A 113,587-nucleotide genomic window follows, 5' to 3' on the forward strand; every position below is an offset into this window, starting at 1 on the left:
CACCCTCGAAGGCCCTAGCGACTACATGACGGTGCGCAAGAAGGAGCGCGTGGCCGGTATCTGGATCAATACCAGCGCCATCACCTTCACGCCGCTACCGGAATCCTATTCCATGGCCAGCACGCGCGATATCAGCGCCGTCGCTTCGCCTGGCACCTTGCGGGCAATGGGGCTGGGTGTCGAACATCTGTCGCTCAAAAGTGCGGTGTTTTCCGGCGTGCCCGACAATGTCTTCGATTTTCAGGAGGCCTATCGGCGCCTGCGGCTTTCAAGCGGCATCTATCGCAACGACACGACCGGCGTGCGGCTTGAACGCACCGGCCTGTTCTGGGCAACCCTGCGCCTGCCCGCCAACGTCCCGAACGGCGTGCATACCGCCCGTGCCTATCTCTTCAAGAGCGGCAATTTCATCGCCCAGCGCGAGCTGAAACTGCGCGTCGTCAAGACCGGCATGGAACAGGCAATCACGGATGCCGCGCATCAGACACCGCTTGCCTATGGCGCGCTGTGCGTTCTCCTCGCCGTCGTCACGGGCTGGAGTGCCAGTATTATTTTCCGCAAGGACTGAGTGTTTTTCATTCCCGTAAAAGAGCGCGTCTTTCGCCCTCGGCGTAAAAGATAGCGTTCGCTTCCTTCAATGGTTTGCGGTAAAATTCAAGACGTTACAACCACGTGCTCAGCTTATGGCGGCAAGTGCGGTTGTGACCGGGATGAAAAGGAGAAATGTCATGTTCAAGCACATTCTCATTCCCACCGATGGCTCGCCGCTGGCGCAGATCGCAATCGACCAAGGGTTCGCTCTCGCCAGAGAGGCAGGCGCAAAGGTGACCGTCGTGACGGTATCCGAACCCTTTCACGTGATTGCCAGCGATGTCGAGGACATTGCCGCCATTGCCGAAGAGGAATTCCACCGTTGCGAGGAGGCGGAGCATTTTCTGAGAGATACGCAGGCGCACGCCGCATCGATGGGGCTGGATTGCGAAGCCCTGCTGGCGCGGGCGGGACGGCCGGATGAGGCGATTGTCGAAATCGCCAACAGGACCGGCTGCGACCTCATCGCCATGGCTTCACACCGGCGCAGAAGCTTCGTCGAGATGCTTGTCGGCAGCGTTACGGCCAAGGTGCTGAAAAACTCGAAGATACCGGTGCTGGTATATCGCCAATAGACGGGCGGAGCGATGCGCTCAGCCGAGCAGATTTGAAAACCGTACCGAATAGATGCGGTCCCGCCCCATCAGATGCGCGACGAGTGCAGCGTGGTCAAAGAGACCGCGCATGGCCTTGTGCCGCAAATCCAGTCCGCCGCTCATCACCCCGAAGGCCGGCATCAACAGGCGGGAACCATCGGTGGCGAAACAGGGACGCCGCACCGTTTTTTCGCGACGGCGAACAGTGGCGGAGGGATGCAGATGGCCTGCGATTTCACCCGCGGCATCTCCTACCTTAGGCTCGTGGCGGAAAACGAGATTGCCATAGAACATCTCATCTACCGAAGACCCCGGCAGATCGACCGTGCCATCCGGATCGTGATTGCCGTTGATCCATATCCAGTCACGGCCACGGGCCATCTCGCGGATCAGTTCGCGCAGCATAAGCGGCAGATGCTCGGACCCGACCCGATCGTGGAAATTGTCGCCGAGGCTGACGACGATCTTCGGATCGTAACGGCTGACAAGGGAAGACAGGATTTTGAGGGTAGCGATCGTGTCGTAAGGCGGCAGCATGCGCCCGCGCCGGGCAAAGGCCGCACCTTTTTCCAGATGCAGGTCCGAGACAACCAGCAGCGACAGATCGGGCAGGTAAAGACCACCCAACGGGTCACACCAGGCGGCGACGCCGTTGATGGCAGTTTCGCTGCCAAGGCATTCGAAGCCATTGGAAAACCTGTCGCTCAATGTCAGTCGGCTCAGCACTTTTGTGGTCGTTCCTTCATTCCAGTTTGATGCCTCAGGACATGGCTTCGGCGATAAGCTCGTCTGCGGCCTCGGCCAGCACCTGATCCATCGCCTCGCCCGCCACCGTCTCGCGGCCGATTTCCAGCATGACGGGAACGGCAAGCGGCGAGACGTGCTCCAGTGCACGATGGGTGGTGTGACCCTTGATTCGCTTCAGCATATCGCCAAGACGGCCAATGTCCAAAAGTCCCGCCGCCGCATCACGTCTGGTTGCCTCCAGCAGAATATGATCCGGCTCATGGCTGCGAAGAACGTCATAAATAAGATCGGCGGAGACCGTGACCTGACGGCCCGTCTTTTCCTTGCCGGGATGGCGGCGTTCGATGAGGCCGGAAATGACGGCACAGTTGCGGAAGGTCCGCTTCAGCATGAAGGATTCGTCCAGCCACGCCTCCAGATCGTCGCCCAGCATGTCCTCGTCGAGAAGTTCCGCCAACGACAGGCGGCGGGATTTCAGCCGCCTGCCAATATCCTCCATGGCCCAGATGGCGAGCGAATAATCGGTGGCAACGAAGCCCATGGGCTTTGCGCCTGCCCGTTCCAGCCGCCGTGTCAGAAGCATGCCGAGGGTCTGGTGAGCCAGCCGCCCTTCAAAAGGATACATGACCATGAAGAAGCGTTTGCGGAAGGGAAATGTCTCGACCAGCAGCTCGTCGCGCTTGGGAATGATCGATTTTTCCTTCTGGATTGCCAGCCAGTCGCGCACCTGATCCGGCAGCGACTGCCAGCGGGCGGGATCGGACAGCATGGAGCGCACCTGGTCCGCAAGGTAGGTGGAAAGCGGAAACTTGCCGCCGGCATAGGAGGGTATCTTCGGGTCCATCGAAAAGGCCTGCGACACCAGGCATTCATTCTCCCGGATGCCTTCGAAGCGCAGAACCTTGCCGGCAAACAGGAAGGTATCGCCCTGCACCAGCTGCTCGAGGAAATATTCCTCGACCTTGCCGAGCGACATGCCGCCGCGTCCGACCGAGCCCTTGGCATTGCGCTTGACCATGCGGACATTGAGTTCCGCAGCCTCGACGATGGTGCCGAGGTTGAGGCGATATTGCTGCGCGACCGCAGGATTGGAGACACGCCAGCGGCCGTCCTTCATCTGGCGGATGCGGGCGTAACGTTCATAGGTGCGCAGTGCGTATCCACCGGTAGCGGTAAAATCCACGACGCGGTCGAAGGTAGAACGCGGTAGATCGGCATAGGGTGAAGCGCTGGTCACTTCACGATAGAGATCATCCGCATCGAAAGGTTCGGCGCAGGCCATACCGAGCACATGCTGGGCAAGAACATCCAGTGCGCCTTGCGCGATGGGGGGCGTATCCTGCGCGCCGATATAGTTCGCATCGAGTGCGGCCCGGCACTCCATCACCTCGAAACGGTTGGCGGGAACGAGGATTGCCTTTGACGGCTCATCCATGCGGTGATTGGCGCGGCCGATGCGTTGGGCAAGGCGGCTCGCCCCCTTTGGCGCGCCGACATGCACGACGAGATCGACATCGCCCCAGTCTATGCCGAGATCGAGCGTGGAGGTGGCGACGACCGCGCGCAATTTGTTTTCAGCCATCGCGGCCTCCACCCGGCGGCGCTGTCCGGCATCCAGCGAACCGTGATGCAAGGCGATCGGAAGATTATCGTCGTTTACATTCCAGAGTTCCTGAAAAATCCGTTCCGCCTGCGAGCGGGTGTTAACGAAGATGAGCGTCGTCTGGTGCGCCTTCAGAGCAGGATACAAATCCTTCATGGCGTAGCGCGCGGAATGGCCGGACCACGGAATACGCTCCTCCGTCTGCAGAATGGCGATGTTTGGCTTGGCTCCGCCTTCCACTGTTATAACACCTGCGGGCGGTTCTCCCTGCCCCTGCGGTGCCAGGTAACGGCGCAAATCCATCGGCTCCGCCACCGTGGCGGAAAGGCCAATGAAGCGGACATGCGGCGCGTGCCTGCGCACCCGCGCGAGCGCGAGCGACAGCAGATGGCCACGCTTGGAGGTGACGAGCGAGTGCAGCTCATCCAGCACCACATATTTCAGGTCGCGGAAAAAGCGCTCGGCTTCCTTGTTGGCAAGCAGCAGCGACACCTGTTCCGGCGTCGTCAGGAGAATATCGGGCGGTTTGACCTTCTGGCGCTGGCGTTTTGCCTGCGGCGTATCGCCGGTGCGGGTTTCGATTGAGATCGGCAGGCCCATTTCCGTGACAGGCTTGGTGAGATTGCGTTCGATATCCACCGCAAGTGCCTTGAGCGGCGAGATGTAAAGCGTGTGCACGCCGACAAAGGCGGAGCCCGGCGGCACCTTGCCGCGTTCAGCAAGATCGGTGAGCGACGCCATGAAGCCGCCCAGCGTCTTGCCGGCACCCGTCGGTGCAATCAGCAGCATGTTTTCGCCGCCACGCGCCCGAGCCATCAGTTCCAATTGATGCGCGCGCGGGGACCACCCTTTTTCGGCAAACCATTTCTGGAATGAAGGGGGCAAGGTGCCGACATGCGTGCCGGAAATGGGAGACTCAGCGTGTTTCACGCCTCCAAGGTAGTGAGAAACCTTGAAAAAAGAAGAGCGGAACAGAGCTGCTTGACAGGAATGCATAATCATGGATAAATAATATCCAGGATACTGAAGCAAACCAAACGTGAGCAAATCGGATGAAACTCGGCGACGGCGTTGAACAGGCCATTCACAGCGTAGGCATGTTAGCGGGACTTTCCGAAGGCGGCGTGCTTTCGGCGGCGGCGCTGGCAGAATTCCATGGCGTTTCCACGAGTTATCTCTTGAAGCACCTGCAATTGCTTTCCGGTGCCGGAATAGTTTCCACTGTACCGGGGCCGAAGGGCGGTTATCGTCTGGCCCGGACAACCGACAAGATTACCCTGCTTGATATTGTTCTGGCCGTGGAGGGACCACAGCCTGCCTTTCGCTGCGCGGAAATTCGCCAGCGCGGGCCGAACCCCTTGCCGGGACGTTATTTCACCAAGCCCTGCGGCATCAACGCCGCGATGCTGAAGGCGGAGAAAGCCTATCGGGCGGAACTCGCTAAAACCAGCATTGCCGACATTCTGGGCGACCTTGCCGCCACTGACGACGGCGGCATTGCGGCACGCGGCTGCGCCTTTCTGGAGCTGAACGAGCGCAGGACGGCGACGCGCTAGAACCTAAAAAGACCCGACCATCTGAAATACCGGAGAGCTTCGCAGCTTCCCGGAACGATGACACATGCCCCTCAAACTGAACCACGAATGGAGAGAGACCCATGAAAACCCGTTTGAACTATGCCAAAGCATCCCCCGAAGCCTTCAAAGCCGTGATGGCGCTCGAAACCTACGTCCAGAGCAGCGGCCTCGAGCGCCGCTTCGTTCATCTCATCAAGCTGCGCGCATCAATCATCAATGGCTGCGCGTTCTGTGTGGACATGCATGTGAAGGAAAGCCGTCACGACGGTCTTTCCGAACAATGGATCAACCTGATGAGCGTTTGGCGGGAATCCCCGGTATATACCGAACAGGAACGGGCGTTGCTCGGCTGGGTGGATGCGGTAACGAAGATTGCCGAAACCGGCGCTCCGGATGACGCCTTCGAGGCCCTGAAGGCGCATTTCTCCGATGAGGACATCGTGAAGATCACCGTTGCCATCGGTGCCATCAACACCTGGAACCGCATCGCCGTCGGCTTCCGTTCGCAGCACCCGGTCGAAGCGGCAGCAAAAGCAGCCTGATCCGCTTTACCTGCACCGGACGACCGTTACATGGCGATGTAGCGGTCGTTTCTATGATTGATGGCGAGCGCGAGGTTCATGACCAGCGCGCCGAGGATGGAGCAGAGGATGACGAAGGGTGTCGCCACGAAGAATGAGCAGGCCAGCACCATGCCATCGAAGGCGAGCTGGACGAGACCGGCGCGCCAGCCAAAACGGTCCTGGAGATAAAGCGCCAATATGCCGAAGCCGCCGAGGCTGGTGCGATGGCGGAACAGTGCCAGCATGCCTGCCGCGACCGTCAACCCGCCGAAAAGGGCGGCCGCGACGGGATTGATGCTTTCGAAAGCGAAGAAGCCCGGCATATATTCCGAAAGCAGCGCCGTCATGGCAATGGCGCAAAAGGTCTTGACCGTGAAGGCAAGGCCGAGACGGCGGAAGGCGAGATAATAAAACGGCAGATTGACGAGGAAGAAAACCGCGCCGAAGCTAAAGCCGATCGAATAGTGCACCAGAAAGGCAATACCCACCACACCCCCGGTGAGGAGGCCCGCAGCGGAAAGCAGTGTCACGCCGAGCGAGACCAGCATGCTGCCCGCCAGAACGCCCTGGGCATCTTCCAGCAGCGAATGGCGATCGGGCGCGGAAGCCCAGATATTCACGCGCTTTCGCGTAGTCGTATCGCCCATGCCTGTTCCCCTGATTTTCCCGCCTTGATCGAGCTATTGCGCCCAAGCGCGAGAGATTTCAAGCGTACTTTATTCAGCGCACAACGATGTATCTGTCCGAGCGGTGGTTGATGGCGAGAAACATGTTCAGCACGAAGGCGCCGACAATCGAATAGACGACGGTGGCCGGATCGATGACGAGGAAGGCGCAGAGCATCACGAATGCATCGAAGGCAAGCTGGATCAGGCCGGCGCGGATGCCGAAGCGGTCCTGAATATAGATGGCCAGAATGCCGATGCCGCCGAGGCTGGCGCGATGGCGATAAAGCGCCAGCAACCCGTAACCGAGGAGCAGGCCACCGAGCAGCGCCGCCCAGAGCGGGTTGATGCTGTCAATGACCATCCAGCGCGCTTCCACTTCCGTCAGCACCGAAACAAGACCGATGGCAATGAAGGTCTTGATGGAAAAGGCAAGACCGAGGCGGCGGAACGAGAGGTAATAGAAGGGCAGATTGACGAGGAAGAACAGGAGGCCGAAGCTGATGCCGAAGGCATAGTGAATGAGGAAGGCGACGCCGGCGGTGCCACCGGTCAAAAGGCCGACCTTGTTCAGCAGATAAAAACCGAGCGCCGATACGATAGCTCCGGTAACGATGCCCTGCACGTCTTCCACCGGCGCATGTTTGGCCGGATCCGAACTCCACATGCTGTAAACGCTTCTCGTTCTGCTCACGCTTTTTCCCTCAGGTTTCCGCGCATTTTGCACTGCAACAAACACGCGATCAAGATGGATACGTAAGGACGACTGACCTATCGTAAAAAAGGCAAGAAACGAAATGTTCAGGCTTTGGCGCGGGCAAGAAAAAGAATGCCGGAAAGGGGTTTTCCGGCATCCTTGCGAATGGTGGTTTTGCGGATTTCGATAAGAGAATAGCCCGCCCGCTCAAGAAGGCCGGTCACATAGCTTTTCGAATGTGCGTAACGCAGCGATTCCCGCAGCACGAAACCATCTTCATCCCCTGCGTCCTCCACCGAAAAGGCGAAGAAACCGGAGGGCGCAAGCAGGGCCGAAACGAGGGGCATAACGGTTTCGAGACTGCCGAGATACATCATCACGTCGGCGGCGGCGACGAGGTCCGCGCGGTGGTGCGGCATTGCCGGCGCGAACAGTCCCGAGGCGTCAGCTTCCAGCGATAGATCGGCCTGGCCGAGACGGTCGTAAAGTCCTTTTTCCTCCGCCTTGGCGAGCATGTTCTGGGAAATGTCGAAACCTTCCAGCCGCTTCGCCAGGGAGTGGATTTCAACGCCGAGAAGGCCGGTGCCGCAGCCAATATCGACAATGGTGTCGAAGACGCCGCCTCCCGCCGCCTTGCCGATCAGTTCCGCCAGCTTCTGCGGTACGCTGTAATCCAGTTTCTCGACGAGCGACGTTTCGAAACGGTCGGCATAATCGTCGAACAGCCCTTCTACATAACGGCTCGGCGGCTGCTCCGGTGTGTCCGCGGCGCCGAGAACCGCGAGTTTCAGTTCGGCTGCAAACAGCCCTTCCGTATCCAGTTCGGCGACTTTTTCGTAAGCCGCCACGGCTTTGTCCGTTTCCCCCGCCTTTTCATGATATTCCCCGAAGCGAAACCAGCCCGCCGTCCACCGTGGCGCAAGTTCAAGCGCCTGCTCCATGAGTTCGGCGGCGGCGGGATAATCACCGCTCTCCGCCAACATGCGGGCATAGTCCGCCCGGCGGTCGGCAATGACGTCACCGGAAGAAAACTGGTTTGGGGCCATTCAAGATTTCCTGAGAAGATGTCGGCTGTCATTTATCAAGCCATAAAAAAACTCAAGTCCTATTTCATGGCGCACTCATGGAATTGCGAATATGACGCGATATAGTGCACCGAAACTTGCATCGAAGCAGCGTGCTTCATATGTCAGGACAAAACAGGAGACTTGCTGATGGCCGGTGAGGTCAACAAAATGCTGGGTGATACGGTGGCCCGCACCGTGGTGAAGCTGCTGGTGGTTTCATTGCTCGTCGGCTTTCTGATGGCGATCTTCGGATTGACGCCATGGAATATCATCTATGGCGCACGCGACTTCGTGGTCGATCTGTGGCGCAGCGGTTTCCACGCGCTTGGCGCAATCGGCGACTATCTGATCCTTGGCGCGACGATCGTCATACCCATTTTCATCATCCTGCGCCTCCTGAGCTATCGCCGCTGACATGACCGACACATCTTTCCAGACGCTTACGCGGCGCGGCTTCGTGCTGATTTCCGCCGGTTCCGTTCTTTCCGCCTGTGTTTCCGTGCCTACAAACAAGGGCATGCCGTCAGGCACCCGCGATGAGACCGCTGCAGCGCTTCCAATGGTCAACGAGTTGCGCCGCTCGAAAGGGCTTTCGCCACTCTCCTTCAGTAGTGCGGCAAGTGGTGCGGCCGCTTATCAGGCCGGACGCATGGTCAAGGCGCAGAAGATGGCGCATCTGATCGGCATGACCGACAGTTTCCTCATCCGCATGAAGGACGGCAATGTGCCGCTACCGGCAGCGGAAAACGTGGCGGCCGGGCAGGACAGCGTGGAGCGTGTCGTCAAGGCCTGGATCGGCTCGAAACATCATCTGGAAAACATGCTCGGACCATATAATGGCCTTGGCGTCGCGGTTGCCTATGATGCCGCAAGCCGCAACCGGCCCTATTGGGCGATGGTGCTCTGCGCGTGAGATAACGGGGCGCGCCCCCTCCACCCTCATTCCTGTCCCTGTCACAGGGATGAGGCAGGAGAGCACACCACCACGATAAGCACTTATCTTAACCGACGCAGCGTCTCGACCGTTCAGGTCATCGTCATCCAAGCTTGCGGTCGGCCCAGCGGTCGACCGTGCTGTCGCGTAGGTCACGAATGGACTGCACACCTTCGCGAGAGACCAGCTTCGACAGGCCTTTGACGATGGACGACGGCAGGCCGGGGCCTTCATAGACCATGCAGGAATAGAGCTGAACCAGATCGGCCCCTGCCCTTACCTTTTCCAGTGCCGTTTCCGGCGAAGAAACGCCACCCACGCCGATGATGGGCAGATTGCTGCCGACGCGCCGGCGCATCTTGGCGAGAACAGTGGTCGACAGCTCGAATAGCGGCTTGCCGGACAGTCCACCCGCCTCACCCTTATGCGGACCGGGCCGCAGGCCTTCACGCGAGAGCGTGGTGTTGGAGACGATCAGGCCATCGAGATCATGGGCCAGCGCCTCTTCCGCCACGTCATCCAGCCCTTCCTCGGTCAGATCGGGCGCGATCTTCAGGAAGATCGGAATGCGTTTGCCAAAGCGTTCGGCTTCTGCCCTGCGGCGCTCCAGCACGGCGCCAAGAAGTGCCGCAAGGCTTTCGCGCGCCTGCAAGTCGCGCAGACCCGGCGTATTGGGCGAAGAGATGTTGACGGTGAAATAGGATGCGACCGAATAAAAGGCCTCTATGCCCTGCACATAATCGGCGATGCGGTCTTCGCTGTCCTTGTTGGCACCGATATTGACGCCGACGATGCCGCGTAGCTGCGCCTGCTTCAGGCGCTCCAGCGCTGCGGCATGGCCTTCATTGTTGAAACCGAGGCGGTTGATGACGCCTTCATCCTCAACCAGACGGAAGATGCGCGGTTTGGGATTGCCGGATTGCCCACGCGGCGTGACGGTGCCGATTTCAGTAAAGCCGAAACCGAGCCTCAGAAGCGGTCCCGGGACTTCCGCATTCTTGTCGTAACCCGCCGCCATGCCGAGCGGATTGGGGAAAACGAGGCCTGCAACGGTCTGCTGCAGACGCGGATCGTGCGGCACCATGCAGGTGGGCAGAAAGCCGCTTTTCAGCGCCGCCACGGACAGGCCATGTGCCTTTTCCGGATCGACAAGAAACAGGCCCTTGCGGCCGATTGAGGAAAATAATCCGCTCATCACAAAATCTCCGGAAACTGGTGCTGGCCATCATGGCCAAGTGAAAGCGGCGTTTCCCAAAGCACGGCGGTCAAGGGAAGAGACGCATAGAGATGGGGGAAAAGATCGCCGCCTCTCGAGGGTTCATAAACCAGCTTGTCGCCAAGTGCTGCACCATCAACAGCGATCAGAAGCAGGTCGGTCTGGCCGGAAAAATGCCGGGCGGCAGTCTCGACCGCCTGCTTTGCCGTTGAAAAATGAATGAACCCATCCGTCAGATCGATGGCGGCGCCTTCGAAGACGCCTTGTTCCCTGGCTGCATTCCACAACGTCTCCGGCACGATTTTGTAAATGATCGCGGGCGTTTCGTGCATGGGGCTCTCCGAAGGCTTTCCAAGGCTTTTCAGTCTGGGCGGTTTGCCGCAAAGCGGGTCGATTGTCCACAGTTTCCACGGCATTTTTATTGCCGCGACGGCTGTTCCCAAGCTTTTTCTTGTAATACGCAACCGATTAGAGCAACCTTTCAGCAGAGGAGCCGGAAGCAGTCTAGACTGCCGGCAAACGGGAGTGCGCCATACCTTTCAAAGAACCGCATAACGCCCTTGGGAGGGGGCCAGAATGTCGGAACTTGTCATTATCATCGCAGACGACCACCCGCTTTTTCGCGGTGCCCTCAAACAGGCCGTATCCGGTCTCGACGGGCAGCAGACAATCATGGAAGCCGGGGATTTCGAGGCTGCCAGAAGTGCCGCGACGGCGTGCAACGACGCCGATCTGATGCTTCTGGACCTCGCCATGCCGGGTGTCAGCGGATTTTCAGGCCTGATGGCGCTGCGGGCGGAATTTTCCAGCCTGCCCATCGTCATCGTTTCGGCAACGGACGACGCGACCACTGTTCGCCGGTCCATCGAACTCGGCGCTTCCGGTTTTATTTCCAAATCCTCGGGCATCGACGATATCAGGGATGGCATTCGCGCGGTTCTTGACGGCGATGTGTGGATACCGGCAAGCTGTCAGGGCGAAAAGGAGCATGATCCTGACGTGGCTGATCTCATCGGCCGGCTCAGAACGCTGACGCCGCAACAGAGCCGGGTTCTGGGCATGCTGGCGGAAGGCCTGCTGAACAAGCAGATCGCCTATGCGCTGAATGTTTCGGAAGCCACCATCAAGGCACATGTCTCCGCTATTCTGTTGAAGCTTAAGGTCGATAGCCGCACACAGGCGGTGATACAGCTCAGCAAGATAAACACATCGGCCATGGTGGCATAATCGAGGATTTTATTCCTTTCTTTTCTTTACTCCTGACGGGATATGGTCTAGATTCCGCGGAGTAAACGACAGGAGCTTTTCCGCCACGGGCTCCACCTGCGGGCTTTCATCATGCTTTCACACGAGACGATCTGGAGCGCCATCGATACGCTTGCCAAACGTCACCAGCTGACGCCTTCGGCCTTGGCGAAGCGTGCCGGTCTCGATCCCACCTCGTTCAACAAATCGAAACGTTTCGGCCCGGATGGCCGCAAACGCTGGCCTTCGACGGAATCGGTATCCAAGGTGCTGGAGGCGACGGGGGCAAGCGTCGACCAGTTTTTTGGTTATGCTTTCGGCAGGACGCAGACAATGCAGCCTTCCGGTGCGGACAATGCCATCCCCCTGCTCGGTTTTGCGCAGGCGGGCTCCGGCGGCTTTTTCGACGATGGCGGTTTTCCGGCCGGCCAAGGCTGGGATGTGGTGGAGTTCCCCTCTTCTCCCGAACGCAAGCAGGGCGTCTACGCGCTGGAAGTACAGGGCGAAAGCATGATGCCGCTTTACCGCGACGGCGATATCCTGATCGTGGAGCCGGGCGCGCAGGTGCGGCGCGGCGACCGCGTGGTGCTGAAAAGCCGAGACGGCGAAGTGATGGCCAAGGTGCTGGCGCGGCAAAGCCCCAAGAATATCGAGCTTCTTTCGCTCAATCCCGAACATCCGAACCGCAGCTTTGACATGGCCGATGTGGAATGGATCGCCCGCATCATCTGGGCCAGCCAATAGACACCCGCCATTGCGAAGACAGGCGTCCTACTTGCCCGGGCACAACTCAGAGAGCAGGCGTCGATACTATCCCTTTACAGACCGAGTGACGTTGCCGCGGCATCAACCGTCATGATCTTCGCACCGCCGGAAGCTGCCCTGCGGACAAGGCTCTGAAGTTTGTCTTCCGGGCAACCGTAAAAGCTCGGCGTCTGCGAAACATCATGGGTGAAAATGATGAGCCAGCCGCCATTTTGCAAAACATCCTCGAGCCAACGATCGGCGGCATCGAGATAGTTTTGGTCCGCGCGCAACTCCACCCCGGCAAGATTGTACGGATCGATGCTGCCCCGGTTGATGCCAGGCATGATGCCGCGAGCGGTCTTGAACCTTCGTCGCAACAGGGGCTGCATGACGGGCGAGGCCATGCCGAAAGGAACGGAGAAATTCCGCCTGCCTCGGTTTTCGGCGAACGATCCCAGCACGGTTTCGTTGTGATCAAGATCCTCTTCAAGCCCGCGCCGTGAAAAGCTCGAGAGTTTGCGATGGGAAAAAGTATGGCAGGCAAGCTCGTGGCCAGCCGCTGCAAGTTCCGAACAGCCTTCGGTTGAAATCATGTCCTGCTGTTCATAGTGCTTGTCGATAAAAGTACCTGCGAGATAAAATGTCCCGCGAACACCCTCGCTTTCCAGAATGCGCGCGCCCTTCGTCCAGGCGCTCGCCGGAACATCATCGAATGTGAAGGAGACGATTGGTTCGGACGTTTTGATCAGCGACGCCGGTCCTGGAAAGTACTGCACCAGCCGGTTATTGATCCTGTCTGCAAATGTCCCGATTTTTTGTGTCATGCATAAGCCCCCCGGCCTGTCTGCAAATTACTGCCCCTGCTCAAGTATGTCGTACGCCTGATGCCTCAAACAATAGATTGCAATCAGTAGAGAAGACCAGATAGGCCCGGTTCCGGTAAAGAAATTACTCTCAAGACACGAAGAAAGCAGTGCATACACCCAAATTCGTGCAAAAAGCCGCGTTAATGCCGGATCGGTACCCTTGTTCACAGCTATACGAAAATCGTTTGCGGGTATGATGACGAGCCATATGACGATGAGAACAAAGGCCGGCAGGCCGCCATTCAGCAGGCTTTCGACAAAGCCGTTATGGGCATGGAAGGCGGTGACCGCCCAGGTGCCGGCGGTATCGGCCTGCGCCAGAAGCCGGTCACTCGTCCAGAACGCCTGAAAACCCTGCCCGAAGATCGGCGATTGCGCAAACGTGTCGAAGGACAGGCGCCATATATCCGTTCGGCCGGTAAAGGTGGAATCGATCCCCAGACTATCGACCACATGCCGTATGCTCGGAAAATAGGTGGAGCCGACCGCGAGGATGTTGAGGAAAGCCAGAAGACCTCCGATCATCAGCAATGTCCGACCGGCATGTCTTTCCATGACCCAGACCAGTGCAACAGTGACGGGCAACAGCATTGCTGCGGTTTTCCCGTTGGTTTTCCAGAGGAAGAACCCTGCCAGAAGCGTGATGACAATGCCGCCAACCGTCGACCAGCTATTGCGCAGGTAAAGCCCGATCATGACGAGAATGATCATGGCCGGAGCGGCGGCATTCTTGTGATTGAAGATACCGCGCCAATCGCCGGCGAGCGCCGTTTCATCGAGATCGTAGGGCTGGTGGATCGAGCGCGAGCGCAGGAAGATCACCCCGAAGTAGCAGAGCGCCAGCAGGATGACGGCGAAGATGGCCATCATCCGGTCGAACTGCCGCCTGTCGCGCGGCATGACGACGAGGACGCTGGTGATGAAGCACAGAAGGCCCGTAAAGAGCAAACGTTGCAGCGAGGTGCCAGGCTGGGAGCCAAGCACCGAACAAATCACCAGCCAGGAAAACAACAGCAGAATTGGCAGACGCGGCCGCAACAAAAGCCCCGTCAGCCGATGACGCAGGGCAAAAACACCCAGCATCAGCGCAATCACCAGCCCGGTCAGCTGGTTTGCGGCGGCGTGCGGCACGGGTGCAGCCGCAAGATTTTCGAAAGGCGCAACGGAAATCCAGATATAAAGCATCGTGACGACGAAAAAAATCGCGTCGCGACGGCCGCCCGTAAGCGACATGCTGTTGCTTTGTACAGGAATGGACTGCGTATCAGTGAAAGGCGGCATCGTCGGCCACATCGAAAAAGGATAATCGGATCATTGGCCTGCCTTGTGACGAACAACGAAACCCTTTTTGAAACCGGGCCATGTCCAAATAACCATAACAGTCATTATCATCATTATTATACAATTGCTTTAACCCTCTCTTACCTCAAGAAGGCTAAGACTGGGCAACTGCCATTCATAGAGGTCAACGGCCTTCGAATTATTGCCCCCTTGCCGGGTTTTTCCAGTTCATCAATTTTAAAAACACGGCAGTTATCTTGAATTCGCCCGGCGACGCCGGAAAGCACGGAGAATAAGGTGTCGTTGAATACGCCGCGGTTCAGCCATCTAGTCAGACTGGGATTGACCTATATGGCATCCGGCGGGGCGCTTTTGATGTCCAGCGCCGCCCAGCTTTTGACCTTCGCCCTGCTTGCCCGCCATCTCGGCGTGGAACAATTCGCGCTCTATGCCTCGATCACGGCCGTGACCAATCTCGGCGTACAGATTTGTGGTTTCGGTTCGCAGGAATCGCTGATCCGCCGCGTGGCGCAGGATCGCAGCATGTTTCCCGTGATGCTCGGCCACAGCTATCTCTTGAGCGCCGCTACCGGCATTGTGCTGACCATCATCGGCATGGTCACGATCCCGGTGTTTTTCCCGACGTCGGAAACATTGCTGCATACCCTCATCACCACTTTCGTGATCCTGGTGACGAACCTCATCCTTCTGAAAGTCATTTCGCTTTCCACCCAAAGCTTCATCGCCCATTCCGACTTCGCCTCGGCCAACAAGCTGGAAGTGATGTTCGCCGTTGCCCGCACAATTGCCGCCGTGGTCGCCTGTCTCATCTTCAAGGTGGAGACGGTGGAGGCCTGGGCCCTGTGGAACCTGGCTGCCCATACGATTGCGGCAGTGATTTCGCTGAAGGCGATCGGCAGGCTCGGTCGGCCGGTTTTCCGGATCGTTCGCGATGAAATCCGCATCGGCATCCTGTTTTCCACCCAATTCCTGTTCAAGGCCGTGCGTGGCAATGCCGATATTCTCGTTCTCGGTGCCGTTGCCAGCGCCGAGGTTCTGGGCAGCTACTCCATTGCCCGGCGAATTCTCGACAGCTCCTACCTCTCCGTCGAGGCTCTCAACCGGCTGATCTATCCGGGGTCGGCCTCAGCCGCCCTGCAGGGTATCGGAAAGACCATAGAGCGCGCTTATAATGTGCTGAAGGCAGCGCTTGTCATCGCAGTCGGCAGCGCGCTGGTCATCTTCATCATCGCACCCTTCCTGCCGCTACTGTTCGGCGACGAATACGTCTCGCTGCCGATCATCACCCGTATCCTTTGCTGGGTCGTGCTGCCGATGGCCGTTGCGGCGACCGCGCTTGAGGCGCTTGGCGCATCCGGACGGCAGGATATCCGCGCCAAGATATGGAACAGCGGCAATCTCATCGGCTCCGTTATCGTCGCCTTCCTCACCTGGTCCTTCAGCATTTCGGGAACGATCGGCAGCTATTTCTTCGTGGAAGCCGCCATCGCCGCCGCCGTTTGGATCGCGCTTTTGCGATTGCGGCGCAACGAAGAAGCCTTTGCGCCCGCCAAATAGAACGTCATCCGGGCCCCGATCCGAGTGAAACCGGATTTCTCTAATAAAGCCCGTAGGGGAAATAACGCCGGTAGATTTCTTCCAGCCGGCCATTGCGCGAAAGTGCGGCAAGCGCCTGATCAAAGGCCGGTACAAGCACATCGTCCGGATCAACTGCCATGATGGAAAGGCCTTCACCAAGAAATCTGTCGGATAAATAAGGTCCGCCGAAAAGCGCACAGCAAGCACCGGACGCGCTTCCCGAAACCCAGAAAGGCAGGCGCAGCCCATCCGCAAAAACCGCGTCCACCTTGCCCGTCTTCAACGCCTCATACATGGGTTCGTAACCATTAAAGCCTTCAGCCGAGGCTTTGGGGAAAAATGCCTTGAGCATCTGTTCGTGCCGCGAGCCCGTGACCACACCCACCTTCTTTCCCGACAGGGCATCAGCGCCGGAGCCAGTGAATTTCGCCGCCTTGTTGACGGCAAGACGCGCGGGCAACAGCAGATAGGGTCGCGAGAAGGTGAAACTCTTTCGCAGATCGGCGGTGGTGGCAATGCCGGAAATCACCGCTTCGCCCTCTCCCATTTCCAGCGCTGCCTCCAGCTCGTCAAACGGCAGTGCCTGCACCTGGCATTTGCTCTCAACCTTCAGCTGGGCGCAGATTTCGCGCACCAGATCGACATGAAAACCGGCAAGCCGGCCTTCCTGATCGGTAAAATTGAAGGGTGGGAAATCGACCGACATCAAAAACCTGATCCGGGGCACGGAGGACAGATCGCCACCCGGAAACCGCTCCTGCGCATCAAACAGCACCGGCATGCGGTTTCTGTCCGAGAGACCTTCCGCGTGAAGTTCTCCCAAATTACCACCGAATTGTAAAGCGATAGCTAAAGTAAAACCAATAACTATATTTCGCGTTACATTCATCATTCTCATCTATACTATCCGTAGCAAGAAGCAGGGCGTTACCATGGCGGCGGCAGCGATGCATGGATTATTTTAGGCACTATACACGAGAATCGTTCCGCACGACGTCAGCGGGGCGAAAAATTGCGTTTTCGCTCATCGGCGACAATCCGCTTTGGACAGCGCCCGAACCGGACGAGCACGGGCCAACACGCTTTCTCTCTTCGCTGGGGTTCGGCAAGCCTTACATCGCTGCATTCGAAGAGCAGGCCCTCAAAAACGGCTCAACCGTGGAAGACGAATTGCTGGCGAGCGGCCTGGTCGATGCGGATGCGTATTACGGTGCTTTTGCCAGATTGTTGCGATTGCCGTTTCGACCGGAAATCGATCCGGGTCGTGTGGCAGACCTCAATCACCTGGACGCGCAACTAGCCGAACCACGGCTCCTGCGGTTGACACCGCTGAATGGTAAGCCAGTGCTGCTGATCGTGCCGGAACTGGCAAGGATGGAATTGCTGAAAGGCATCCTCGATCAGCGTCCGTATCTTCTCGAAGAACTTGCCGTGACCACGCCACAGGCCATGCGCAGCGCAATCTGGAAGGCCGGCGAAGCACGCCGCTGCCGAGACACGCGACATCAGCTTTTCAACGCGGCGCCGCAGCATTCCGCAAGGATCACGCTGCATGGCGAGCAGGGTTTTGTCAGCGGCATTTTCGTTACCCTGCTCGTTCTGTCGCTACTGTTTTATACGCAGGCGGCCATGGCATATATTCACGTCACCCTCACGATGCTTTATCTCTCCACCTTGCTTTTCAGGTTGTTTGCACTCGTCCATACGCCAAAAGGAAACGATGCGAAAACCGTCATACCACTCCAGCAGGACGGGGAGCTGCCGGTCTACACTATTCTTGTGGCGCTTTATCGCGAAGAGGCGGTCGTTGAGCAGCTCATTCATGCGCTGGAGCGGCTGGACTGGCCCAAATCCCGGCTCGATATCAAGCTCGTCTGCGAGGCAGACGACGTAGCGACGATCGAGGCCATCCAGCGGATAAATCCCGGTCCGCATATCGAGATCGTCAGGGTGCCGCCATCCATGCCACGCACGAAGCCCAAGGCCCTGACCTATGCGCTTTCCGGCGCGCGTGGCACTTTCGTTGCCGTTTACGACGCCGAGGACCGGCCGCATCCGCTGCAATTGCGCGAGGCCTATGCCGCCTTCCGCGACCAGCCGGACGAGGTGGCCTGTGTGCAGGCGCCGCTTATTATCAGCAATGCCAGCTCCTCCTGGCTCAGCGCCTGTTTCGCACTGGAATATTCCGGCCTTTTCCGCTGCATGTTGCCCGTTCTTGCAGCGTGCAAGTTGCCGCTGCCGCTTGGCGGCACCTCCAACCATTTCCGGACCGCCGTGTTACGCCGGGTGGGAGGATGGGACCCGTATAATGTGACGGAAGATGCCGATATGGGCCTCCGGCTGCACAGGCTGGGTTATCGCTGTGGTGTCATCCGGCGACAGACACTGGAGGATGCTCCGACCTCCCTTTCCGTCTGGCTGAACCAGCGCGCGCGTTGGTACAAGGGTTGGCTGCAAAGCTGGCTGGTCATGACCCGCTCGCCCTTCACGACCGCGCACCGCATGGGATGGATCGCCTATATCGTCTTTCAGCTGCTGATTGGCGGCATGCTTCTGTCGTCGCTGGCCCATCCCTTGCTGTTTGTTTCCTTCGCCTTCATGGCCATGGCAATCCGGGAAAACGGCGCGGATATGCTGCTTTCCTGGCAGGGCATTCTGTTTTTCATCGATACGCTGAATATTTTCGGAAGCTACGCCATCTTCGTACTGATGGGCAGAAACAGGATGATAGCTCATGAGAAACAACAGGTCGGACGGCGCTGGTTGGCGATCCCGCTTTACTGGCTGATGCTGTCACTCGCCGCATGGCGCGCCGTGGTGGAATTGAAAACCAAGCCGTTCGTCTGGAACAAGACGCCGCATATACCGGTCATCAGGAACAAGGCCTGACGACCAGACTCTACAAACGAATTCCAGCTCCCTCTGCGCCGCCACTGCGGATATGGCACAAACCAAAACGCCTTGCCGAACGAGGCTTCTCCATCGGCAAGGTTTATCGCTTCGCAAAAGATCGGCCGAGCAGCTCTATTTGGTAACGAGCTTGTTCTTGATGAGGCCGACAATGATCTGGACAATCAGGCCGCCGACACCGCCGCCAACAAGCTGGCCGGCAAGAGCACCTATATCCGTGCCGCCGGCGGCAGCAGTTCCCGCCGTCCCGAGCAGCGATCCGAGCACGGTTCCCCCGCCGATGCCGCCAATAGCGCCGGCAATCAGGTTGCCGAGCGCACCGAGATCAGAATCCTTGAGTATTTTTCCGCCGGCCGAACCGCCAACCGCACCGCCGACAATTTGGGCCAATATCGAAGTAAGATCCATGTCATCCTCCTCACAGGTTTCCCCGACCATTCGGGGAAACAATGCTTCCCATTCATGTCTGTTCGGGCCGGAGAAAGCGGGCCTTGAGCCTTAGTCTTTCTCGCCGAAAAGTTTCCAGACCACGGCGCCGATTGCGGCGCCGAGGATCGGAGCGAGCCAGAACAGCCAGAGCTGTTGCAGCGCCCATCCACCAACAAACAACGCCTGTCCCGTCGAGCGGGCCGGATTGACGGATGTGTTGGTGACCGGAATGGAGATCAGATGAATAAGTGTGAGAGCAAGGCCGATGGCGATCGGCGCAAAACCAGTGGGAACCCTGCCATGCGTCGATCCCAGAATGACGATCAGGAAAAATGCCGTCAAAATGACTTCGATCAGCAGTGCCGACACGAGCGAATATCCACCCGGTGAATGTTCCCCGTAACCATTTGCGGCAAAACCGCCAATATCGGCACCGGCTTTGCCGGTAAGGATGACATAAAGCGCCCCCGCCGCGACAATCGCCCCTAAAACCTGCGCCACTATGTAAGGAACGAGGTTCGATGCCGGAAATTTGCCAGCAACGGACAGACCGACGGAAACGGCCGGATTAAAATGACCGCCCGAAATACCCCCGACCGCATATGCCATGGTCAAAACCGTCAGACCGAAAGCGAAAGCGACACCGAGAAAGCCAATGCCGAGTTCAGGGAAAGCAGCGGCAAAAACCGCACTGCCGCAACCTCCGAACACGAGCCAGAAAGTGCCAAGAAATTCCGAAAGAAGCTTGCGACTCATAACACTCCCCCAATAATGTTACGACCGCATCAACTATTACGTGCAATTTAATTGTAGTCAAGCTAAATCGCATAGTCGCACGTTTGCCGCAGCGATGGCGGTGACATGCGCGCTTTTGACTGGCCAGGAAGTTGTTTGGATTGCTTTGAAAATATGGAGCGGGTGAAGGGAATCGAACCCTCGTATTCAGCTTGGGAAGCTGCTGCTCTACCATTGAGCTACACCCGCGCCGCGCACAAGACATCGGACAGTTCTTATCGGGTGTCAAGCACCCGACAGGTCATTACTCCGCGCGGAAATGCTTGGAGAGCTTCAGGCCCTGTGCCTGATAGTTGGAGCCAAGGCCGCTGCCGTAGAGGCCATCAGGTTTTTGCAACATGTGCTCGTAAACTAGCCGACCGACGATCTGGCCGTGTTCGAGGATGAAGGGCACCTCGTGGCTGCGCACCTCGAGAACGGCGCGGCTGCCCGTGCCGCCCGCCTGCGCATGGCCGAAGCCTGGATCGAAGAAGCCCGCATAATGCACGCGGAACTCGCCCACCAAGGGATCGAAGGGTGTCATTTCGGCCGCATAAAGTGGCGGTACATGCACGGCTTCACGCGAAACGAGAATATAGAACTCATCCGGATCGAGGATCAGTTCGGCACGGCCGCGGGCGTATAGAGGTTCCCAGAAATCGAGAACATCGTGCTGAGCCTTTTTGTCGACATCTACTACCGCTGTGTGATGCTTGCCGCGATAGCCGATCAGCCCTTTTTCGCCAAAACCCTTAAGGTCGATGGAAAGCGCGATGCCGCCGCCGGTCACATTAGGGGTTTCGCTGGCGACCAGCATCTCCGTCTCGTGCAATTTCAGAAGCTCGGCTTCGTTGAGCAACGAGTGGCCGATGCGGAAACGGATTTGCGAGAGGCGCGAGCCACGGCGCACGACGACCGGGAAGGTGCGCGGGCTGATTTCCAGATAGAGCGGGCCGGCATAGCCCGCAGGTATCTTGTCGAATTCCTGCGCATTGTCGGTCATGACGCGGGTGAAGATATCAAGACGCCCAGTCGAGCTTTTCGGATTGGCCGAAGCCGACATATCCGCCGGCAGCTCGAGGCTCTCCATCAAGGGCACGATGTAGACGCAACCGGTTTCCAGCACCGCCCCCTCGCTCAGATCGACCTCGTGCAGGCTGAAGCGGTTGAGCTTGTCGATGACTCGGGTTCCGGGGCCGGGCATGAAACTGGCGCGCACGCGATAGGCTTTGGAGCCCAGTCTCAGATCGAGGCTGGCGGGTTGCACCTGATCGACATCGAGATCAGCCTCGCTTTTCAGCTTGCCGCCCGCAAACAGCGCCCTGATCGCGCCATCCGCCAAAATGCCCGTGGTTCTGGTCATGATCATCATTCCTTTTTACGGCGACAAAACCAAAAGGAAAGCATTGACGCAAGCCGGTAACGGCAGTATGGCAAGCTTATCCCGTGGTGATTTGGCCGGTCGGCTTGCAGCCACGTTAAACAAGTGGCTAAAAAGACCGGGTGCTAGGAACCGGTCTGCTTTTGCGACCGGTTTTTTTGTTTTGAGGTGATCACATGAGCAATAAATGGCGCCCGGCAACCCAGCTCGTTCACGGTGGTACGCTACGCTCACCCTATGGTGAAACGTCGGAAGCGATCTATCTGACCCAGGGTTTCGTTTACGAAAACTCCGAAGCCGCCGAAGCGCGCTTCAAGGGCGAAACGGATGGCTTCATCTATGCCCGCTATGCAAGCCCGACCAATGACATGTTCGAAAAGCGCATGTGCCTGCTGGAAGGTGCGGAAGACGCCCGTGCGCTTGCCTCCGGCATGGCCGCCGTGACAGCCGCCATCATGTGCCAGCTGCGTGCCGGCGATCACATCGTTGCTGCCCGCGCGCTTTTTGGCTCCTGCCGTTGGGTGGTAGAAACGCTTGCACCCAAATACGGCATCGAGTGCACGCTGATCGACGGACGCGATCTCAACAATTGGGAAAAGGCGATCCAGCCGAACACCAAGCTGTTTTTCCTCGAAAGCCCGACCAACCCGACGCTCGAAGTGGTGGATATTGCCGGCGTGGCGAAGCTCGCCAACCAGATCGGCGCGAAAGTGGTTGTCGACAATGTTTTCGCCACACCGCTTTTCCAGAAGCCACTCGAACTCGGCGCCCATATCGTCGTTTATTCGGCGACGAAGCACATTGACGGTCAGGGCCGTTGCCTTGGCGGCGTGATCCTTTCCGACAAGAAGTGGATTGAGGAAGAGCTGCAGGACTATTTCCGCCACACCGGCCCAGCCATGTCGCCGTTCAATGCCTGGACGCTGCTGAAGGGCATCGAAACCCTGCCGCTGCGTGTCAAGCAGCAGACGGCCAATGCCTCGAAGATCGCCGATTTCCTCGCCGACAGCGGCAAGGTTGCCAAAGTGATCTATCCTGGTCGCGCCGACCATCCGCAGGCAGACATCATCGCGCGGCAGATGTCGGGCGGCTCGACGCTCGTGGCTTTCGAACTGAAGGGTGGCAAGGAAGCGGCATTCGCACTGCAGAACGCGCTTGATATCGTGAAGATTTCCAACAATCTCGGCGATGCCAAGAGCCTCATTACCCACCCTGGCACCACGACGCACAAGAACCTGACCGACGAGGCGCGTGCCGAACTCGGTATTTCCGGCGGGACCTTGCGTCTTTCCTGCGGTATCGAAGATACGGACGATCTGCTGGAAGATCTGGCGAAGGGTCTTGCGGCCGTTTCAGTTTAAGGATTCAATCGACATATCGCCATGGCCCGACTTCCCGTCGGGCCATGGCACACATCCCGCCTGGGTGAAAGCCCGCGTCTGGCAACCAATATTTACCTTTACCGTTATCCCTAACGGTGAAAAAACGGCGCAACAGAAGATGCGCGTGGTCGTCAAGTCATTCATTTTCTTGACGATAGCCAGAACCTGTAGTGTAGGATGATGGCAGCAGGGAAAATATCGAGGTGTGGCGCGTATGTATCGTGCTCTGACAAGGGATATCGAGGTAACGGTCGATCCGTATTATCTCGAGGAGCAGTCCGACCCGGATGACGATCGTTATGTCTGGGGCTATAAAGTCGTGATCTCGAACAATTCCGATGTTCCGATAACACTCGTCAACCGCTATTGGCACATCACCGACCAGAACGGACAGGTGGATGAGGTCTACGGGCCGGGTGTCGTCGGCGAAAAACCGCATCTGAACCCCGGCGACAGTTACGAATATTCATCCGGCTGCCCGCTGGATACGCCGTCAGGCCTTATGTTTGGCCATTATGAAATGGAAACGGACAAAGGCGAGGTGTTCAACGTCACCATCCCCGCCTTTTCACTGGATTCACCCGGCCTGTTGCGGGTGCTGAACTGACAAAAAAGCCGCGCCATTCACAAGCGCGGCTCTCCTCGTCAGACGTTTTCAAACTCGCTGACATCGTAGCGATAGGTCGTGGAGCAGAACTCGCACGTCACGGCAATCGCACCGTCTTCCTCACTCGCCTTGATCTCTTCAGCGGTGAAACCGGACAGCACACCCTTGATCTTGTCCCGTGAACAGCTGCAACGGTCGAAAATGACCTGCGGATCGTAGATGCGCACGCCGCTCTCGTGGAAAAGCCTGTAAAGCAGACGCTCCACTGGCACCTGCGGATCGGTCAGCTCGTCGGTATCCACCGTATTCAGCAGCGACACCGCCTCTGTCCAGGCATCGTCCTCAGCCACTTCATAATCGCCCTCGTCGCCGTCACCGCCATGGAGATCGCGCATGCGCAAACGCTCGGGCGCCTGCGGCAGGAACTGGGCAATCACGCCGCCTGCACGCCAGCTATGGCGCGGCTTGCCTTCGCCGTCACGGTCGAAGAACTGGGCAACGCCGAGGCGCACGCGGGTGGGAAGCTGTTCCGACTGACGGAAATAAACCCCGGCGATTTCTTCCAGCGAAGAACCGTCCAGCGGCACGATGCCCTGATAAGGCTGCATGCCGACGCCCTGATCGATGGTGAAGGCCAGAATGCCGGTTCCGAGCAGTTGTTCGGGCGAGGTTTGCCCAGCAGCGACAGCTTCCGCCAGCCGCTCCTCATCGAAACGGGCATAAGCGCGCATGCTCTCAGGCGCGGTGAAATCCGCCACCAGAAGGTCAACCGGGCCGTCGCCCTTGGTCTGCACAGTCAGCTTGCCGGAAAATTTCAGGGATGTGCCGATCAGCGCCGTCAGAACCGTTGCTTCCGCGAGCAGGCGGGCGACAATCTCGGGATATTCGTGACGTTCGAGGATGGCATTCAACAGCGGCCCGACCTGTACGGCGCGACCGCGCACGTCCAGACCTTCGACCTGAAAGGGCACAACCTTGTCGTCGCCAGCTAAATCGAGATTGTCCAGTTCAACCGTTACATCTGCCATGTCATAACTCCTTGGCGCAGCCGTTGCGCCGCTACCGTCCAAAAGTCCGGCTTTTAAAATGTACTTTTTCAGCTTGTCGCACAGAGATCCGGGAAGCGAAACCGCCTCCGGGGAAAATCGTGCAAATCTTGAGGTGGCCCGCCAGCGAAAAGCCGACGAGCGTCTTCGAAGCCCCACAGATGGGAATGTGCATCGCCGAGTTCAAGCACCCGGCCGATAGCGGTCAGATGACGCCCATGCACCATGCAATAATGGACTTCTGCGCGTGGAGCCGGTTTTCCGCCTCGTCGAAGACCACCGATTGCGGCCCGTCGATCACTGCATCCGTTACTTCCTCGCCGCGATGCGCCGGCAGGCAGTGCATGAACAGCGCTTCCTTGTTGGCCTTCGCCATCAGCGCTTCATTGACCTGATAAGGCTGGAAGATATTGTGGCCGCGCGCCTTGTGTTCCTGGTTCATGGACACCCAGGTATCGGTGACGACGCAATCAGCGCCGGCCACTGCCTTGTCGGCATCGTGGTACAGCGAGATTTCGCCGCCATTGTTGCGTGCCCAGTTCAGGAACTTGTCGTGCGGTTCCGAACCCATCGGTACTGCCATCGCCATGCGGTAACCGAAACGGGCGGAGCCTTCCACGAACGAATGCAGCACATTATTGCCGTCACCCGTCCAGGCAATGGTCTTGCCCTTGACCGGGCCGCGATGTTCCTCGAACGTCAATATATCCGCCATGATCTGGCAGGGATGCGTGTCGTCCGTCAGGCCATTGATAACAGGCACGGTTGCGTGTTCGGCAAGCTCGAGCAGACGCGAGTGATCCGTGGTGCGGATCATGATGGCATCGACATAGCGCGACAGCACCTTGGCCGTATCGCCAATCGTTTCCGCACGGCCCAGCTGCATTTCCGTGCCCGACAGGAAAAGGGTCTCACCGCCGAGCTGGCGCATGCCGACATCGAAGGAGACGCGGGTGCGTGTGGACGGTTTTTCGAAAATCATTGCCAGCATCTTGCCAGCAAGCGGCTTTTCCGCCGTGCCGGTTTTGGTGGCAATCTTGCGCGTGCGCGCATCATCAAGAATTGTCCGCAGATCCTCCGACCCGACGGCCGAGAGGTCCAGAAAATGTTTTGGTGAACCCATTCTAATCTGTCCCATGCTTGCGAGCCCCTGAAGAGAGGCCCGCTCTTGATTTTTTCAGGCGCTTTTTGCCTGTTTCGCAACCGTCAGGGAGGCGGCAGCCGCGTCGATACGTGCAAGACCCTCGCGGGCCTCTTCAGCCGTGGTGACGAGCGGCGGCAGAAGACGGATGACATTGTCGCCCGCAGGCACGCCAAGCAGATGCTCTGCGCGCATGGCCTGCAGCAATTCGCCCGAAGGAATCTTCGCCTTGATGCCCAGAAGCAGACCTTCGCCGCGAATTTCGTCGATCACGTCAGGATAACGGTCCTTGAGCGAGGCCAGACCCTGCCGGAAGACCAGCGCGACGTCACGGACCTTCTCGAGAAAACCTTCGGAGAGAACGACGTCAAGCACGGCATTGCCGACTGCCATGGCCAGCGGGTTGCCGCCATAGGTGGTGCCATGTACGCCCGCCGTCATGCCGGAAGCGGCATCTGCCGTGGCAAGGCATGCGCCGAGCGGGAAACCGCCACCGATACCCTTGGCGACCGCCATGATATCGGGCGCAACACCGGTATGTTCATAAGCAAACAGCTTGCCTGTGCGGCCGACACCCGTCTGGACCTCATCGAAAATCAGCAGCAGGCCGTGCTCGTCGCACAATCCGCGCAGAATTTGCAGGAATTCCTTGCTGGGCGAGCGAATGCCGCCCTCGCCCTGGATGGGCTCGATCAGAAGTGCTGCAGTCTCAGCCGTGATGACGGCCTTGAGGGCATCGACATCACCGAACGGAACCTGATCGAAACCTTCGACCTTGGGACCGAAACCTTCGAGGTATTTCTGCTGGCCACCCGCGGCGATCGTCGCCAGTGTACGGCCATGGAAAGCGCCTTCGAAGGACACGATGCGGAACTTCTCCGGATGGCCCTTGGTATAGTGATAACGGCGGGCGGTCTTGATGGCGCATTCCAGGGCTTCCGCGCCTGAATTTGTGAAGAATACCTTGTCCGCGAAAGTCGCTTCCGTCAGGCGCCTGGCGAGTTTTTCCTGTCCCGGTACTTCATAAAGGTTCGAGACGTGCCAGACCTTCTCGGCCTGCGTCTTGATCGCATCAACGAGGTGAGGATGGGCGTGGCCCAGCGAGTTGACAGCAACACCGGCCGCAAAATCCAGATATCGCTCGCCGCTTTCCGTGAACAGCCATACACCCTCACCGCGCTCGAAGCGCAGGGGGGCTCTTGAAAACGTATCAAACAATGGCGCGCCGGCTTCGGCCATGGCTGTATCACTCCTTGCGCAGATGCGCTGTCAAACTGTTGTCAATAGGCTTGCGGGGTTATCCCTCGCCTGAAAATCAAAATGCCGCCTTGCGGCGGCAGGGGCACTATTGTCACTTCGTTTGCCGATGTCAACAAAAGTCAGCGTTTCCCGGGCTTCTCAAGCACTAGTATGCGGCGGCGGGCCAGCCCCAAGGTGTTGCCTTTCAGACTCAATACGCCAGCAAGTTGGGGAAAACCGGAAAATCGATTCCAGATGATTCCCGCGACTCTTGCCACGGAGTCGGGCTGGCACTAGGTTAATCGCTAATTACTAGACTGCATTGCGGCGGAACTAGTCACCGAAAATCAGGCGGAAACCACGCTTGCGGCATGCGCGCGAGACGGAGAGGGATTCTGCCGAAAATACACGCGACAAGCGGAGAAGCGGCATGAACTGGACAGACGAACGAGTCGAAAAGCTCAAGAAATTGTGGTCCGAGGGCCTTAGCGCCAGCCAGATTGCAGCGCAGCTGGGCGGCGTCAGCCGTAATGCCGTGATCGGCAAGGTCCATCGTCTCAATCTGCCGGGACGCGTCAAGGCTGGCGGTCCAGTGACTTCGGCACGCTCCGCGCCGAAGCGCACAGCTGCTCCTGCGCCGCGCGCGACGACTTTCGCAGGTCGCGTCAACGCGGCACCGGCGCGCATCCTCACACGTTCGAACGCGGCAACGGCGCTGCACGAGGAGATCGATATCGAGACCGCGCAGGTTCTCGATTACGTTCCTTCCAAGAACGTTGTCACGCCGATTTCCCGTCGCCTGACGCTGACGGAACTGACCGAGCGCACCTGCAAATGGCCGGTTGGCGATCCGCTGAAGGACGACTTCCATTTCTGCGGTTGTGAAGCGCTGGAATCTTCGCCCTATTGCAAGTTCCATGCGAAACTCGCCTACCAGCCGGTGAGCGAGCGCCGCAAGGCTTGAGTGTTGCGGCACGCATTCAGCACTCAAAAATTACGGGCCTTCGGGCCCGTTTTTTTATGACAAAAATAAAGCCGCTTTCTGGGCGGCTTGATGGCAGGCCACACCCTTTCCCCTTACTATTGGGCGTGACCCTTCAATCCGGATTTCAACGCGCAGCCGATCTCCTCCGGTTAAAACGGACAATGGCATCGAGTCTGGCGAATACTCATATAGAAAAAGCCCGAAATCGTTTCAGATTTCGGGCTTCCTGATTTTTTGCTGCACTACTTCGCCAGCGAAACTATCTGGTTCCGCTTCGCTCAGGCTTCCATCGAATATCCCGCACCACGCACCGTGCGGATGACATCCTGCATGTGCGAGAAATTCAGGGCCTTGCGCAGACGTCCAACATGCACATCGACAGTACGCTCGTCGACATAGATATCATGACCCCAGACGCCATCCAGCAATTGCGAGCGGGAAAACACCCGACCCGGCGACGTCATCAGGAATTCCAGCAAGCGGAATTCCGTCGGGCCGAGGCGCACTTCGCGGCTTTTGCGGTGAACGCGATGGGTCTCGCGGTCCAGTTCGATATCGCCGCATTTGAGCACCGACGACAGAACCTCCGGACGGGCCCGGCGCAACATGGCCTTGACCCGGGCCATGAGTTCCGGCGTCGAGAACGGCTTGACGACATAATCGTCAGCGCCGGTAGCGAGACCGCGAACCCGTTCGCTCTCTTCGCCACGCGCCGTCAGCATGATGATGGGCAGGCGTTCTGTTTCCGGCCGCATTCTCAAGCGCCGGCACAGTTCGATACCGGAGACGCCGGGCAACATCCAGTCCAGGATGAGAAGATCCGGAATGCGCTCCTGCAGCCTGATTTCCGCCTCATCGCCACGGGGTATCGTGTCGACGTCGTATCCCTCAGCCTCGAGATTGTAACGAAGCAGGACGCTCAACGCTTCCTCGTCTTCCACAACTGCAATCTTGGGCACCATATGCTGAACTCCGCAAGCTTCTGCTTGTCTGTTACTCGGTCACCGAACCAAGCGTGTTGGAACTGTCGTCCTTCGGACGCTCGCCCTCCGGCTGGCTGCCGGTGGTCATGTAATAGATCGTCTCTGCGATATTCGTCGCATGATCGCCGATACGCTCGATGTTCTTGGCGCAGAACAGAAGATGCGTGCAGGTGGTGATGTTGCGCGGGTCTTCCATCATGTAGGTCAGAAGCTCCCGGAAGAGCGACGTGTACATGGCATCGATTTCCTCGTCGCGTTCACGGATCGCATTGGCCTTTTCGGCGGAACGCGTGGAATAGACGTCAAGGACTTCCTTGAGCTGCACCAGCGCCAGGTCGGACAGATGCTCGATGCCGCGGGCGAGCTTGCGCGGAACGCCGGTGCCGGCGACAGCGATAACGCGCTTGGCCGTGTTCTTGCCAAGATCGCCGACGCGTTCGAGATCGGCGGCGATACGCAGGGTGCCGATGATCTCGCGAAGGTCTGCCGCCATCGGCTGACGCTTGGCGATGGTTACAATCGCCTTGTCGCCGATTTCGCGCTCAGCATGGTCGAGAATGGTATCGTCCGAAATGACCTTCTGCGCGAGCGCAGCATCGGAATTGACGAGTGCGCGCACGGCGTCACCGCACATCTGCTCGGCAAGACCGCCCATTTCGGCGATGCGGCGCGTCAGAAACTTCAGTTCGTCGTCATAGGCAGACAGGATATGCGAATGGGTCGTTGTCTGTGTCATGGTCTATTCCTCCGGCTTGGCCTGCATGCGCGTGCCCAACAGCGGGGCACGGCAGAGGCACCAGTCTTGTACGGTTACGATAAAGCACCGGCCGGGGATCAGCCGAAGCGGCCCATGATGTAGTCCTGCGTGCGCTGGTCGTCCGGATTGGTGAACATCTTGTCGGTTTCGTTTTCTTCGACAAGATGACCAAGATGGAACATGGCCGTACGCTGGGAAACGCGCGCCGCCTGCTGCATGGAGTGCGTGACGATGACGATGGTGTAGTTGGTGCGCAGTTCGTGGATCAGTTCCTCGACCTTCGCAGTCGCGATCGGATCCAGCGCCGAGCACGGCTCGTCCATCAGGATCACTTCCGGGCTGACGGCAACCGCGCGTGCGATGCACAGACGCTGCTGCTGGCCACCGGAGAGACCCGTGCCGGATTCCAGCAAACGATCCTTCACCTCGTTCCAGAGACCCGCTTTCTGCAGGCTATGCTCGACGATCTGGTCCATATCCGCCTTGTTGCGGGCGAGACCGTGGATACGCGGGCCGTAGGCGATGTTCTCATAAATCGTCTTCGGAAACGGGTTCGGCTTCTGGAACACCATGCCGACGCGGGCACGCAGTTCCACGACGTCGATCTGCTGATCGTAGATATCGTCGGTATCGAGCGTGATCTTGCCGGTGACCCGGCAACCGTCGATCGTGTCGTTCATGCGGTTCAAGGTGCGCAGGAAAGTGGATTTACCGCAACCGGACGGGCCGATAAGTGCAGTCACCGTGTTTTCGCGGACATTGAGGTTCACGTCGTAAAGCGCGCGCTTTTCGCCGTAATAAACCGAAACATCCTTGCCGATCATCTTGTATGAGACTTCATTCATTTTCTTGTCCAGCGCCTTTTCAACTGCTGCTTCCGACAACATGTTCATTGCTCTAGCTCCCTCTACCAGCGCCGCTCAAAGCGGCGACGCAACAGGATTGCGCCAACATTCATGAGAATGAGGAACAGAAGCAGGATGATGATAGCGCCAGATGTCCGTTCGACAAAGGCACGCTCAGCTTCGTTCGCCCACATGTAAATCTGCACCGGCAGGGCCGTGGACGGATCCATAGGCGTTGTCGGATAGTTCGCGACGAATGCCACCATGCCGATCAGAAGCAGCGGCGCCGTTTCGCCCAGTGCGTGGGCGAGACCGATGATGGTGCCGGTCAGAATGCCAGGCATTGCCAGCGGCAGGACGTGATGGAAAATCGTCTGCATCTTGGAAGCGCCAAGACCGAGTGCGGCGGCGCGGATCGAGGGCGGCACGGCCTTCAATGCAGCGCGGGTGGCGATGATGATCGTCGGCAGGGTCATCAGCGTCAGGACGAGGCCGCCGACCAGCGAGGCCGAGCGTGGAAAGCCCATGAAGTTGATGAAGACGGAGAGACCGAGCAGACCGTAAACAATGGAGGGAACAGCCGCCAGATTGTTGATGTTGACCTCGATAAGGTCCGTCAAACGGTTCTTGGGGGCAAATTCCTCCAGATAGATGGAGGCCGCAACACCGATCGGCAGCGACAGCACCAGCACGATCAGCATCATGTAGAACGAGCCGATCAGCGCAACGCCAACACCCGCGGCTTCCGGACGGCTCGAAGCGCCGTTGACGAAGATGCCGGTATTGAAATGCTTGCCAAGCTGTCCGCTTTCCACGAGCTGGTTCATCCAGCCGAGCTGCTGGTTCGAGATACGGCGGTTTGCTTCATCCCCCGACATGTCGACCTGGCCCTTGAAGGCGCTGTCGACATCACCCGACGCCAGAAGCGTGACGCTGCGCGTGGTGCCTATGACGGACGGATCGGCGACGACGATATCACGCAGCTGGGTGCGTACGCTGTCGGAGATCATGACGTTGACGGCGCGAAGACCGGCCTTATCCGTCGGCGCGACGCCGAGAACCTTGGCCACTGCATCACGGGCGAGGACGGGGTAGTTGGCCGTCATCAGCTTTGCAGGATTGGTTGCGCGCTCGTTCTTTGGATCGATGATCAGTTCGGAAAACTCGACCGGAACGGTGATCATCGTCTGCTGGAAGGCGGTGTGACCCTTGGATACGACCGACCAGAGCAGCAGAAAGAGGAAGATGAGGCCGAACGAGATTGCTGCCAATCCATAGGCGCGGAAGCGGCGTTCAGCAGCATAGCGACGCTTGATGCCGATATCACGGCGCGTGGCCTTGTTCACGGCGGCAGCACCGGCCGCCGGGGAAACGATGTCGGTCATTCATATTGCTCCCGGTATTTGCGCACGATGTAAAGCGCGTAGATATTCAGGCAAAGAGTGATTGCAAAAAGAGTTATGCCCAGCGCGAAGGCCACCAGCGTTTGCGGCGAGGTAAACTCAAGGTCACCCGTCAGCTGGCTGACAATCTTGACCGTCACTGTTGTCATGGGTTCGAAGGGGTTGAGCTGCAGGCGGGCAGCGACGCCAGCCGCAAGAACCACGATCATGGTCTCGCCGATCGCACGCGACGCCGTCATCAGCACGGCGCCGACGATGCCGGGAAGAGCGGCGGGAAGGATGACCTTCTTGATGGTTTCAGAGCGCGTGGCGCCGAGACCGAGAGAGCCATCGCGCAGCGAACGCGGCACGGCGGTGATGATATCGTCAGACAGCGACGAAACATAAGGGATCAGCATGATGCCCATGACGAAGCCGGCGGTGATGACGCTCTGCGCCTGGATGAAGTTGGCGTAGTTGCCTGTCGCAAGACCGCTGATCTGCGTGGAAATGTCTCGCAGGAAAGGACCAACGGTCGTCAGCGCGAAGAAGCCGTAGACGATTGTCGGGATGCCCGCGAGCACCTCGAGCAGTGGCTTTACAATCGAGCGAAGGCGCGGCGTCGCATATTCCGACATATAGATCGCCGAAAACAGCCCGACCGGAACGGCGACCAGCATGGCGACGAAACCAATATAGAGCGTGCCGGCGAGCAGCGGGATCAGGCCGAACTGGCCGGAAGAGTCGGTCGCACCGGCAGCGGCAAAACGCGGATCCCATACCGTTCCGAAGAAGAACTGGTGCGCCGGAACCATGGTGAAGAACTGGATTGCTTCTGAAAGCATCGAAAGGACGATGCCGATGGTCGTCAGAATGGCGATGGACGACGCGACGACCAGAGCCGCGAGAATGACCCGCTCCACCCTGTTGCGCGCCCGAAAACGCGGCGCGATTGAACGCAGTGCATAAGCGGCACCGGCGAATGCGGCCAGCAGCACGGTGGCGATCATGCCCAGGCGGCTGGTGGAGGTCATCGCATTCAGCGTCTGGGCGGCATCGACCATGAAACGCTGGGGTTCGCCGGCAATTGCCACGCCCTTCGATGCCAGAAGCGATCTTACCGCAGCCGTATCCGCATCAACCTTTGCGGTTTCTTCCGGCGTCAGACGCTGAAGACCGCGGGCGATGGACGTTACCATGCCGTAGGTCAGGCTCTGCTGCGCTTCGGATTGGGAGCGCACATCTTCGGGAAATTCGCCACGCACCGCAGAGGTAACGATCAGCGGGCTGATAACAAGCCAGATACAGAGAATGAGCGCTGCGGGCAGCACCGCCCAGACGACAGCGTAGGAACCGTGATAACCGGCACGGGAATGCATGCTGGAGGGACGCCCACCAGACAAAGCAACGGCGCGGCGGCTGCCGAGCAGATAACTGCCGATGCCGATCAACACCAGTATCAGCAAAAGGATCGATGTGTTCATTAGAGTTCCCTCGTCGTGCCTCAAGAGCACGGTGCGATATCGGGCAAATCAAAAAGTCATCAAAACGAGACCGCTGGACCATCCAGAGATGCTTGCCGCCTGACTGTAACAAAGTCTGGCAAGCGTCAAGGTTGATACATCCTATCCATCTGTAATCCATCAACAATTATGTGGACGGCGATGGATGGGAACTGTCAACCGGAGACAGCCGCCTTAAGCACAACGGTACCGGAGCGGAGAGAGGGGTGCGGCAGGCCGCACCCCTCCTTGTTTATTACATCGAAGCGCCGGCAGCGAACTTGGAGCGAATTTCTTCGCGTTCTTTTTCCGGAGCGGCAACGAGGCCGTAGTTTGCGAGCGGAGAGTCGGGGCCGATCATTTCGTCAGAAACGAAGAACTCGACATATTCCTTGAGGCCCGGGATAACGCCCAGGTGAGCCTTCTTCACGTAGAAGAACAGCGGGCGCGAAACCGGGTACTTGCCGCTGGCAACGGTTTCCGTGGACGGAACAACGCCGCTGACGGTCGCAACCTTCAGGCGGTCAGCGTTGTTCTCGTAAAATGCCAGGCCGAAAACGCCGAGGCCGGTCTTGTTGGCGTCGATGCGGGCAAGCGTCTCGGTGTAGTCGCCGTCGATGTCGACTGCAGCGCCGTCCTTGCGAACTGCAACGCACTTGGCAGCAGCCTGCTTGGCGTCGGTGATCAGCGCCTTGATGGCGTCGGTCGCCTTGGCTTCCTTGCAGCCGTCAGCCATGATCTTCTCTTCGAAGACTTCGCGCGTGCCGTGCTTGGAACCCGGAATGTAAGCGGCGATCGCTACATCAGGCAGTTCCTTGTTGATTTCCGACCACTTCTTGTAAGGGTTGGCAACGAGCTTGCCGTCCTTGACGATTTCAGCGGCGAGCGCGAGGTACAGATCCTTCGGCTCGAGCTTGATGTCCTTGTTGGAAGAGTCCATTGCGAAGACGATGCCGTCGTAGCCGATCTTCACTTCCTGAACGTCGGCAACGCCAGCGGCCTTACAAGCGGCGAGTTCGTCGCTCTTGATCGGGCGCGAAGCGTTTGCAATGTCGATGGTGCCTTCGCCGACGCCGGAGCAGAACGCCTTCAGACCGCCGCCCGTGCCGCCAGACTCAACAACCGGAGCCTTGAAGTTCGGGAAAGTCTCAGCAAAAGTTTCGGCAACGATCTTGGCATAGGGCAGAACCGTGGAGGAACCAGCAACCTGGATCTGGTCGCGAGCAGCGGCGGCGCCAGCGAAGGCGACAGAAGCCACCAGAGCTGCTGCGGAAAATTTAACGAAGTTCATTTGTCTCTCCCGTCGTGGGCTTGTTTGTGGACGCAGCCGATAGCGGCAGACGCTCTTAGCATGCGCTCGGCGGTCTCTTCTTAACCACCGTAACCACTTCCTTTTATGTCACTTCGGTGAAAGATTTGTGACAGCCTAAATTATTGATTTTATTTATAAAATTTTTCAAAGTAAAATCTGTAACGTACTCTATGTCAGAATCTGACGGTAAAGTCCGTGCCATTGCCCAGTTCCGATTTAATGATGAGGCGGGCGCGGTGGCGGGTGAGGATGTGCTTGACGATGGCAAGCCCGAGGCCGGTCCCTTTTTTGGAGCGACTGTCAGCGACACTGACGCGGTAAAACCGTTCCGTCAGACGCGGCACATGTTCAGCAGGAATGCCCGGCCCCTTGTCAATGACGCTCACCTCCACCGGCTTACCGGGTTCGGCACGCAGCCAGACATCCACGACCTTGCCTTCCTGGCCATATTTACAAGCATTTTCAACGAGGTTCTGAAACACTTGCACCAGCTCGTCGCGGTCGCCCTGCACTTCTGCCGGCCGGTCGGGCAGATGCAGCGTAATAACCACATCCAGCTCGTTGGCGAGCGGCAGCAGCGCATCCCGGACATGGCCGATGACTGGGACGAGATCGACCTTCTGGTCCGGCGCAATATTCGCCCGCAATTCCAGCCTTGAAAGCGACATGAGGTCATCCACCAGCCTGCTCATGCGTGTGGCCTGATCCAGCATGATGGCGAGGAAACGTTCCTGCGCTTTGGGGTCGTTGCGGGCCGGCCCCTGCATGGTTTCGATGAAACCGCGCAGCGAGGCGAGCGGGGTGCGCAATTCATGGCTTGCATTGGCGACGAAGTCGCTGCGCATGCGGTCGATGCGGCGAAGCTCCGAAACGTCGCGGAACGACAGGATGTAGAACGGTGGACCCGCCGCCTCTCCCGCATCCGCCCGGGCAATGCGGACGATGAAGACCCGCTCTGAGGGAAAACGCTCGGAATGCTCGACCTGGTTGGGCTGGCCGGTGGTGATGGTTTCGCGAATGACATCCAGCAAGCCCGGCGAACGCAGCCGCGCGGAAATATGCGCGCCGGCCGGAAGCTGGCCAAAGGCGCGTTCCGCCGCGCCGTTCTGATAAAGAACGCCTGCGTTTTTATCGAGGATGAAGACGGGCGTATCAAGAACGGCCAGACCCGCCCTCACCCCGGAAATGACGTTTTCGCCGGGCACATCAGGTTCTTCCGCCTCAGCAGTTGCGGTTTCATCCTTAGCCGGCTCCTCCGGCTTTTGCCGAGCGGTCAAAATAGCGATGACGGCGCAGAGCCACAGGACGGCGGGCATGTAGGGCGTTTGCAACTCAGAAACGGCAGCAACGGCAAGCATGCTGACGACGAGAACAGGCAACCAGTTTCGGCCAAGCTTTTTCGCAAAAAGCTTCAATCCACTCTCGCCTTTCATGACTGCCATTTCAGCACACTTTCCACTTTCACCTGACAGCGCATCGGAGTCTCATAGGCCAGCTTCATGACAGAGATTCATCATCGCGTATTTTCCACAGCGTATATGCGCAAAATCTGCGCCGCAATCGTCACTGCGATAGCACTCCGGCTAACCAATCCTCTTTCACTTGAATTATGCGGGTGGATATGAACTCATTGGCAGCGAGTTGCCTTTACACAACAACATCAGGAGGAAAGCATGGGCGAAGAAACGAAGAAGCGATCGGTGGAGATCACCATTGGCGGCAAGCTGCGCAGCTTCGACATCGACGATCCGGTTCTTCCCGACTGGGTGGAGGAGAAAAAGCTTTCCGCCGGAGATTTTCCTTACGACAAAAAGATGAAGCGGGAGGAATACGACGCCACCCTCAAGGCGCTGCAGGTGGAGCTGGTCAAGGTGCAGTTCTGGCTGCAGGCCACCGGCAAACGGGTGATGGCAGTCTTCGAAGGACGCGATGCTGCCGGAAAGGGCGGCGCGATCTTTGCGGCCCACGCTTACCTCAACCCCCGCTATGCCCGTGTCGTGGCGCTGACCAAACCAACCGAGACCGAGCGTGGCCAATGGTATTTCCAGCGCTATATCTCGCATTTCCCGACGGCTGGAGAATTCGTCCTCTTCGACCGTTCCTGGTATAACCGCGCCGGGGTGGAGCCTGTCATGGGCTTCTGCACCCCGGAAGAGCACAAGCGCTTTCTCAAGGAAACACCACGCCTCGAAAAGATGCTGGTCCATGAGGGTGTTCATCTGTTCAAGTTCTGGCTTGATATCGGCCGCGAAACGCAGATCGAGCGCTTCCATGACCGTCGCCACAGCCCGCTGAAATGCTGGAAGCTTTCCGACATGGATATCGCCGCGCTGACGAAGTGGGACGACTACACACAAAAGCGCGACGAGATGCTGGAAAAGACCCACACCGATGTCGCCCCGTGGACGGTGGTGCGCGCCAACGACAAACGCCGTGCGAGGGTGAACCTCATTCGCCACATCCTCAATACGCTTGACTACGACGGCAAGGACAAAAAGGCGATTGGCGAAATCGACGACAAGATCCTTGGATCAGGACCGGGTTTTCTGAAATAAGACTGGGAGACGTCAACAAGCGCCCCGGCTGCGGCGCTTGTTCCCTCTTCTTGCTGGATTCTTACTGACCCGGCAAAATGCGCACGGAGTACAGGTTCACCGGGCGGGCATTGCCATCGATATCGCTGTTGATGAAGATCTTGCCGGGCGCATTCGGGGCAAGCGAACGCTCGAACGTCGTGTTCAGCAGCATATCCGCACGCTCGGCCGTGGCCGTGAAACGGTGACGGGAGCAATCGCCCAACGTGGCGAAATCGCATGCTACGGAAACCTGCGTTTGCCGATCGCTGGAGGATTGCAGCGTGATCGAGATGGTCGAGGATTTACCCGCCATGTCGCGCATCACTTCCACCGGAACCTCGACGCTGATTGCGCCGTCCTGAGAGACGCTTCTCGAGGTCACCCGTATCGCCTTGCCGGCGGGTGTGGCGATGTTCTCGACATTGGCGCGGGGGCCTGCCGAAACTCCGGAACTGCCGCGCTCCGCATTAAATACTTCCACCCAGTCGTCGGAAAAACCGCGGCCGGCGGAAAGGCTCGGCGCGGGCTCAGTACCGTTGAAGTCCTCCGCCTGGACTTGTGCCGGCGGATTGGGCACGCTGGTATCGCGCTGCTCCGGCGTGAGCAGCAGGCCGGAGGAATAGACCCACCAGGCGCCGAAACCAACAAAGGCAAGCAGTGTCACGAGCATGAAAAGGCGGGCGAAAAGTCCGCGACGCTTGCGGCGGCCAACGGCACCTTCCGGACGAAACGCGAGCGAGGCGTCACCTGCGCTGGAGCCTCTTCTTGGCGGTTTTCCATTACGACGTCCAGCACTCAGAGGTTCCGGAGCCGCAGCGGCGCCCGGCCGCACATCGCGCGTTTCGCCACGCAATTCCGGCTCGACGGCCATATCGCCGTGATGCTGCGATTGTGAGACGGGATCGACCGAGGGGCCGTCATGCGCCGCACTTTCCGGCACAGGCGGCCGCAACTGCTGCTCCACCCTGTCCAGAAGACGATTCCGCTCTTCATTCTCTATAACATGGATCAGGCTTTCGAGCCGCTGGCGCTGCTGGCCCACAATCTGCGGGTCGTCTATGCCCTGCTTGCGCAGGCCCGCTTCCAGTGCCTGACGGGACGATTGGTAAATTCGTGCACGAACTTCGGCGTTCGATCTGTCCGATTTTTCCAGAGCATTTCTGATTGCCGTTTCCAGTCCGCTCACGACCGATCCTTATTCTACTGCTCTTCGCAAAAAATATGTGGCAGTGCGCCATTGGTTTACGATTCGGTAACGGCTATGCCGCGCCTCCGCAAGCATCGTTTGCGATAAAGACCGGATTGCCTTGGGGAAAATCGATCCATTGTGGCGCTGCGAGCGCAGGTCTGGCGGGCCAGTGCGACGCTGTTTTCGCTTTCAATCCGCTGCCGAACACGATATTGACTTACGTGCGCGTAAACGTAATCTGTGGGAGGAGACATGCTGCCGTCCGTGCTGAAAGACAATCTGCGTCTTCCGGTCATAGCGTCACCGCTATTCATTATTTCGCATCCGCAATTGACGCTGGCGCAATGCAAGGCGGGTGTCATCGGCGCTTTCCCGGCGCTGAATGCGCGGCCCGAAAGCCAGCTGGACGAATGGCTGGCAATGATCACCGAGGAGCTGGCCGCCCACAACAAGGCTAACCCCGAGCGCCCGGCCGCTCCTTTCGCCGTCAACCAGATCGTACATATGTCCAACCGGCGGCTGGAACACGATCTCGGCCTCTGCGTCAAATACAAGGTGCCGGTGGTGATTTCCTCGCTCGGTGCAGTACCGGAAGTCAATGCGGCCGTGCATTCCTATGGCGGTATCGTGCTGCATGATGTCATCAACGATCGCCACGCCCGCTCCGCCATCCGCAAGGGCGCGGACGGGCTGATTGCAGTGGCAACGGGTGCCGGCGGACATGCGGGCACGCTTTCACCCTTCGCCCTGGTTCAGGAAATCCGCGAATGGTTTGATGGCCCCCTGCTGCTGGCTGGCGCCATCGCCAATGGCGGCTCCATCCTTGCGGCGCAGGCCATGGGCGCGGATATGGCCTATATAGGCTCCCCCTTCATCGCGACGCAGGAAGCCCGGGCCTCCGACGCTTACAAGCAGGCGATCGTGGAGGCACAGGCCAAGGACATCGTTTATTCGAACTATTTCACGGGCGTACACGGCAACTACCTGAAAAGCTCGATCGTCGCCTCAGGCATGGACCCCGACAACCTGCCCGAAGCGGACCCTTCCAAGATGGACTTCGAAACCGCCACCGGCGGAGCAAAGGCCTGGAAGGATATCTGGGGCGCCGGACAAGGCATCGGCGCGGTCAAGGTGGTGGAGCCGGTGGCTGACCTCGTCGATCGGCTGGTACGCGAGTATGAGGCAGCCAGACAGCGCATCTGCGCGAGAGGCTGAGGCCACCTATAAACAACGGGCAGGCAAAGCTTTTTTTCGGATTTTTCGAAACCCGCGCATTCAAGGCTTGAAATCCGTCAGCATTGCCTGTATCAGCCCGCCATGAAGCTGATCCGTAACAAACGGGTCACAATCGGGCCGCTTTAGCTCAGTTGGTAGAGCACGTCATTCGTAATGACGGGGTCACGTGTTCGAGTCACGTAAGCGGCACCATTTCTTCTTAAAAAATTCATTTCCGACATTGAGTTGCCTTTGGCGCGGCGTTGTCCACTGGCGGAAATCGTCATTTGGCGCTGCTGCTGCAATCATAAAACCTTTGAAACCAAACAGGCCTCCGCACGTTGAGCAGCAAGTCGCAATCAAATGGAAAGCCTGCCATCGTGGATGTCCTTCGTATTCTCATCGCCATCATTCTTCCGCCGGTTGGCGTGTTTCTCCAGGTCGGACTTGGCCTGCATTTCTGGTTGAATATCCTGCTCACACTTTGCGGTTACATTCCCGGCATCATTCACGCGATCTGGGTGATCCTGCGCAAATGAGATTTGCGCAGGATATGACGGGACAACCATCAGATGCGCACAATATTTTAGTACGTGATTAAATTCGTAATACCGACTGGAACCTCATCTTCTCCCTCACGTTATGGTGATGACACCAGCTAAGGAGAAAATCATGAACCAGATCATCTACATCGTGGGCCTCGTCGTCATCGTTCTGGCGATTCTTTCGTTTTTCGGCTTTCGTTGATCACCGTTGTCAATTCGATCGCTTGCGCTTATTCTAATCAGCGGTAACACACGGCTGCGTTCATGGGTTGCTTTGCTGTCGGGTGTATTTCGGGATCGCGTTGCTCTGGGAGGTGCACGATGAAGAACGAGAGATGGACAGAGCCTGTCGAGGTCAATCTCGAGGCGAAGGGCAAAAGCGTTATCGCCGGCCCGTTCGAGGCACTGATGTTATTGACGGAAGGCTGGCCCAAAATTCGCGGATTGAGTTTCGTGAGAGCCAGAAGCGCCTGCCGCGCTGCGCTTGATGGACGCAAATCGCCGGAGGAAGCGCGAAAGTGTTTTACCGATGCGGTTTCCGAGATGCAGAAAAATCCGCACTGACCATATTCAGACGACAAATGGCCCCTCGAAAGGGGCCATTTTCATGCTTGCTATATTTCGTTCGATCTACATCCAGTAAGGTGCGACGCCGTAGTAGTCGTAAACCTTGCGGTCTCGCGCATGCAGCAGGTCATCATCGTCCAGGTTGGCGAAGTGAGGCGCATTTTCGATCTGCTCTTTGGTAAGATCGATGCGATAGCCATCAAGCTCTTCGTCGTAATGGAGCTTTTCCCACGGCAGCGGATAATAGTCGTCGCCGATTCCGAAAAAGCCACCAAAGCTCAAAACCGCATAGGCGACACGGCCGCCGCGTTTTTCCAGAATGATCCGCTGGATCGAGCCGATATGCTTACCATCGGCGCCATAGACGCGCGTGCCTTCAACCTTGTCGCTGGCGATCAGGCTCGGTGTATCCTTGACGTAAGGGTCCTGCCCGGCACGGGGTTCTTGATGCAACATAACGTCTTTCCTCCTTGGTTTTTCCTCGTGAGTATTACGCCTGGTAAACCCCTCCACCAGAAATTCGTTCCGAAGCTTTTCGCGCGCTGCGGACTGAAGACGCGGATCAGGAGGCGCGGAAAAAGCCCTATTGGCGGATTTTTTGCCAGACGGAAGGAGAAACACCGACCATTTTACGGAAGACGCGGGAAAAATGCGCCTGATCCGAAAACCCGGCTGCGATGGCGATGTCGGTCAGCGCCATGTCGGTTCGCATCATCAGGTCCTTGACCCGATCGATACGCGCCTGCATCTGCCATTGATGCGGCGGTACGCCTGTCGACGCCTTGAAGGCGTGGCTGAAATGGGATTGCGACAGGTTGGTGAGTTCTGCCAGTTCCTCCAGCCTTATCGACCGCAGGCAATGTTCGCGAATGTAATCGGTCGCCGCCCTCAACTGCCAGGAGGCCAGCTTGCTGCGTTTTTTGACCGGCTCCCGCTTCACCTTGAGGAAATCCGTCAATAGCGCCAGCACGAGGCTTTCGCCGTATAGATCGTGCAAAGGGTCTGGATTATCACATTCGGCGGCGATCAGCCGCGCAAGCACCAGCAGGCGCTCATCCTCGAACATCAGGTGCGGATCGAGCAACCCGTGCGGATCGAACCCCTGCACCAGCCGCGCCCCCAGCAATCCCGCATCGAAGTGCAGATCGAGATGGCGCACGAAGGAAACATTGCTGAGTTCCGCATGTATATCCAGGTCGGCCGGTACGAAGGAAATGCGGTTCGCTTCGGATGACGCGTAATTGTCGCGGCGGCTACGGTTCATCATGAACCGGCCATCATTCGTCCCATCCATATCGAGCAGGAAAACGAAACGCGGGTCCTTGCCGACATAGCGGCCACCCGCCTTCGATGCGCAACGCACGTCCCAGAGATCGGCGACGATGCCGTTCCACACCCGCGAGCGTGGGCCGCCGATGACGGCAAAGCCCTCGATCTCATTTTCCATCCGAACGCGGAAAGCCATGGCCTCTCGATCCCGCAAGGCGCAAAGGCGCCCCTATAAACATGATAAGATTATTCATGTTTATAGGGGCAAACTATTTTTCCCGCAACTGCCAGCTACCCGTTACCACTTCTTGGAAAGCTTGAAGGTGATGGTGCGGCTGTCACCCCAGCCGCAAACCGAGACGCCGGCGCAACTCTTGGCGTATTCCTTGTCGAAGACATTCGCGACGTTGACGGATGCCGTCCAGTCGTTCTTCTCGTAGCGGATCGCGGCATCGAAGACCGCAGCATCCGGAACACGCAGCGTGTTTGCCGCATCTGCCCAGGACTTGCCCTGATAACGCACGCCGCCGCCAATACTGAGGCCTTCAAACGTATCATCGGTGAAGGCGTAATCCACCCAAAGCGACGCGGTGTGAGCAGGCACGATCCACGGAGATTTGCCGATCAGGTTAGGATTGGCGTCCTTGGTGATATCGAGATCGGTATAGGAATAGGAGGCGATGGTTTTCCAGTTGTCGGTGAGATTGGCCTTCGCCTCCAGCTCAAAGCCGGTAGACTCCACCTGTCCGAACTGGCCGCTCGTCGTTACGCCGCCGGCGGTATAGGAAACGATGGCGTTGTCCTTCACCAGCTTGAAGACAGAGGCGGTGATGCTGCCATCGAAGAAGGTCGGCTCGTATTTGATACCGGCCTCGAACTGATGTCCTTCCTCGGGTACGGCGGAGCTGCCGTCCGCAAGTGTATCGATGAGCGGATTGAAGAAGGTGGCCGCCGAGACATAGGGCGTCAGGCCATTGTCGAATTCATAGGCAAGACCGGCGCGACCGCTCAGCGCATCGTCATTTGAGCGGCGAGACACACCCGCTGGCAGCCTGTTGTTCAGTTCCGTATCGACGTAATCGTAGCGCCCGTTCAGCGTTACCAGCCAGCCATCGCCGAAACGCAGCTGGTCCTGTGCATAGATGCCGATCTGCTGCTGCGTCACGACGTTATTGGCGTAGACGAAATTCGTTCCCTGCGTCGAACCATAGACCGGGTTGAGCGCACCGATCGCATTCGATCCGCAGCACGCCTGCACCTGATCCAGCTTGTAGTATTTATAATCGAGACCGAAGAGCAGCGAATGGCTGACAGCACCGGTATCGAACTGGCCTTCGACGCGGTTGTCGACGCCGAAACTGTCGACCTTCGACAGGCCGTCATAACCAAAGCGGGTCAGCATATAGTCATTGGTGGTGGCATCGAGGATTGGCTGGCCATTGGCGTCGGTATTGGCCCAGCCGCCCGCATAGGGTCCGGTTTCGTGCTTGTAGAGGTGGCCGTAGCGGGCGTTTTGGCTGATCTTCCAGCCATTGTCGAATTCGTGGCTGACTTCGTAACCCACCATGGACTGGTAGACGCGACCATTGTCGATATCAGGCTCGCCATAAAAGGCCTTGCGGTCGAGCTTGCCGAAAGGTGCGTCAACCACAGTCCCGACATAGGGCAGGAAGCCATTCCCGACATGCACCTGATCCAGCGCCGAGAAATAGCCGTAGAGCGTGGCACTGGTCTGAGCATCCGGCTCGAAGGTGATCTGCGGCATGATGAAGCCACGCAGATCCTCGGAGTAGTCGGTGTAATTATCGCCGCCCGAGACCTTGCCAGTGACGCGGTATTTCCACACGCCCTCACCATCGATCTTGTCGCCGAGATCAAAACCGAAGAAAGCATTGCCGAAATTGTTGATACCGATTTCCGTTTCGCGGACCAGCTCATCCTGCGGGCGCTTGCGAACCATCTGCACGATGCCGCCGGGATTGGCGCCGCCGTAGAGCACCGAAGCCGGTCCCTTCAGCACCTCCACCCGCTCCAAACCATAGGCATCCATCTGGAAACCGCCGAAACCGTAGCTGAACAGGTTCAGCCCATCCAGAAACACGCCGGTCTGGGTTGCCTGGAAACCGCGAATGTAAAACCAGTCCGTATCCGGATCGGTGCCGAAAGGCTCCGCCGTAACGCCGGGCGTGTAGCGCAGTACCTCGTCGATCTTGGTCACGACACCGCGGTCATCCATTTCCTTGCGGCCGACGACCGATACGGACTGGGGAATGTCCTTCGTTTCCGTCTCAGTTTTCGAACCCGTCGCGCTTTTCTTCGCGACGTACCCCCGGACCGGACCGGTGGCGTTTTCCGCGCCCTGCCCCTCGACGGTGATCTCACGCAGGACGGTCGTCTGCTGTGCGTGACCTACCAATGGCGCCATCAAGACAATGGCAGCCGTTCCCAAAGCCAGGCGGCCCAAAAACATCTCATGCAAATTTTTCAAGATATGCCCCGAAACAGATCACGGCCGACGTTTATATACGGCAGGCCGCAGCACCTCAATTAAGCTGAGTATTTACATCAGGATTAAGGCCGGATGCTTGTCGTTTTCTGGGGAGATTTGAAGCTTATTGGCTTCTCGCACAGTTTTGCGCCTGTCATTTATGGTGCAGGCGTCAGCCCTTGCGCCGCCCGATCCTTGCAAGCTGCATGACAGGCAGGATGCCGATGACGACAATCGCCAGTGCCGCAATCGACGCTTCCTCGTAGGTGCCACGCGCTGCCTCACCGTAAAGATGGGTCGCGAAAGTCTCGAAATTCAGCGGCCGTAACAGAAGGGTGGCGGGAAGTTCCTTGACGCAATCGACGAAGATCAGCAAGGCGGCGGCGGCCAGCGATGCCTTTGAAAGCGGCAGATGGATCTGTCGGAATGTCTGTGTTGCGGATCGTCCCAGCGTTCGCGAGGCGTGATCGAAGGATTGCGGGATACGACTCAGGCCGGCATCGACGCCGCCAGCCGCAATGGTGAGGAACCGCGCCGAATAGGCGTAAATCAGGGCCGCACCGCTGCCGATGAAAATGAGGCCGGTGGATATGCCGAACCAGTCGCGCATGGTCTGGTCGACAAACCGGTCGAAGCCGCCAAGCGCAATCAGCACACCTATGGCGATGACCGTGCCGGGGGCCGCGTAACCTACCGTGGAAAGCCTGTAGGACCAGAGCGAGAGGCGTCCCGGAGCAAGGCGCATCGCGTAAGCGACCGCAAGGCCGAGGACGAGAGTGATCGCCGTCGCCAGTCCGGCAAATAGGATGGTATTCAGAGCCTCATCGGCAAAACGGGACGACAGTCCGCTGAACCGGAAACGCTTCCATGCCTCGGTGACGAGATAGCTTGCCGGCGCCACGAAGCCGATCAGAACTGGCAGGCTGCCGAGCGCAAAGGCACCGCAAGCTTTAAGACCGGTGAGACGCACAGGCTCCAGTTCCCTGCTTTTCTGCGCCGACACGATATAACGCTGCTTACGCCGCGCCCATCGTTCAAATGCCACGAGGGCAACCACGATGAATAACATGGAAAGCGCGATCTGCGCCGCACCGGGCAGGTCGGATTTCGTGACCCATGTGGTATAGACCGAAACGGTGAGAGTTCGGACACCAAGGAATTCCGATGCGCCGATATCGTTCAGCGCTTCCATCAGGGCAAGGCTGATGCCGACCGCGACGGCCGGGCGCGCCAAAGGCACCGCAACCTTGAAGAAAGCCGCGCGTCTGGAAACGCCAAGCGTGCGTGCCGCTTCAAGCAGGTTGCCCGCCTGCGTGAGGAACATGGCGCGCACGGGAATATAGACATAGGGAAACAGCACGAAACCGAGCAGGATGATGCAGCCCGTCATGGACCTTATGTCCGGCAGGCGGAATTCACGCGGGCTGGAATAGCCCAGCAGCCAGCGGATCGCCCCCTGCACCGGCCCGATCGGATGCAGGATATCGAGATAGGCGTAAGCGACGATATAGGTGGGCATGGCGAGCGGCAGCAGCAGCGCCCATTCCAGTATTTTGCGGCCGGGAAAATCATAGGCCGTAACCAGCCAGGCGGCAAATGTGCCGATAACACCGGCCAGCAACCCGACGCCGAGCATCAGAACGGCGGTATCCGGCAAAGCCGTCAAAATCACGCTGGAACCGAGATGGGACCACAGGCCATCAGACCCCTGCACCGCCTGCGAGACAAGTGCCAGAACCGGCAGCATGGCGCCACAGACCGCTGCCAGAGACAGGCTCAGCCACCAGAAGGAGGATGAAAACCTTGGTCTTGCGCGGGGCATCAATGGCTGGACGGCGTCTGGATTCATGAGCTTCTTGAAAATACAGGGAAGGCGCCCGCGGATGCGAACGCCTTCCAACTTGTTGTCGCCAATTGGCCTTTACTGGTCGAAACCGACCTTGTCGACCAGCTCGCTCGCCTGTTTGCGATGAGAGACGATCTCCGTCAGCGACTTGTTGTCAACCTTCAGGGTGCCGAAGGAGGCAACGATGTCGTTGAGTGCTGCGCCCTGCCTGACCGGATATTCGAAGTTGGCTTCGGCATAGATCTTCTGGGCTTCGTCCGAAACAAGGTATTCCAGAAGCTTGACGGCTTCGGCCTTGTTCGGTGCGTTCTTGGCAACAGCCGCACCGCTGATGTTGACCTGCGTGCCACCATTCTTGAACGTCGGCAGAACGACCTTGATCGCGTCGCCCCACTTCACCTGCTCCTCGCCACCCTTGCCCGAGCGCATCAGGCCGACATAATAGGAGTTGGCGATGCCGATATCGCAAATGCCGCCGAGGATATCCTTGGCAACGTCACGGTCGCCGCCGCCTGCCTTGCGGGCCAGATTTTCCTTGACGCCGGCAAGCCACTTTTCGGTGTCCGCTGCGCCATAGTGAGCGATGTAGTCGGCAAAGAGAGCCGTATTATAGGGATGCTGGCCGGCGCGAATGCAGATCTTGCCCTTCCACTTCGCATCTGCCAGGTCTTCATAGTTGAAGGAGGCAAGGTCTAGATCCTTCGCCGCATAGAGAACGCGGGCACGCATGGAAAGTGCGAACCAGTGGCCCTTGGCGTCGCGAAGTTCCGCCGGAATAGCCTTGTTCAGGGTTTCGGATTCAACCGGCTGAGTAACACCCTTTTCAGCGAGATCGACGAGATTGCCGGCATCCACCGTCATCAGCACGTCGGCAGGTGAGCTCGCGCCCTCGCTCAGAACGCGCTCTGCAAGGCCATCCTTGAGGAATACGGTGTTGACCTTGACACCGCTGGAAGCCGTGAAGGATTCCAGCAGGGGCTGGATCAGGGCCGGCTCTCTCGTGGTGTAGATATTCAGTTCAGCAGCGCTGACTGATCCCGCTGCAAAGGCGACCGTGCTGGCAAGCAGGGCAAGTTTGGCAAATTTCGTCATGGTGTGTCTCCCTCTTCGATGGCGCAATATAGGGGGAGCAAACATCATACATGACGTATCAAATCAAGTTTTATTTGGCCGTTTTCAGACGGGTTTCGATCACCAACAGTTGAAAATGGAGCGAAAATAAACATGCAAATCCGCTCATTCAACTTCAGGTAAATATCAGGACACCCTTCGGATCGATGCCGAAGCGGACGGCCTTGGTCTTGGCGGGTGTGCGCTGCATCGTCCTGACGCGCAGGTCGGCTGGAAGGCCGGGAACGGCTATGCCGAGTTGTTCGATCTCGCCGAGGAACACACGACTTGATATTTCGCCGGCAATCCCGTCTTTCGCAGCGCTGTCCTCGATGATCGAAATCGCATTGGGGCGAACATAGGCGGTGGCGGCAAGACCTTCCGCCAGACCGGACGCATCGCCCAGAGGCCCGAGCGGCGTTTCCACGCGCCCCTCCCTCACCCTGCCCTCGATCTTGTTGAAGGCGCAGAAAAAATCGGCGGCGTAGCGGCTTTTGGGGTGATCGTGGATTTCGTAGCCCGTGCCGCTCTGGACGATACGACCGCGCTGCATCAGCACCACACGATCGCCGGCGGAAAGCGCTTCTTCCGGATCATGGGTGACCATGATCGCCGTCGTGCCCAGTTGCCGCAGGACGCCCAGCGTTTCCTCGCGCACAGTGTCGCGCAATCCCCGGTCCAGATTGGAAAAGGGCTCATCCATCAACAGCAGGCCGGGTTGCGGGGCAAGGGCGCGGGCGAGGGCTACGCGCTGCTGCTCACCGCCCGAAAGCGTGTGCGGATAGCGCTTGGCCAACTCCTGCAGATGAACGTGCTCGATCATCTCCGCAGCCCGGCGGCGGGCCTCGGCCTTTGGCAATGACCTGAGACCAAACATCACATTCTGTTCGACGGTGAGATGCGGGAAGAGCGCATAATCCTGAAAGACGAAACCGATATTGCGCTTTTCCGGTTCCACGAAACCAGCCGGACCAGCAACAACTGCGCCATTCACACAAACGCTGCCATGATCCGGCGTCTCCACACCCGCTATAATGCGCAGCAGGGTCGATTTTCCACAGCCGGAACGTCCCACCAGGCAAATGATTTCGCCGCGTTCGACGGTCAGATCGATATGGGACAATACATCCATATCGCCGAATCTTTTTCCGACCGATTTCAGTTCAAGCGCTGCGTTGCCTGCCATTTCCAATCCTGCCCTGCTTTGCGAATTATGTTGATCGCTCAAATCAGGATTAAAGTCAAAAGGCGGAGAAAATAGGTTTCCATTCACGAGGTTGCGAGATGTTCGGCAGGAATATTGACGTTTACGTTAGAGTTAAATAGGCTTTGCCGATACGATGGACGTCAGGTGATTAGACGTCTATCATTCGTCATCGGGGAGCGGAGGAGCAGTCGATCCGGTGACGCCACATGCGGTTCCCTCAATCCGGCCATTACGCCGGTTGATTGGGGGTCTCATGATGATCAGGCAGCTTATAGCGCCTTTCATGCGTTCCATCGAACGCACGGCGCGACAGAGACTCTGGGAGGAGAAGCATGAGTGAATTGTCCCTGGGACATCCGGAAAATGTCAGCGCAGAGAAGCGCTGGCTGGCATCCTACCCGCCGGGCGTACCTTCCGAAATCCCCGCATCCGCCAATACCTCCCTTGTCGAACTTCTCGAAAAGAGCTGCGCGAAATTTGCCGACAGGAAGGCCTTTTCCAGCATGGGAAAGTCCCTGACCTACCGGGATCTGGATATTGAAACCCGCGCGGTGGCCGCATGGCTGCAATCCAGAGGGCTGGAAAAAGGCGACCGGGTTGCCGTGATGATGCCGAATATCCTGCAGAACCCCGTCGCCGTATACGGAATTTTGCGGGCAGGCATGATCGTGGTCAACGTCAATCCGCTCTATACGCCGCGCGAGCTGGAACACCAGCTGAAGGATTCCGGCTCAAAAGCACTTTTCGTACTGGAGAATTTCGCCCATGTGGCGCAGCAGGCGGTGCCGAAAACCGCCGTCAGACATGTGGTCGTTGCGGCCATGGGTGATCTCCTCGGCCTCAAGGGACATATCGTCAATCTTGTGGTTCGCAAGGTGAAGAAACTGGTGCCGGCCTACGCTATTCCCGGCTCCATCAGCTTCAAGGCCGTGTTGAAGGAAGGTCAGGGTTTTTCCCTGAAGGCGGTCCGCCTCCTGCCACAGGATATCGCATTCCTGCAATATACCGGCGGAACGACGGGCATTTCCAAAGGTGCGATCCTCACCCACGCCAATCTTCTGGCCAACAAGGCGCAGATCAGCCTGTGGCTGGATGCTGCTTTCACCCAACGCAAGGACCGTCCAGAAGTTCTCAACTTCATCTGCGCGCTGCCCCTGTGCCACATCTTTGCGCTGACAGTGAATTCGCTGATGGGCATCGCGCTTGGCGGCCATAACCTGCTGATCGCCAATCCACGCGATATTCCCGGCTTCGTGAAAGAGTTGTCGCATTATCGACCGCATATTTTTCCGGGTATCAATACGCTGTTCAACGCGCTGATGAACAATGAGGATTTCCGCAAGCTCGATCTGTCCTCGCTCATTCTCGTTCTCGGCGGCGGCATGGCCGTGCAGCGGCCGGTGGCCGAGCGTTGGCTTTCCATGGTCGGCTGCCCGATCGCCGAAGGTTACGGGCTATCGGAAACATCGCCCGTTGCCACCGTTAACAGACTCGATGCCACGGAATTCAGCGGCACCATCGGCCTGCCAATTTCCTCTACGGAAATCGACATTCGCGACGAGGAAGGCAAAAGCCTGCCGACCGGCGAGGTCGGCGAGATCTGCATTCGCGGGCCGCAGGTCATGGCCGGCTACTGGCAGAGGCCGGATGAAACCGCGAAAGCAATGACCGAAGACGGTTTCTTCCGTTCAGGCGACATGGGCTTCATGGACGAGCGCGGCTACACCAAGATCGTCGACCGCAAGAAGGACATGATCCTCGTTTCCGGTTTCAACGTCTATCCGAACGAGATCGAGGAAGTGGCCGCCAGCCATCCCGGCGTGCTGGAATGTGCGGCAATCGGGGTTCCCGACGAACATTCCGGCGAGACCGTCAAGCTTTTCGTCGTCAAGAAGGATCAGTCGCTGACGGAAGCGGAACTCAAGGCCTTCTGCGCCAAAAGCCTGACAAACTACAAACGGCCGAAAATCATCGAGTTCCGAACGGAGCTGCCGAAATCGAACGTCGGCAAGATCTTGCGGCGTGAGTTGCGCAATCTGAACTGAAGGACGAGAGCCGGGTGACCGGCTCTTTTCTTTTCTCCCAGTCCATTTCTTTTACCGAAGTCGCCTTGATTTGGTCGCCTGAAAAAGAATAGTTTCCTCATCCTTCCAGGAAGCCGAGGAGCACGAGATGCAGGCCACCATCGAAAAACTGAAAGCAACGGCAAGCAGCACAGCCGCAACCGATCTGCGCGCTGCTTTTGCGGCCGACGACAAACGATTCAGCCGTTTCAGCGCCAAATTCGATGACCTGCTGATGGACTATTCCAAATGCGCTGTTAATGACGAAATCGTCACGCTTCTCGAACAGCTGGCGCGCGACGGTGGCGTCGAGGCAAAGCGCGAGGAGATGTTCTCCGGCAAGGCGATCAATTTCACCGAAGATCGTGCCGTGTTGCACACCGCACTGCGCAATCGCTCCAACACGCCGGTTCTCGTTGACGGCAAGGATGTGATGCCGGATGTGAACGCCGTTCTTACCGCCATGGGCAAGTTTGCCGACGCCATTCGCTCCGGTTCCCTGAAAGGTGCGACCGGCAAGAAGATCACCGACATCATCAATATCGGTATCGGCGGCTCCGATCTCGGCCCCGTCATGGCGACGCTGGCGCTTGCGCCTTTCCATGATGGTCCGCGTGCGCATTTCGTCTCCAATATCGATGGCGCGCATATTGCCGACACGCTGAAGCTCGTTGATCCCGAGACCTCGCTCTTCATCGTCGCCTCCAAAACCTTCACCACAATCGAAACGATGACGAATGCCGCGACCGCGCGCCGTTTCATTGCCGAAAAGCTGGGTGAAGAGGCTGTGAAGCACCATTTCGCCGCCGTTTCGACAGCGTTGGAAAAGGTTGCCGCCTTCGGCATCGAGAGCGATCGCATCTTCGGTTTCTGGGACTGGGTTGGCGGACGTTATTCGATCTGGTCGGCTATCGGCCTGCCGCTGATGATTGCCATCGGGCCGGAGAATTTCGGCAAGTTTCTGGATGGCGCGCATGCCATGGACAAGCATTTCCGCGAGGCGCCGATCCGTGAAAACCTGCCGATGCTGCTCGGTCTCATCGGATTTTATCACCGCAACGTGCTGAACTATTCCACGCGGGCGATCCTGCCCTATGACCAGCGCCTGTCGCGTTTCCCTGCCTATCTGCAGCAACTCGACATGGAATCGAACGGCAAGGGCGTGACGATCGACGGGACACCTGTCGAAGGCCAGTCCGGCCCGGTCGTCTGGGGCGAACCCGGCACCAACGGCCAGCACGCCTTCTACCAACTCATCCACCAGGGCACGAGCGTCATTCCGGCGGAATTCATGATCGCCGCCAACGGTTTCGAACCGGAACTGCGCCATCAGCACCAGCTTCTCATCGCCAATTGCCTGGCGCAGTCGGAAGCCCTGATGAAGGGCCGCACGCTGGCCGAAGCGAAAGCCCAGCTTACCTCCAAGGGCATGGAAGACAACCAAGCCGATTTCATCGCGCCGCACCGCGTTTTCACCGGCAACCGCCCGTCCATTACCTTCGTCTACGACAAGCTGACGCCATTTGCGCTTGGCCGTCTGATCGCGCTCTACGAACACCGCGTCTTCGTGGAAGGCGTGCTGTTCCGCATCAACTCCTTCGACCAGTGGGGCGTGGAGCTTGGCAAGGAACTGGCAACCGGCCTGCTTCCCGTCGTTGAAGGCAAGGAAAGTGCAGCCGGCCATGACAGCTCGACACAGGGTCTGGTGAAGGCGCTGTCGGGACTGGCGGGGTAAAATCCTTGCTCCCTTGATAATTACGAAAGCCGGAAGGAAACTTCCGGCTTTTTCAATTCAGCATCGATGGAACGCCGATTGGAGGCACATATGGCACTGCGGCAAGGCAAGGATTTTCTGGCGTTTCATGACCTGCCTGAAGATGCGGTGCTGTCGATCATAGACCGTGCAGGCAGTCTGGCGCAGGACTGGTCAAAGGGCACGATGCCACAGCTGCTCAAGGGAAAACGCATCGGGCTGATCGTCGACGACACCGGTTGGCGCAACACCGCTGCCTTCGATCTCGGCATTCAGGCCATGGGCGGTATTTGTGTCACCGTCCCGATCAGCTTTAATGGTCGCGAAGAAATTGCCGACCTGGCGGGCTATCTCGACAACTGGTTCGATCTAGTCATTATCCGCACGAAAGAACTCTCGACCCTCCGGGCGCTTGCGGGCGAAATGCGCGCACCCGTCATCAACGCGCGGACCAAGTCCAATCATCCCTGCGAGACGCTCGGCGATCTTGCCCACATCAAAAGCTTGAGAGGCCGGGTCGACGGTCTCAAGATCGTCGGCGTCGCGCCGGATGCCAATATTTTGCGCTCGTGGGTCGAGGCCTCGATGTCCCTGCCAATTCAGGTCACACAAGTTTACCCCGAACAATGGCACGTCACCGATGCTGCGCTCATCAACCCGAATTTCCGGGCCAGCTCTGATATGGCGGAGTTGCTGGACGCGGATGTGGTCATTACCGATTCCTGGCCCGCCGGTTCGGATCATATCCTGATCGACTACCGTATATCCGCATCCCTTCTCGACAGGATGCAGCCCGAGGTGATCTTTTTACCCTGCCCACCGGTCGCCCGTGGTCAGGAAGTGACGGCAGATGCAATGTCGCATCCGGCCTGTCAAAGCCGGCCCGCAAAGGCATTTCTTCTGCACGCGCAGAATGCCCTGATGGAATTTCTCCTCGCCTGAGGCGGCGCCGGTCGCCTCAGATATACAGCGCCGCCATCTTGCGCCATGCGCCTCCCCGATGAGCACGTCCCTCCCAGACATGCAACTGATGCCCTATCTGCTTGTCGTTAAGAACCCGGCTCAGGTGATGGTTGTTGTCCAAAAACGGATCGGCATCGCCGATGGTGAAAACCATGTCGATGCGGCGGAGGTTTTCAAGCCGCCAGCCGCAGGCGAGGTCCGGCAGAAAGTGGCTCGGCATGTGGAAATAGACTTCGTCATCGTAGTAACCGTCGAACAGATCGCCGAAGGTTTCCACCTTCATCGTCAGATCGTAGCGGCCGGAAAAGGCGACGAGCTTGCGGAAAAGATGTGGGTGACGAAAGACGAGGCTGGCGGCCTGGAACGCGCCGAGACTGCAGCCCTGCACGATGGTATCGCCATGCGGGTTTTTCTCAGCCATGAGCGGCAGCACTTCATTGAGAATATAATCTTCGAAGGCGGCATGGCGGCGAATGCGCTCGGCCGGGTGATTATAGGCCGCATAAAAGGTCTCTTTGGCCAGCCCCTCGATACAATAGAGCTGAAGATGACCGGCCTCCACTTTATCGGCCAGACTGTCGACAAGGCCAAGTTCCTCATATTCGAAGAAGCGCCCGTCGCGTGTGGGAAACATCAGCACCTTGGCGCCAGAATGACCGAATATCAACAGCTCCATATCACGATGAAGCCTTTGACTATACCAGCGGAGATATTCGCGTTTCATGGCACCTTGAAAAACTGTCTGACCTTGTCCCTGTGGACCGCATCTTGGGATGCACTGTCAGCGTATTCGAAATGTCCCGCGTCTAGGATGAAGATTTCATTAAATTTTGAGAACGGCAGGGCATTGGCAACCGCAAACTGGCACGGCGGCGCCACCGCCGGATCGAACAGGGCGGGCGCGACCAGCATCGGCACTTTTATGCGGGAAGCCGCAGAAGCGGCGTCGAACAGACGCAGCATTTCCAGCACATTGGCATGGGTCTTCTGATAGGTCTGGACCGCATCCGCGCTGCCGACGGTCGGCAGCGTCAGCCAGAACGGCCGGTGTCCGAATGTCGGTACGACCAGATGGCCCCGGTCGATGCGCGCATCATATGGTATTGCCAAAGCCCCAATCCCGCCGCCGAAGCTGATGCCGCTGTAACCCACCTGCCCTTCCAGCCATGGATATAGCGTGACGAGCGTGGAGACGGCGATCCACAGATCATCGACACAGCCACCAATGATGTAGTCGTCTTTTCTGTCGATGTTGTAGAGGACATGAAGGGCCGGGTCGGACGAAATCGGCGGACAGGCGCTTAGCGAAAGCCCGCGAAAACAGGGAAACAGCACGGCCGTTTCTTCCACCGGCACGTCGAAATCGGGCTCTCCGCGCCCGCCATAACCATGGCCGACAACAAGTCCGCGCCGCACCTGTCCTTTGCGAGGCACAAGCATCCATCCACCGATGCGGAAGCCGCCGGTGGATGTGTATGAGATATCGAGAACATGCCAGCGGGGATGGCTGAGTTTGCTCTTGCGCAGCACCGGTCGCGGATCCGTGGCCAGCGCGCGGCGATAACGCTTCTTCCAGAAATCATCAAAGCCCGGCGGCGCCTCAGGCGGGATAATGGCCAGCAACTGCTCGCGCCGCATGCCATAGGTCGGGTCGAAATCGAAAGGATGGGTTGTTGGAACGCTCATGCGATGCTTGTTTCGTGAAAGACCGGCCGACACAAGCTTCTTGATATCCAAATATCGGTTTTTTACGACCCTGACCCAGGCAGGAGTGGTGAACCGCCTTTTCAAAACGGTTCAACCATATACTTTACAATCCGATTTCATGCGCGAAGGGCGGATTTGCGCCAGCTCGCGAGACGGTCACCGCAGCAGCCTTTGCGCCGAGCGCCAAAGCCTTTCTGATCTGCTCTTCCGTCAGCGAAGCGACCTGCGCCTTCGTCAGTAGCCCCTGCATTTTCAGCGAGGCGAGAATGCCGGCGTCGAAGGTGTCGCCCGCGCCGACGGTATCGACGACCTCCACCCGCTCGGAAGCCACTTCTACCTTGAAATTGGCGGTGTAACCGACCGCACCCTTGGCGCCACGGGTGACGACGACCAGTTTCGCGCCGTGATGCAGCCAGTGGCGAGCGAGCGTGTCCTCGTCACCTTCCAGACCGAACCACTCGAGGTCTTCGTCGGAGAATTTCACGATATCAGACATGGCAGCCATACGGCGGATGCGGGCCATATGCGACTGCTTGTCCTTGATGAAACCGGGGCGAATATTCGGATCGAGGGAGATGACTCGGCTTTGATGCTCGCGCACCATCAGCGCCTCATAGGTGCTGCCGCAGGGTTCCGGAATGAGGCTGATCGCGCCGAAATGCAGCGCCTCGCAATCGGCGCCCAAGGCCGGAAGCTCGGCCTCGGTGATCATCCGGCCGGCGGTGTTTTCGTCATAAAAGGCGTAGGTGGCATGGCCATCGACGAGCTTGACGAAGGCGATGGTGGTCGGCCGCGAAAGTGTTGCGCAATAGCTGAAATCCACGTTACTCGCCCGCAGGGTTGTCCGCAGGATATCGCCCATCATGTCATCGGAAAGACCCGTGAAGAACGCGGACGGGACACCGAGACGCCCGAGCGCAATGGCCGTGTTGAAGACCGCTCCGCCTGCATAGGGGGCAAAACCCGCCTCACCCAGCGTCGTCTGCCGGGGCAGCATGTCAATCAGGGCTTCACCACAACACAGGATCATTACGGTCCTCCTCAAACAGCAAATCAAATGGACTTAAATCGATTTAGACGAAGATCGATCGGAAGGCCAGCCACAAGCTGGCTGGCCGCATCCGAAATTAAGATTGCGGCAATTCGCTGACGCCGCCGCGCTTTGCAGACCATGGCAACGGGTTATCGAGGAAGGCCTCGACCTCCGACAGGGTCTTTTCGTCGAACAACTTTTCAGCCCGGGCAACAGCCAAAACATCGCGCCAGGTCGTGAGATAATGCAGCTTGACATTGCCATTGGCAAAGCGCGCTTCGGCCTGTTCGAAAATGCCGTAATAGAAGAGCGCAATACCGTGATCGACAATGCCGCCTGCCGCGCGGATGGCGTCGATGAAGGTGAACATCGAGCCGCCGGCCGTCGTCAGGTCCTCGATGACGAGAACGCGGGCGCCTTCCGGCATATGGCCTTCGATCTGGGCGTTGCGGCCATGGCCCTTTGGCTTCTTGCGGCAATAGATCATCGGCAGGCCAAGGCGCTCGGCAAGGAAAGCCGCGAAGGGAATGCCCGCCGTTTCACCGCCCGCGACACAGTCGAATTTCTCGAAACCGGCCTCGCGCATCACCGCCGCCGCCGCAAAATCCATCGCCGCCGAGCGAATGCGCGGGAAGGAAATGAGCTTGCGCATGTCGATATAAACAGGGCTCTTCATGCCCGAAGCGAAGGTGTACGGGCTTTCCGAATTGAAGTGGACCGCCTTGATTTCCCACAACATCTTCGCAACCAGTTCTGCAACGACAGTGCGGTCAGTGAATGTGAAATGGTTCATAGGCGTTCTCCTTTTTCGGCGTTCATAACAAAACCGCCGGCAGTGCCGGCGGTCATTAAAAAAAATCAGCTCACGTCCCAATGAAGCGGGAACATCGGATCGAATACGGTCACCGGCCCGGCGCCCGTCTCGATCTTGGCTGGAAACGACACCGGCTCCTCGCGCTTCACCAGCGTGATCGTCTCCTCATTTGGCGCCAACCCGTACCAGGCTGGGCCGTTGAGGGAAGCGAAGGCTTCCAGCTTGTCGAGAGCGTTTTCCTGCTCGAAGACATGCGCAAGACAGCTCATGGTGTTGATCGAGGTATATATGCCGGCGCAGCCGCAGGCGCATTCCTTCAGCGGATCGACATGCGGGGCGGAATCGGTGCCGAGGAAGAAGCGGGCATCAGCCGAAATCGCGGCCGCACGGAGTGCCAACCGGTGCTCCTCGCGCTTGGCGACGGGCAGGCAGTAATAATGCGGCTTGATACCGCCGACCAGAATGGCGTTGCGGTTGATGATGAGATGGTGAGTGGTGATGGATCCGGCGAGATTGGCCTTGGACGACTTGATGTAGTCCACGCCATCGCGGGTGGTAATGTGCTCCATCGTCACCTTGAGCTCAGGCAGGCGCTGGCGCAGCGGCTCCAGAACCGTGTCGATGAAGGCTTTCTCGCGGTCGAAAATATCGACCTCCGGCGTCGTCACCTCGCCATGCACGCAAAGCGGCAGGCCGATCTTCGCCATGCGTTCCAGAACCGGCATCGCCTTGTTGAAGTCGCGCACGCCGCCGTGGGAATTGGTGGTCGCGCCGGCCGGATAGAGCTTCACGGCGGTGATAAGGCCACTTTTCTTGCCCTCTTCCACGTCGTCGGCCTGCGTGTCTTCGGTGAGATAAAGCGTCATCAGCGGCTCGAAACGGTCGCCCGCAGGAATGGCCTTGACGATGCGTTCGCGATAGGCGCGGGCATCGGCGCAGGTGACCACCGGTGGCACCAGGTTCGGCATGATGATTGCGCGGGCGAAATGGCGGCTCGTATCCCCGATCACGCCTTCCAGCATGGCGCCATCGCGCAGATGCAGATGCCAGTCATCAGGGCGGCGAAGGGTGAGCGACTTCATCGGGATACCTCGGAGCATGACGGAATTGGCGCCCGCTTAGCATCTTTCGTCACAGGAAAACAGCCGCCGAGAGGCATCGGGCGGCTGTAAATGTCATTTTTTTGAAGCGAGCCTCAGATGCCGCCCGCTTCGGGACCCCACACATCCGTCATGGCAAAGCCGTCCGCAAAGGGATCGAAGGGGTCAAGGCCGACCTGGTGCAGCCCGAAGGTGAAACCGCGCCCGGCAATGGTGGGAATGACCGCCGGACGACCTGCCACTTCGGTGACGGCGGAAAGGCCGACATCGAATTCCGAACCGATGATCGAACGGGATTTGTATTCGTCTCCCACCTTCACCTTGCCGCGTGCATAAAGCGTGGCGAGATTGGCGGAATTGCCGGTACCGCAGGGCGAGCGATCCGCCCGGCCCGGCCACATGGTGGTGCAGGTGCGGATGGAACCATCGGCATCCACATCGCGGAACATCACATAGGCCACGCCTGATATGGCGGGGATTTCGGGATGCACGACCGTGATTTCACTGTTGACGAGGTCCTTGAGGATCATGCCCGCAGCAACCAGTTTCGCTGCATTGGCCTTTTCGATGGTCAGGCCGATCTGGCGCACATCGACCAGCGCGTAAAAGATACCGCCATAGGAAATATCCATCGTCACCTTGCCCCATTCGGGCGTGTCGATGGTCACATCCAGCTCATGCACGAAGGACGGCACCATGGTCAGCTTGACCTTTTCGCAGCGCCCGTCGCGGCATGTGGCGGTGGCCTTGACCAGACCGGCGGCCGTTTCCAGAATGACGACCGTTTCCGGTTCCTGCATCTCCACCATGCCGCTTTCCAGAAGTGCTGTCGTCGCGCAGATGGAATTGGAGCCGGAACTGGCATGCGCCTGATCCGGCTGGAGAATGACGAAGGCTGTATGGGCATCCGGGTGCTTCGGCGGCAGCAGAAGATTGACTGACCCCATGGGCGTGCCACGCGGCTCCAGCGTCAGAAAGCGGCGCAGGGCTTCCCCTTTTGGATCGGTATTCATCCAGTTAAGCTGCTCGGCCACGGTGTTGCCGGGAATTTTCGGCGCGCCGCCGGTGACGACACGGCCGATTTCGCCTTCGCAATGAACATCGAGAAGCTGCAGGGTGCGTTTCCAACGCATGGGATCTTACTCCGGAAGTTGAGCTGTTGACCCGACCATATAGGTAAAAATACAAGCTGTATACAAATCTGCGCGAGCTGGATGGCGAAAATCGTTTATGGTTTTCGCCATCCACTTCTCATCGTGATCTAGCGATTGCGGCACTCCGCCCGGTTACGATTGGCGGCGGCGTCACAATTCACTCTCGAAGACTGAACTGCCTGATCGTCCACCACGGAGCCGGCCGTATCACCAACCGATCCGACGGTGTTTTCAACAGAGCGGCCGAGCCTCTCCACCTGCCTGCCGTAATTTTCACGCGTGCGCGGATCGAACACCGCAATGGGCGCGCTGACCACGACGCTTGCCGCCGTTCCGACAGTTTGCGCGGCACCGATGCTGACCGCGCCCAGCGCCTCCCCCAGACCGACATCGGAATCCGTCACAGTCTGGCCGGCAATGAGGCGGTCGCCGATCAAGCGCACGACTTCAGGGCTTTCTGCAAATTTGCCGTGGTTCAACCGGTCACCGGATTGCAGCTTGGTCAGATCAAGAACAGTGATACCGGCCTTTTCCAGCTGGCTGCGATAGGGTTCGACGGAAGGGTCGATCTGGCCCAGACGGTCGACATTGCCGGAAATGCGGCGCGACAGGCTGAGCGCACGGTCATCCTGCGAGACGAACAGGGTGAATTTCGGCGGTGCCTTGCCGAAGCTGGCGAACTGCCGGCTGAACACGTCCACATCGAGATCTGGTGCTGCCAGAATGACATTGCTTATCTTCGGATCGACGCGGCCGTTGCGGATGGCCATCTGGCGCAGCGCCTCCACGGCAAGCCATGTGCCCATGGAATGCGCCATGACCGTGACCTCGCCGATCGACTTGTCCTTTGCCAGACGGGTCAGCATTTCCTCAAGCGCATCGCGCGAGTAATTGGTGCTTTCCTTGTCGTAATTATAGTCGAAAATACTCGCCCGTGACGGCCATGTGAAAACCACAGGCACGACATCCGAGCCGGAATCATAGACGATCTGCGCAAAGCGATAGACCGATTCCTCGTAACGATTGTTGAAACCGTGCACGAAGACCAGAACGCGGCGGTCCTTATGGATATGTTTGCTGATCCAGCTTTTCGTCTCCGCTTCGGAACGAACAGGCTCAACCGCCACCGTGGTGAAGTCCTTCAGAGGGTTAGGCGGCAGCTTCTTCGGCCACTGCACCTGCCCGACCTTGCGGTTGGCCTTGGGCGGAATGGAGATGGTGACGGCATCGACCTTCAAGCCGGTTCCGCGTTCGCCGCCGAAAAGCACGGCGGCATTGTCCGAGGGCGCTCGCGTGGTGGCGACTAGGAGATTGACGGGCGTGGTTCCAGCCACGGTCTGCCCTGTTGGCGTCATGACCCCGATGGGACGCCCCCCGCAGCCAGCGAGCAGGGCAACAATCGCGATTATGGCTACGAAGCGGATGGGCATCACATCATTCTCCTGCAACCCAAAGGCAGCCGGATAGCGGCCAGAGGACAGGAATTTCTACCGGAGGCGGAACTGCCGCGCCAGCAACCATCGCGCAAGCGCGGAGATTTCCGCGCCGGTGTGTCCAAACAGACCCAATTTTTCCGCCTTGCGAAGCCGCGAGACGTGATTGTGGCGTGCAGGCGAGTTCTATCGCTGCGGCAGCATCGTGCCCCTTTCGCGAAGGGCATTGTGCCAGGACAGCGCCTCTTCAATGAGGTGCGGCGTATGTCCGCCGCGTGCCACCGCTCGCTGGAAATAGTCCGTCAGGGCATCGCGATAGTGGGGGTGCACGCAATTTGCGATAACGACCGCAGCGCGCTCACGCGGGGCAAGGCCGCGCAGATCGGCCAGCCCGATTTCCGTGACCAGAATATCCACATCATGTTCGGTATGGTCGACATGGCTGACCATCGGCACGACGCTGGAGATGGCGCCGCCCTTGGCAATCGACTTGGTGACGAAGATGGACATATAGGCGTTGCGGGCAAAATCCCCCGAGCCGCCAATGCCGTTCATCATGTGAGTGCCACCGACATGGGTAGAATTGACGTTCCCGTAAATATCGAACTCCAGCGCGGTGTTGATGCCGATGATGCCGAGGCGGCGGATGACCTCCGGGTGATTGCTGACCTCCTGCGGACGCAGGATCAGCCTGCTCTTGTAATCGGCCAGTCGCGGCATGACCCGTTCGTTCATGGCAGAGGAGAGCGTGATCGATGAACCGGAAGCGAAAGTCAGCTTGCCCGCATCGAAAAGCTCGAAGGTCGAATCCTGCAGAACTTCCGAATACATTTTGAGATCGTGAAACGGCGTATCGATGAAACCGTGCATGACGGCATTGGCGATGGTGCCGATACCGGCCTGCAACGGCTGGAGTTCGTGGGTCATGCGGCCATGACGGACCTCATTCAGCAGGAATTCGGTGAGATGGCCGGCAATCGCCTTGGTCTCGTCATCAGGCGGCAGCACCGTCGAAAAACTGTCGCTCTTGTCGCTCAGGACGATTGCGGCGATTTTTTCCGGCGGCACCGGAATGAACGGCAGACCGACGCGGCTGTCCGTTGCCACCACGGGAATGGGCATGCGGGTCGGGCGTTTTGCGGGGATGAAAATATCATGCAACCCCTCGAGAACGTCGGGTTGCGACAGATTGATCTCAACGATGACCTTTTCAGCCAGAATGGCAAAGCTCGCCGAATTACCGACGGATGTGGTGGGCACGATACCGCCGTCCGCCGTAATTGCAACCGCCTCGATGATGGCCACATCCACACCGTGGATCTGGCCGCCGCGCAATTGCTCGACCGTTTCAGAAAGGTGCTGGTCGATGAACATCACCTTGCCGTCATTGATCGCCTTGCGCAAAGCGGGGTCGGACTGAAACGGCATACGGCGCGCCAGCATGCCCGCCTCCACCATGGTCTTGTCGAGATCATTGCCAAGCGATGCACCGGTCATCAGGGTGATCTTCATCGGGTGCGTCTTCGCACGCTCGGCCAGCGCCAGCGGTACCGCCTTTGCTTCGCCGGCCCGCGTAAAGCCGCTCATGCCCACCGTCATGCCATCCTGAATGAGGCCGGCAGCCTCTTCGGCGCTGACGATCCTGTTCAAGAGGGACGCGTTGCGGATACGCTTTTCAAGCATGCACTTCTCCATGATCTGCATTCCAGATGGCGCGTCACGTGGCTGGCCACCTCACCAGTGACTATGGCGCGGAGTTTCAACGATGAAACTGACATAGATCAAGGGTGTGAACGGGACCATGGCTTTGATCCATCAAATCTGATCGACAGACCGCAAGTGGCGCATCGGCGCGACAGGCTGCGGGGCGATCGCAGCATCGCAGCCGACCGCAACCGCTGATGAGGCGTATGGATCGCCTCGTCGCATACCGGAGGGTTGCCTCAGCTATTCAGGGGCCTTCGCATGCGGAGGCCTGACCCAGCACGACCTGCCCTACCTCGACATCATAGGCACGCAGGCCGAATGTACCGAGGCTGATCACCCGGTAACAGGGGTTGCCGCCGGTCCACAGGGGATCGACAACCTCGATATCTGTGATGAAGCGATGCGCGCAGGCCTGGCCGGAACTATAGGCGATGCCTTCGGCGCTGGTGCCCGCCATCGGAACGTGGATATGGCCAAAAACAATATGGCGCACGCCGGCCGGATGTCTGCCTAGACGCTGCATAACCGCGCCGTCGTCATGCATGCCGATGTTTTCGAAATGCCGGATACCGCAATCCATTGGCGGATGGTGAACGAAAACCGTCACGGGAAGGTCGCCAGCGCCTTCAAGCGCCTTGTCCAGCCATGTCAGGCGATCCGCACCGTACATGCCGCCGATGACATCGGCCTCGTGGCTGTCGAGAAACAGCAGCCGGCCGAATTCGGTATCGATAAAGGACTGGATATAGCCGTTTTCATCCCGTGGCTGTTCGGGAAAGGCCGCCACGAATTCCGGACGGCGGTCGTGATTGCCGAGCATCAGCCGCACGGGCAAGGACACGGACGCCAAAATGTCGCGAAGGAGTTCATAGGCCTCCGGCTCGCCGTAATTGCAAAGATCGCCCGTCATCACCAGAAGGTCGGCGTCTGCGTGTTTTTCGACAATATCTGATATCGCCGCGCGCAACTGCTTCTCGGGATCCACGCCGTTTATCGCGATGCCTGGCGGCAAAAGATGGGTGTCTGTAATCTGGATGATCTTCATTGTCGGTCTCTCTGCATAAAATGGCTGCGGGAATGTGGTTCCCGCAGCCTTTTCCATGGTGTCGCTTACTTCAGCAGGGCGTTGGTCTGCTCGACGATCTGCTTGAGACCGGCTTCGGGCGACACTTCACCGCGCATGACGGTGCCGATGATATCGCGCTGGGTACGCCAGATGCGGACGGAATCACCACCGGGATAACCGGCCCACGGCAGAGAACGATCAGCCTGCAGCGAAGCTGTCTTCACATTCGGGTTCTCGGCGTAATAGGGAGCCAGGAAGTCGGCGCCGGTTGCCAGCTTGTTGGTCGGCAGGTAGCCGGTGATGCGCACGATGGTGTTCTGCGCCTCGGGGCCGGTGATCCACTTCAGGTACTTCCAGGCAGCATCCTGCTTGGCTTTTTCCTGCGTCAGGATAACGGCAGAGTTGCCGCCGGTCGGCACGCCGCCCTTTTCCTTGTTGTCGAGCGGGAAGGTTGCAGTCTTCAGTTTGAAGCGATCGCCAACCAGACCTTGGATTGTCTGAACATGAGCGGGCGTCGAGAAGATGAAGCCGGTAAGGCCTGCACCGAACTGCTGGCGCGACTGGTCCCAGTCGAGCAGGTTCTGGCCACCTTCGGTGACGAACTGGCGGGTCATCTTCAGGGCGTTGAGGCCGATCTCGTTGTCGAACGCAACGGTCTTGGTCTTTTCGTCAACGAGCTTGCCGCCCTGTTCGAAAACGAGCGCCTGCCACAACCAGTCATCCGGCCAGCCATTGATGTCGTAGCTCATGCCCGCAAACTTCGGGTCGAGTGCCTTGATCTTCTTGGCGAGAGCGATCAGCTCCGGGAAGGTCGTCGGCATCTTGTCCAGGTCGCCGCCAGCCTTGGTGACGAGGTCGGAGTTGATGTAGATGATCGGCGAGGAAGCGTTGACCGGCAGGCCGTACTGCTTGCCGTCGATCTGGCCGAGAGCTGCCATCTTCGGGCTGTAGTTCTTGTCGAGGAAGGCCTGACCGCCTTCAGCCTGGATGAAGGGGCTAAGATCGGTGATCTGGTTACGCGGTGCGAGCGTGTGCACCAGTTCCGCCGTCAGATTGTAACCCGAGAAATAAACATCGGGCAGATTGCCGGTGACGGCGGAGCGCAAGACCTGCTGCTGGCCTTCATTGTAGCCTGCGGCCGGAGCGAGGAAGTTGATCTTCACATCCGGGTTCTTCTTCATGAATTCATCGGCCAGCGGCTGATGAAATTTCGTGAAACCCGGCAGGTTGTAGAGAACGTTCAGCGTGATTTCGTTGGCAAGAACCGGCGTTGCGAGGCCTGCAAAGGCCACTCCGAGTGCCAGACCGCCCATCAGAGCGCGTCGGTTGATTTTCATGTCATTCTCCAAAATGGGTTGGGAGGAGGAGTTCGAACGACGTCACTTGACGCCGGTCATGGTAATACCGGCGATGAAATGCCGCCGTGCGAGGAGGAAGCACAGCACCATTGGCGCGGTAATCAGTGTTGCGCCCGCCATCAGGGCACCGTAATTGGCGCCGGATTCGACATCCGCAAAAAGCATCATGCCGAGCGGCGGCGGGGCGAGATTGGTGTCGGAGACCACGATCATCGGCCAATAAAGGTCGTTCCAGTGGGCGACGAGCGAGAAGATCGAGAAAGCCGCGAGCGAAGGCAGCGAGCCGCGCAGCACCAGTCCCCAACAAATCTCCATTTCCGAAAAACCATCCATGCGGGCCGCTTCGATGATTTCATCCGGGTAGCTGCGGAAGGACTGGTTGAACAGGAAGATGGCGAAGACCGACAGGAAGAACGGCATCATCATCGCGAAATAGGTGTTCAGCAGTTCCGTCTTCGCCAGACCGACGAAAAGCGGCAGGGCAAGTGCCTGAATTGGCACGCAGAGTGCCGCGATGATGAGACCCAGCAGCAGCTTGCGGCCCGGAAACCTGAGCTTCGCCAGCGCATAGGCCGCCGGCACCGATGTCAGGACCTGTACGACGAGGATACCGACGCAGACGATGACGCCGTTCAGCATGAAACGTGCCATCGGCACCTGGCTCGCTGCGCGGGTATAGTTTTCGACGGCATCGAATTTCGCCGGGATCGGCCAGAGCGAGACGTCGAATATTTCCGCAGGCGAGCGGATCGACGTCAACATCATCCAGTAGAACGGCAGGAGCATCACGAAAGCGCCAAGTGCCAGCACGAGATGCGGGAAGTATTTGCGGAGCGCGGCCATCAGTAGTGCACCTTCCGGTCCATATGCAGCGTCTGGCCGATCGAGAGGATCAACACGATAGCGAGGAAGATCACCGTCAGCGCGGCGGCATAACCGGTGTTGGAATATTCGAACCCTTCAAGATAGAGATCGAAAAGCAGGGTTTCGGAACCGAAGCGGCCCTTGGTCAGCACGGCAACCGTCTCGAACACCTTGAAGGCCGAGATCGAGGTGGTGACCACGACGAACATCGTCGTCGGCCCCAGCATCGGCCAAGTCACCGTCAGGAACCGGTCGATTGGGTTTTTCGCGCCGTCCAGTCTCGATGCCTCGTGCAGATCCTTCGAAATGGCGGTGAGGCCGGCGAGGAACAGTACCATGTTGAAGCCCAGAACCTGCCAGACACCCATCAGCGCCATGGTGGGAATGAGCAGGACCGGGTTGGAGAGGAACGCGACGGGCTCGAAGCCGAACCACTTGATCGCCGCATTCACCGGGCCAAGCGAAGGATGCAGCAGAAATTGCCACACGGTCGCCATGGCGACGAGCGTTGCGGTGACGGGCAGGAAATAAGCGACTTCCCAGAAGGCACGGCTGCGCTTGCGATTATAAACGAGCAAAGCCACGCCGAGCGCCAGGAAAACGCCGAATGGAATGACGATGACCGCATAAATGGCCGTATTCGCCAGCGCGCGCAGGAAGACCGGGTCGTGGAAAGCCTTCACGAAATTGTCGAGACCCACAAAGCGGGTGGAGAGTGCGCCGAGCTTGTAATCTGTGACGGAAAAACCGGCCAGAACGAATATGGGAACGATATAGATCGCCAAAAGCAGCAGACTTGCCGGTGCCGCGAACATAAGGCCACGCCAGATCATCCGCCGGTCCGCCTTCGAGAGGCGCGGGCGAGACTTTGCGCGCGTGGCCGAGGAGAAATCAGCCGCCGTCATGCCGGCACCATTTCACGCACCGTCGTCTTGCGACGCAGGCCGTCTGCGGCAAAAAGATGCACGCGCTCCGGCGCAAAGCCGAGGTTCATCACGCCGTTCTCATCGGCGCCCAACACCTCGCCCGCGGCCTGACGCAGGGTAATGGCGACTGTCTCGTCGCTCAGAAGACGGCAGTTCACGAAACGGTCCGCGCCATGGGTTTCGCTGCGGGTCACCCGCACCGCGAAGCCTTCGGCACCCGGGCGCAGATCCTCGGCGCGAAGACCAAGCGTCGCCGGGCCGGCATCACGACCAGAAGCCTCGACGCCAAGATCGCGGCCGAAAGCCGTGACCTTACCTCCAGCATGGATTTCCACCGGCAGCAGGTTGATCGACGGCGTGCCAATAAAGCGCGCAACCGTCAGTGTCGCCGGTTTCCGGTAAAGCTCGTCCGGCGTGCCCAGTTGCTCGATACGACCTTCCGACATCAGCGCGATGCGGTCCGACATTGTCATCGCTTCGATCTGGTCATGGGTGACGTAGATAAACGTCGCGCCCAACCGCCGGTGCAGCCCGGCAAGCTCCTCGCGCATGTGGGCGCGAAGCTTTGCATCTAGGTTGGAGAGTGGTTCGTCCATGAGGAATGCGGCAGGCGAGCGCACCAGTGCCCGGGCTAGCGCCACGCGCTGGCGTTGGCCGCCTGAAAGCTGGGCCGGCTTGCGGTCCAGCAGATGCGCGATCTGCAGGGTCTCGGCCGCCTGTTCGACGGCAGCATCGATCTGGCGCAAAGTTTCGGCAGGCGCCGCAAATCTTCCGATCAGTGGCAAGCGTGCAGCAAGCGGCAGACGTCGCATCCGAAGCGGCGTCGCAATGTTCTGGCGCACGCTCATATGCGGATAAAGCGCGTAGGATTGAAACACCATCGCCAGATTGCGGTCACTTGGATCGATCTCCGTCACATCCTGACCGCCGATCGTCACCGAACCGCGATCCGGCGTTTCCAGCCCCGCGATGATGCGCAGCAGCGTTGACTTGCCGCAGCCGGACATGCCGACGAGGGACAAAAATTCTCCGGGGCGGATGGAAAGATCGATCTCTTTCAGAACATCGTCAGCTCCAAAGCCTTTTCCGATACCCGAAAGTTCAAGTGATTGTGGCGTCATTCTGCGCTCCTTTTCTGGAGCGCATATGCTTATATTGTATGACAATATGACGAAGGTTTGCAGAAAGTTCCGTGACACTGAAAAGCCCGGCAATCCCGGCTCATCGCCATGCCTTGCGATGCCGACCTTCACAAAAATCCGCTAATATCAGGGGGCAGTTCGACTATCCGAGCTCGACGCTTGTTCACCGACCCTGCGAGCCTCGCGGGCCCGGTTTCTAAACGGCTGCAAGAATCACATGAGCCTGAATTTTGGTGACGACTTCGTCGCTGCCATAGCGCGCTTCAATGGCGGATGCGGCGCAGTCCGTCGCGGCTTCAAGTTTTCCCGGCGCTCTGGCTTCGATTTCGGTCCGGAGAACGGTTCCCTGACAATAGGCGATGGCAGGAATGCGCGGTGACGATGCACGGCTTTGCGCCGCTATCGTCTCGATCACCACCCGAGAGAAGCCGGCAGTTTCCAGCTCACCACGAATCAATGTCGTATCGTGGTAGCCGTGCGGGGTGCGGACCATGAAGCGCGGCGGATCGTCGGGAAACAGGCTTGCAAGGGCGTTCGTCACCTCATTCGCGAGATGATTCTCCTCGATGCGGTCCCATACGTTGAATAAATAATGGCCGCCGGGCTTCAGCACCCTCTTCGCTTCGCGATAGGCAGACGGGCGGTCGGGAAAAAACATCGCACCGAACTGGCAGATAACGAGATCGAAAGCAGCATTTTCGAACGGCAGCGCCTGAGCGTCGGCTTGGCGCCACTTTATGCGATTGTCGGGCATCTGGCGCGACGCCGCAAAGTCGAGCATCGGCTGGTTGAGGTCTGTCACGACATAGTTTGCCGCGGGCGGTAATCCTGGTGCCAGTTCACGCGTGACAACCCCGGTACCTGCGGCGATTTCCAGAACATTGATTGGCGTCAACGCCGCCGCCCGCCGTGCCAGATCGCGGGCGAATGGCTCGAAAATCAACGGCACCATATAGTGGTCGTAGTTTTCCGGAATAGAGCCGGCAAAAACCTTGTCCGTTTCCAACATGGCTTTCACCCTGCGGTCAGCTGATGACCCCGGAACTTTAGCACATATAAGGGAAATTCGGAATCTGTTCGGCCACGTGAGTTTTACGTATATGCCAACGGTGCCGATATTCTATCGACACGACAAACAGCTTTAGGCAAAGGCAGTATCATAGTATTTTTGTGGGAAGAGAAATGGCGCACCCGAAGAGATTCGAACTCCTGACCCCCAGATTCGTAGTCTGGTGCTCTATCCAGCTGAGCTACGGGTGCGTGCCGTTCCGGTCATTTCCGGTGGCGTGGCGATCCTCTAAAACGTCCTCATTCCGATTGCAAGCGATTTCGTTTCGAAATTGTCATTTTTCCGCAGCAATTCATGTATCTTATTGATTATACTAGAAATTCCATCAAGGGCATTTTTGAGTGGCCATATGGGGCGCATATTCCGGGAGGTGCGGCGATTGTGCAGGACCATGTTCAGGCGAAGTCATCAGGCGGTTCGAGCGGCATGTACGGAGGCGGCGCGGTCGGCGATCTCGATGCGAAACTGCGTGCCGGGACCGGGTTTTTCGACAAGCGCTATCGTGCCGCCATGGGCAAGCACAAGTTCCCGCGCAATCACGAGGCCGAGACCGGTGCCGCCGGAGCGGGCCGATCCCCTGAAGGCGGAAAACAGGTTCTCTTTCGCCTTGCGCGGCATTCCCGGCCCGTTGTCGTCTATAACGATGCTGACGACGTTGCCGGCCCTCTGGGCTGCAATCGACAGATGCCGAGGCGACGCGTTCGCCGTGTCGGATTGCAGTGCCTGAACGGCGTTGCGACAGAGATTGTGGATCACCCGGAAAAGCTGCTCGGCATCCGCATCGACGGTGAGATCGGGCGGCACGCTATCGTGAAACTCGATGCCGCTTTCCGGATCAAGCGCCAGAATGTCACGCACATCCCGCACCAGAAGACTTAACTGCACCGTCTTGCGTTTCGGCGCGCCTTCCGTCGCCTGCCCGTAGGCCAGAACCTCGGTTGTATAGGCCACGGCGCGGTCGATCGTGCGCAGCAGTTTCGGCGCAAAGCTCCTGACCATCGGATCCTTGGCGTCCACCAGCCGGTCCGACATAAGCTGTGCGGATGACAGGATATTGCGCATGTCGTGGTTGATCTTCGAAACCGCCAGACCGAGATCCACGAGGTTTTTCTGTTGCCGCAGGGTTTTCTGCAACTCCGTCTGCATATCGGCCAGGTGACGGCCCGCGACGGACAGCTCGTCGCTTCCCTCCTCCGGCACGAAAATCCGCTCGGGATTGCCCGGTTCCTCGGAAAAACGCTGCATGCCGAGCGTCAGGCGACGTATGGGCCGGATCATGATGCGGTTGATGGAAACGAAGATGAGACCGGCGGTGACAAGCGACAGGACGATGGAGATCAGGAAAACATTGCGGGCATAAGCCAGCATCGCCGCCCGTAGTTTGTTTTCACCCAGCACGAGTTCAATGATGGTGTCGCTGTCTCCGACCACATCGAAAACGCGGATGACGCGATTGCCGCCAAACAGCAATGTGGAGAAGGCATCCCGCACCGCTGCCAGTTGCGAGACATCGGAAAGATCATATTGCTCATCGACCCCGGGTGGCGTTTCCGCCACGGCAAGCAGGCGCGATGTGCCATCCTTGCGCAGCGCAATCAGCTTCGCCCCGGTGGCCATCAGCGTGTCGTTCTGCACGCTCCGCGGCAATTCGGCCTGCAAGCCATCGATCACCGCGCCGGCTGCTGCCGCCGTGTTCAGACGGTCCCGCAGCCATGAAAGGCGCATATTGGCGACCGAAGGCACGAAGATCAGCACTTCGGCAATCATCACGAAAATAACGGTGAGCAACAGCAGGCGCCCGGAAAGCCCCCCGGTCAACCCCGGCATGCAGTGCACCGGATTGTCTTCCGTGCCGTCCAAGCTGTCTACGCCTTTAGAAAACACCGGGCCCTGATCCTGTATGCGCGCCGCCGCTTCGGTGGAACGGCTCGGTTTATATGCAAGCACGATAATAGGACCTAACAGATATTTTTCAAATGCGTTGCAAAACAAACGTTTCCATCGCCTGAAAAACAAAACGCCGCCCGGGAGGGCGGCGTTTGACTTAGAACCGGTCTCAAGCGAAACCGCAGGCGGAATGGCTTAGAACTCCTGCCAGTCCCCGTTCGCTACAGCAGCGGCTGGTTGGGCGTTGAGAGCGCGGCTGACGCTGCTCATCAATTTACGTGCCGGAGAGGCCACGGCCGCTGCCCTTCCGGACACCGCCACTGGCCGCATCGGCTGTTCTGCGCGAGAGCGGATCTGACCATCCTCTACGCCGACCTTGAAGCGCGACACCAGCGTGACGAGATGGCCCGCTTCACCGCTCAGCTTGTGGGTTGCGGCCGAGGTTTCCTCGACCATTGCGGCATTGCGCTGCGTCACCTGATCCATCTGGTTGATGGCGGTATTCACCTCATGCAGGCCGGTCGACTGTTCCCGCGCCGCCGTGGCGATCGAATGGATATGTTCGTTGATAGCCAGAACGCGGGTCTCGATCTCGCCCAGCGCGCTGCCGGTTCTCTGCACCAGCGACACACCGCGTCCGACCTCTTCGCCGGATTTTGTGATCAGCGCCTTGATGTCCTTCGCAGCCGTCGCAGAGCGTTGCGCCAGTTCACGCACTTCCTGTGCGACGACAGCGAAGCCCTTGCCCGCCTCACCCGCACGCGCGGCCTCAACGCCGGCGTTCAGCGCCAGGAGGTTGGTCTGAAAGGCGATCTCGTCAATGACATTGATGATCTGGCTGATTTCCCGCGAGGCATGCTCGATCCGATCCATGGCGGAGACGGCATCGCGCACGACATTGGCGGATTCTGCCGTCTTCTGCTTGGTCTCGGCGACCATGGTGCTGGCTTCCTGAGCCCGATCCGTGGAATTGCGAACGACGGCGGTGATTTCGTCGAGGGCAGCGGAGGTTTCCTCCAGTGCCGCAGCCTGCTGTTCCGTCCGCTTCGAAAGGTCGTCGGCCGCCGAACGCAATTCGTTCGCATTGCCGCTGATGCCTTCCGTGCTGCTGCGCACTTCCCGCATCGTCTCCCGCAGCTTGGCCAGCGTCTCGTTGACGTTGGTCTGGAGCTCGGCGAACACGCCGCGGAACTCGCCATCCATCTTTTCCGTCAGATCGCCCCGCGCCAGACCTTCGATGACGCGGCTGGTCTCGGAAACACCATTGTCCACGCCGGTGAGCAGGGCATTGATCGTCGCAGCGAAACGATTGAGGTTTTCGTCGCCGTAATCCTTGTTGATGCGGCGGCTGAAATCGCCCTGGGCCGCAGCGTCGACGACAACGGCCATGCCGGCCTGCAGGTCATCGCTCTTGGCACGCATGGCGGTTTCCTGCGCATTCATGCGGCGCACTTCACGACCGTTCTTCTTGAAGACTTCGACTGCCGCTGCCATTTCGCCGATTTCGTCGGTGCGGCCGAGATAGGGAACGTCCGCATCCAGATTTCCGTCCGCAACGGCATTCATCACTTCGGAAACCTTGCGGATGGGCGCGCTCAGCTGCCGCGCTCCGATGTAGAGGCCGAACGCCGCGCCGGCCAATATGCCGCTACCGGTGACGATGATGACCAGCCAGAAGGTCGTCGTTACAAACCCGTCGATGCCCGCCTTGACGGCTTCAAGCCCGGCGATGTCATTCTTCACGACAGCATCGATTTCCGCCTGATAGGCTTTGCGGTTGGCCCGGTTCGCGTCGTTGTTACCCTGCTGGTTGGCGGCCTGCGGGCCGGCCTCGCGGGCAAGCCGCGCCGTTTCCAGACGGAAGGCCTTGAATTCCTTGAAGCGACTGGAGAGATTGTCGAAGGCCGCCTTCTGTTCTGCCGGAACGAGAGGGGTCCAGGTTGCGATCAGCTTCTCCATGGCGTCGAGGTTCTTGACGATGCCATCAGCAAAAGGTGCCGCCTTTTCGATATCGGGCGCAGCGTAGACCCCGCGCGCCTCCATGACGACCGCAGTCACAAGCCGGTTCAGCGCTTCACCCTTATAGGCGCGCTCCGCTGCCTTTTCGTATCCGACCGTGCGCACCTGAAACTCGCTGACCGCATATATGGACAGGCCGCCGATGGTGCAGGCCACAAGGCTCATAAGCCCGACAAGAAGATTGATACGACCGCGAATTCTCAATTTCGTTCCCCCAAAAGCCAGCCGCACGATGGAAAAAGGGAAGCTGGCATAACTTTTCCCATCACAACATTTATCAATGCCGCCTTAAGAAAGAATTTCAGAATTTACCGATCGTGCGATCGGAATGCGCCCGCAGCGCCCGTGAACGAAGCCGATTTCATGGCGCTTCCGCAAAAGGTGAAGCGCGAAAACCCCTTCGGCAATTGACTTTGCTCGGCCTATGCCCTTATAAGCCGCGCACGCTCGGCCATTAAAAGCTCGCCCAGGCGGGGTTAGCCGTGCAAAAAACGAAACGCTCTTGCAAATAGTGCAAATTCAAGAAGGGCCGCACACCGCGGTATTAAATAAATGTCGAAGCGTACATTCCAGCCATCCAAGCTTGTTCGCAAGCGTCGTCATGGTTTCCGTGCCCGTATGGCTACTGCCGGCGGTCGCAAAGTTCTCGCAGCCCGCCGTGCGCGCGGCCGCGCAAGTCTGTCGGCTTAATTGCCGTCTCTGTGGCCCGATGAAAGTCGCGGGCACATGAGCAAGACAAAAAAACTGCCCGGCCGGCTTAAAAACCGGTCGGATTTTCTTGCCGTGCAGACGGGGGAAAAGCGTCGGGGAGGCACCTTTCTTCTGGAGGTTCTCGACAGGAAAACCCCGGAAACCGAACCTCGGGTCGGTTTCACCGTAACGAAAAGACAAGGCAACGCGGTCGAGCGAAATCGCATGCGCCGCCGTCTCAAGGAAGCCGTCAGGCTTTCTGCCGGATTCGCAATGAAGCCCGGCCATGACTATGTGATTGTCGCCCGCAGGGACGTGCTCGAGACGGCCTTCCCGAAACTTCAGTCTCTCCTTACCGAGCGAATTGAAGGAACGGCGAAACCGAAACGGTCCCAGGACACCCGCTCCAGGAAAGAATGATGGAAAAGAACCGCAATTACTTCATCGCGATAGCCCTTTCGGTTGTCATCGTCCTCGCCTGGCAATTCCTTTACATGAATCCGCGCATCGAGCAGCAGCGCCGCGCCGAAGAGGCCCGCCAGGCGCAGCAGCAGACGACGCAGCAACAGCCGGCACCGGGTGCCGCACCCGGCGTGACCGTCGACGGCGCACCGCCTGCCTCCTCCACGCAGGCCGCCGCCACGGCGACGCGTGAAGAAGCGATTGCAAAAAGCCAGCGTGTCGCCATCGACACCAACGCCATCGCCGGCTCGATCAATCTGACCGGCGCCCGCTTCGATGACATCCGGCTCAAGGGCTACCATGAGACCGTCGATGACTCGAGCCCGATCATCACGCTGTTTTCGCCTTCCGACACCAAGGACGGCTACTTCACCGAACTCGGTTACGTTGGCGGTGCCGATGCCGGCAGCGTTCCCGGTCCTGCGACCGTGTGGACACTCGCAAGCGGTGACAAGCTGACGGAGACCACACCGGTTACGCTGAAGTATACCAACCAGAATGGCGTCGTTTTCTCCCGTACCGTTTCGATCGACCAGCATTACATGATCACGGTCAACGACAAGGTCGAGAACCCCGGGCAGGCGCCCGTCTCCTTTGCCACCTACGGCCGCGTGACGCGCAACAACAAGCCCGCAATACCGCCCGTTTTCGTCATCCATGAAGGCTTCCTCGGCGTCTCGGGCAAAGACGGCAGCCTGACGGAAGAAAAATACAAGGATGTCGAAGAAACCCCGGTAACGATTGCCAAGGCGACCGGCGGCTGGCTCGGCATCACCGACAAATATTGGGCCGCTGCCATTGTGCCGCCGCAGATGACGCCGTTCGAAACGCGTTACTCGCACATCAAGGGCAATCAGCCGAGCTACCAGGCCGATTTCAAGAGCGACACGATGACGGTCGAACCCGGCCAGTCCATCGAACTTAAGAGCCTTGTCTTCGCCGGTGCCAAGGAAGTGCCGCTGGTTGACCGCTATGAAACCGAATATTCCATTCCGAAGTTCGACCTGTTGATCGACTGGGGCTGGTTCTACTTCATCACCAAGCCGATGTTCAAAATGATGGATTTCTTCTTCCGTTATTTTGGCAACTTCGGTGTGGCCATCCTGCTGACCACCATCGTCGTCAAGGCTCTCTTCTTCCCGCTCGCCAGCAAGCAATATGCATCCATGGCGAACATGAAGCGCATGCAGCCGAAGATGGAAGAGCTGAAGGCCAAGCATGGCGATGACCGCATGGCCATGCAGCAGGCGATGATGCAGCTCTACAAGGAAGAGAAGATCAATCCGGTTGCCGGCTGCTGGCCGATGCTGCTGCAGATTCCGGTCTTCTTCGCGCTCTACAAGGTCATCTACGTCACCATCGAAATGCGGCATGCACCGTTCTTCGGCTGGATTCACGACCTTTCCGCGCCCGATCCGACCTCGCTTTTCAATCTGTTCGGCCTTCTGCCCTACGACGTGCCGCACTTCCTGATGATCGGCGTCTGGCCGCTCGTCATGGGCATCACGATGTTCCTGCAGATGCGCATGAACCCGACCCCACCCGATCCGACACAAGCGATGATCTTCACCTGGATGCCGCTGATCTTCACCTTCATGCTGGCTTCGTTCCCCGCCGGTCTGGTTATCTACTGGGCATGGAACAACACGCTGTCGATCTCGCAGCAGGCCCTCATCATGAAGCGTCACGGTGCCAAGATCGAACTGTTCGATAATCTCAAAGGGCTATTCAAGCGAAAGCCGGTGCAATCGAAATGAGTGAAACCGGCCCGGCAACCGAAAAGCCCCTCTTCGGGCGACCCTGGATATTCATTCGCGGCGTTCCCGCGATGAAATTCCTGCCGCCCGAAGGCCCGCCGGAGATTGCCTTCGCCGGACGTTCGAATGTCGGCAAGTCTTCGCTCATCAATGCGCTGGTGGGCCACAAAGGCCTTGCCCGCACCTCCAACACACCCGGACGCACGCAGGAACTGAACTACTTCGTTCCTGAGGGTTATTCCGGTAAGCCGGGCGACCTGCCGCCGATGGCGCTGGTCGATATGCCGGGTTACGGCTATGCGCAGGCGCCGAAGGACCATGTCGATGCGTGGACGAAGCTCGTCTTCGATTACCTGCGTGGACGTGCGACGCTAAAACGCGTCTACGTGCTGATCGATTCCCGCCACGGAATAAAAAAGAACGACGAGGAGGTTCTTGGCCTGCTCGACAAGGCGGCCGTGTCCTATCAGGTCGTGCTGACGAAGACGGACAAGATCAAGGACGTTGGCGTTCCCCGGCTGATCAGTGAAACGCTGGAGAAAATCCGCAAGCGTCCCGCCGCCTATCCGGAAGTTCTCGCTACCTCTTCGGAAAAATCCTTCGGGCTGGATAGCCTGCGCGCCGAGATCGTACGAACGGTCTCGCTCTAAAAGACCCTCGCCTTCAGGCGATGGTGAAAAGCAGGACGGCGGTCCACAGCATCGCCGTCAATGCCAGAAGCCGCCAGAAACGCACGGAATTCCACACCTCCAGAAGCATCGCGGCGAATATGCTGCCATTGCGAAGCGGCTGGCCCTTGAATGGCAGACCGGAGCGAAGCGGATCCCTATCAAGCAGGGCTGCAACGCCCGCTCTTTCGCGATATTCGGTTTCCGCCAGATTGTCGCGCCAGCGCCTGACCATGGCCGCAAACTGGCGGTCGCGTTTGACGCGTTTTGCAAGCTCCGCCATGCTTTCCGGTGGCAAGGCACCCAGCACATATTCGCCAGCGAGTACTTCGTCCCGCAAACCGCTTTGCTTGTCTCGATCCGGTACGGTCATATGTTTTCAAACTCCTCGGTCGTTCAGGCCAGCATCGTTTTTTGCGATGCGCAACGATCCTCCGTCGCCCTGCTGAATAACCCCTCCCCTGCTCGCCACAAGGCTGGTCCGATTGGTGCTTTATGTCAATCTCATTACGCGCCGCAGGCCGCCCAAAAGCGGAATTTTACTATGCGCCGACACAATATGGCCCGGAGGTTACTTCATTCATTCACCCCGCGCATTCACCTGTCCTTGCAAACGCATCGACATGCCGAATCTGCGCATCCTGCACCGCAAAAATCGATTCCGATTTTTGCGCCGATGCTGTAGAGCGATGAAAGGCTCTCAAGGGCCGCAACCACAGACCGAGGTTTTTCCATGACTGCTTCCGAAAGCGAGACTCAGGCGCGGCTGCTCGCACAGGCTCTGCCCTTTATGCAGAAATATGAGAACAAGACCATCGTGGTGAAATATGGCGGTCATGCCATGGGCGACTCCACACTTGGAAAGGCTTTTGCGGAAGATATCGCCCTGTTGAAGCAGTCCGGTATAAACCCCATCGTCGTGCACGGCGGCGGCCCGCAGATCGGTGCAATGCTGACGAAGATGGGCATTGAATCGAAGTTCGAAAGCGGCTTGCGCGTCACCGATGCCAAGACAGTCGAGATCGTCGAAATGGTTCTGGCCGGCTCGATCAACAAGGAGATCGTCGCGCTCATCAACCAGACGGGCGAATGGGCCATTGGCCTGTGCGGCAAGGACGGCAACATGGTCTTCGCCGAAAAGGCGAAAAAGACCGTCGTCGATCCCGACAGCAATATCGAGCGCGTTCTCGATCTTGGTTTTGTCGGTGAAGTCGTCGAGGTCGACCGCACCCTGCTCGACCTGCTTGCCAAGTCGGAGATGATCCCGGTCATCGCTCCCGTCGCTCCCGGTCGCGATGGCGCCACCTACAACATCAATGCCGACACCTTTGCCGGCGCAATTGCCGGTGCGCTCAACGCCACCCGCCTCCTGTTCCTCACGGACGTGCCTGGTGTTCTCGACAAGAACAAGGAACTCATCAAGGAACTGACGGTCTCCCAGGCGCGTGCGCTGATCAAGGACGGCACGATTTCCGGCGGCATGATCCCGAAGGTCGAGACCTGCATCGAGGCCATCAAGGCCGGTGTTCAGGGCGTGGTGATCCTCAACGGCAAGACCGCCCATTCCGTTCTTCTGGAAATCTTCACGGAAGGCGCGGGCACGCTCATCGTGCCCTGATACGGTTCATGTGGCGGACGGGAATGCCTGTCCGCCACGACGACAATTTCAGCCGAATATCAGAAGCGACAGCACGCCCAGCACGATCAGCAGGCAGCCCGAGAGTTCCAGCCGGTTGATCTTTTCCTTGAAGAAGAGCACGGTCGAGGCGAAGGCGAAGAGCATCTCCACCTGCGCCAGCGCCTTGACCACGGCCGCCTGCTGCAACGTCATCGCCGTGAACCAGCCAAATGACGCCGTGGCCCCCACGAAACCGACCGCAAGCGACGGTTTCCATGCCTTCGCGATCCGCCGCAATTCGTCCCTCTCCCGCCATACGATCCACAAGAACATCGCCAAGGTCTGCGTCACGATGACAACGACGAGGGTAAAGCCGGCCTGCATCACCGCATCCGGTGCCGGCAGGCTGGGTGCTAGCGCCAGCGAGGCCGAACGGTAAGCGACAGACGACAGGCCGAAAAAAGCCCCCGAGGCGAGGCCGATGCCCGCCGTCCGGCTGAAGATGGAGGTGAGAATGGAGGCAGGGGTCACTTCCGTGCGCGCAACCGAAATCAGCATGACGCCGGCCACCGAAATAGCGATGGCCGCAAGAGTGCCGCCATTGACGCTTTCGCCAACGAAAATCAGCGCAAACAATGCCGCCTGCGCCGGCTCAGTTCGGGAATAGGCCGTGCCAACCGCGAAGTTGCGGAAGGAAAACAGGTGCACCAACAGGAAAGTGGCGGCGATCTGCGCCATGGCCCCGACCATCGCCCAGACGGCGAATGACATGTTCGGCACCGGCAGCGGCCGGCCAAGTACACCATGCAGAAAAACGAGATAGGCAAGAGCGAAGGGCATTCCAAAAACGAAGCGCACGAAAGTTGCGCCCGTGGTGCCCATCATGCCCTTCAGGTGCTTTTGCAGGGTCGAGCGCAGGTTCTGCAAGAACGCGCTTGCGAAGGTTATGCCTATCCAGAGTTCCATGATCTTGGCGGTATCATGCGCTGGAGGCCGCAGCCAAGCCCGATTTTCCCGTCTGTCGTCGTCTTTTCGATTTTCTTCGGCATTAGAAACGGGCATAAAGCTGCCCATGGACACAAAGCCGAAAAACCTGCCCGATGCCGCCGATTTCGCCCACGTTAGCGAATGGGTCTTCGACCTCGACAACACGCTCTATCCGCATCACGTCAATCTGTTTTCCCAGATCGACCGTAACATGACGGCCTATGTTGCGGAGCTTTTAAAGCTCGAGCCCGACGAGGCTCGCGCACTTCAGAAGCGCTATTACCACGAACATGGCACCACGCTTCAGGGCCTGATGATCCACTACGGCATCAGCCCGGACGAGTTTCTGGAGCGCGCGCATGCCATCGACTATTCCGCGCTGAGCCCGCATCCGGAGCTCGGCGAGGCAATCAAGGCGTTGCCGGGCCGCAAGTTCATCCTCACCAATGGCAGCGTCAAGCATGCACAGGCAGCGGCGGGCGCGCTCGGCATTCTCGACCAGTTCGAGGATATTTTCGATATCGTCGCCGCGGACTATCTGCCAAAACCGGCCAGTGCGACCTATGAGAAGTTTGCCGCACTTGCGAAGCTCGACACCAGAAAAGCCGCCATGTTCGAGGACCTGCCGCGCAATCTCGTGGCACCCAAGGCACTCGGCATGAAGACCGTGCTGCTCGTTCCTTCGAACCTCGAAGGCGTGATCATGGAGCGCTGGGAGATCCCCGCCGCGACGGATGAGCATATCGACTACATCACTGACGATCTGACCGGTTTCCTGATCAAAACGATCGCCCGCTGACAGGTAACATTGAAATCGAGCGCAGACGACATTACCGAAGCTTCATGCACCTTACGGATGTTTAAGTAGTGAACTGCCACCTGCGCCACTATCTTCCTCCTCAGGGACACCAACGGAAGGTAATGACGATGTCTACACGAAAGATCGCACTCTCTGCTCTTGGCGCAGCCCTCTTGCTCGGCTCGGCTGCTACAGCCAGCTTTGCGGCCCCGCCAGCGCACGGCAAAGGCCACGGCGAGCGCATGCCGTTCCGCCCGGAACTGGCGTTCGTTCAGCTGCTGAAGGTGGCCGACACCAACAAGGACGGCAAGATTACCAAGGAAGAGTTCGCCGCACGTCAGGACGCACTTTTTGCCGAGATCGACAAGGACAAGGACGGTTCGATCACGCCAAAGGAAATGCGTGAATACCGCCAGGCCAAAATGGAGGCGTTCCGTGCGGCTCATCCGCGCCCAGAGGCTGCTGACGCCAAAGCGGGCGAAGGCAAGGGACCTGAAGGCAAGCGCGCCGAACGCGAACATGGCGGTCGTCAGGGCTGGGGCAAGCATGGCGGCAAGGGTGGGGCGTTCGCGATGATGCGCATGGCCGACACCGATGAAAACGGCCAGGTCAGCAAGGCCGAATTTACCGCAGCCGGCGAAAAAATGTTCGAACGGCTGGACAGGAACAAGGACGGCGTCATCTCTATCGATGATATGCCAGACCGCCCGTTCCTTTAATCACATAAGAAAAAGCCCGCTCAATCGGCGGGCTTTTTTCCTTTCAATGCAGGCTGACGGTTTTCAAATCGTCTTCGGCAGCCTTGAAAAACGTGCTGGAACGATTGTCTGTCAGGAGGATCGGCGTGCCATCCGCGCCAAACAGGGCCCAGAGATCGAGTTGCGGATCGAGATCAGGCGCTTCCGGGAAACAGCGGCTTACGTCTTCCGCACGGATTTTACGGATATAGCCCACTTCTCCCTCGCCGATATGAGCGAGCTGGGACCGGGTGAGACGCGCATGCGCTTCTTTTAAAAGCATATTTCAGCCTCCTTCTTCACGCCGAGCGATTCGTGTCGGATTCCGGCGTTCACGTTCTACTCTGAGACGGAAATATTAATTTTCTTTACCACGTTTGAAATTTCGGGCTTCACCAGATCGATTGCAAGAAGGCCATTGCGCAGGCGCGCGTCCCTCACCTGCATGCCGTCTGCAAGCACGAAGACCCGCTGGAATTGCCGGGCAGCGATACCCCGGTAGAGAAAATCCCGCTTTTCCTGCTCCTGCTGGCGACCGCGAATGACGAGCTGGTTGTCGGCCGTCGTCACATCCAGATCGTCCTGCGAAAAACCAGCGACTGCAATCGTGATACGCAGGCGTTCCGGCACGTCTTCACCGCCGGGCAGGCGCTCGATGTTGTATGGAGGATAGCCATCATTGGCCTTCGCCATACGCTCCAGCGTTTTTTCCATGGCATCAAAACCCAGCAAGAGCGGGTGGGTGAATGGCGTCATGCGGCTCATATCGTCTCTGTCCTTGCAACCAAGCGACGTTTCGCGGTCCCGCTTCCGGCAACCCTGCCGGTCAATCTTACCGGCTGTACGCAATATGGGAAGCAAAACCACGATGCGCAAGGCGGGGCCACAAGGCAAAGGCAGGCACGCCGAGGAATGAGACTTGACAAGTGAACGTCCGCCGCTCGAAAAAAGCGCCTTATCTCAACGGCGGGCAAGACATGGCAGAACGCAGAAAAATCATCATAGACACGGATCCAGGTCAGGACGACGCGGCAGCGATCATGCTGGCTTTCGCAAGCCCGGAAGAAATTGAAATTCTCGGTCTGTGCGCCGTCGCCGGCAATGTTCCGCTGAAACTGACCAGCCGCAACATCCGCATCATCTGCGAATTGTGCGACCGCACCGATATTCCCGTCTATGAGGGTGCCGAGCGGCCACTGGTGCGAAAGCCCATCACTGCCGAGCATGTTCACGGCAGCACCGGCCTTGATGGCCCGGTTCTCGACGAGCCGACGATGGAGGCACAAAAGCAGCACGCCGTCGATTTCATCATCGAGACGCTGCTGCGGGAGCCTGCGGGCACCGTGACGCTCTGCACGCTCGGCGCGCTGACCAATGTGGCGCTGGCTTTGCAGAAGGCCCCCGAGATTGCAGGCCGTGTCAAGGAACTGGTGATGATGGGTGGCGGCTTCTTTGAAGGCGGCAACATCACACCGGCTGCGGAATTCAACATCTATGTCGATCCGCAGGCTGCCGATATCGTCTTCCGTTCCGGCATGCCCATCGTCGTAATGCCGCTTGACGTAACCCACCAGTTGCTGACCACCAAGGCGCGTGTCAGCCGCATTCGCGATATAGGCACACGCCCGGCAATCGCAATGGCGGAAATGCTGGAATTCTTCGAGCGTTTCGACATCGAGAAATACGGTTCGGACGGCGGCCCCCTGCACGATCCAAGCGTCATCGCCTATCTCCTTAAGCCCGAGCTGTTTCAGGGCCGCGATTGCAATGTCGAAATCGAGGTCAATTCCGAACTGACCATGGGCATGACGGTGGTGGACTGGTGGCGGGTGACCGAGCGCCCGGTCAACGCCCGCGTGATGCGCAATGTGGATGCGGACGGCTTCTTCGAGTTGCTGACGGAACGTTTCGCCCGCCTCTGATGGGAACGCAGACATGAAAAAGGGCCGCTGGCATGACCAGCGGCCCTTTCATTTGGAACCACGGGATATTCTCAGAACTCCGTCCAGTCGTCCTGCGCCAGCGCGTTTGCGCCGCTGGTTCTTGGGCGGGAACGTTGGGTCGCAGCCGAGCGGCCCGATGCCTGTGACGAGGCAACAGGCGCACGCATTGCCGCCGCGGTGGCGCGCAATTGCTGGCCGGACTGGCTGGAATGACCGCCGGATACGGAGAAACCGGCAACGAGCGATTTCAGCGTTTCCGCCTCGCTGTTCAGCGTCACGCTTGCCGCCGTTGTTTCTTCCACCATGGCAGCATTCTGCTGGGTGACCTGGTCCATCTGAGTGACGGCGGAGTTGATCTCCTTGAGACCTACCGCCTGCTCGCTGGCGGAGGCCGAAATCTGCCGTATCAGCTGGTTGATCTGCAGAACCTGATCGGCAATCTTTCTCATCGTCTCGCCGGCCTTGCCGACCAGCTGGACGCCCTCGCCCACCTGCCTTGCGGAGGTGTTGATCAGACCTTTGATCTCCTTCGCGGCTGTCGCGGAACGTTGCGCCAGTTCACGTACTTCCTGCGCGACGACGGCAAAACCCTTGCCAGCCTCGCCCGCACGGGCAGCTTCCACACCGGCATTCAGCGCCAGAAGGTTGGTCTGGAAAGCGATTTCGTCGATTACCCCGATGATGCGGGAGATTTCCGCCGAGGATTGAGCGATGCCTTCCATGGAACTGACGGCCTGCTGCACGACCTCGCCCGACTTGCCGGCGTCGTCGCAGGCATTGCTGACAGCTGTCGCCGCCTGCGCTGCGTTTTCCGCACTGGAATTGACCTGCGCCGTCAGCTGGTTGAGGGCGGCAGCGGTTTCTTCCAGGCTTGCAGCCTGCTGTTCCGTGCGGTGGGAGAGATCGCTCGCAGCGCGGGTGATCTCGCCGGTGCCGTTGCCGATGCTGGCAACGGTTCCGTTGACGGTGGAAACGGTTTCCTCGAGGCTGGCGAGCGCCGAGTTGAAGTCGTTGCGCAGCTTTGCATATTCACCGGGGAACTGGTCCTCGATGCGATAGGTCAGATTGCCCTGCGAGAGCGCATTGAGACCTGCACCGAGTACGCTCACGATATGTTGCTGCATCCGGCTGTTCTCATTGCGCTCGGATTCGGACCTTTGGCGCTCCGTTTCCGCATTGCCACGCTGCACGGCGGCATCCGCTTCCATTTCGCGGATACCGGCAAGCTTCGCACGGAAGCCTTCCAGAGCCGTTGCCACCGCGCCCGTCTCATCCCTGCGTTCCTGTCCGGAAACCGGCACATCGTAACGACCGTCGCTCAGTGTTTTCACATCGGAGACCAGCGAGGCGAGCGGATTGCGGACGAAATAGCGGACGGAGAAATAAAGCGCGGCAATAACCGCCGCAAGAATGACGATCGCCCCGAGGATCATCAGATAAGTCTGCTCCTGCACTGGCGCGTTCAACGCCTGATGCGGGATATCCACCAGAACCACCCAGGTGGCATTGAGGCCCGGAACCGCAAACGGATAGACAAGGCGGTTATAGGGCGCGTCGGTATCAAGGCCGAGATTTTCGATCAGGCCCTGCTTGCCGGATGTGATCGCCGCCTGAACGGTGCTTGCACCCTCTCCGTCATAGGCCTTCATGTTCTGCTCGGGCGTCGGCGGTACCAGCCATTGGCCGCCCTGCGAAATGAGTGTCACACGGCCGGTTTCGAAAGGATGCAGCGCCTGCAGCTTCTGCGACAGAGCTGCCAGCGAGATATCGACCCCCGCCACACCAATCATCTTACCATCAGACATGACGGGATAGGCAAGCGAGGTCATTGTGGTGGGCACTTCCGTGCCTTCGGCCAGATAGGGCTGGGTAATGGCGCCCTTGCCGGATTTGGCAGCGAGCGAATACCACTCCGCCGCATAGTCGTTCTTGAAGGTCGAAAACTGGATGTCGCCTTTCTGGGTCTTCGACCAGTAGGGGGCAAATGCACCCGTTGCATTGGTGCCGAGATCGAGCCTGTTGGCGATCTCGGTGGTCTGTCCGTCGAAAAGGCCCAGCTGCTCACAGAACCAGCTTCCGAAAGCGAAAGCATTCTGCTCGACATTGGCCTTGAGGATGTTGACGATGCCGGGGCGGTCCATCGATTTCGCCTGGTGCGCACGGCCGATGATACCGGCCATGGAGCGGGCGGCGCTGCCGAGTTCACCGACATCGGCGGCGATGACGTTGGCGATGGCGCGTGCCTCGGTGTTCGCCTGATCCATGGTCAGCGAATGGACACGGTCGCTGGTCTGGGAAATGAGGAAGGAATTCGATGCGACAAGGACCGTGGTGATTGCACAGCCGGTTACAAGGATCAGCTTGGTCGCAAGCGACTTCACTTTGAAATTGAACATTTTGGCCTCGATCAAATCGCCGGCCGAAAAGGCTGGCGTCAACGGATGAGAAATCTCCGTCATGGAGGCCCGCCCGCTGGGGGCAGTGCGCTGCAACGCGACGAGGGGAAATTAGAATATCTTTGCTAATTAACCCCTAAAATTCCCCCGTCGCATCGAGCCGAAATCAGTGCTCGTAATAGGCGGATACGATGTTCCATGCATCGTCGGCCGTTTCGGCGAAATGTAGCAGCTCCATATCTTCGGGCGCAATGGTTCCAAAGTCCGCGAGGAATTCGAAATTGACGACGGAGCGCCAGAATTTCTCTCCGAAGAGAATGAGCGGGATGGGCGCCATGCGCTTCGTCTGGATCAGCGTCAGCGTCTCGAAGAGTTCATCGAGCGTGCCGAAACCGCCGGGGAAGATCACCACGGCCTTGGCCCGCATCAGGAAATGCATCTTGCGGATGGCGAAATAGTGGAAGTTGAAGCTCAGCTCCGGCGTGACATAGGGGTTGGGCGCCTGCTCATGCGGCAGAACGATGTTGAGGCCGATGGACGGGCCTCCGACATCGGCTGCGCCGCGATTGCCTGCTTCCATGACGCCGGGACCACCGCCGGTGACCACGACATATTCCAGATGGTCCGATTTCGCGCCGTAGTCGGTGCAGAGCCGGGCGAACTTGCGCGCCTCCTCGTAATAAACCGAGGATTGCTCCAGATTGCGTTTCTGCGTCTCGTTGCGGGCCGCCCAAGCCTCCCCGCCGGGCTCGGGAATGCGCGCGCCGCCGAACATGACGACGGTGGACTTGATGCCCCGCTCGGTCAGCGCCATTTCCGTCTTCAGAAGTTCGAGTTGAAGCCTGACGGGGCGCAACTCCTCGCGGCAGAGAAAATCCATATCCGCGTAGGCAAGCCGGTAGGATGGGGAATCCGACTGCGGTGTTTTGGGAATGACATCGGCCTGCTGCTTGTCCGCAGAGCTACGCTTCAACGGGTCCCACACCCCATCCTTGCGCCGCAATTTGCCGTTTTTCAGTCGTGTCATTTCCAAGCCTTTCGTCTGGTGCGCCAAATCACCCAAATCACATTGACGCCTTTCCAACACTCCCTTAGATCAAATGACCATAGCCTTCCAGCGGCGCGGGACCATCCGTGGCCAAGAACACACGCGACATTCAAGGAATTTTCCATGAGCCTTCCGGATCTCACCTCTCTCGAAACCACCATCGAAACAGCCTTCGACAACCGTGACGGTGTGAACGTATCGACGAAGGGCGAGGTTCGCGACGCGGTGAACACATCTCTTCAACTTCTCGACAGCGGCAAGGTACGCGTCGCCGAAAAGCAGGCGGACGGGAACTGGAAAGTGAACCAATGGCTGAAAAAGGCCGTGCTCCTCTCCTTCCGTCTGAACGACATGGAAATCGTCACCGGCGGCCCCGGTGAATCCACCTGGTGGGACAAGGTGCCGTCGAAGTTCGAGAACTGGGGTGAAAACCAGTTCCGCGCTGCGGGCTTCCGCGCAGTGCCTAACGCCGTCGTGCGCCGCTCGGCCTATGTGGCCAAGAACGTGGTGCTGATGCCTTCCTTCGTCAATCTCGGCGCCTATGTCGATGAAGGCACGATGGTCGACACCTGGGCGACGGTCGGCTCCTGCGCGCAGATCGGCAAGAACGTGCATCTGTCCGGCGGCGTTGGCATCGGCGGCGTTCTGGAGCCGCTTCAGGCCGGCCCGACCATCATCGAGGACAATTGCTTCATCGGTGCCCGTTCGGAAGTCGTAGAAGGCTGCATCGTGCGCGAAGGCGCCGTTCTTGGCATGGGCGTCTTCATCGGCAAGTCGACCAAGATCGTCGATCGCGCCACCGGCGAGATCACCTATGGCGAAGTGCCACCCTATTCCGTCGTCGTTGCCGGCACCATGCCGGGCAAGCCGTTCCCGAACGGCGAGCCGGGCCCAAGCCTTTATTGCGCCGTCATCGTCAAGCGCGTCGATGAAAAGACCCGCTCCAAGACCGGCATCAACGAGCTTCTGCGCGACTGATAAAAGCTGATACCATGACCACGACCGATCCCGTTGCAAATCTCGCCGCCCTCATCCGTTGCCCTTCGGTGACGCCCGCCGAAGGTGGCGCGCTATCGCTGCTAGACACCCTGCTTTCACCGCTTGGCTTTGCGGTGGAAAAGATGGTGGCGACGGAAGCGGGAACGCCTGACGTTGAAAACCTCTACGCCCGGCTTGGCACGGAAGGCCCGCACCTGATGTTTGCGGGCCATACCGATGTCGTTCCGGTGGGCGACGAGGCGGCATGGAGCCATCCGCCCTTTGCCGCTGAAATTGCCGGCGGCGAAATGTTCGGCCGTGGTGCGGTGGACATGAAGGGCGGCATTGCCTGTTTCGTTGCTGCCATTGCCCGCTACATCGAGAAACACGGAAAACCGAAAGGTTCCGTTTCTTTCCTGATCACCGGTGACGAGGAAGGCCCCTCGATCAACGGCACCTCCAAGTTGCTGGAATGGGCCGCCGCCAAAGGCGAGACATGGGATGCCTGCGTGGTTGGTGAACCGACCAACCCCGACCAGCTGGGCGAAATGATCAAGATCGGCCGCCGGGGGTCGATTTCGGGCCGCATCACCGTGCATGGCGTGCAGGGTCATGCCGCATATCCGCATCTGGCCGACAACCCCATTCGCGGGCTGCTGCAACTGACCCACGCGCTGATGTATCCGCCCTTCGATCACGGCACTGACGACTTCCAGCCGTCCAATCTGGAAGTGACGACCATCGACACCGGCAATGCCGCCACAAATGTCATTCCGGCACGGGCGACGGCGTCGTTCAACATCCGTTTCAATGACAGCTGGACGGTGGAGAGCCTGCGGGCGGAAATCATCCGCCGCCTCGATGCCGCCGCTGCCGAGGGAGAACTTCGTCCCGACCGCAGCCCGGTCAAATATGAGATCGTCTGGGCGGACCGTCCGGCCCATGTTTTCCTGACCCGGAACAATGCGCTCATCTCATCGCTTTCCGGCGCCGTGGAAGCCGTGACAGGCAAGGAGCCCAAGCTTTCGACCACCGGCGGCACGTCTGATGCGCGTTTCATCAAGGATTATTGCCCCGTCGTGGAATTCGGCCTCGTCGGGCAGACCATGCATATGGTCGATGAGCGCGTGGAAATCGCCGATCTGGAGACGCTGACACGCATCTACGAGACCTTCATCGAACGCTGGTTCTCCCATGCCGACGGCAAGTGAAGTAAGGCTCTATCTGAAAGGCCTCTGGCTGCTGCTGCTCGGCGACCATACCGGCGCGCGTTATCTGGATCTGTCCGAGCGCGGCATGTGGCGGTCCTTCTACTCCGCCCTCTGGTGCCTGCCCGCCATGCTGGTGTCCTGGCTGTGGCTGCGCGCTGCGTTCCTGGCAAGCTATCCGCCCGGAACAGGAACGGGGTTCATCTTCTTTTTCCGCCTTGCGATGGTGGAGGCTATCTGCTGGATCGTGCCGCTGCTGTTGATCGGCATGCTGCTGTTCGCCTTTGGCGCGCGGGAAAAATTCGCCCCCCTCGTCACCACCATGAACTGGCTGTCGCTGCCATTTTCCTATGCCTATGCGGTTCTGATCCTGATCGCGTTTTTTCTGCCGCCCTTGCAGGGGCTGATCGCCATTCTCTGGCTGGCACTCCTGCTGTCGCTGGTCTTCGCCTTTTCGCGGATCGTGCGCTTCTTCATCCGCGACCAGTCGTTGCTTGTCTCGGCGATCGTTATGACCCTGCTGGTGCCCGGCATGCTTCTGTCCGAGGCGCTGCAGCGTTTTCTCGGCGTTTATCCGGCCTGAGAAACGAGACGGACTTCAGTCCGTGTCTTCGACCGTCTCGACCTTTGAATAGACCCGCGGCGGAATGACATCGGGATAATCGACCTGCATGAAATAGAGACCATCCGGCGGCGCGACTGGGCCGCAGGCTTTGCGATCCCGTGCTTCCAGTGCCGCGCGCACGTCTTCCGGTGTCATGCTGCCTTCACCGGCCATTTTCAGCGTTCCGGCAAAAGAGCGTATCTGATTGTGGAGAAAGCTCTGCGCGGTGGCGCGTATCTCGATAAGATCGCCATTGCGCGTCACATCCAGCCGGTCGAGCGTTCTGACCGGGCTGCTCGCCTGACAATGAACCGAGCGGAAAGTGGTAAAATCGTGCCGGCCGACGAGCATCTGTGCAGCTTCATGCATGCGTTCGTGGTCCAGATCTTTCGATACCCACCATGCGCGCTTGTGCTCGAGTGCCAGCCGCGCTTTCCGGCAAATGATGCGGTACAGATAATGGCGGCGAAGCGCGGAGAAGCGCGCGTCGAAATCCTCGGTCACCGCCGTTACGTCGACAACCGAGACGGCCTCTTTCGCCATGGCCAGATGGGCGTTGAGAGCATTGCGAAGCTTATATGGCGCCCAATCGCGGGAAAGATCGACATGGGCTACCTGTCCCACGGCATGCACGCCGGAATCGGTGCGGCCAGCGCCGCGAATCGACACAGTCTCGCCGGTCAGCGACCGGACGGCAGCTTCAAGCGCGCCCTGAACTGAAGGGCCGTTATCCTGTCTCTGCCAGCCGAAGTAAGGCGTACCGTCATATTCGACGGTCATGCGGAAACGCGGCATCAGCCGAGCCTCGTTCTGGCGGGAACGGGTGTGCCACGAACGAAATCGGCAGCCGACAGCGGCTTGCCACCTGCCTTCTGCAAACGGGTAAGCCGCACCGCGCCACTTCCGCAGGCGATGGTCAGGGCGTCATCGAGCACAGCGCCTGCCTCGCCCATACCGCTCGCCAGTTCTGACGTCAGAACCTTCACGCGCTCGGCCTTACCGCCGATTTCCATTTCCAGCCAGGCGCCGGGAAAAGGCGAAAGGCCGCGGATATGGTTATGGACGTCCTGTGCCGGCCGGGAAAAATTAATCCGGGTCTCGCCCTTGTCGATTTTCGAGGCATAAACGACGCCTTCTTCCGGCTGCGCAACGAGAGGAAGATCGTCTGCTTCCAGCTTGTCCATCGCCTGCCGCATCAGCCGCGCGCCTGTCAGCATCAGGCTGTCGTGCAATTCACCTGCCGTGGTATTCTCACCGATCGTGACCTTGGCGGTCAGCGCCACCGGCCCGGTATCCAGCCCCTTTTCCATTTTCATGACCATCATGCCCGTCTCGGCATCGCCAGCCATGATCGCCCGCTGAATGGGAGCAGCGCCGCGCCAGCGCGGCAGCAACGAGGCGTGGCCGTTATAGCAGCCAAGACGCGTACCGCTCAGGATCGCCTCGGGCAATAGCAGCCCATAGGCAACGACAACAGCGACATCGGCGTTGAATTCCCTGAATTGCTGCCGGTCTTCCTCGGCCTTGAAATTCACCGGCGTCAGCACGGGCAGACCCAGCAGTTCGGCCGCCTGATGCACCGGCGATTTCTGCAGATCGAGGCCACGGCGACCGCCTGGACGCGGCGGCTGCGTATAAACGGCAACGACCTCGTGACCAGCGTCCACCAATGCACGCAGCGTGGGAACGGAAAAATCCGGCGTGCCCATGAAAATGATGCGAAGAGCCATATCGCCCCCTGCCCTCTATGCCGGTCCGTCTAAATATTTAAGACGAATCAGACCTTAGCGCGGGCTGCTTTGGTGAATTTCTTGATGACCATTTCTCGCTTCAGGCGCGAAATATGGTCGATGAACAGAATGCCGTTCAGGTGGTCGATCTCATGCTGCAGACACGTCGCCAGAAGTCCGTCCGCATCGACCGTCTGCTGCTTTCCGTCACGATCGACATATCGCACTGTCAGGGATGCGGGACGCTCTACCTCGGCATAATAATCGGGAATGGAGAGACACCCTTCCTCATAGGCCGAGACGTCGTCCGACACTCTGAGGATTTCCGGATTGATGAAGACGACCGGCTTTTTCTCCTCGTCCTCGCGCGAAACGTCGATCACCAGCATGCGGCGCGGCACGCCCACCTGAATGGCGGCAAGGCCGATACCCGGCGCATCATACATGGTTTCGAGCATATCGTCGGCAAGGCGCAACACTTCGGCATCCACCTGTTCGATGGGCCTTGATTGCTGGCGCAGCACGGGATCGGGCAAAATGATAAGCGGTTTGATAGTCATGGCTTCCCATAACGTATCTCTTGCGCGGAGGAAATAAAAAATACGCGGTCGAAAAGAGACCTTCGGCTGGTTTTGCCCGACTCAATTCCGCCGCATGAATGTTCTTGTTTTGATCTTACGAATCACTGGAAATCTGGTAGATTTAGCCATGAGCATCGATTTCTCTTTTCTCCTCGATCCCGCCTTGCGGGCCGGCTCCGTCGACATCAGCTTCGGCGGGCTTCTTGCGGCTCTCGTTTTCGGCCTTTCCGCTTTCTGGATGGTCACGAAAAGTCGTGGGAAAAAAGCGGAAGCCGATGGTGAAATTTCCGATCTGTTGAAAACCCAGTCGGAACTGCACGGCCGGATCGCGGCGATGGCCGAGACGCTCGGCACGCGCCAGAGCGAGATGGGCCAGACGATCAACCAGCGCCTCGACGGCATGTCGCAGCGGCTGGGCGAGACGCTGACCGAGCAGACCCGGTCGACGCACGAGAATCTAAGCCGCCTGCAGGAGCGGCTTGCGGTTATCGATGCCGCCCAGGGTAATATTCAGGATCTGGCAAAGGACGTGGTCGGGCTTCAGGCGATCCTCTCCAACAAGCAGACGCGCGGCGCTTTCGGGCAGGCGCGCATGGAAGCGCTGATCGCCGATGCGCTTCCCGCCGGGGCCTTTCAGCTTCAGCCCACGCTTTCGAATGGCTACCGACCGGATTGCATCATCAGGATGCCGAACAACGCCCCGTCCCTCGTCATCGACGCCAAGTTTCCCCTGGAGGCGTGGAATGCGCTGAAGGCGGATGAAACGCCCGAGGGCAAACGGGCTGCGACCCAGCAGTTCCGCCGCGATATGGAAGTGCATATTCGCGACGTGGCGGAGAAATATCTGATACGCGGCGAAACGCAGGATACGGCCTTCATCTTCGTGCCGTCGGAATCGATCTTCGCCGATATTCACCAGCATTTCGAATATCTCGTGCAGCGTGCCCATCGCGCCCGTGTCGTCATTGTCTCGCCATCGCTTTTGATGCTGTCGGTGCAGGTTATCCAGTCGGTGCTGAAGGACCAGCGCATGCGCGAGCAGGCGCACCTCATTCAGGGTGAAGTCGCGCTTCTCATGGATGACGTGCGGCGGCTGGACGACCGGACGCGCAAGCTGCAAGCCCATTTCGGGCTGGCGCAGAAAGATGTCGATATGATGCTGATTTCCTCCGACAAGGTGCTGGCGCGTGGCCAGAAGATCGAGGGCCTCGATTTTTCGCCGACGGAAAAGGAGACCTCCCACAGCGAAATCGAGCAGGCGCGACGCTTTGCAGAGAACAGGGCAGGAACGGCCAAGTTGCGGGTGGTTGACGACGAGTGATCCCCTCGGGCAAAGTCGCCGCCTTGCTTTGAATTTCATACGGACATGCCCTGATGATTACTGTTTTCGGCTCCATCAACATGGATCTCGTCGCCACCGCCAAACGCCTGCCCAAACCCGGTGAAACCGTGACGGGAGAGACCTTTTCCACGGCGGCCGGCGGAAAGGGAGCCAATCAGGCGCTTGCCGCACGGCGCGCAGGTGCAACGGTCAAAATGGCGGGCGCTACGGGTGATGACACCTTTGCCGCGCCAGCGCTGACATTGCTGCGCGATGCCGGCACCGATCTGTCGCTCGTCAAGACCGCGCCCGGCCCCACGGGAACCGCCGTAATCCTGATCGGTGAAGGCGGGGAGAACATGATCTCGGTCATTCCCGCCGCCAATGGCGAAGTTTCCGCATCCGACGCCGCAAAAGCCGTGGCGGAGATGGCAGCGGGCGATATTCTGATGCTTCAGTTCGAGGTGCCGGCACCCTCAATCGAAGCAGCACTGACGGCCGCGAAGGCTAAACGCATCACCACTATCATCAACACCGCGCCGCTGACCGCGGACGGACCGCGCCTTGCCAGCCTTGCCGATATCGTCATCGCCAATGAAACCGAGTTCGAACTGCTGATCGGCAAAAACGGACTTTCAGCCTCCGAACGGGAAAATGAACTCAAATCCCTGCATGAGCAGACCGGCCAGACATTGATCGTGACGCTTGGTGCTGATGGCGTGATCGCCATTCGCAACGGCAAGGTCTTCAAGGCGTCCGGTCTCAAGATCGAGCCGGTCGATACTGTTGGCGCTGGCGATACATTCTGCGGTTATCTCGCCGCCAGCCTCGATCAGGGTATGGATTTCGAAAAGGCGCTGAAGCGCGCCGCAGTCGCAGGCTCGCTTGCCTGCACCCGCGCCGGCGCCCAGCCTTCCATTCCGGTTGCTGCCGAAGTGGACGCGAATATCTGACGGTTCGAGCTGTTAAATGCGAATGAAAGTGAGATAGGCCGAGCTGCGGCCTTCTCTTTTCGCCTTGTTCTCATAACGCGTCCCCGGCCAGTTGGCATAGGGGGTGTGCCAGTCCTCGGCACTTGCCGCCGTCCACTCGAAACCGCCGTGGCGGGCGCAATGCTGTAGCGTCCAGTTGACGTAGGTATCGATATCGGAAGCAAAGCAGAACTTGCCACCGGGTTTCAGGACGCGATGGAAACGGGCAAGATTGACGTCGGAAACGAAACGGCGCTTCCAGTGCTTCTTCTTCGGCCAGGGATCGGGATAGAGAAGATCGATGTGATTGATCGACCCATCCGGCAGCCAATCCAGCAATTGCGTCGCGTCATCATCGTAAAGGCGGATATTCATCAACTCGCCTTCACGCACGCTTGCCAGAAGCTTGGCCATGGAATTGACGAAGGGCTCGACGCCGATAAAGCCGGTCTCAGGATTTTCAACCGCGCGGTGGGCAAGGTGCTCGCCGCCGCCGAAACCGATTTCCAGACGGACCGATTTCACATCCGCCGGAAAGAGAGCGACGAGATTTTTCGGAGGCGCGCTTTCCAGATCGATTTTCAGCAAAGGCAGCAGGTTTTCGATCGTATCGATCTGCTGATTGCGCAGGGGCTTGCCCTTGCGTCTGCCAAAAAACGCTTCCGTTGCGCGCGAACGCCGCTCTTCCGTCATGTCATACTCTCAAGAACAAATAGACTAAACCCGCACAGGGCCACTTGAATGGCACTATGCGGGTTACAAATGGTGCAACCGGTATCTCTCAATCCCCGTCGAATGACAAGGCTTAGAACAAGTCCCCGCATTTTCCGGACGTAAAATCGCTACGCAATTTTACTGGAAATGCTTCAAGCGCTCAAAGCTTCCTTGAGCGGCTTCACCAGATCGAGCTTCTCCCAGGAGAAGGAACCGTCACGGCCCGCCTTGCGACCGAAATGGCCGTAGGAGGACGTCTTGGCATAGATCGGCTTGTTGAGATCGAGATGACGGCGAATGCCCGACGGCGACAGATCCATGACCTTGCGGATGGCGCCTTCGACCTGATCTTCGCTGACCTTGCCGGTACCGTGCAGATCGACATAAATCGACAGAGGCTGGGCGATGCCGATCGCGTAGGAAATCTGAATGGTGCAGCGCTCGGCCAGACCGGCAGCCACCACGTTCTTGGCCAGATAGCGGGCAGCATAGGCCGCGGAACGGTCGACCTTGGTCGTGTCCTTGCCGGAGAATGCACCGCCGCCATGGGGGGCAGCACCGCCATAGGTGTCCACGATGATTTTGCGGCCGGTCAGACCCGCATCGCCATCCGGACCACCAATGACGAATTTGCCCGTCGGGTTAATATACCACTGGCAATCATCGGCGATCTTCAAGTCACCCAGAGCTTCGCGGATATAGGGTTCGACAACTTCGCGAACCTTCTTCGAATCCCAGCTGGCATCGAGATGCTGCGTGGACAAAACGATGGACACGGCTTCCGAAGCCTTGCCGTCGACGTAACGAACCGTCACCTGGCTCTTCGCGTCGGGACCGAGTTTCGCAGCTTCGCCTTCGCCGCTTTTACGGGCGGTCGCGAGCAGCTGCAGAATACGGTGGGAATAATAGATCGGAGCCGGCATCAGGTCCGGCGTTTCCTTGCAGGCGTAACCGAACATGATGCCCTGGTCGCCGGCACCCTCGTCGCCCTGCTTGTCGGAGGCGTTGTCCACGCCCTGCGCGATATCCGCCGACTGCGGATGCAGGAGAACGTCGATCTTTGCCGTCTTCCAGTGGAAACCATCCTGCTCGTAGCCGATGTCGCGGATCGCCTTGCGGGCAGCCGACTTGAACTTCGAGGGATTGATGACCGGGTGGCCGGCAGCATCCTTGAGAACCTTGCCGTCCTTGTCCTTTTTCAGCAGGGTATCGGGAACCCGAACCTCACCGGCGATAATGACGCGGTTCGTCGTCGCAAGCGTTTCGCATGCGATGCGCACGGTCCAGGGGTCGACACCCGTCTTGGATGCCTCACGATAGATGAGATCCACGATTTCATCGGAAATACGATCACAAACCTTGTCCGGATGACCTTCGGCCACGGACTCGCTGGTGAACAGGTAATTGGCACGCATGCGGGATTCCCCTCAAAGAACGGTCTTCGAGTTTGTTAGTCATTTCGGCCATGAAAGACAAGGACACAACCACATAAATATATCTTTATGTGAGAATTCCTTTCTAATTGGGCACAAAAAAACGGCCCTTGCGGACCGTTGAGTGTCCAGCGCCGTACGCTGGAAAATAAAGCAGTCGCCTGCGAGTGCTACTCAGCATCCCCTTCGGCGGCGAGCGACTTCACGAGATCAACGAGGCGGCGGCGAACCTTCGGGTCGGCGATCTTCACGAAAGCGCGGTTCAGTTGCAAGCCTTCGGCAGACGACAGGAAATCCACCACGTAATTGGAACTCGATGCTTCTGCCATGCCCGTCGTGCCGACGGCCTGATCACCCGGCGCGTCCTCGAAGAAGAAGGAAACCGGGACATTCAGGATCGCGGAGATATTCTGCAGGCGGCTGGCGCCCACGCGGTTCGTGCCCTTTTCATACTTCTGAATTTGCTGAAAAGTAATTCCGAGGCTTTCACCCAGCTTTTCCTGGCTCATGCCCAGCATGGTTCTGCGAAGACGAATTCGGCTTCCGACATGAATGTCGATGGGGTTAGGCTTTTTCTTATTTTCGGTCATCATGCGGTCCTGACACTCGGAAAGGGTTGATATCTCGTTTCATTGCTTATTCGAAGAAATGAGCTGGTATTTCGACAGCGTCTAAACTTGTTTTACGACTGACGTATTCACTATGCAATTGTAGGGGTTCCCGGTCAATTCTGGCGCCGGGCAAAACGCCAGGCAGAAAATACCGAAACGGTCAGCATGATAGAAAAAATCAACCAGAAATACGTCCGATGTATGTCGTAAGTAACAGCGTCATTTGACCCACCACTCAAGGTGGCGTCAACAATTCCGACCCGGCCGTAATCCAACCCGGCAATAATACGACCATAGGGATCTATAACGGCGGAAATTCCGGTATTAGCGCCGCGAATCACCGGCACTCCCGTTTCAACGGCCCGTACTCTTGCCTGCAGAAAATGCTGATAAGGGCCGGGTGTATCGCCGAACCAGCCATCATTCGTGACGTTCAGGATCGCTGCGGCGCCCGCCAGACCAGGGGTCATCTCTTCGGGAAAAATGATCTCGTAGCAGATCAGGGGATAGAGGGTTTTACCGGAAGGAAGCGTCAAAGGCGTGCGCGAAGACGCGGCTGAAAAGCCGCCCGGCAGGCTGATGACATTATTGATGCCGAATCCCCGTAGAATATCTTCGAAAGGGACATATTCTCCAAAGGGTGTCAGATGGACCTTGTCGGTCGCGCCGATGATCTCGCCCTGACTGTCAATCGCATAGACCGAATTGTAATAACGCGGAGGCCGGCCGGCACCGGCATCTTCCATTCTGACCGCACCGGTAAACAGGACCTGCCCGTCTTCAAGCGTCTTGGCGATTTCCGCCAGAGCGTCCGGATTTTGCGTCAGGATGAAAGGCACGGAGGTCTCCGGCCAAACAATGATATCTGGGCGTTTTTTTCCTTCGCCGGGCGGCAGGCCCGTCAAGCGCAGATGCTCGCTGAAAATCTCGGCCCTGTCTGCATTCAGCATCTTGCGGGACTGGTCGATCGACGGCTGCACGATCCTCACGGTCAGCGCGTCCGCAGGTGTCTCCAACGGTGTCTGAAGGCGGTAAAAGCCATAACCAAAATGGCCAGCCAGCAGCAGGCTCGCCGCAATGAGACCCGGCCACATGCCTTTTTTCGTGCCGATCAAGGCAGGCGAGGCGAAGATGAAGACGGCAAGCGTGGTGACACCAAAAAGACCAAGCAGATGCGCCGACTGCATCATGATCGGTACAGGCATGATGCCATAACCGATGGCGTTCCAGGGAAAGCCAGTTGCTATGAAGCTGCGGAGCCATTCCAAAAGGCCGAATGCGGCCGCAAGTGCGGCGATACGGCCGAGACCGTCCGACCAGACGATATTGGCGGCTGCGACCGCAAAACCGTAAAACACGGCGAGAACAGCCGGAAGGCCGAGGATGGCGAGCGGTAGCGCCCAGGCGAACTCGTCAGCTTCCAGCAGGAGCGCATTGCCCAGCCACCACAGGCCCGCCACGAAATAACCAAGGCCGAAACACCAACCGATGCCGAAAGCGGGCATGATGCGGCTGAAGATGCCGCCGCCCGGCTTGCCGGTGCAGCCATCGACCAACCAAACAAGCAGCGTGAAAGACAAAAAAAGCGCCGCGAAAAAGCCAACCGGAGGCAAGGCCAGCGCTCCAACCGCGCCTGCGGCAATCGCCATCACTGCGCGGCTTTTGCCGCCGGCCAGCATTACCCTGCCTGCAAGACGCTCCATGCCATCTCCGTTTAATGCCCACCCGGAAAAGCCCAACCCCGGCATGGCCGCGCAAAGGAATTTCCCTTTAGACTCGACGTAAAGGAAAAAAGATTCGCAGTCCACAGAAGGGATGATCGCCGGAGCACCGTGCGTCCTTTTGGACTCTTGATGACGCGTTCAAGGAGCGGCGGCGACGGGGAGCATCCCGTCGCCCACCTCAGTCAGCGTTTTGCTGGTGGGTGATGAGGCGAACATCCGGCGCGGGCAGCGGAATAACCTCATCGGCATCGGCATCGCCCGGCGCGCGGTCATCCTGCCCTTCCGAGCCATGATCGCGGACGATACGGACACCCTTGATACGCCTTGTATCCGCATCGAGGATCTGGAACTCGAAACCAGGTACGGCCCTGACCACTTCACCCTTGGCCGGAATGCGGCCGAGTGCGAAGAATATCAGGCCGCCGAGCGTATCGATTTCTTCAAGATGCTCGCGGACATCGAATTCCGGTCCGATTGCCTCGGCAAGTTCAGTAAGTTCGGCGCGGGCATCCGCCACCAGCACGTCGGCTGACAGACGCGAAAACATCGTCTCGTCCTTGTCGTGCTCGTCATCAATGTCACCCACGACCATCTCGACGATGTCCTCATGGCTGACGAGACCGTCCGTGCCACCATATTCGTCGATCACGAGGGCAAGCTGTGTTCTCTGTGCCTGCATGGTCTTCAAAAGATCGGAGGCCAGCATGGAGGGGGGTGCAAAAAGAATTTTACGCACCAGCCCGGCATCGGCGACCGTCTGTTCCAGATCCACCCGTGCCAGGTCAAAATTCGGTCGCGGCGAGCGCGGAGCTTTCGCCTCGCCATAGGCAACGCCACGCGATCCCACCCGGCGCTTGTTGCGCGCCTGCTTGGCGACATAGGCCAGCAGATCGCGAATGTGGATCATGCCCTTCGGATTATCCAGCGTCTCATCGTAGACCGGCATGCGGGAGCGCCCGGTTTCCTCAAAGAGGATCAGAGCTTCGCCGATGGTCATATTCTGGTCGAGACCGTCGATATCCACGCGTGGGATCATGATATCTTCGACCCGAACCTCCCGGAAACGCAGGATATTGTTCAGCATCGCCCGCTCTTCGGGCGAAAAGGCGGCACCGATTTCGGTGTCGTCCATCAGCGCGTCGGTCAAATCCTCGCGCAGGCGCTCACCCTGTGACGGTTTCAGCAACCGTCCAATGCGCGACCAGATCGTCGATCTCGGCTTTGCATTGGAGTCGTTCCGTAAATGACTACTGCCCTCCTCCGAGGAGGACTGCTCGCCGTTTTCTCTGCCCTCATTGGCAGGTCGTGCAGAATGTTCGTTCATGGCTCCAGACAATATTCAAAGCGGTTCCTGTCCCGCATAAGGATCAGATAGGCCAAGCACCGCCAAAATGCGAGTCTCAAGCGACTCCATTTCTTCCGCCTCCTCCTCATCCATGTGGTCATAACCGAACAGGTGCAGGAACCCATGAACAAGAAGATGGGTCAGATGATCCTCGAAACTCTTCTCAAGTTCAAGAGCCTCGCGTTCAACCGTCTCGCGCGCGATGACGATATCGCCCAGCATCGGGCCAGGCATGCCGCCCGGTTCCAGCGGAAAAGCGGGGAAAGACAAGACATTGGTTGCCTTGTCCTTGTCGCGCCATTCGGCATTGATTTCCCGGATATTTTCATCGTCGGTAAAGACCAGCGACAGTTCCACCGGCATTTTCGGGAAGGGTTGGTTCTCTTCCCGCTTCAAAAAATCAACCGCTGCATCCAGCGCCTTGGTGGCGAAGGCAAGAAGGTCCTCTTCCGAGGACCAGCCTTCGGCCTCGACGCTGATTTGAATATCCAGAGCTGTCATTGTCTTGCGTCAGTTGCCCTTCACGAGGCTTTCATCCGGCACCGCCGTGTGGGATTCGTACGCCCGCACGATGCGCGCCACCATCGGATGGCGCACGACGTCCACATCCTTGAAGCGCACGACGGATACACCTTCCACATCGGTGAGGATTTGCAGGGCCTCGACAAGGCCCGACTTCACGCCGCGCGGAAGGTCCACCTGGCTTGGGTCGCCGGTCACGATCATGCGGCCTTTCTCACCGAGACGGGTGAGGAACATTTTCATCTGCATGGTCGTGGTGTTCTGGGCTTCGTCCAGAATGACGGCGGCGTTGGCAAGCGTGCGTCCGCGCATGAAGGCCAGCGGCGCAATTTCGATGACGCCCGCCTGAATGGCGCGCTCCACCTTGTCACCCGGCATCATGTCGTAAAGCGCGTCGTAAAGCGGGCGCAGATAAGGATCGACCTTCTCCTTCATGTCGCCCGGCAGGAAGCCAAGGCGTTCGCCCGCTTCTACTGCGGGACGCGAGAGGATGATGCGGTCGACCGCACCACGCTCCAGAAGTTGCGCTGCATGCGCCACGGCAAGATAGGTCTTGCCGGTGCCGGCGGGGCCGACGCCGAAAACCAGTTCGGATTGCTCCAGCGCCCGCATGTAGACATCCTGGGTGGGCGTTCGGGCAGCGACGGTCTTCTTGCGCGTGGAAATCTGCGCCATGGAGATCTTCGCCTTGCGCTCCATCGTCGGCAAGGTCAGCTGGTCATCTGCCGCCATGGCCATGCGGATCGCGCCTTCCACGTCGGAAACCTCGGCGGTTCCGCCCTTGAGCAGACGCTCGTAAAGGAAATCCAGCGCCCGGCGAGCCTGATTGGTGGCAACGACATCGCCGGTGATGGCAACAGAATTGCCGCGCGGGCGCGCATCGATGTTGAGGCGTTGTTCCAGCAATTTGAGGTTCTGATCGAACTGACCGAATAGCTCTCCCGCTATCCTGTTATTCTCGAACGTGAGGACGAAGTGATTGGCGTCGGTCGCGGCTTGGCGTGGCTGGCGCGATGAAGGTGATACCAATTCATGTGCGTTCAAGCGGTCAGGCTCCTGTCCCAATCAGTGTCGGCTCCTCACTCTAACTCTCTGCCACCTCGGCAAACAAGCTGTTTGGACCCGTTGCGGTGATTCGTACATTAACAATGTCACCGATTTTCAAAGTCTTTGCATCAAGATTCACAGATTGCAGCCAGGGAGAGCGACCTATCAACTGTTCAGGCATGCGGCCGGGCTTTTCCAGCAACACATCCATCGTCTTTCCGACCAGCGATTCCGCAAATTCCTTCTGCTGCCGCAAGAGCAGCGCCTGCAATCGTTCCAGCCGCTCGGCCTTCACCTCTTCCGCAACCTGATCCGTCAGATCAGCGCCCGGCGTTCCTGGGCGTGTGGAATATTTGAATGAAAAGGCCTGCGCATATTTCACCTGTTCGATGATCGCCATCGTGTCTTCGAAATCACGATCCGTCTCGCCGGGGAAGCCAACAATAAAATCCCCGGACATGGCGATATCAGGGCGGGCGGCCCGGATTTTTTCAATGAGCTGGATATATTCCTCACCTGTATGGCGACGATTCATCGCCTTCAGAATGCGATCCGACCCGGACTGAACAGGCAGATGCAGATAGGGCATCAGAATGCGCAGGTCGCGATGTGCGCCAATCAAGCGGTCATCCATGTCGCGCGGATGGCTGGTGGTATAGCGAAGGCGGGCAAGACCGGGAATTTCCGCCAGCCGGTAAAGAAGCTCGGCAAGTCCCCATTTTTCGCCCTTCGGGCCTTCGCCCTGCCAGGCATTGACGTTCTGGCCGAGCAGCGTGATTTCGCGCACACCGGCATCAACCAGTTTCATCGCCTCATCGACGATCTGGCGCACGGGACGCGAAACTTCCGAACCACGCGTATAGGGCACAACACAGAAGGTGCAGAACTTGTCGCAGCCTTCCTGCACCGTCAAAAATGCCGTGACGCCGCGCGTACGCAGTGTTGCCTTTTCGGCCACCGGCAGATGTTCGAACTTGTCCTCAACGGCATATTCGGTCTCGATGACGCGCTCGCCGCCGCGCACCCGCTTCAGGGCGTCCGGCAGGCGATGATAGGTCTGTGGGCCGATGACGACATCGACGGCTGGCGCACGGCGAAGGATTTCCTCGCCTTCTGCCTGTGCCACACATCCGGCAACGCCGATCACGAATTCGCGGCCCTGTTCTTCGCGCGATTTTTTCATGTCGCGCAGGCGGCCGAGCGCCGAATAGACCTTTTCAGCGGCCTTTTCGCGGATGTGACAGGTGTTCAGAAGCACCAGATCCGCCTCGCCCATATCCTCCGTCTGAACGTAACCGTCCTTCGCCAGCGCATCGCTCATGCGGACGGAATCGTAGACGTTCATCTGACAGCCATAGGTCTTGATGAAGACCTTCCTGCTGTTAGAGCCCTCGCGGGCAATCATTTCGGGGGCATCGAGGCCAAGCGTTTCCTGGGTCATGGCGGTTATCTAGTGTTTTTCACGCCCGGATTAAACAGAAAAATACCGGAAAAGCTGGAATGCTTTATTTCCGCCAGCCACCACGCAGGCTGAAAGCCAACATGGAACGGATAGAAGCGGCAATATCGGTCGCCAGACGCTTGCGGTTATCCGTGCTGTGAAACGGAACGCTGTCGCCGAATGTAACGTCGACGTCGATGGCACCTGCCCTGATGATACCGAGCAGATGCGGCACCAGAGTTATGCTGCCCGGCCAAGCCGCAATGACCCGGTGGTAACGTCCCATGGCCATGCCCTGCACCCGCGTATAGGCGATTGCGACCGGCTGCACATAGACGAGCTTGCCCGGAACCTGCTCGGCAGCCGTGGAGGCTGCGCCAAACAGCGAGGATTTGACGGCAAGCATGCGGTTGCCGTCAGAGGTAGTGCCTTCCGGGAACAACACGACGATCTCGCCATCGGCCATGCGGGCGGCGATCTCGCCGACCTGCGCACCGGTGCTGCGCTTCTGCTCGCGCTGGACGAAGATGCTTTTCTGCAGACGGGCGAGCCAGCCGAAGACGGGCCAGTCACGCACTTCCGTCTTGGCGATGAACACCACGTCGGCAATACTGCCGAGAACGAGAATGTCCTTCCACGAGGCGTGGTTGACCGCCAGCATCAGCGGTTTTGCCCGCTCCACATCCCCATGGACATGCACGCGAATGCCGAGGACATGGCAGGCGATGCGGTGCCAGATGCGTGGAATGCGGCGACGAAGCCGCCAGTCGAAGGCAAGGCCCAACAGTTGCAGCGGCAGCAATATAAGCGTGACGATCAGGAGAACGACCGCAATATAGGCTGTCCGAAGCCACATCATGATTGAACCGTGCGCTTGCTCACCAGCGTCTCAATGTTCGCCGGGCTTCAACGGTACACCGTAGAGTTCGAGCCGGTGATCAACGAGCTTGAAGCCATGTTCCCTGGCGATCTTTTCCTGAAGCGCCTCGATCTCGGGTGAATGAAACTCGATGACCACGCTGTTCTTCAGATCGATCAGATGATCGTGATGTTCCTCAGGCACGGTCTCGTAACGCGAGCGGCCATCGCGAAAATCATGACGCTCGATGATGCCGGCGTCCTCGAACAGCTTCACCGTTCTGTAAACGGTGGAAATCGAGATGCGCGGATCCACGGCGGAGGAACGGCGGTAAAGCTCCTCGACATCCGGATGGTCTGCCGATTCCTGCAGCACACGGGCGATGACACGGCGCTGGTCCGTCATCCGCATGCCGCGTTCGGCACAAAGTTCCTCCAGCGTTTTCGAAAGGTCTATCACGTCTTCTGGCCTTTTGAGTATTCCGGTTGAATTTCGGGGCTGTCGCCGAAAAATGCCTGTCGCAGGGAACTAGCGAAGATCGCGGCGCATGACAAGCGCCGTCGACTTCGCGCCATCCTTGGCGGTGTAATAGGCCTTGCGCTCAGCGACCGTTTTGAAGCCGAGCTTTTTATAAAGTCCCAGGGCGGAGGCATTGTTGCTGTCCACTTCCAGGAACATCGTTTCGGCACCGCGCATCATCGCCTCACGGACGGCCGATTGCATCAGGCGCCAGCCGAGGCCGGTGCGCGCGAACTTGTCGGCCACGGCAACGGTCAGGATTTCCGCCTCGCCGGCCACTTCGCGCGCAAGCACGAAACCACCGAGCGGTTTGCTGAAAAATGCGTTCGTCTGCCGCGCGACGGCACCGAAAACCGAGCCTTGGGTCAACAGCCCGGAAAACTCCCCGTCATTCCAGGGGCGCGGAAAGCGCAGCGCATGCAATTCCGCCACTCCGGCGCAATCCTCATGCTGCATCGGCACGATCTCGAAATAGGGCTTCCAGCTTAGATATTCGTCAAACATAACAAGGAATCATCCGCACGCATTTACGGGTGCCACCTATCAGGCAACGCTCTGGCGTGCCAGCGCAAAACCCGTCTGCGGCCGGGCATCCGGGCCGCGAAGGTAAAGCGGTGCGGGTTTCGGCATGCCTTTCGGCTTGCGTCCACCCGCCCGCGCGACAGTGGAAATCGGAAAGTGATCGGGCCCTGACCCCGCGTCGAAACCCTGAAAAAGGGGTGCGGCGGAACCGATAATGGCGCCATCGAAACCGGAGAGAGCCGTTTTGGCATCCTCCAGAGACAAAAGCGCGGCCTCGAGGAGCGGCGATCCATCCTCTGCAAATGTCTGGAGGTAGGCTTCGCCCCGTTTGGCGTCGAGCCCGACAGCCACTGGCCGGCCGGGATTTTCCAGCAGATGATGCAAGGCGATCGTCTCAAGCGTGGTTACGCCGACTGCCTCTATGCCGAGCGACAGGGCAAAACCACGCGCGGCGGCAACGCCGACGCGAATGCCGGTAAAGGAACCCGGTCCGATCGTTACCGCGATGCGCCCGACTTTCTGAAGCGGCAGGCGTCCCTGCTGCAGAGCGCCATCAATCACAGCCATCAGCCGCTCGGCATGACCTTTTCCGATGGTTTCGCACACCTCGCCAAGCACCGTGTCCGAGGCGCTGTCGTAGACGCAGGCGGAACAGTCCACACCTGAGGTATCGAGTGCGAGAACAATCATGGCGCGGCCTGGCTTACAACGTCATACAGCTTCGACTTCGCGCACTTCCGGCACGAAATGACGAAGCAGGTTCTGGACGCCGTGCTTCAGCGTGGCGGTGGAGGACGGGCAACCGGAGCAGGCGCCCTTCATGTTCAGGAACACTGTGCCGTCGCGGAAACCACGGAAAGTGATATCGCCACCATCCTGCGCCACGGCGGGGCGGACGCGGGTATCAAGCAGTTCCTTGATGGTGGCGACGATGGTTTCGTCACCCGCTTCAAAGAACTCGCCTTCCTCATCCGACACTTCAGCCGCAATGGCGGTTCCCATGATGGGGCGGCCAGACATGAAATGCTCCATGATCGAACCAAGAATGGCGGGCTTCAGATGCTGCCATTCGGCGTCATCCTTGGTGACGGTGATGAAATCGAAGCCGAAATAAACACCGGTGACACCCGGAATGGTGAAGAGGCGCTCTGCCAGCGGCGAGGCCTGCGCCTGCGCGGGGTTGAGAAACTCAGCCGTGCCGCTTTCCAGCACCACCTTGCCCGGCAGGAACTTGAGGGTCGCGGGGTTCGGCGTGGCTTCCGTCTGAATGAACATTATCTGTCTCCTTCGAGGTCGCCGTTCACGCCCCGCAATTTAGAATTCTTCCAAAAAATACGCCTGGCGAAGCCTTACTTCAAGCCCTGACATGATAATTACATTCAAGAAATCGTCAGCCCCAAATTCTTGCCCGAATCCGTTCCTGCCTTTCGGGGTCGAACAAAGTTCAGCAGAGGGCGTCGATTTCCTCATCCGTCAGCGTATCCGGTAGCACGGTGACGGGGATGGGGAAGGCCGCACCGCGTCCTGAGATGGAGGAGACGAGCGGTCCCGGCCCTTCCTTCGTTGATCCTGCCGCCAAAACCAGAATGGCAATATCGCGATCTTCCTCGATGAGCCCGTGGATCTGTTCGGTTGCGCCGCCTTCACGGATCACCGCTTCCGGCTCGATGCCGATGGTCTCACGGACCTTCTGGGCGATCTTGGCAAGCGTTGCTTCCGCCTCCTCTCGCGCCTCGGCCCGCATGATCTGCTCGACGCCCAGCCACTGCTGGAAATCGCCTTCCGGTATCATGTAAAGCAGAACCAGTCCGCCATTGGAGTTCTTGGCGCGACGACCGGCATAATGCACGGCCCTTTCGCATTCCGGTGTGTCATCGATAACAGCGAGAAATTTGCGACGATGCCCTTCCAGACGCGACAGCCGTTTTGAAACCATTCCGCACTCCCTGTGTCCGCCGCGATCCGAAAAACCGCCCGACGGTTCGGGCGGAGATTATATCAAATCACGGCAGGCGCAAACCGCCCGCAGTGATCCGCAAGGCGATACGTGGTCAGCGCAGGAACCCGATGATGTCGCGCACCTCGTTCATCGTGTTTTCGGCGATCGCGCGCGCGCGCTCACCACCCTGTTTGAGGATGGCATCGATGTGGGTGGGATCGTCGAGAAGGCGGCGCATCTCGTTGTTGACCGGAGCCAGCACATTGACGGCAAGCTCGACGAGAGCCGGCTTGAAGGCCGAGAACTGCTGTCCGCCGAATTCTAAAAGAACTTCCGCTTTCGTCTTGTCAGACAGTGCTGCATAGATACCAACTAGGTTTTCGGCCTCCGGGCGGCCCTTCAGGCCTTCCACTTCGCTCGGCAGTGCATCCGGGTCCGTCTTCGCCTTCTTGATCTTTCTCGAAATGGCGTCGACATCGTCCATGAGGTTGATGCGCGACAGATCCGACGGATCGGACTTCGACATCTTCTTGGTGCCGTCCTTCAACGACATCACCCGCGGTGCCGGACCGCCGATCAGCGGCTCCACCATCGGGAAATAGGCATGCACCGGCTCATTGCCCACGGTGATGTCGAGCCCGAGACCGGCGTTGCGGATATGGTCACCGAAATCGATGTTGAATTTCTGGGCGATGTCGCGGGCCAGTTCCAGATGCTGCTTCTGGTCGTCGCCGACAGGAACGTGGGTCGCGCGGTAGACGAGAATGTCCGCAGCCATCAGGCTCGGATAGGCAAGCAGCCCAAGCGACACCTGCTCGGCATTCTTGCCGGACTTGTCCTTGAACTGCGTCATGCGCTCCATCCAGCCGATACGCGCCACGCAATTGAAGATCCAGGCGAGTTCGGCGTGCTGCGGCACAGCCGACTGGTTGAAGACGATATGCTTCACCGGATCAATGCCTGCGGCAATGAAGGCGGCAGCGATCGAGCGGGTCTGCGCCTTCAGGTCCGAATGAACGAGCTGGGCGGTGATGGCGTGCATGTCGACGACGCAATAGATGCAGTCGTTATCTTCCTGCAACGCCACGAATTTGCGGATGGCCCCGAGATAATTGCCGAGATGCAGATTGCCGGTCGGCTGGACGCCCGAGAAAACCAGCGGCTTGAATGCGTTCATTGTCGTCCTCGAAAAGGCTTGTGGAGGGCCCCGCCCCGTGGTTGGAATTGCACGCGCGCTTATGCACCTACAGCCCCTCGCAATCAAGCGGTTTCAGGGCGCGTCAGCCGCGTGGCTGAAGAAGATCCCAGTGATTTCCATAAGGGTCCGCAAAGACCGCGACGGAGCCATAAACCTCATGGCGCGGTTCTTCCAGAAAGCGCACGCCGCGCGCAAGCATCGTCTCGTAGTCACGACCGAAATCGTCGGTATGCAGGAAAAACCCGACACGGCCGCCGGTCTGGTTGCCGATGGCAAGACGCTGCGCTTCGCCATCCGCCTCGGCAAGCAAGAGGGCACAGCCATCGGTCCCTTGAGGCTTCACCACCAGCCAGCGTTTGCCGTCATCAAGAGGTTGGTCGGAAAGGCAGTCAAACCCCAGAACCTCGCAATAAAACGTCTTTGCCCGGTCATAATCGTCCACCACGAGTGTGATGAGGGCGATGCGACGGTTTTCTGCGAAGGACATCAGCTTGTCTCCGTCTGGGCATTCTTATTGCGGCGCTTTTTGATGGCTCTCTTGACCATGCCGAGATCGGCACCACCCGAAACGAAAGCCAGCACGAAATAAACGAGCATGGCGGAGAGCACGAGGCCCATGATGGTTCCGGCCCGGACGAAAATGGAAGAGGCGGAGGACAGCTCGAAGCTGAGATAGGTCAGCGCATAGTGAACGAAGCCCGCCATAAGGGCGGCGGCCAGCAGCAAGCGCGGAATGCGGGTGAGGAGCGGAATGTCCACATGCCAGTGACCCCGCCACAACAGCATGCCGAACAACAGGGCGGCATTGACCCAGCCGGCGGTGATCTCGGCAATGGCGATGCCCGGACCTCCGAGACGCGGAAACAATGTCAGCGCCAGAGAGACGTTCACAACCACGGAAATCGCCGCGAAGATCATCGGGGTGCGGGTGTCCTCGCGGGCAAAGAAGCCGGGAATGAACGCCTTTATCAGCACGAAAGCCGGCAGGCCGAGGCCATAAATACCGAGGATCTGCGCGACGGTGACGGTGGCCGAAGGCGCGAAATTGCCGCGCTCGTACAGAAAGCGCACGATGGGTTCCGCCATGACGAGAAGGGCAGCGGCAGCGGGCAATGTCAAAAACAGCACGAATTCGACCGAGCGGTTTTGCAGGCTTCCCGCCTCGACCATATGTCCGCCACGCAAAGCCCGCGCCAGCTCCGGCAAAAGCACGGTGGCAACGGCGATGCCGACGACACCGAGCGGCAGCTGGTAAATCCGGTCGGCATAGGCGAGCGAGGAGATCACACCCTCACCGGCAGACGCGATATTGGTGTTGATCAGGAGATTGATCTGGGTGATGCCGCCGGTGATAGCGGCCGGCAAAGCAAGGACCAGCAGGCGCTGGACATTCTTCGTCAGCCGGGGTCTGCGGAAACCGATGCGCATGCCGGCATTGCGCACGGCGATCCAGACGATGCCAAGCTGCACCACACCCGCCGCCATGACACCCCAGGACAGGGCATAACCCACCTGAAGCGGGTCGTAATGCTTCCACCAGGCCAGCATCAGAACACCAATCAGAATGATGTTCAGGAAGACCGGTGCAATCGCGGCAGCGAAATAACGGTGCAGCGAATTCAGCATGCCGCCCATCATTGCCGCCAGCGACATGCAGGCGAGATAGGGAAACATGATGGTTGCGAGACGGACGGTGTTGTCGAATTTCACCGGGTCTTCCAGAAAGCCGGGCGCAATAACGGTGCGCACGATGAACGGCATCGACAGTTCCATCAGGATCGTCAAAGCCAGAAGCACGGTGAACAGAACGCCGAAAACTTCTTCGGAAAAGCGCCTTGCGCCCTCCATGCCGTTCGCCTCGATTTCCTTGGCAAAAAGCGGCACGAAGGCCGAGTTGAACGCGCCTTCGGCAAAAAGGCGCCGGAAGGTGTTCGGGAACCGGAAGGCAGCATTGAAGGCATCGGCGACCGGGCCGGTACCGACGGCTGCGGCCATCAGCGTTTCGCGGAGGAAACCGAAGATACGGCTTCCGAGCGTGGCCGTGCCAACCGTGGCGAACTTTCCGATCAAGCTCATGGGAATTTCAAGCCTTTGCCGTGCGCGTGGCCGGCAGCGCCGCCACATCGGGATGGGCGATGATGCCGTTTGGCATGCGATCGCGCAATTCGTCTTCCTGCTCGCTCATCACGGCCTTCAGGCGCGTGGCAATGCTGGCCTGCCGGTTGTCATTGGTGACCTTCTGGCCGAAGAGATCAGTCACGTAGAATGTGTCGATGACCTTCTCGCCGAAGGTGGTGATGCGTGCGGAATGAATATCCAGCGACAGATCGGCAATGACAGCCGTCATATCCGCCAGAAGCCCCGGCCGGTCGAGGCACTCGACCTCGATAACGGTGAACTTGTTCGAAAGCCCGTTGGAAATGATGACGGAGGGCGGAATGGTGAAGGCGCTTTTCTTCCTCCGGCTCTTGGTGCGGGTGGCAATCATTTCCGGCAGGCGCTGACGACCGGACAGAACCTCTTCGATCAGCTTGCCGACATTGTTGCCGCGCCGCGTCTCGTCTTCGTCGATCGGAAATTCGCGGTTGATCAGGATCGTATCGAGCGCCCGCCCATCGGATGTGGTGAAGATTTGCGCGTCGGCAATGTTGGCGCCTGCCGCAGCGCAGGCGCCGGTAATGATCGACAGCAGGCGCGGATGGTCGGGCGCCAGCACGGTGATTTCGGTGATGGCGTGGAAGGAATGTGTGCGCACCATGGTCGACAGCGCTTTTTCCTGCTTGTCCGCCTCGCGGATGAAGCGGGTGTGACGCACCTGATCTTCCAGCGCCACCGTCAGCAGATAGGGCTCATAGTGCAGCTTGGTGTATTTGCGCCGTGCCTTCTGGCCCCAGTCTTCCAGCGCGTCGTAAAGCGCCTGACGGGCAATATGCGCCCTTTCCTTGCGTGAGACTTCCGAAAAGCCACCTGAGAGAAGCAGCTCGGTCTCGTAATAAAGCGAGCGGAGCAACTGACCCTTCCAGCCGTTCCAGACACCCGGACCGACCGCGCGGATATCGCAGACCGTCAGGATGAGCAGCATCTTCAGCCGCTCCATGGATTGCACCTTGTCGGCGAAATCGGTGATGGTCTTGCGGTCGTGGAGGTCGCGCGTCTGGGCGACCATGGACATCAGAAGATGCTGTTCGATCAGCCAGACCACCATTTCGGTCTGCTTGCCGGTCAGCCGGAAACGCTGGCAAAGCTTGCGGGCCACCCGCGCGCCGGCAATCGAGTGATCCTCCTGCCGGCCCTTGGCCACATCGTGCAGCAGAACGGCCACATAAAGTGCCTCACGCTCCTCAACACCCGGCATCAGCTGGTTGGCAAGCGGATGGGCATCCACAGCCGTCCCCTTGTCCACCTCCGACAGTACGCCGACCGAGCGGATCAGATGCTCGTCCACCGTATAGTGATGATACATGTTGAACTGCATCATCGCGACGATCTTGCCGAATTCGGGAATGAACTTGCCGAGGACGCCAGCCTCGTTCATGCGCCGCAAGGTGAGCGCCGGATCACGCCTCGAGGTGAGGATCGCTAGAAACAGCCGGTTCGCCTCCTCGTTCTCGCGAAGCCCGTCATTGATCAGCGACAGCGACCGGGTAACGACACGCAGCGCATCCGGGTGAAGTTCGAGATTGTTGATATCGGCGATGTGAAAGAGCCGGATCAGATTGACCGGATCGTTTTTGAACACGTCCGGCTTGGCCAGCGCGATGCGTCCGCGATCCTCAACGAATTCAACAGAACCGGGAATTTTGCGGACGCGGTGGGCAAAGCGGCTGAGAACACCCGACAGGCCCGGCACGTCCTTTGCCTGCCTGTCCTCCAGTGCGGCGCAGACGATGCGGGTCAGGTCACCCACATCCTTCGCCACGAGGAAATAATGCTTCATGAAACGTTCGACGGCGGAAAGCCCGGGGCGTGGCTGGTAGCCCAGCGCATCGGCGATCTCGCGCTGAATGTCGAAGGAAAGGCGCTCTTCCGCCTTGTTGGTGATGAAATGCATCTGGCAACGGACGGCCCAGAGAAAATCATCGGCCTTTTCGAACAGCCTGAGTTCGCGCTTAGACAGGACGCCAAGTTTGACGAGATCGGCTGTATCGCGGACATGGTAATAATATTTGGCGATCCAGAACAGCGTGTGCAGGTCGCGCAGGCCGCCCTTGCCTTCCTTGACGTTCGGCTCCACCAGATAGCGCGTATCGCCCGCCTTACGGTGACGCTGGTCACGCTCGGCCAGCTTGGCGGCGATGAATTCCGGCCCGGTGCCGGTGACAACTTCCGACTCGAAACGTTTTTCGAGATCATCGGTCAGGGATTTTTTGCCGCAGATTGCCCGCACTTCCAAAATGGCGGTGCGGATAGTCATATCGGATTTCGACAGGCGGACGCACTCATCCACCGTGCGCGTGGCGTGGCCGACCTTGAAGCCGAGATCCCAGAGCAGATAAAGCACGAACTCCACGGCCTTGTGCATATCCGGCGTGTTCTTGGCTGGCAGCAGGAACAGAAGGTCGATATCCGATCCCGGCGCCAGCGTGCCGCGACCGTACCCCCCCACCGCTGCAACGGCGATCTGCGGCGCGTCTTTCGGATAGACATATTGGCAGGCGAGATCATAGAGGATTTCGATCAGCCGGTCCTGGAGCCAGGAGATACGTCGGGCGCAATCGATGCCGCTGCCGTCGGATTTCAGCAGTTCGCGAGCCTTTTCCCGGCCTTCCGTGCTGGCCTTGCGAAAGATCGGCAGCAGGTCTGACCTGACATCGGCGATGCGCTTGCCGTCGTTCTTGAAGATGATGTCGCATTCGCGCTTCAGCGCCGAAACATCGAGAATTTCGGAAAAATCCAGGTCCTTGATGGCCATTTATGCCGTTATCCATGTCCTGTGGGAAAGCCACCGCTTGCGATGGGATTGTCCTATAGCGAGTTTCAAAGGCGATGGACAGGCAGTCTATCCTCTTAAGCCTTGCCAAGTTCTTTCTTTAACGCATAGAGCGCGTCCAATGCCTCACGCGGCGTCATTTCGTCCGGGTTGAACCCTTTCAAAGCTTCTTCCACCTTCGATGGTCCAGCCTTGCGGGTTTCCTCACGGCGAACCGCGATCTGGAACAGCGGAAGATCGTCGATCAGCTGACTGGCCGGGTTCTTTCGATCGGCATCTTCGAGCTTCGTCAGCACCTCACGGGCGCGCTCCACCACCGATGCCGGAAGTCCGGCGAGCCTTGCCACCTGAATACCGTAGGAACGATCCGCAGCACCCGGTCCGACCTCGTGCAGGAAGATGACGTCACCCTCCCATTCCTTCACCCGCATCGTGGCATTGGAAAGGCGACCAAGTTTTTCCGACAGCACCGTCAGTTCGTGGAAATGCGTGGCGAAGAGGCCACGGCAACGATTGACCTCGTGCAGATGCTCGACCGCCGCCCAGGCGATCGAAAGGCCGTCGAAGGTTGCCGTGCCACGGCCGATCTCATCCAGAATGACCAGCGAGCGATCCGTCGCCTGATTGAGGATGGCGGCCGTTTCCACCATTTCCACCATGAAGGTCGAGCGGCCACGCGCCAGATCGTCGGACGCGCCGACGCGGGAAAATAGCCGGTCTACGATGCCGATATGGGCGGCTTCTGCCGGAACGAAGGAGCCGATCTGCGCGAGGATGGCGATGAGCGCATTCTGGCGCAAGAAAGTCGATTTACCGCCCATGTTCGGGCCGGTGAGCAGCCAGATCGCACCATTTTTGCCGCCCTCAGCAGCCGACAGATCGCAATTATTGGCGATGAATGGCCCAGCCGACTGGCGCCGCAGGGCCTGTTCAACCACCGGATGGCGCCCGCCTGTGATCGCAAAGGTCATGGAGGCATCAACGATCGGGCGGCAATAAGCCTGTTCGGTAGCGAGATAAGCGAGGCTTGAGGCGACATCGATCACCGCAAGCGCCAGCGCACCCGCCTTGATCGCCTCCGCCTGCTGCACCACGGCCTCGACCATGCGCTCGAAGGCTTCCAGCTCCATGGTCAGGGCTTCTGCCGCGGCATTGGCGATGCGGCTTTCGAGATCGGCAAGCTCGGTGGTGGTGAAGCGCATGGCGCCGGCCATGGTCTGGCGGTGAATGAAGCGCGCCTTCGCCTCATCCGTCGCCATCATGACATCGGCGTTGCCCGCCGTTACCTCGATGAAATAACCAAGCACGTTGTTATGCTTGATCTTGAGCGACTTGATGCCGGTTTCCTCGGCATATTGCAGCTGCAGCCCGGCGATCACCCGGCGCGACTGGTCACGCAATGCGCGCACGTCGTCGAGTTCTGGATTGGCGCCTTCGCGCAGGAAACCACCGTCGCGTTTCAGAAGTGGCAGATCGTCGGCCAGCATCGATCCGAGCATAGCTTCCAGCCCGCCCGGCAAAGCCTTCAGATCCGCAAGTGCAGCAG

Annotated in this window: 107 protein-coding genes, 3 tRNA genes and 1 riboswitch (2 of these 111 running past the window's edge); of the genes, 34 read left to right on the plus strand and 76 right to left on the minus strand. The window is 58.8% G+C overall.

What is annotated here, in order from left to right; all coding sequences use genetic code 11:
• Positions 1-568, plus strand: the 3' portion of a protein-coding gene (locus ACQZ5Y_RS03630) for a TIGR02186 family protein (protein WP_013635439.1). 257 nt of this gene lie to the left of the window's left edge; the window shows 568 of its 825 coding nt (coding positions 258-825); its start codon lies beyond the left edge, outside the window; the stop codon is at positions 566-568.
• Between the two features lie 160 nt (positions 569-728).
• On the plus strand, positions 729-1,166 hold the full coding sequence (locus tag ACQZ5Y_RS03635; RefSeq protein ID WP_003514961.1) for a universal stress protein: 438 nt from the start codon (positions 729-731) through the stop codon (positions 1,164-1,166).
• Between the two features lie 18 nt (positions 1,167-1,184).
• Here ACQZ5Y_RS03635 and pdeM read toward each other — a convergent pair whose 3' ends face one another.
• Together pdeM and ACQZ5Y_RS03645 are read right to left on the minus strand one after the other, a co-directional pair.
• Positions 1,185-1,913: a ligase-associated DNA damage response endonuclease PdeM gene (pdeM, locus tag ACQZ5Y_RS03640; protein ID WP_025592414.1), complete on the minus strand. Its 729-nt coding sequence runs from the start codon at positions 1,911-1,913 to the stop codon at positions 1,185-1,187.
• A 34-nt stretch (positions 1,914-1,947) separates the two neighbouring features.
• Entirely contained in the window at positions 1,948-4,539 is a 2,592-nt protein-coding gene (locus ACQZ5Y_RS03645) for a ligase-associated DNA damage response DEXH box helicase (protein WP_236762818.1), read from the minus strand.
• 50 nt (positions 4,540-4,589) lie between these two features.
• Here ACQZ5Y_RS03645 and ACQZ5Y_RS03650 point away from each other — a divergent pair, with 50 nt between their 5' ends.
• Positions 4,590-5,093: an RrF2 family transcriptional regulator gene (locus ACQZ5Y_RS03650; protein WP_013635435.1), complete on the plus strand. Its 504-nt coding sequence runs from the start codon at positions 4,590-4,592 to the stop codon at positions 5,091-5,093.
• 101 nt (positions 5,094-5,194) lie between these two features.
• Positions 5,195-5,656 (plus strand): carboxymuconolactone decarboxylase family protein, encoded by a 462-nt coding sequence (locus tag ACQZ5Y_RS03655; protein WP_065658364.1) that lies wholly within the window; start codon positions 5,195-5,197, stop codon positions 5,654-5,656.
• A 26-nt stretch (positions 5,657-5,682) separates the two neighbouring features.
• Here the strand turns inward: ACQZ5Y_RS03655 and ACQZ5Y_RS03660 are convergent, their stop codons facing one another.
• The 3 genes from ACQZ5Y_RS03660 to ACQZ5Y_RS03670 form a co-directional block, all read right to left on the minus strand.
• The gene (locus ACQZ5Y_RS03660) at positions 5,683-6,324 is read right to left on the minus strand and encodes a YitT family protein (RefSeq protein ID WP_003514952.1); all 642 of its coding nucleotides are present in this window, start codon (positions 6,322-6,324) and stop codon (positions 5,683-5,685) included.
• Positions 6,325-6,397: 73 nt separating this feature from the next.
• On the minus strand, positions 6,398-7,009 hold the full coding sequence (locus ACQZ5Y_RS03665) for a YitT family protein (RefSeq protein ID WP_003514951.1): 612 nt from the start codon (positions 7,007-7,009) through the stop codon (positions 6,398-6,400).
• A gap of 134 nt (positions 7,010-7,143) precedes the next feature.
• Positions 7,144-8,085, minus strand: coding sequence for a methyltransferase domain-containing protein (locus ACQZ5Y_RS03670; protein ID WP_174049169.1), 942 nt, complete (start codon positions 8,083-8,085; stop codon positions 7,144-7,146).
• Positions 8,086-8,253: 168 nt separating this feature from the next.
• Here ACQZ5Y_RS03670 and ACQZ5Y_RS03675 point away from each other — a divergent pair, with 168 nt between their 5' ends.
• Positions 8,254-8,520 (plus strand): DUF6460 domain-containing protein, encoded by a 267-nt coding sequence (locus ACQZ5Y_RS03675; RefSeq protein ID WP_003514949.1) that lies wholly within the window; start codon positions 8,254-8,256, stop codon positions 8,518-8,520.
• Position 8,521: 1 nt separating this feature from the next.
• Complete coding sequence (locus ACQZ5Y_RS03680; protein ID WP_065661379.1) at positions 8,522-9,019, plus strand: CAP domain-containing protein; 498 nt, start codon at positions 8,522-8,524, stop codon at positions 9,017-9,019.
• A 124-nt stretch (positions 9,020-9,143) separates the two neighbouring features.
• Here ACQZ5Y_RS03680 and ACQZ5Y_RS03685 read toward each other — a convergent pair whose 3' ends face one another.
• Positions 9,144-10,235 (minus strand): quinone-dependent dihydroorotate dehydrogenase, encoded by a 1,092-nt coding sequence (locus ACQZ5Y_RS03685; RefSeq protein ID WP_013635431.1) that lies wholly within the window; start codon positions 10,233-10,235, stop codon positions 9,144-9,146.
• The gene (locus tag ACQZ5Y_RS03690; protein WP_174049168.1) at positions 10,235-10,588 is read right to left on the minus strand and encodes a DUF952 domain-containing protein; all 354 of its coding nucleotides are present in this window, start codon (positions 10,586-10,588) and stop codon (positions 10,235-10,237) included. The genes ACQZ5Y_RS03685 and ACQZ5Y_RS03690 overlap by 1 nt, the downstream gene beginning before the upstream one ends.
• Positions 10,589-10,832: 244 nt before the next feature.
• Here ACQZ5Y_RS03690 and ACQZ5Y_RS03695 point away from each other — a divergent pair, with 244 nt between their 5' ends.
• Positions 10,833-11,483, plus strand: coding sequence for a response regulator (locus ACQZ5Y_RS03695; protein ID WP_174049167.1), 651 nt, complete (start codon positions 10,833-10,835; stop codon positions 11,481-11,483).
• Between the two features lie 111 nt (positions 11,484-11,594).
• Positions 11,595-12,245, plus strand: coding sequence for a S24 family peptidase (locus ACQZ5Y_RS03700; RefSeq protein ID WP_003514944.1), 651 nt, complete (start codon positions 11,595-11,597; stop codon positions 12,243-12,245).
• Between the two features lie 74 nt (positions 12,246-12,319).
• Here ACQZ5Y_RS03700 and ACQZ5Y_RS03705 read toward each other — a convergent pair whose 3' ends face one another.
• Both ACQZ5Y_RS03705 and uppY read right to left on the minus strand, forming a co-directional pair.
• The gene (locus ACQZ5Y_RS03705) at positions 12,320-13,072 is read right to left on the minus strand and encodes a polysaccharide deacetylase family protein (protein ID WP_141193527.1); all 753 of its coding nucleotides are present in this window, start codon (positions 13,070-13,072) and stop codon (positions 12,320-12,322) included.
• A 27-nt stretch (positions 13,073-13,099) separates the two neighbouring features.
• Positions 13,100-14,395, minus strand: a complete 1,296-nt coding sequence (gene uppY / locus ACQZ5Y_RS03710; RefSeq protein WP_025592405.1) for a Wzy-type polysaccharide biosynthesis protein UppY — start codon at positions 14,393-14,395, stop codon at positions 13,100-13,102.
• Positions 14,396-14,746: 351 nt separating this feature from the next.
• Here uppY and uppX point away from each other — a divergent pair, with 351 nt between their 5' ends.
• Entirely contained in the window at positions 14,747-15,973 is a 1,227-nt protein-coding gene (uppX, locus tag ACQZ5Y_RS03715) for a Wzx-type polysaccharide biosynthesis protein UppX (RefSeq protein ID WP_003514941.1), read from the plus strand.
• A gap of 40 nt (positions 15,974-16,013) precedes the next feature.
• On the opposite strand, the gene ACQZ5Y_RS03720 is transcribed toward uppX, so the two are convergent.
• Positions 16,014-16,775, minus strand: a complete 762-nt coding sequence (locus ACQZ5Y_RS03720) for a transporter substrate-binding domain-containing protein (protein WP_019564339.1) — start codon at positions 16,773-16,775, stop codon at positions 16,014-16,016.
• 170 nt (positions 16,776-16,945) lie between these two features.
• Here ACQZ5Y_RS03720 and ACQZ5Y_RS03725 point away from each other — a divergent pair, with 170 nt between their 5' ends.
• Positions 16,946-18,883 carry a glycosyltransferase family 2 protein gene (locus tag ACQZ5Y_RS03725; RefSeq protein ID WP_174049166.1) on the plus strand — a complete coding sequence of 646 codons (1,938 nt, stop codon included), beginning with the start codon at positions 16,946-16,948 and terminating at the stop codon, positions 18,881-18,883.
• A 135-nt stretch (positions 18,884-19,018) separates the two neighbouring features.
• On the opposite strand, the gene ACQZ5Y_RS03730 is transcribed toward ACQZ5Y_RS03725, so the two are convergent.
• From ACQZ5Y_RS03730 to ACQZ5Y_RS03745, 4 genes are all read right to left on the minus strand, one after another.
• Positions 19,019-19,312, minus strand: a complete 294-nt coding sequence (locus tag ACQZ5Y_RS03730; RefSeq protein ID WP_013635423.1) for a hypothetical protein — start codon at positions 19,310-19,312, stop codon at positions 19,019-19,021.
• 90 nt (positions 19,313-19,402) lie between these two features.
• Positions 19,403-20,089 (minus strand): aquaporin Z, encoded by a 687-nt coding sequence (gene aqpZ / locus ACQZ5Y_RS03735; protein ID WP_013635422.1) that lies wholly within the window; start codon positions 20,087-20,089, stop codon positions 19,403-19,405.
• A 154-nt stretch (positions 20,090-20,243) separates the two neighbouring features.
• A tRNA-Gly gene (locus ACQZ5Y_RS03740) sits at positions 20,244-20,317 on the minus strand.
• A gap of 55 nt (positions 20,318-20,372) precedes the next feature.
• Complete coding sequence (locus tag ACQZ5Y_RS03745; RefSeq protein ID WP_003514935.1) at positions 20,373-21,470, minus strand: 2'-deoxycytidine 5'-triphosphate deaminase; 1,098 nt, start codon at positions 21,468-21,470, stop codon at positions 20,373-20,375.
• 73 nt (positions 21,471-21,543) lie between these two features.
• Positions 21,544-21,622, plus strand: a riboswitch (SAM riboswitch).
• A gap of 42 nt (positions 21,623-21,664) precedes the next feature.
• Between ACQZ5Y_RS03745 and ACQZ5Y_RS03750 the strand changes: the two genes are divergently transcribed.
• On the plus strand, positions 21,665-22,849 hold the full coding sequence (locus tag ACQZ5Y_RS03750) for an O-succinylhomoserine sulfhydrylase (protein WP_003514934.1): 1,185 nt from the start codon (positions 21,665-21,667) through the stop codon (positions 22,847-22,849).
• Positions 22,850-23,084: 235 nt separating this feature from the next.
• Entirely contained in the window at positions 23,085-23,477 is a 393-nt protein-coding gene (gene apaG / locus ACQZ5Y_RS03755) for a Co2+/Mg2+ efflux protein ApaG (protein ID WP_003514932.1), read from the plus strand.
• Positions 23,478-23,515: 38 nt separating this feature from the next.
• On the opposite strand, the gene ACQZ5Y_RS03760 is transcribed toward apaG, so the two are convergent.
• The 3 genes from ACQZ5Y_RS03760 to ACQZ5Y_RS03770 all read right to left on the minus strand — a co-directional run bounded on the left by ACQZ5Y_RS03760 (position 23,516) and on the right by ACQZ5Y_RS03770 (position 26,903).
• Positions 23,516-24,505: an Hsp33 family molecular chaperone gene (locus tag ACQZ5Y_RS03760; protein WP_003514930.1), complete on the minus strand. Its 990-nt coding sequence runs from the start codon at positions 24,503-24,505 to the stop codon at positions 23,516-23,518.
• Positions 24,506-24,728: 223 nt separating this feature from the next.
• Positions 24,729-25,646: an ornithine carbamoyltransferase gene (argF, locus tag ACQZ5Y_RS03765; RefSeq protein WP_003514928.1), complete on the minus strand. Its 918-nt coding sequence runs from the start codon at positions 25,644-25,646 to the stop codon at positions 24,729-24,731.
• A gap of 54 nt (positions 25,647-25,700) precedes the next feature.
• The gene (locus tag ACQZ5Y_RS03770; RefSeq protein WP_003514925.1) at positions 25,701-26,903 is read right to left on the minus strand and encodes an aspartate aminotransferase family protein; all 1,203 of its coding nucleotides are present in this window, start codon (positions 26,901-26,903) and stop codon (positions 25,701-25,703) included.
• A gap of 430 nt (positions 26,904-27,333) precedes the next feature.
• Between ACQZ5Y_RS03770 and ACQZ5Y_RS03775 the strand changes: the two genes are divergently transcribed.
• Entirely contained in the window at positions 27,334-27,867 is a 534-nt protein-coding gene (locus tag ACQZ5Y_RS03775) for a GcrA family cell cycle regulator (RefSeq protein ID WP_003514924.1), read from the plus strand.
• A gap of 299 nt (positions 27,868-28,166) precedes the next feature.
• On the opposite strand, the gene phoB is transcribed toward ACQZ5Y_RS03775, so the two are convergent.
• The 7 genes from phoB to phoR form a co-directional block, all read right to left on the minus strand.
• Entirely contained in the window at positions 28,167-28,850 is a 684-nt protein-coding gene (phoB, locus tag ACQZ5Y_RS03780; RefSeq protein ID WP_003493692.1) for a phosphate regulon transcriptional regulator PhoB, read from the minus strand.
• Between the two features lie 31 nt (positions 28,851-28,881).
• The gene (gene phoU / locus ACQZ5Y_RS03785; RefSeq protein ID WP_003514921.1) at positions 28,882-29,607 is read right to left on the minus strand and encodes a phosphate signaling complex protein PhoU; all 726 of its coding nucleotides are present in this window, start codon (positions 29,605-29,607) and stop codon (positions 28,882-28,884) included.
• Between the two features lie 98 nt (positions 29,608-29,705).
• A complete protein-coding gene (pstB, locus tag ACQZ5Y_RS03790) occupies positions 29,706-30,521 on the minus strand; it encodes a phosphate ABC transporter ATP-binding protein PstB (RefSeq protein ID WP_003514913.1) in 816 nt (271 codons plus the stop codon).
• 14 nt (positions 30,522-30,535) lie between these two features.
• Positions 30,536-31,858, minus strand: coding sequence for a phosphate ABC transporter permease PstA (gene pstA, locus ACQZ5Y_RS03795; RefSeq protein WP_003514911.1), 1,323 nt, complete (start codon positions 31,856-31,858; stop codon positions 30,536-30,538).
• On the minus strand, positions 31,855-33,339 hold the full coding sequence (pstC, locus tag ACQZ5Y_RS03800) for a phosphate ABC transporter permease subunit PstC (RefSeq protein ID WP_003514909.1): 1,485 nt from the start codon (positions 33,337-33,339) through the stop codon (positions 31,855-31,857). The genes pstA and pstC overlap by 4 nt, the downstream gene beginning before the upstream one ends.
• A gap of 274 nt (positions 33,340-33,613) precedes the next feature.
• Positions 33,614-34,648: a substrate-binding domain-containing protein gene (locus ACQZ5Y_RS03805; RefSeq protein WP_003514907.1), complete on the minus strand. Its 1,035-nt coding sequence runs from the start codon at positions 34,646-34,648 to the stop codon at positions 33,614-33,616.
• A gap of 194 nt (positions 34,649-34,842) precedes the next feature.
• Positions 34,843-36,102: a phosphate regulon sensor histidine kinase PhoR gene (phoR, locus tag ACQZ5Y_RS03810; protein ID WP_174049355.1), complete on the minus strand. Its 1,260-nt coding sequence runs from the start codon at positions 36,100-36,102 to the stop codon at positions 34,843-34,845.
• A 240-nt stretch (positions 36,103-36,342) separates the two neighbouring features.
• Between phoR and ppk2 the strand changes: the two genes are divergently transcribed.
• Positions 36,343-37,224, plus strand: coding sequence for a polyphosphate kinase 2 (ppk2, locus tag ACQZ5Y_RS03815; RefSeq protein WP_174049165.1), 882 nt, complete (start codon positions 36,343-36,345; stop codon positions 37,222-37,224).
• A 61-nt stretch (positions 37,225-37,285) separates the two neighbouring features.
• Here the strand turns inward: ppk2 and ACQZ5Y_RS03820 are convergent, their stop codons facing one another.
• Complete coding sequence (locus tag ACQZ5Y_RS03820) at positions 37,286-38,431, minus strand: hypothetical protein (RefSeq protein ID WP_003514901.1); 1,146 nt, start codon at positions 38,429-38,431, stop codon at positions 37,286-37,288.
• 255 nt (positions 38,432-38,686) lie between these two features.
• Between ACQZ5Y_RS03820 and ACQZ5Y_RS03825 the strand changes: the two genes are divergently transcribed.
• From ACQZ5Y_RS03825 to ACQZ5Y_RS03840, 4 genes are all read left to right on the plus strand, one after another.
• Entirely contained in the window at positions 38,687-39,649 is a 963-nt protein-coding gene (locus ACQZ5Y_RS03825) for an NAD(P)H-dependent flavin oxidoreductase (RefSeq protein ID WP_003514899.1), read from the plus strand.
• A 137-nt stretch (positions 39,650-39,786) separates the two neighbouring features.
• Positions 39,787-39,862 (plus strand) — tRNA-Thr (locus ACQZ5Y_RS03830).
• Positions 39,863-40,029: 167 nt separating this feature from the next.
• Complete coding sequence (locus ACQZ5Y_RS03835; protein WP_003514897.1) at positions 40,030-40,188, plus strand: YqaE/Pmp3 family membrane protein; 159 nt, start codon at positions 40,030-40,032, stop codon at positions 40,186-40,188.
• A 327-nt stretch (positions 40,189-40,515) separates the two neighbouring features.
• A complete protein-coding gene (locus ACQZ5Y_RS03840) occupies positions 40,516-40,758 on the plus strand; it encodes a DUF982 domain-containing protein (RefSeq protein WP_003514896.1) in 243 nt (80 codons plus the stop codon).
• A gap of 66 nt (positions 40,759-40,824) precedes the next feature.
• On the opposite strand, the gene ACQZ5Y_RS03845 is transcribed toward ACQZ5Y_RS03840, so the two are convergent.
• From ACQZ5Y_RS03845 to ACQZ5Y_RS03870, 6 genes are all read right to left on the minus strand, one after another.
• Positions 40,825-41,217 (minus strand): PRC-barrel domain-containing protein, encoded by a 393-nt coding sequence (locus tag ACQZ5Y_RS03845; RefSeq protein WP_003514894.1) that lies wholly within the window; start codon positions 41,215-41,217, stop codon positions 40,825-40,827.
• A 127-nt stretch (positions 41,218-41,344) separates the two neighbouring features.
• Entirely contained in the window at positions 41,345-42,226 is an 882-nt protein-coding gene (locus tag ACQZ5Y_RS03850; protein ID WP_013635414.1) for a helix-turn-helix transcriptional regulator, read from the minus strand.
• A gap of 102 nt (positions 42,227-42,328) precedes the next feature.
• Positions 42,329-44,518, minus strand: a complete 2,190-nt coding sequence (locus tag ACQZ5Y_RS03855) for a TonB-dependent siderophore receptor (protein ID WP_174049164.1) — start codon at positions 44,516-44,518, stop codon at positions 42,329-42,331.
• Positions 44,519-44,690: 172 nt separating this feature from the next.
• Positions 44,691-46,367 (minus strand): ABC transporter permease, encoded by a 1,677-nt coding sequence (locus ACQZ5Y_RS03860; RefSeq protein WP_112675281.1) that lies wholly within the window; start codon positions 46,365-46,367, stop codon positions 44,691-44,693.
• A gap of 72 nt (positions 46,368-46,439) precedes the next feature.
• Positions 46,440-47,456, minus strand: coding sequence for an extracellular solute-binding protein (locus ACQZ5Y_RS03865; protein ID WP_003514886.1), 1,017 nt, complete (start codon positions 47,454-47,456; stop codon positions 46,440-46,442).
• Positions 47,457-47,610: 154 nt separating this feature from the next.
• Entirely contained in the window at positions 47,611-48,660 is a 1,050-nt protein-coding gene (locus tag ACQZ5Y_RS03870; protein ID WP_174049162.1) for an ABC transporter ATP-binding protein, read from the minus strand.
• 353 nt (positions 48,661-49,013) lie between these two features.
• On the opposite strand from ACQZ5Y_RS03870, the gene ACQZ5Y_RS03875 reads away from it, so the two are divergent.
• The 3 genes from ACQZ5Y_RS03875 to ACQZ5Y_RS03885 all read left to right on the plus strand — a co-directional run bounded on the left by ACQZ5Y_RS03875 (position 49,014) and on the right by ACQZ5Y_RS03885 (position 53,439).
• Positions 49,014-50,726 (plus strand): long-chain fatty acid--CoA ligase, encoded by a 1,713-nt coding sequence (locus tag ACQZ5Y_RS03875; protein WP_003514883.1) that lies wholly within the window; start codon positions 49,014-49,016, stop codon positions 50,724-50,726.
• Positions 50,727-50,853: 127 nt separating this feature from the next.
• Complete coding sequence (pgi, locus tag ACQZ5Y_RS03880) at positions 50,854-52,479, plus strand: glucose-6-phosphate isomerase (RefSeq protein WP_174049161.1); 1,626 nt, start codon at positions 50,854-50,856, stop codon at positions 52,477-52,479.
• Positions 52,480-52,569: 90 nt separating this feature from the next.
• Positions 52,570-53,439 (plus strand): ornithine carbamoyltransferase, encoded by an 870-nt coding sequence (locus ACQZ5Y_RS03885; RefSeq protein ID WP_174049160.1) that lies wholly within the window; start codon positions 52,570-52,572, stop codon positions 53,437-53,439.
• A gap of 16 nt (positions 53,440-53,455) precedes the next feature.
• On the opposite strand, the gene ACQZ5Y_RS03890 is transcribed toward ACQZ5Y_RS03885, so the two are convergent.
• The 17 genes from ACQZ5Y_RS03890 to ACQZ5Y_RS03970 all read right to left on the minus strand — a co-directional run bounded on the left by ACQZ5Y_RS03890 (position 53,456) and on the right by ACQZ5Y_RS03970 (position 72,943).
• Positions 53,456-54,184, minus strand: a complete 729-nt coding sequence (locus tag ACQZ5Y_RS03890; RefSeq protein ID WP_174049159.1) for an esterase family protein — start codon at positions 54,182-54,184, stop codon at positions 53,456-53,458.
• Positions 54,181-55,146, minus strand: a complete 966-nt coding sequence (locus ACQZ5Y_RS03895) for an acetylxylan esterase (protein WP_174049158.1) — start codon at positions 55,144-55,146, stop codon at positions 54,181-54,183. The genes ACQZ5Y_RS03890 and ACQZ5Y_RS03895 overlap by 4 nt, the downstream gene beginning before the upstream one ends.
• 124 nt (positions 55,147-55,270) lie before the next feature.
• Entirely contained in the window at positions 55,271-56,197 is a 927-nt protein-coding gene (locus ACQZ5Y_RS03900) for a carbohydrate kinase family protein (protein WP_003514875.1), read from the minus strand.
• 97 nt (positions 56,198-56,294) lie between these two features.
• On the minus strand, positions 56,295-56,993 hold the full coding sequence (locus ACQZ5Y_RS03905; protein ID WP_003514873.1) for an orotate phosphoribosyltransferase: 699 nt from the start codon (positions 56,991-56,993) through the stop codon (positions 56,295-56,297).
• 65 nt (positions 56,994-57,058) lie between these two features.
• Positions 57,059-58,096 carry a dihydroorotase gene (gene pyrC / locus ACQZ5Y_RS03910; RefSeq protein ID WP_174049157.1) on the minus strand — a complete coding sequence of 346 codons (1,038 nt, stop codon included), beginning with the start codon at positions 58,094-58,096 and terminating at the stop codon, positions 57,059-57,061.
• A 113-nt stretch (positions 58,097-58,209) separates the two neighbouring features.
• Positions 58,210-59,247, minus strand: a complete 1,038-nt coding sequence (locus ACQZ5Y_RS03915) for a 4-hydroxyproline epimerase (RefSeq protein WP_013635403.1) — start codon at positions 59,245-59,247, stop codon at positions 58,210-58,212.
• Between the two features lie 128 nt (positions 59,248-59,375).
• Entirely contained in the window at positions 59,376-60,698 is a 1,323-nt protein-coding gene (locus tag ACQZ5Y_RS03920) for an alpha/beta hydrolase (protein WP_013635402.1), read from the minus strand.
• A 189-nt stretch (positions 60,699-60,887) separates the two neighbouring features.
• Positions 60,888-62,384, minus strand: coding sequence for an acetyl-CoA hydrolase/transferase family protein (locus ACQZ5Y_RS03925; RefSeq protein ID WP_019564400.1), 1,497 nt, complete (start codon positions 62,382-62,384; stop codon positions 60,888-60,890).
• Positions 62,385-62,652: 268 nt separating this feature from the next.
• Positions 62,653-63,453: a phosphodiesterase gene (locus tag ACQZ5Y_RS03930; protein ID WP_065659837.1), complete on the minus strand. Its 801-nt coding sequence runs from the start codon at positions 63,451-63,453 to the stop codon at positions 62,653-62,655.
• Positions 63,454-63,518: 65 nt separating this feature from the next.
• A complete protein-coding gene (locus ACQZ5Y_RS03935; protein ID WP_174049156.1) occupies positions 63,519-64,811 on the minus strand; it encodes an ABC transporter substrate-binding protein in 1,293 nt (430 codons plus the stop codon).
• Positions 64,812-64,853: 42 nt separating this feature from the next.
• Positions 64,854-65,675, minus strand: a complete 822-nt coding sequence (locus tag ACQZ5Y_RS03940; protein ID WP_003514860.1) for a carbohydrate ABC transporter permease — start codon at positions 65,673-65,675, stop codon at positions 64,854-64,856.
• Entirely contained in the window at positions 65,675-66,601 is a 927-nt protein-coding gene (locus ACQZ5Y_RS03945; RefSeq protein ID WP_174042131.1) for a carbohydrate ABC transporter permease, read from the minus strand. The genes ACQZ5Y_RS03940 and ACQZ5Y_RS03945 overlap by 1 nt, the downstream gene beginning before the upstream one ends.
• On the minus strand, positions 66,598-67,743 hold the full coding sequence (locus tag ACQZ5Y_RS03950; protein ID WP_013635397.1) for an ABC transporter ATP-binding protein: 1,146 nt from the start codon (positions 67,741-67,743) through the stop codon (positions 66,598-66,600). Before ACQZ5Y_RS03950 ends, ACQZ5Y_RS03945 begins: the two co-directional genes overlap by 4 nt.
• Positions 67,744-67,960: 217 nt before the next feature.
• Entirely contained in the window at positions 67,961-68,773 is an 813-nt protein-coding gene (locus ACQZ5Y_RS03955; RefSeq protein ID WP_065661433.1) for a class I SAM-dependent methyltransferase, read from the minus strand.
• Positions 68,774-68,947: 174 nt separating this feature from the next.
• Positions 68,948-69,024 (minus strand) — tRNA-Arg (locus tag ACQZ5Y_RS03960).
• 217 nt (positions 69,025-69,241) lie between these two features.
• Entirely contained in the window at positions 69,242-70,660 is a 1,419-nt protein-coding gene (locus tag ACQZ5Y_RS03965) for a sensor histidine kinase (RefSeq protein ID WP_034501842.1), read from the minus strand.
• Positions 70,661-70,915: 255 nt separating this feature from the next.
• Complete coding sequence (locus ACQZ5Y_RS03970; RefSeq protein ID WP_003514848.1) at positions 70,916-72,943, minus strand: methyl-accepting chemotaxis protein; 2,028 nt, start codon at positions 72,941-72,943, stop codon at positions 70,916-70,918.
• Between the two features lie 348 nt (positions 72,944-73,291).
• Between ACQZ5Y_RS03970 and rpmH the strand changes: the two genes are divergently transcribed.
• From rpmH to yihA, 4 genes are read left to right on the plus strand one after another with little or no spacing between them, the layout of a single operon-like run.
• Positions 73,292-73,429, plus strand: coding sequence for a 50S ribosomal protein L34 (rpmH, locus tag ACQZ5Y_RS03975; protein ID WP_013635393.1), 138 nt, complete (start codon positions 73,292-73,294; stop codon positions 73,427-73,429).
• A gap of 36 nt (positions 73,430-73,465) precedes the next feature.
• On the plus strand, positions 73,466-73,849 hold the full coding sequence (rnpA, locus tag ACQZ5Y_RS03980) for a ribonuclease P protein component (protein WP_003514841.1): 384 nt from the start codon (positions 73,466-73,468) through the stop codon (positions 73,847-73,849).
• Positions 73,849-75,648, plus strand: coding sequence for a membrane protein insertase YidC (gene yidC / locus ACQZ5Y_RS03985; RefSeq protein ID WP_003514840.1), 1,800 nt, complete (start codon positions 73,849-73,851; stop codon positions 75,646-75,648). The genes rnpA and yidC overlap by 1 nt, the downstream gene beginning before the upstream one ends.
• On the plus strand, positions 75,645-76,298 hold the full coding sequence (gene yihA / locus ACQZ5Y_RS03990; RefSeq protein WP_174049155.1) for a ribosome biogenesis GTP-binding protein YihA/YsxC: 654 nt from the start codon (positions 75,645-75,647) through the stop codon (positions 76,296-76,298). The genes yidC and yihA overlap by 4 nt, the downstream gene beginning before the upstream one ends.
• A 13-nt stretch (positions 76,299-76,311) precedes the next feature.
• On the opposite strand, the gene ACQZ5Y_RS03995 is transcribed toward yihA, so the two are convergent.
• On the minus strand, positions 76,312-76,689 hold the full coding sequence (locus ACQZ5Y_RS03995; RefSeq protein ID WP_003514836.1) for a hypothetical protein: 378 nt from the start codon (positions 76,687-76,689) through the stop codon (positions 76,312-76,314).
• 360 nt (positions 76,690-77,049) lie between these two features.
• Between ACQZ5Y_RS03995 and argB the strand changes: the two genes are divergently transcribed.
• Entirely contained in the window at positions 77,050-77,934 is an 885-nt protein-coding gene (gene argB / locus ACQZ5Y_RS04000; protein WP_003514834.1) for an acetylglutamate kinase, read from the plus strand.
• 48 nt (positions 77,935-77,982) lie between these two features.
• Here argB and ACQZ5Y_RS04005 read toward each other — a convergent pair whose 3' ends face one another.
• Entirely contained in the window at positions 77,983-78,900 is a 918-nt protein-coding gene (locus ACQZ5Y_RS04005) for a DMT family transporter (protein WP_065661602.1), read from the minus strand.
• Between the two features lie 106 nt (positions 78,901-79,006).
• On the opposite strand from ACQZ5Y_RS04005, the gene ACQZ5Y_RS04010 reads away from it, so the two are divergent.
• Both ACQZ5Y_RS04010 and ACQZ5Y_RS04015 read left to right on the plus strand, forming a co-directional pair.
• A complete protein-coding gene (locus ACQZ5Y_RS04010; protein ID WP_174049154.1) occupies positions 79,007-79,720 on the plus strand; it encodes a pyrimidine 5'-nucleotidase in 714 nt (237 codons plus the stop codon).
• A gap of 122 nt (positions 79,721-79,842) precedes the next feature.
• Complete coding sequence (locus ACQZ5Y_RS04015; protein WP_025592284.1) at positions 79,843-80,439, plus strand: EF-hand domain-containing protein; 597 nt, start codon at positions 79,843-79,845, stop codon at positions 80,437-80,439.
• 43 nt (positions 80,440-80,482) lie between these two features.
• Here the strand turns inward: ACQZ5Y_RS04015 and ACQZ5Y_RS04020 are convergent, their stop codons facing one another.
• Both ACQZ5Y_RS04020 and ACQZ5Y_RS04025 read right to left on the minus strand, forming a co-directional pair.
• A complete protein-coding gene (locus tag ACQZ5Y_RS04020) occupies positions 80,483-80,740 on the minus strand; it encodes a BQ00720 family protein (protein ID WP_003493591.1) in 258 nt (85 codons plus the stop codon).
• Between the two features lie 56 nt (positions 80,741-80,796).
• On the minus strand, positions 80,797-81,222 hold the full coding sequence (locus ACQZ5Y_RS04025) for an Hsp20 family protein (protein ID WP_013635387.1): 426 nt from the start codon (positions 81,220-81,222) through the stop codon (positions 80,797-80,799).
• 212 nt (positions 81,223-81,434) lie between these two features.
• Here ACQZ5Y_RS04025 and ACQZ5Y_RS04030 point away from each other — a divergent pair, with 212 nt between their 5' ends.
• Complete coding sequence (locus tag ACQZ5Y_RS04030; RefSeq protein ID WP_065659888.1) at positions 81,435-82,379, plus strand: nucleoside hydrolase; 945 nt, start codon at positions 81,435-81,437, stop codon at positions 82,377-82,379.
• Between the two features lie 71 nt (positions 82,380-82,450).
• Here the strand turns inward: ACQZ5Y_RS04030 and ACQZ5Y_RS04035 are convergent, their stop codons facing one another.
• Complete coding sequence (locus tag ACQZ5Y_RS04035; RefSeq protein ID WP_112291107.1) at positions 82,451-84,796, minus strand: methyl-accepting chemotaxis protein; 2,346 nt, start codon at positions 84,794-84,796, stop codon at positions 82,451-82,453.
• A gap of 166 nt (positions 84,797-84,962) precedes the next feature.
• Positions 84,963-85,823 carry an LOG family protein gene (locus ACQZ5Y_RS04040; RefSeq protein WP_034501844.1) on the minus strand — a complete coding sequence of 287 codons (861 nt, stop codon included), beginning with the start codon at positions 85,821-85,823 and terminating at the stop codon, positions 84,963-84,965.
• Positions 85,824-85,967: 144 nt separating this feature from the next.
• On the opposite strand from ACQZ5Y_RS04040, the gene dapD reads away from it, so the two are divergent.
• Genes dapD through ACQZ5Y_RS04055 form a run of 3 tightly spaced genes read left to right on the plus strand, consistent with a single transcriptional unit; the run spans position 85,968 to position 88,613 of the window.
• Positions 85,968-86,822 (plus strand): 2,3,4,5-tetrahydropyridine-2,6-dicarboxylate N-succinyltransferase, encoded by an 855-nt coding sequence (gene dapD / locus ACQZ5Y_RS04045; RefSeq protein ID WP_003514821.1) that lies wholly within the window; start codon positions 85,968-85,970, stop codon positions 86,820-86,822.
• 14 nt (positions 86,823-86,836) lie between these two features.
• Positions 86,837-88,033, plus strand: a complete 1,197-nt coding sequence (gene dapE, locus ACQZ5Y_RS04050; protein WP_174049153.1) for a succinyl-diaminopimelate desuccinylase — start codon at positions 86,837-86,839, stop codon at positions 88,031-88,033.
• A complete protein-coding gene (locus tag ACQZ5Y_RS04055; protein WP_065659831.1) occupies positions 88,017-88,613 on the plus strand; it encodes a hypothetical protein in 597 nt (198 codons plus the stop codon). The genes dapE and ACQZ5Y_RS04055 overlap by 17 nt, the downstream gene beginning before the upstream one ends.
• A 15-nt stretch (positions 88,614-88,628) precedes the next feature.
• Here the strand turns inward: ACQZ5Y_RS04055 and truA are convergent, their stop codons facing one another.
• From truA to def, 3 genes are read right to left on the minus strand one after another with little or no spacing between them, the layout of a single operon-like run.
• Positions 88,629-89,429: a tRNA pseudouridine(38-40) synthase TruA gene (gene truA / locus ACQZ5Y_RS04060; RefSeq protein ID WP_019564416.1), complete on the minus strand. Its 801-nt coding sequence runs from the start codon at positions 89,427-89,429 to the stop codon at positions 88,629-88,631.
• A complete protein-coding gene (gene fmt / locus ACQZ5Y_RS04065) occupies positions 89,429-90,364 on the minus strand; it encodes a methionyl-tRNA formyltransferase (protein ID WP_065703750.1) in 936 nt (311 codons plus the stop codon). Before fmt ends, truA begins: the two co-directional genes overlap by 1 nt.
• Positions 90,365-90,411: 47 nt before the next feature.
• Entirely contained in the window at positions 90,412-90,924 is a 513-nt protein-coding gene (gene def, locus ACQZ5Y_RS04070; protein ID WP_065703749.1) for a peptide deformylase, read from the minus strand.
• Positions 90,925-91,072: 148 nt separating this feature from the next.
• On the opposite strand from def, the gene ACQZ5Y_RS04075 reads away from it, so the two are divergent.
• Complete coding sequence (locus ACQZ5Y_RS04075) at positions 91,073-92,266, plus strand: DNA recombination protein RmuC (protein ID WP_003514811.1); 1,194 nt, start codon at positions 91,073-91,075, stop codon at positions 92,264-92,266.
• A gap of 53 nt (positions 92,267-92,319) precedes the next feature.
• Complete coding sequence (locus ACQZ5Y_RS04080) at positions 92,320-93,219, plus strand: ribokinase (RefSeq protein WP_111795034.1); 900 nt, start codon at positions 92,320-92,322, stop codon at positions 93,217-93,219.
• 12 nt (positions 93,220-93,231) lie between these two features.
• On the opposite strand, the gene trmB is transcribed toward ACQZ5Y_RS04080, so the two are convergent.
• The 19 genes from trmB to mutS all read right to left on the minus strand — a co-directional run.
• Entirely contained in the window at positions 93,232-93,930 is a 699-nt protein-coding gene (trmB, locus tag ACQZ5Y_RS04085; protein WP_111795035.1) for a tRNA (guanosine(46)-N7)-methyltransferase TrmB, read from the minus strand.
• A gap of 173 nt (positions 93,931-94,103) precedes the next feature.
• Positions 94,104-95,366, minus strand: coding sequence for a methionine adenosyltransferase (gene metK / locus ACQZ5Y_RS04090; RefSeq protein ID WP_003514808.1), 1,263 nt, complete (start codon positions 95,364-95,366; stop codon positions 94,104-94,106).
• 188 nt (positions 95,367-95,554) lie between these two features.
• Positions 95,555-95,974 carry a helix-turn-helix domain-containing protein gene (locus tag ACQZ5Y_RS04095; protein ID WP_003514807.1) on the minus strand — a complete coding sequence of 140 codons (420 nt, stop codon included), beginning with the start codon at positions 95,972-95,974 and terminating at the stop codon, positions 95,555-95,557.
• Between the two features lie 134 nt (positions 95,975-96,108).
• Entirely contained in the window at positions 96,109-97,698 is a 1,590-nt protein-coding gene (gene lnt / locus ACQZ5Y_RS04100; RefSeq protein WP_121556368.1) for an apolipoprotein N-acyltransferase, read from the minus strand.
• 199 nt (positions 97,699-97,897) lie between these two features.
• Positions 97,898-99,043 carry a hemolysin family protein gene (locus tag ACQZ5Y_RS04105; protein ID WP_003514803.1) on the minus strand — a complete coding sequence of 382 codons (1,146 nt, stop codon included), beginning with the start codon at positions 99,041-99,043 and terminating at the stop codon, positions 97,898-97,900.
• Positions 99,044-99,058: 15 nt separating this feature from the next.
• The gene (ybeY, locus tag ACQZ5Y_RS04110) at positions 99,059-99,565 is read right to left on the minus strand and encodes an rRNA maturation RNase YbeY (RefSeq protein WP_003514801.1); all 507 of its coding nucleotides are present in this window, start codon (positions 99,563-99,565) and stop codon (positions 99,059-99,061) included.
• Positions 99,566-99,574: 9 nt separating this feature from the next.
• Positions 99,575-100,630, minus strand: a complete 1,056-nt coding sequence (locus ACQZ5Y_RS04115; RefSeq protein WP_003514799.1) for a PhoH family protein — start codon at positions 100,628-100,630, stop codon at positions 99,575-99,577.
• Positions 100,631-100,670: 40 nt separating this feature from the next.
• On the minus strand, positions 100,671-102,074 hold the full coding sequence (gene miaB, locus ACQZ5Y_RS04120) for a tRNA (N6-isopentenyl adenosine(37)-C2)-methylthiotransferase MiaB (protein ID WP_019564423.1): 1,404 nt from the start codon (positions 102,072-102,074) through the stop codon (positions 100,671-100,673).
• Positions 102,075-102,138: 64 nt separating this feature from the next.
• Positions 102,139-102,933 (minus strand): lyso-ornithine lipid O-acyltransferase, encoded by a 795-nt coding sequence (gene olsA / locus ACQZ5Y_RS04125; protein ID WP_019564424.1) that lies wholly within the window; start codon positions 102,931-102,933, stop codon positions 102,139-102,141.
• Positions 102,934-102,963: 30 nt separating this feature from the next.
• Positions 102,964-103,392, minus strand: coding sequence for a Fur family transcriptional regulator (locus ACQZ5Y_RS04130; protein ID WP_003514787.1), 429 nt, complete (start codon positions 103,390-103,392; stop codon positions 102,964-102,966).
• Between the two features lie 69 nt (positions 103,393-103,461).
• Complete coding sequence (locus tag ACQZ5Y_RS04135; protein ID WP_003514785.1) at positions 103,462-103,956, minus strand: GNAT family N-acetyltransferase; 495 nt, start codon at positions 103,954-103,956, stop codon at positions 103,462-103,464.
• 39 nt (positions 103,957-103,995) lie between these two features.
• The gene (gene tsaB / locus ACQZ5Y_RS04140) at positions 103,996-104,664 is read right to left on the minus strand and encodes a tRNA (adenosine(37)-N6)-threonylcarbamoyltransferase complex dimerization subunit type 1 TsaB (protein WP_174049152.1); all 669 of its coding nucleotides are present in this window, start codon (positions 104,662-104,664) and stop codon (positions 103,996-103,998) included.
• A gap of 21 nt (positions 104,665-104,685) precedes the next feature.
• Positions 104,686-105,249, minus strand: coding sequence for a NifU family protein (locus ACQZ5Y_RS04145; RefSeq protein ID WP_003514783.1), 564 nt, complete (start codon positions 105,247-105,249; stop codon positions 104,686-104,688).
• Between the two features lie 169 nt (positions 105,250-105,418).
• Positions 105,419-105,910: a universal stress protein gene (locus ACQZ5Y_RS04150; RefSeq protein ID WP_003514782.1), complete on the minus strand. Its 492-nt coding sequence runs from the start codon at positions 105,908-105,910 to the stop codon at positions 105,419-105,421.
• A gap of 115 nt (positions 105,911-106,025) precedes the next feature.
• Entirely contained in the window at positions 106,026-107,090 is a 1,065-nt protein-coding gene (gene trpS, locus ACQZ5Y_RS04155; protein WP_003514781.1) for a tryptophan--tRNA ligase, read from the minus strand.
• 103 nt (positions 107,091-107,193) lie between these two features.
• Positions 107,194-107,598, minus strand: a complete 405-nt coding sequence (locus ACQZ5Y_RS04160; protein WP_019564425.1) for a VOC family protein — start codon at positions 107,596-107,598, stop codon at positions 107,194-107,196.
• Positions 107,598-109,187, minus strand: a complete 1,590-nt coding sequence (murJ, locus tag ACQZ5Y_RS04165) for a murein biosynthesis integral membrane protein MurJ (protein ID WP_003514779.1) — start codon at positions 109,185-109,187, stop codon at positions 107,598-107,600. The genes ACQZ5Y_RS04160 and murJ overlap by 1 nt, the downstream gene beginning before the upstream one ends.
• Positions 109,188-109,194: 7 nt before the next feature.
• The gene (locus tag ACQZ5Y_RS04170) at positions 109,195-112,023 is read right to left on the minus strand and encodes a [protein-PII] uridylyltransferase (RefSeq protein ID WP_003514778.1); all 2,829 of its coding nucleotides are present in this window, start codon (positions 112,021-112,023) and stop codon (positions 109,195-109,197) included.
• A gap of 95 nt (positions 112,024-112,118) precedes the next feature.
• A protein-coding gene (gene mutS / locus ACQZ5Y_RS04175; protein ID WP_236762823.1) for a DNA mismatch repair protein MutS crosses the window boundary here: on the minus strand, positions 112,119-113,587 show its 3' portion. Its footprint extends 1,183 nt past the window's final position; the window shows 1,469 of its 2,652 coding nt (coding positions 1,184-2,652); its start codon lies beyond the right edge, outside the window; it ends in the stop codon at positions 112,119-112,121.

The sequence above is a fragment of the Agrobacterium sp. A3-95 genome (genome assembly GCF_053521785.1).

What these genes read in the sequence shown, in the direction of transcription:
- ACQZ5Y_RS03860 (WP_112675281.1), bottom strand. Translation starts at nt 46,367, where the DNA reads ATGAATCCAGACGCCGTCCAGCCATTGATGCCCCGCGCAAGACCAAGG.
- ACQZ5Y_RS04020 (WP_003493591.1), bottom strand. Translation starts at nt 80,740, where the DNA reads ATGCTTTTAAAAGAAGCGCATGCGCGTCTCACCCGGTCCCAGCTCGCT.
- ACQZ5Y_RS03840 (WP_003514896.1), top strand. Translation starts at nt 40,516, where the DNA reads ATGAAGAACGAGAGATGGACAGAGCCTGTCGAGGTCAATCTCGAGGCG.
- rnpA (WP_003514841.1), top strand. Translation starts at nt 73,466, where the DNA reads ATGAGCAAGACAAAAAAACTGCCCGGCCGGCTTAAAAACCGGTCGGAT.
- ACQZ5Y_RS03915 (WP_013635403.1), bottom strand. Translation starts at nt 59,247, where the DNA reads ATGCGTTGGAAACGCACCCTGCAGCTTCTCGATGTTCATTGCGAAGGC.
- ACQZ5Y_RS04095 (WP_003514807.1), bottom strand. Translation starts at nt 95,974, where the DNA reads ATGACCGAAAATAAGAAAAAGCCTAACCCCATCGACATTCATGTCGGA.
- ACQZ5Y_RS03695 (WP_174049167.1), top strand. Translation starts at nt 10,833, where the DNA reads ATGTCGGAACTTGTCATTATCATCGCAGACGACCACCCGCTTTTTCGC.
- pyrC (WP_174049157.1), bottom strand. Translation starts at nt 58,096, where the DNA reads ATGAAGTCGCTCACCCTTCGCCGCCCTGATGACTGGCATCTGCATCTG.
- metK (WP_003514808.1), bottom strand. Translation starts at nt 95,366, where the DNA reads ATGCGTGCCAATTACCTGTTCACCAGCGAGTCCGTGGCCGAAGGTCAT.
- ACQZ5Y_RS03845 (WP_003514894.1), bottom strand. Translation starts at nt 41,217, where the DNA reads ATGTTGCATCAAGAACCCCGTGCCGGGCAGGACCCTTACGTCAAGGAT.
- ACQZ5Y_RS03665 (WP_003514951.1), bottom strand. Translation starts at nt 7,009, where the DNA reads ATGTGGAGTTCGGATCCGGCCAAACATGCGCCGGTGGAAGACGTGCAG.
- dapD (WP_003514821.1), top strand. Translation starts at nt 85,968, where the DNA reads ATGAGCCTTCCGGATCTCACCTCTCTCGAAACCACCATCGAAACAGCC.
- argF (WP_003514928.1), bottom strand. Translation starts at nt 25,646, where the DNA reads ATGGGTTCACCAAAACATTTTCTGGACCTCTCGGCCGTCGGGTCGGAG.
- phoB (WP_003493692.1), bottom strand. Translation starts at nt 28,850, where the DNA reads ATGGTGCCCAAGATTGCAGTTGTGGAAGACGAGGAAGCGTTGAGCGTC.
- pstA (WP_003514911.1), bottom strand. Translation starts at nt 31,858, where the DNA reads ATGACCGACATCGTTTCCCCGGCGGCCGGTGCTGCCGCCGTGAACAAG.
- ACQZ5Y_RS03905 (WP_003514873.1), bottom strand. Translation starts at nt 56,993, where the DNA reads ATGAACCATTTCACATTCACTGACCGCACTGTCGTTGCAGAACTGGTT.
- ybeY (WP_003514801.1), bottom strand. Translation starts at nt 99,565, where the DNA reads ATGACAGCTCTGGATATTCAAATCAGCGTCGAGGCCGAAGGCTGGTCC.
- ACQZ5Y_RS04150 (WP_003514782.1), bottom strand. Translation starts at nt 105,910, where the DNA reads ATGGTTTCAAAACGGCTGTCGCGTCTGGAAGGGCATCGTCGCAAATTT.
- dapE (WP_174049153.1), top strand. Translation starts at nt 86,837, where the DNA reads ATGACCACGACCGATCCCGTTGCAAATCTCGCCGCCCTCATCCGTTGC.
- yihA (WP_174049155.1), top strand. Translation starts at nt 75,645, where the DNA reads ATGAGTGAAACCGGCCCGGCAACCGAAAAGCCCCTCTTCGGGCGACCC.
- ACQZ5Y_RS03935 (WP_174049156.1), bottom strand. Translation starts at nt 64,811, where the DNA reads ATGAAAATCAACCGACGCGCTCTGATGGGCGGTCTGGCACTCGGAGTG.
- ACQZ5Y_RS03635 (WP_003514961.1), top strand. Translation starts at nt 729, where the DNA reads ATGTTCAAGCACATTCTCATTCCCACCGATGGCTCGCCGCTGGCGCAG.
- ACQZ5Y_RS04105 (WP_003514803.1), bottom strand. Translation starts at nt 99,043, where the DNA reads ATGAACGAACATTCTGCACGACCTGCCAATGAGGGCAGAGAAAACGGC.
- phoR (WP_174049355.1), bottom strand. Translation starts at nt 36,102, where the DNA reads ATGAAAGGCGAGAGTGGATTGAAGCTTTTTGCGAAAAAGCTTGGCCGA.
- truA (WP_019564416.1), bottom strand. Translation starts at nt 89,429, where the DNA reads ATGCCGCGTTTCCGCATGACCGTCGAATATGACGGTACGCCTTACTTC.
- ACQZ5Y_RS03690 (WP_174049168.1), bottom strand. Translation starts at nt 10,588, where the DNA reads ATGCACGAAACGCCCGCGATCATTTACAAAATCGTGCCGGAGACGTTG.
- ACQZ5Y_RS03850 (WP_013635414.1), bottom strand. Translation starts at nt 42,226, where the DNA reads ATGGCTTTCCGCGTTCGGATGGAAAATGAGATCGAGGGCTTTGCCGTC.
- ACQZ5Y_RS03895 (WP_174049158.1), bottom strand. Translation starts at nt 55,146, where the DNA reads ATGAGCGTTCCAACAACCCATCCTTTCGATTTCGACCCGACCTATGGC.
- ACQZ5Y_RS03870 (WP_174049162.1), bottom strand. Translation starts at nt 48,660, where the DNA reads ATGGCAGGCAACGCAGCGCTTGAACTGAAATCGGTCGGAAAAAGATTC.
- lnt (WP_121556368.1), bottom strand. Translation starts at nt 97,698, where the DNA reads ATGGAGCGTCTTGCAGGCAGGGTAATGCTGGCCGGCGGCAAAAGCCGC.
- ACQZ5Y_RS03645 (WP_236762818.1), bottom strand. Translation starts at nt 4,539, where the DNA reads ATGATTATGCATTCCTGTCAAGCAGCTCTGTTCCGCTCTTCTTTTTTC.
- ACQZ5Y_RS03725 (WP_174049166.1), top strand. Translation starts at nt 16,946, where the DNA reads ATGGATTATTTTAGGCACTATACACGAGAATCGTTCCGCACGACGTCA.
- ACQZ5Y_RS03655 (WP_065658364.1), top strand. Translation starts at nt 5,195, where the DNA reads ATGAAAACCCGTTTGAACTATGCCAAAGCATCCCCCGAAGCCTTCAAA.
- ACQZ5Y_RS04010 (WP_174049154.1), top strand. Translation starts at nt 79,007, where the DNA reads ATGGACACAAAGCCGAAAAACCTGCCCGATGCCGCCGATTTCGCCCAC.
- ACQZ5Y_RS03745 (WP_003514935.1), bottom strand. Translation starts at nt 21,470, where the DNA reads ATGACCAGAACCACGGGCATTTTGGCGGATGGCGCGATCAGGGCGCTG.
- ACQZ5Y_RS03670 (WP_174049169.1), bottom strand. Translation starts at nt 8,085, where the DNA reads ATGGCCCCAAACCAGTTTTCTTCCGGTGACGTCATTGCCGACCGCCGG.
- ACQZ5Y_RS03890 (WP_174049159.1), bottom strand. Translation starts at nt 54,184, where the DNA reads ATGAAACGCGAATATCTCCGCTGGTATAGTCAAAGGCTTCATCGTGAT.
- ACQZ5Y_RS03930 (WP_065659837.1), bottom strand. Translation starts at nt 63,453, where the DNA reads ATGAAGATCATCCAGATTACAGACACCCATCTTTTGCCGCCAGGCATC.
- murJ (WP_003514779.1), bottom strand. Translation starts at nt 109,187, where the DNA reads ATGAGCTTGATCGGAAAGTTCGCCACGGTTGGCACGGCCACGCTCGGA.
- ACQZ5Y_RS04160 (WP_019564425.1), bottom strand. Translation starts at nt 107,598, where the DNA reads ATGTCCTTCGCAGAAAACCGTCGCATCGCCCTCATCACACTCGTGGTG.
- ACQZ5Y_RS03700 (WP_003514944.1), top strand. Translation starts at nt 11,595, where the DNA reads ATGCTTTCACACGAGACGATCTGGAGCGCCATCGATACGCTTGCCAAA.
- pstB (WP_003514913.1), bottom strand. Translation starts at nt 30,521, where the DNA reads ATGAACATGTTGTCGGAAGCAGCAGTTGAAAAGGCGCTGGACAAGAAA.
- phoU (WP_003514921.1), bottom strand. Translation starts at nt 29,607, where the DNA reads ATGACACAGACAACGACCCATTCGCATATCCTGTCTGCCTATGACGAC.
- rpmH (WP_013635393.1), top strand. Translation starts at nt 73,292, where the DNA reads ATGTCGAAGCGTACATTCCAGCCATCCAAGCTTGTTCGCAAGCGTCGT.
- ACQZ5Y_RS04145 (WP_003514783.1), bottom strand. Translation starts at nt 105,249, where the DNA reads ATGTTCATTCAGACGGAAGCCACGCCGAACCCCGCGACCCTCAAGTTC.
- ACQZ5Y_RS03940 (WP_003514860.1), bottom strand. Translation starts at nt 65,675, where the DNA reads ATGGCCGCGCTCCGCAAATACTTCCCGCATCTCGTGCTGGCACTTGGC.
- trpS (WP_003514781.1), bottom strand. Translation starts at nt 107,090, where the DNA reads ATGAACGCATTCAAGCCGCTGGTTTTCTCGGGCGTCCAGCCGACCGGC.
- fmt (WP_065703750.1), bottom strand. Translation starts at nt 90,364, where the DNA reads ATGGCTCTTCGCATCATTTTCATGGGCACGCCGGATTTTTCCGTTCCC.
- uppX (WP_003514941.1), top strand. Translation starts at nt 14,747, where the DNA reads ATGGCATCCGGCGGGGCGCTTTTGATGTCCAGCGCCGCCCAGCTTTTG.
- olsA (WP_019564424.1), bottom strand. Translation starts at nt 102,933, where the DNA reads ATGATGTGGCTTCGGACAGCCTATATTGCGGTCGTTCTCCTGATCGTC.
- ACQZ5Y_RS03650 (WP_013635435.1), top strand. Translation starts at nt 4,590, where the DNA reads ATGAAACTCGGCGACGGCGTTGAACAGGCCATTCACAGCGTAGGCATG.
- yidC (WP_003514840.1), top strand. Translation starts at nt 73,849, where the DNA reads ATGGAAAAGAACCGCAATTACTTCATCGCGATAGCCCTTTCGGTTGTC.
- ACQZ5Y_RS04035 (WP_112291107.1), bottom strand. Translation starts at nt 84,796, where the DNA reads ATGTTCAATTTCAAAGTGAAGTCGCTTGCGACCAAGCTGATCCTTGTA.
- ACQZ5Y_RS03760 (WP_003514930.1), bottom strand. Translation starts at nt 24,505, where the DNA reads ATGGCAGATGTAACGGTTGAACTGGACAATCTCGATTTAGCTGGCGAC.
- ACQZ5Y_RS03920 (WP_013635402.1), bottom strand. Translation starts at nt 60,698, where the DNA reads ATGCCCATCCGCTTCGTAGCCATAATCGCGATTGTTGCCCTGCTCGCT.
- ACQZ5Y_RS03730 (WP_013635423.1), bottom strand. Translation starts at nt 19,312, where the DNA reads ATGGATCTTACTTCGATATTGGCCCAAATTGTCGGCGGTGCGGTTGGC.
- ACQZ5Y_RS03950 (WP_013635397.1), bottom strand. Translation starts at nt 67,743, where the DNA reads ATGACGCCACAATCACTTGAACTTTCGGGTATCGGAAAAGGCTTTGGA.
- tsaB (WP_174049152.1), bottom strand. Translation starts at nt 104,664, where the DNA reads ATGATTGTTCTCGCACTCGATACCTCAGGTGTGGACTGTTCCGCCTGC.
- ACQZ5Y_RS03925 (WP_019564400.1), bottom strand. Translation starts at nt 62,384, where the DNA reads ATGCTTGAAAAGCGTATCCGCAACGCGTCCCTCTTGAACAGGATCGTC.
- ACQZ5Y_RS03875 (WP_003514883.1), top strand. Translation starts at nt 49,014, where the DNA reads ATGAGTGAATTGTCCCTGGGACATCCGGAAAATGTCAGCGCAGAGAAG.
- ACQZ5Y_RS03720 (WP_019564339.1), bottom strand. Translation starts at nt 16,775, where the DNA reads ATGCCGGTGCTGTTTGATGCGCAGGAGCGGTTTCCGGGTGGCGATCTG.
- ppk2 (WP_174049165.1), top strand. Translation starts at nt 36,343, where the DNA reads ATGGGCGAAGAAACGAAGAAGCGATCGGTGGAGATCACCATTGGCGGC.
- ACQZ5Y_RS03680 (WP_065661379.1), top strand. Translation starts at nt 8,522, where the DNA reads ATGACCGACACATCTTTCCAGACGCTTACGCGGCGCGGCTTCGTGCTG.
- aqpZ (WP_013635422.1), bottom strand. Translation starts at nt 20,089, where the DNA reads ATGAGTCGCAAGCTTCTTTCGGAATTTCTTGGCACTTTCTGGCTCGTG.
- ACQZ5Y_RS03900 (WP_003514875.1), bottom strand. Translation starts at nt 56,197, where the DNA reads ATGATCCTGTGTTGTGGTGAAGCCCTGATTGACATGCTGCCCCGGCAG.
- ACQZ5Y_RS03865 (WP_003514886.1), bottom strand. Translation starts at nt 47,456, where the DNA reads ATGACGAAATTTGCCAAACTTGCCCTGCTTGCCAGCACGGTCGCCTTT.
- ACQZ5Y_RS04015 (WP_025592284.1), top strand. Translation starts at nt 79,843, where the DNA reads ATGACGATGTCTACACGAAAGATCGCACTCTCTGCTCTTGGCGCAGCC.
- pstC (WP_003514909.1), bottom strand. Translation starts at nt 33,339, where the DNA reads ATGAACACATCGATCCTTTTGCTGATACTGGTGTTGATCGGCATCGGC.
- uppY (WP_025592405.1), bottom strand. Translation starts at nt 14,395, where the DNA reads ATGCCGCCTTTCACTGATACGCAGTCCATTCCTGTACAAAGCAACAGC.
- ACQZ5Y_RS04025 (WP_013635387.1), bottom strand. Translation starts at nt 81,222, where the DNA reads ATGAGCCGCATGACGCCATTCACCCACCCGCTCTTGCTGGGTTTTGAT.
- trmB (WP_111795035.1), bottom strand. Translation starts at nt 93,930, where the DNA reads ATGACGGAAGAGCGGCGTTCGCGCGCAACGGAAGCGTTTTTTGGCAGA.
- argB (WP_003514834.1), top strand. Translation starts at nt 77,050, where the DNA reads ATGACTGCTTCCGAAAGCGAGACTCAGGCGCGGCTGCTCGCACAGGCT.
- ACQZ5Y_RS03945 (WP_174042131.1), bottom strand. Translation starts at nt 66,601, where the DNA reads ATGACGGCGGCTGATTTCTCCTCGGCCACGCGCGCAAAGTCTCGCCCG.
- ACQZ5Y_RS03955 (WP_065661433.1), bottom strand. Translation starts at nt 68,773, where the DNA reads ATGTTGGAAACGGACAAGGTTTTTGCCGGCTCTATTCCGGAAAACTAC.
- ACQZ5Y_RS03805 (WP_003514907.1), bottom strand. Translation starts at nt 34,648, where the DNA reads ATGAACTTCGTTAAATTTTCCGCAGCAGCTCTGGTGGCTTCTGTCGCC.
- ACQZ5Y_RS04055 (WP_065659831.1), top strand. Translation starts at nt 88,017, where the DNA reads ATGCCGACGGCAAGTGAAGTAAGGCTCTATCTGAAAGGCCTCTGGCTG.
- ACQZ5Y_RS03675 (WP_003514949.1), top strand. Translation starts at nt 8,254, where the DNA reads ATGGCCGGTGAGGTCAACAAAATGCTGGGTGATACGGTGGCCCGCACC.
- ACQZ5Y_RS03685 (WP_013635431.1), bottom strand. Translation starts at nt 10,235, where the DNA reads ATGAGCGGATTATTTTCCTCAATCGGCCGCAAGGGCCTGTTTCTTGTC.
- pgi (WP_174049161.1), top strand. Translation starts at nt 50,854, where the DNA reads ATGCAGGCCACCATCGAAAAACTGAAAGCAACGGCAAGCAGCACAGCC.
- ACQZ5Y_RS03825 (WP_003514899.1), top strand. Translation starts at nt 38,687, where the DNA reads ATGCTGCCGTCCGTGCTGAAAGACAATCTGCGTCTTCCGGTCATAGCG.
- ACQZ5Y_RS04080 (WP_111795034.1), top strand. Translation starts at nt 92,320, where the DNA reads ATGATTACTGTTTTCGGCTCCATCAACATGGATCTCGTCGCCACCGCC.
- ACQZ5Y_RS03770 (WP_003514925.1), bottom strand. Translation starts at nt 26,903, where the DNA reads ATGGCCGAAGCCGGCGCGCCATTGTTTGATACGTTTTCAAGAGCCCCC.
- miaB (WP_019564423.1), bottom strand. Translation starts at nt 102,074, where the DNA reads ATGACCCAGGAAACGCTTGGCCTCGATGCCCCCGAAATGATTGCCCGC.
- ACQZ5Y_RS03660 (WP_003514952.1), bottom strand. Translation starts at nt 6,324, where the DNA reads ATGGGCGATACGACTACGCGAAAGCGCGTGAATATCTGGGCTTCCGCG.
- ACQZ5Y_RS03885 (WP_174049160.1), top strand. Translation starts at nt 52,570, where the DNA reads ATGGCACTGCGGCAAGGCAAGGATTTTCTGGCGTTTCATGACCTGCCT.
- apaG (WP_003514932.1), top strand. Translation starts at nt 23,085, where the DNA reads ATGTATCGTGCTCTGACAAGGGATATCGAGGTAACGGTCGATCCGTAT.
- ACQZ5Y_RS04030 (WP_065659888.1), top strand. Translation starts at nt 81,435, where the DNA reads ATGGCAGAACGCAGAAAAATCATCATAGACACGGATCCAGGTCAGGAC.
- ACQZ5Y_RS04040 (WP_034501844.1), bottom strand. Translation starts at nt 85,823, where the DNA reads ATGACACGACTGAAAAACGGCAAATTGCGGCGCAAGGATGGGGTGTGG.
- ACQZ5Y_RS04170 (WP_003514778.1), bottom strand. Translation starts at nt 112,023, where the DNA reads ATGGCCATCAAGGACCTGGATTTTTCCGAAATTCTCGATGTTTCGGCG.
- ACQZ5Y_RS04005 (WP_065661602.1), bottom strand. Translation starts at nt 78,900, where the DNA reads ATGGAACTCTGGATAGGCATAACCTTCGCAAGCGCGTTCTTGCAGAAC.
- ACQZ5Y_RS03775 (WP_003514924.1), top strand. Translation starts at nt 27,334, where the DNA reads ATGAACTGGACAGACGAACGAGTCGAAAAGCTCAAGAAATTGTGGTCC.
- def (WP_065703749.1), bottom strand. Translation starts at nt 90,924, where the DNA reads ATGACTATCAAACCGCTTATCATTTTGCCCGATCCCGTGCTGCGCCAG.
- ACQZ5Y_RS03705 (WP_141193527.1), bottom strand. Translation starts at nt 13,072, where the DNA reads ATGACACAAAAAATCGGGACATTTGCAGACAGGATCAATAACCGGCTG.
- ACQZ5Y_RS03750 (WP_003514934.1), top strand. Translation starts at nt 21,665, where the DNA reads ATGAGCAATAAATGGCGCCCGGCAACCCAGCTCGTTCACGGTGGTACG.
- ACQZ5Y_RS04135 (WP_003514785.1), bottom strand. Translation starts at nt 103,956, where the DNA reads ATGTTTGACGAATATCTAAGCTGGAAGCCCTATTTCGAGATCGTGCCG.
- ACQZ5Y_RS03965 (WP_034501842.1), bottom strand. Translation starts at nt 70,660, where the DNA reads ATGCCGGGGTTGACCGGGGGGCTTTCCGGGCGCCTGCTGTTGCTCACC.
- ACQZ5Y_RS03995 (WP_003514836.1), bottom strand. Translation starts at nt 76,689, where the DNA reads ATGACCGTACCGGATCGAGACAAGCAAAGCGGTTTGCGGGACGAAGTA.
- ACQZ5Y_RS04075 (WP_003514811.1), top strand. Translation starts at nt 91,073, where the DNA reads ATGAGCATCGATTTCTCTTTTCTCCTCGATCCCGCCTTGCGGGCCGGC.